Consider the following 115,343-nt stretch of genomic DNA (forward strand, 5'->3'; position numbering starts at 1 on the left):
TGCATACGCCCGAACTCCGCTCGCACCCCCAAGACCTCCGTGAGCCGGTCGGCGTATGCCGGTTCGGCGAAACGGAATTCGGCGCGCACGAGCGAGGCCGGCGTACCGAGCAGGTCGCTCATGACCTGGTGCATGGCGGTCACGTCGCGTTCCACCAGGAACTGCCGCACATCTGCGGGGATCGACTCGTCGTGCACCCAGGCGACGAATTCGCCCGCCCGCCATTGTGCGACGGGCAGGCAGAAGGTGAAACTCAGCTCGAGATAACGCAGCGCGAACAGGATCGCCTCGCCGAGGGTGGGGCTGCTGACGCAGGCAAAGCCGAAGATCCCGAAGGTGGTGATCCGGTAGCGGCGGCCGACCTCGATGCCGAGGGCGGGACAATCGGCCAGCTCTCGCACCAGATTGCGCACCACGGCGAGCTCGATCTGCGCGTCGATCTGCGCGTCCGGGTCCCGCAGCGTCGCCTCGGTCAGCCCGGTGCCCGCGAGCATCCGCGCCGCGGACACGCCCTGCTCACCCGCATAGCCGACCATGAGCACCACGCTGGCGATCCCGCGCGGGAAGTTCCAGTCGCGGATTCCCGGATCCTGCACCCGTTCCACAGGAGCCATTATGGCCGAAAATCTCGATCCCCGGTGCCGTGCGGTCCTAGAGTGGTAGGGAAAGCACTGCTGTGAGGGGTGTCACATGGACGCGGACAATCGGCCGTCGGTCATCATCATCGGATCCGGCTTCGGCGGCATCGGGATGGCCATAGAACTGCGCCGTAGCGGTTTCGACGACATCACCATCCTGGAGCGGGCCGCCGATATCGGCGGCGTCTGGCGGGAGAACACCTATCCCGGCGCCGCCTGTGACGTGCCGTCGCCGCTGTATTCGTTCTCCTACGAGCCCAAGCCGGACTGGCCGCAGCGCTACTCCGGCCGGGCCGCCATCCACGACTACCTGCGCGGTGTCGCCGACCGGCACCACCTGCTCGAGCGCATCCACTTCGGCGCCGAGGTGACCGACGCTGAGTTCGACGACAGCACGGGCCGCTGGACTGTGCGGACCGCCGACGGGACCGCGAGAACCGCCGATGTGCTGATCCCCGCCGTCGGTCAGCTCTCGCGCCCCGCCATGCCCAATATCCCCGGCATCGACACCTTCGCAGGCCAGGCCTTCCACTCCGCCGAATGGGACCACAGCGTCGAACTCACCGGGAAACAGGTGGCTTGCATCGGCACCGGTGCCAGCGCCATCCAATACATCCCGGAGATCCAGCCGTCGGTCGCCCACCTCACGCTGTTCCAGCGCACGCCGGCCTGGGTGCTGCCCAAGTTCGACACCGACTACAAGCCGATCCAGCACAAATTATTCGCGCGGGTGCCCGGCGCACTGCTGGCCGAACGATTCGGGTGGTGGGCCATCGCCGAATTCGTAGCGCTCGGACTCGTCGAGTTTCCGCGGATTGCCAAGCTGGTCGGCGGCATCGCGACACGGCATCTGGAAGAGCAGATCACCGATCCGGAACTGCGCGCCAAGCTCAGCCCGGACTATCCGATCGGCTGTAAGCGCGGACTGTTCTCCAACGACTATTTCCCCGCGCTGACACAGCCGAACGTGCAGGTGGAGACCGCGGCGATCACCGAGATCACCCCCGACGGCCTGCGCACCGCCGACGGCACGGCACACCGAGCGGATGTGATCATCTACGGGACCGGCTTCAAGGGCACCGAATTCCTGTGGCCCATCAGCATCTACGGCCGCGCGGGCCGCAAGCTCTCCGATGCCTGGCAGGGCGGCGCGCACGCCTACTACGGCATCACGGTGCCGGATTTCCCGAATCTGTTCCTCGTCTACGGGCCGAACACCAATCTCGGCGTCGGCTCGATCATCTACATGATCGAATCCCAGGCCCGCTACATCCGCAAAGCGATCGAACTGCTCGCCACCAGCCCCGGCCACTATCTGGAGGTACGCGCCGAGCCGGAACAGCAGTTCAACACCGCCCTGCAACAGCGCCTGGCCAAGACCCCGTGGAACTTCTGCTCCAGCTGGTACCGCAATGCATCGGGTCGCATCACCAACAACTGGCCGGGCACCCAGATCAGCTACCGCCGCAAACTCCGCAGGGTGCACGCCGCCGACTACACCCTGACTCCCGCTGCCTGACCTCGCGGTCGCAGGGCAGCCATGTGCCGGCGCCGCCACCCCGGCCCGCACCACAACGGGGCCCGATCGAGGCGACGGGCGACCCCCATCCTCGGCGGGCCCGAGCACGGCGAGGTTCGAACGGGCAGACTTGTTGCGTGAATGATCTGCCCTCGGCCGTAGGCCCCATCGAGCGCGGACCGCTGCGCCCGATCGAATTGGCCACCGGTGCGGTGCTGGGCGGTGTCACGGTAGGGCTGGTCACGATCGGATCGGTGATCCCGTTCGCCGCCGGACTACAACTGGTCGCCGCAGTGCCGCTCGGCCTGCTGGCTTATCGCTATCGCCTGCGTGCCCTGCTCACCGCCACCATCGCCGCGGCACTGGTCACCTTCGTCGCCGCGGGCATCGCGCCGGCCATCGGCCTGGTGAGCTCCGCCACTCTCGCGGGCATTATCGGCACGGTCAAGCGACGTGGCGGCGGGCTGTTCGCGGTGCTCGGACTCGCGGTGCTCGTCGGGCTGGCGTGGGCCGCCTTCGCCGTCGGAAACCTGCTGGTTTTCTCCCGCTCCCGCAACCTGCTGTTCGACAGCATCCGCAATCTCGCCCACGGCTTCGAGGACCTCGCGGCGCGGCAGCCACAACTGGAGCCGCTCGGGCGGCTCGCCGCCGACCTCACCGATGCCGTGATCGCATCGTGGTGGGTCTGGTTCACCGCGGCGGTGACCGCCGGGATCGTGCTGAGCGCGGTGTTCTCCTGGTTCGTTCTCGGCTCGGTATTGGACCGGCTTGCCGATCTGCCCGGCCGCGATCGGCTCGATGCGCCGCCCGACGACCGCCCCATCGCACCGCTGCCGGTGACGCTGCGTGATGTCACCTTCCGCTACCCGGGGGCGGCGGTGGACGCTTTGCACGGCATTGATCTCACCGTCGCCCTCGATGAGTTCGTGGCGATCGTGGGCCACAACGGCTCCGGCAAATCGACGCTGACCCGGTTGCTGGCCGGCCACCCGCCGACTTCCGGCACCGTGCTCCGTCCGGGATCCGCAGGTCTGGGCCACCTCGGCGGCACCGCGCTGGTGCTGCAGCGGCCCGAGAGCCAGACCCTCGGCGTACTTGTGGCCGACGACGTGGTGTGGGGCCTGTCCGAGGAGCTGGCCGCCGCGGTCGACATCGACGCGCTGCTGCGCGAGGTCGGCCTCGACGGCATGGGCGACAAGGAGACCGCCACCCTCTCCGGCGGCCAGCAGCAGCGGCTCGCGGTCGCCGCGGCGCTGGCACGACGTCCGGCACTGCTCATCGCCGACGAGGCCACCTCGATGATCGATCCCGACGGCCGTCGGGACCTGGTCACGCTGCTGGCCGGACTGCCGAAACGACACCACATGGCGGTGGTGCTGGTGACCCACCACGAAGCCGATGCCGCGGCCGCCGATCGGGTCGTGCACCTGTCGAGCGGGCGCACGGTCGAACACTTGCCCGCCTGGCCACTGCCGGTTCGTGACGCGCGCCGCAGGCCCATGGGCGAGCCGGTGCTCGAGCTACGCGATGTCCGGCACACCTATAACCGTGGAACACCTTGGGAGACACCGGCATTGCACTCGGTGGACCTCTCGGTCCGGCGCGGTGAAGCGCTGCTGATCGTCGGCGGCAATGGATCGGGCAAATCCACTCTCGCCTGGATCATGGCCGGACTGATCGAACCGAGCTCGGGCCGCTGCGAACTCGCGGGCAAGCCGATCGCCAAACGAATCGGCCGAGTCGCGCTGGCATTCCAGCATTCTCGGTTGCAGATGCAGAAACAGACGGTCGGCGCGGAGATCGCCGACTGGGGCGGGCGGGCCACCGGCTCCGGCGCGGTCGGGCGCGCCTTGGATGCCGTCGGCCTGGATCGGCGGCTGGCCGCGCGATCCATCGAGGAACTCAGCGGTGGGCAGGCGAAGCGGGTGGTGCTCGCGGCCATCGTGGCCAGCCACCCGCAGGTCGTCGTACTCGACGAACCGTTGGCAGGCCTGGACCCCGAGGGTCGCGCCGATGTCGTCGAGCTCCTTGCCCGCCTGCGCGATTCCGGTCTCACCCTGATCGTCATCTCGCACGACGTCGACGATTTGGCCGGCGTGTGCGACCGGACCGTGCACTTACAGTCCGGACGCATCCTCGGAGCCGCGCCGGTGCCCGACCTCGCGAATGTGTCCGAGATATCCGCACAACACCTCGATCCACGTGCCGCGTCAGCGTGGCGCCTCGAGCACGGAGGGCGATGATGAGCGCAGTCCTCTTCCGCGAAGTCCCGGTGTCCAGCCCGGTGCACAGTCTCTGGGCGGGCACCAAAATGATTGCGGCGTTTTTGATCAGCCTGCTGCTGATGTTCCAGCCGTCGTGGCCGGTGCTCGGCGTTGTCGTCGTGTTTCTGCTGCTGATCGGCGTGATCGCCCGGCTGCCGCTCGGCACGCTGCCGCGACTGCCCTGGTGGTTCTGGGCGTTGCTCGGCGTCGGCGCGCTGATGAATGTCTCGGTCGGCGGCGCGGCCGTGCTGCGGTATACGCAGATCGCGACGTTCGGTCTGGTCCTGCTCGCCGCCTCGCTCATGATCGCCTGGACCACACCGCTCGGCGATGTCGCCCCCGCCCTCGCCAAGATGGCGGCGCCACTGCGCAGACTTCGGTTGCCCGTGGATGAATGGGCCGTTGTCGTAGCCCTCACGCTGCGCGGTCTGCCGCTGCTCATGGACGAGATGCGGGTCCTGCGCGCGGCCCGCAAGCTGCGGCCGAAGGATGGCATGTTGCAACGTGCTGCCGATAATCCGCTGATCGACATTCTCACCGCCGCGATGGCCGTGTCCACCCGCCGCGCAGGCGAATTGGGTGAGGCGATCACGGCCCGCGGCGGCACCGGCCAACTCACCGCGCACCCCAGCGCTCCCGGTCGCCGCGATGCGATGGCGTTGGCCATCGTCGTCGCCGTCTGTGCCGGCGCGATCGGGCTCGATCTGCTGCTCTGACTCGCCGCCGTTGATGCCCGTCCGCAGCAGCAGACGGGCATCGTCGCCAGGCGGCACTACTGGTCGCGGCCAATGGCGTGGCAGATGTCGGATTCGCCCGCGGCAGGGCGATACTGGCCGGTGTGACCGACAGCGACAACGACGTTCCGGCCTGGCAGCGCAGGACGGCGGGTGAGTCACGGATTGCGGCCACCGCTGCGGTGCTGGCGATCGTGGTGTTGCAAGTGCTGCTGCCGAATCAGTTCAGGCCGGAACCCGCGTGGCTGTTGCCCGCGCTGGAGGTGGTGGTGCTCGGGTTCCTCGTGGTGGCGAATCCGGTGCGGATCGACCGCGAGGAGACCTGGCTGCGCTGGGGTGGGCTGGCTCTCATCGCGCTGTTGGCGCTGGCCACTGCGTGGTCGGCGGATCGGCTTGTGGTCGGGCTGATCGATAGGACGCTCAGCGATGACCCGGCGAAATTGCTCGGCTCCGGCGGCGCCATCTGGTTGACCAATGTGGTCGTGTTCGGGTTGGGCTACTGGGAGTTCGACCGCGGTGGCCCCGCCGCGCGAGCGCACGCGCGCAAGACGCTGCCGGACTTCCTGTTCGTGCAGATGCAGAACCCGGAACTGGCCGAGCCCGAATGGGAGCCGCAGTTCGTGGACTACCTGTACCTGGCGTTCACCAACGCGGCCGCCTTCAGCCCGACCGATGTGATGCCGATGTCACGATGGGCGAAGACGATGATGATGGCGCAGTCGGCGATATCACTTGTCCTGGCGGCGCTGGTGATCGCGCGCGCGATCAATGTGCTGAACTGACCGCAGTCGGCCACGCCTGGCCGTATAGCGCAGCGCTATAGCGGATTTCGTCACCTGAAACAGAAACGATTACCCCTCAAATCGTGGTCCGAACACCCGTCCGCGCGGTACGGTGACCTTCGCAGTACCCGTTCTTTAGATCACATCAAGTCTCTGCACACACGTTCGGGGGGAAGGAATTTCGGCGTGTGTGGCGTTGGGTAGAGCTTTAAACCTGATGAAGATTGGAACACCCAATGATTCTCCGCAAGATCACTGCGGCCGCAGTCCCGATCGTCGCCGCGGTGGCGGTCGGCGCGGGCACCTCCCATGCGCAACCGGCGCCCGCACCCGGAATCGGGTACGAGACAAAGCTGGTCGGCGGCAAGGTCGTCACCACGCTGACCGGCGGGGTGTTCGAGGTGGCCGGCAATTCAGTCGACATCAAGGACCCGACGGGCAACACGGTGCTCACGCTGCCGCTGTCGTTCCGCCAGGACGGACTCGAGTTCCCGCTGCCGCACGCGGTGCACAACGCGGGCCGGGTGCTCGAGCTGACCCCGGTCAAGGACTACGCGCAGGCTCACCCGGCGCCGCTGACCGCAATCGCCTCGACCGAGGAGAACCAGCAAGCACAGGACACGTTCCTGTCGCAGTTCGGAATCGCCACGGCGATAGGCGGTTTCATCGGCACGGTGATCGGCGCCCTGGTCGGACTGACCGGTATCGTCGGTGGTCCGGGCGTAGTTGCCAGCGTCGTCGCGGGCGCCGCGATCGGTGGTGTCATCGGCACCATCGTGGTGGGCGGACCGGCGCTGCTGATCGCGGGCATCGACCTGGTCAGCACCCTGACCGCCCCGCCGGGAACGACGAAGTTCGCGACCCCGACGGTACCGGTTCGCTAGGTCGACAAGTCTTGATACAGGCGTGCACCGAACTCATTCGAGTTCGGTGCGCGGCCTGATCGTTGCCGCCATCATCCTTTGGCTCCGATGACTTCAGGTCTGGGACGCGTCGACGTCGGAGAACCAGAGGAAGTCCGCGGCCCGGGACTGTCTGATCTTCGACGGATCTGATCTCATCCGCCGTGGCAGCCGGGGGCGACCGGCAGGCCTGCGAACCGGTCGGCGAGATAGCCCATCGCACCGGCGGCCTCACCGGCGGCGGTCGGGTTATGGCTCGGCAGCAGCGAATACACGAAGCTGATGTCGGCGCCCTGCGCACAGTATCGGTCGAGTAGTTCGGTGAAGCCCGCGACGGGGATCACGTCGTCGGTCGTGCTGTGGTAGAGGTATGTGGGCGCCCGCGGCGCGCCTGCACCGAGCTCCTGCGGATCGGTGGCCGCCCGGAAGCTCGGGTGCGACAGCAGATTCGGCTCGATCGTGTAATCGTCGACCCGAGCATTGAGGTATTTGACGATCAGGTCCAAACCGCAGGCGGTCGCGTCCTCGGCCAGCATCCTGCGACCCCGGTCATTGAGCATCTCTACGATGCCTGCATCCGGGTTGTTCTGCGCGACCGCGAGCAAGACCAACATCGTAAGACCGGCCTGGACAGTACCGTCCACACCTTGCGCGATGGCGGGCCAGTTCGCGGGCACACCACCGGAGGTAATGCCCGCGAAACGGACGTCGGGTGCGTAGTCCGGTTGCAGCTGCGCCGCCCACAGCGTGGCGAACGCGCCACCCGAGTAGCCCCAAGCCCCAAGCGGACTCCTCGGCCCGATCCCGCCCGGCGCGAGGGCGCGGGCAGCGCGAATGCCGTCGAGCACGCCGCGCCCGGAGTTCACCCCGTCCAGGAATCGGGACTGCGGGCCCTCGTAGTCGCTGGTCACCACCGCCCAGCCGCGGAGAAGCGCCGCGGCCAAGAACGGGGTGTCGATCCAGGTGCTGATGCCGCCGATCTCCCATCCCCCGCGCAGGGCGTAGGAAGGCGCGCACTGGCTGCCGAGGCCGTCCTCGGCGATCTGGTAGGACAGCAGCGGCCTTTCGCCCGGCCCGAACCAGGGCAGGTTCGGCACCATCACGGTGGTCATCCCCGGCACCGGCCGGTCGCTCGCGTCATTGGTCCGGTACTGCACCTGCCACGCCGAAACCGGGAGGGGCAGACCGTAGAGCGGGATCTGCCGCGAGCGCGTGATCGCACCGTCCGGATAGTCGGCCAGGTCGGCGGGTGCGGCGTAGAACGGATCGGCGTCCGGTCGCGGCACATACGCTCCTGCGGCGGGCGCCATCATCACCGAGGCCGAGATCACCATCGCAACGGCAGCGAGAACCCAGGCCGGTGCTGTGGCACGCCACCTTCCACGGAGGATTTTCATCGGGCCTCCAATGTTCCGACACGGCGCGACACTGTCGCGCCGGGTGCGTCGGCGCCGACTCTGTCCTGCCTCGGGACACCCACGGTACTGCCGAATATCAGACCCGGCAACGGTCACTCGAGGGCAGGCCCACCGCCGCACTCGTCCTGGTCACCCATGGTTACAGTGGATTCGAAAGTGCCCACCGCACAATCGAATAGCAAGCGCAACCGAATCGCCGCCGGAACGGGTCCGGACGGTGTTCGGGGTATCGAGGATGGAGTTGAGCTGACCTTGCGACACGGCAACGGACTGGACATACCCGAAGAACTCGCCGACGTGTGTGCCCCGCACCGCATGGCCGTCATCGTCTACGACATGCAGGTCGGTGTGCTCAGCCAACTACCGGACAGCGAGGAGATCATCGAGCGGGTCGCGCGCGTAGTCGAGGCGGCCCGCCGCGGCGGCTATCCCGTGATCTTCCTGCGGCATTTCTTCCTGCCGCGCAGGCTGAGCGGAACGTTCGCGCTGCGGATGGCGATGAGCTGGCAGCAGGCGGATTCGGTCGACGATGTGAAGTTCATCCTCCAGCGCGACACCCCGGCCTTCGAACTGGTCCCCGAGCTCCGGCCGACCGCCGACGAGGTGGTGTTCGACAAGACATCGATGTCGGCGTTCGAGGGCACGCCCCTGGCCGCGGTGCTGCGCGACCTCGGCATCGGCGCGTACGCCATCGTCGGGGTTGCGCTGGAGATCGGCATCGCGCCGACGGTCACCCACTCGACCGATCTGGGCTTCGTACCGATTGTCATCAGCGACGCCTGCGGCGGCCGCGACAAGGAAGCGATGACCCGGGCCTACGACGAATTCGAGTTCCAGGGCCACGCCATGGTGACCGACACCGCGACCATTCTTCCGCTGCTCGCAGGCGAGCCCGCCTGAGCTTCGCCTGCGAGGCATTCGTCGACCGGGGAACCGAATGTCCCCGGTCGACTACCGCAATCCGGCGCTCACCCCTGCTCGCGCACTGCCTTCTTGGCAGCTTCCTGAGCGCTGTCGACCTGAGCCGCGAACTTGCCGTCGGTCTTCTTGTCGACCAGATCGCCCGCTTTCTCGATGACCGTATCCACCTTGTCGGCGTTCTTCTGGGCCAGGTCCATCGCCTTGTTCGCCAGGTTCTTGAAATCCACAGGGCACTCCTTGTTCGCGAGCCGACACAGTGTCGAGCCGATACATCAGCGAATCAACCGTACCCAAGCGCCACTTGCATTTCGTCGACCAGCGCGAGGCCGCCGGCTTCCAGGCGAACTGGCGCAACGAAGTTGAGTATCTCGAGCCCAGGGTAACGGCCATCCGCGCGGTCGGCGGGATCAGTCCGACAGTCCCAGCCAGGCCGGGTGCCAGAGTCGGCCGGTTTCGGTCCAGTTCATGAAGCGCACGGTTCCGGTCAGTTCGGGAGTCACCCAGACTGCTTCCTTGCGTTCCTCGGTGGTCAGGTCGTTGTCGAACGGGCTGGTTTTGCGCACCAATTTCGATAGGCGGGCAGCCAGGTCCTTCATGTCGGGCTCGTTGAAGCCGGTGCCGACCCGGCCCACGTAATACAGCCTGCCCTCGTGCGGGATGCCGACCAGCAGTGATTTGAAATCCCGCGCCTCGCTGCGCCGCCAGCCGCCGATCACCACCTGCTGGGTGCGCCAGTTGCGCTCTTTCACCCAGGAGTGCCCGCGCTTGCCGGGCAGGTAGACCGAGTCCTTGCGCTTGGCGACCACACCTTCCAGCCGCTGCTGCCTGCTGTAGTGCAGCGCGTCGGCGCCCGAACCATCCAACCGCGGCGGCACCAGCATCGAGGGCGCCTGCGCGGCGAGCGCCTCCAGCACGCGCCGACGATCCGAATACCGTTTGCGCACAAGCGAAGTCCCGTCTAGATACAGCACGTCGAAGGCGACGAAGGCAGCCCGCGCGGCATCGGCCTGCAGCAGACCGAGATTGGCGACGCCGTGGTCGTCGAACACCACGGCCTCACCGTCGAGCACCACGTTGTGGCCTGCCAGTTCCGTGGCCAGCGTGCGCATCCCCGAGTATCGACTGGTCACCACATTGCCCGCACGGCTGCGCAAGGTGAGTGTGCCGGAATCGATTTCGGCGATCAGCCGGAAGCCGTCCCACTTGGTCTCGAAGCACCAGTCGGCGGCATCGAGGTCGGCGACCTCGCCGTGGGTTGCCAGCATCGGCTCGAGACCACGCGGAAACGGCGCGGGGCCGCTCGGCCGCGGCGCCGGGGTGAGCGCCTGGGCACCTCCGTTCGGCCTGTCACCTTCGATGCCATCGGCTGGTGGTGACTGCTCGCGCATCAGATGCATCAGCCACTGATTGCCGTTGGTCCGGATCAGGGCGTAGCGCCCTTGCAACCGGGTGCCGTGGAACGTGACGATCACCTCGTCGTCGCGCCATTTCTCGGTCTCATAGGTGCCCGAATCCCAGATCGTCATTTCGCCGGCGCCGTACTGGCCCTTCGGGATTGCACCGTGGAAGTCCAGGTATTCCAGCGGATGGTCCTCGGTGTGCACGGCGAGCCGATTCTGCTCCGACGAGGTCGGCGGGCCCTTCGGCACCGCCCACGAGGCCAGCACTCCGTCGCGTTCGAGCCGGACGTCCCAATGCAGCCGCCGCGCATGATGTTCCTGAACGACGAACCGATCACCGGTACCCGAAGTCGCCACCGCGGCAGGCACCGGCTCGGGTGTCCGCGCCGGATCGCGCATCGACCGGTATTTCGTCAGCGCGTCGGTGTTCGACAGCGCTGGATCGAGCCCGGCGAGCAGATCGCCGTCGTCCTGCCAGCGCGCAAGCACCTCGTCGAAACGCAAGTGCCGCAGCTTTTTCCGATTCTCGATCTCCGACCAACTGCGCGGCGCCGCCGCATTGGGATGGGCCCGGCCGCGTAGCGAGTACGGCGCGATCGTGGTCTTGGCGGGGTTGTTCTGGCTCCAGTCCAAGAAGACCTTGCCGGTGCGCACCGCTTTCGCCATGGTCGCGGTCACCAGATCCGGGTGCAGCTGTTGGAGATTCGTGGCTACCTGTTTGGCCACCGTGGACGCGCCGCCGGGACTCAACTCGCGGTCCAGCGGCACATAGATGTGAATTCCCTTGCTACCACTGGTAACCGGGAACGCGTGCAGCCCGATGCCCTCGACCATGTCACGCACCGCGAGCGCGACCTTTGCGCATTCGGCCAGGCCCGCACCCGGCCCCGGGTCGAGGTCGAACACCAGCCTGGTTGCGGGACCGATCTCGTCGCCGTCGAAACGCCATTGCGGCACATGGACTTCCAGCGCGGCCTGCTGCCCTAGCCAGGCCAGGCCCGCCTCGGAATCGATCACCGGATAAACCACGCGGCGATCGGAATGCTCGACAGCGTGCCGCTCCAGCCACGACGGAGCGTGTGCGGCAAGGTTCTTCTCGAAGAACGACGGCTCGTCGACGCCGTTGGGCCAACGCTTCCTGGTCACAGGGCGGTCGGCAATATGCGGGAGCATGGCCGGGGCGATGGCCGAATAATAGGCGATGACCTCGCCTTTTGTTGTTCCGGTCGCGGGATACAGCACCTTGTCGAGGTTGCTCAATTCAACCTCGATGCCCGGCAGGCCCGAGCTGCCACCGAAACTACGGCGGGTCACCATAGCCGAATTCTACTGACGGGGACCGACACGATTCGGCCCCCGCCGCACATCAAGCCTGCGGACCGGGCTGCTCCGGCGGGACCACCTTCTTGGCGGCCTCCTTGCCCTTCTCGATCTTGTCCGAGTACTTGCCCTTGGTCTTCTCGTCGATGAAGTCACCGGCCTTGTCGACCGCTTCGTTGATCTTGCCGGCGTTCTTGGCCGCCGCGTCCTTTCCCTTGCCGACCAGGCCCTTCAGACTGTCCACGAGACTCATGCCATCGTTCCTTCCTGTTGCCTAAACGGACACTGCTGGACGCAGTCCACCCACAGCCGGCGCACGGCCGGAGCGAAGGCGGAGGTACGCCTAACGGACACTGCTGGACGCAGTCCACCCACAGCCGGAGCGAAGGCGGAGGTACGCCTGACCGAGGTGTTCAACCCACATCTTCCCACCACGAATCCCGTGCTGGGAGGCCATCGGGATGCACACGCTCCCCCGGCATCGGCACCGCGATCGAGGTGCCCACCGCCCGCGCCGCCTCGACCATCCTGCGCACCGGCTCCGACCATCCGTGGAAGGCCAGATTGAAGGTCGCCCAGTGAATGGGCACCAGCATGCCGTGGCCCGGGTCGTCGACGCACAGATCGGCGTGGGCGCGCACCGCTTCCTCCGGGTTCATGTGCACATCGGGCCAGCGTTCGTCATAGGCGCCGATCGGCAGCAACGTCAGATCGAACGGACCGAGCGCCGCACCGGCCTCGGCAAAGGCCTTGGTATAGCCGGTGTCTCCGCCGAAATACACCCGACGGGTCGGACCGACGAGGGACCAGGAGGCCCATAGCGTGGTGTTGCGCACCAGGCCCCGGCCGGAGAAATGCCGAGCCTCCGTACAGGTGATCACCAGGTCGGTACCGTCCCGCTCGCGACCGAGTGCCGCCAGCGAGATCGAACCGCCCCAATCCAATTCGATGATCCGATGCTCCGGAACACCCCAGTGCCGCAGGTGCGCGCCGATGCCGATGGGCACCAGGAACGGCGCGGCCTGACCGAGCACGAGCTGCCGGACGGTGGCCTTGTCCAGATGGTCGTAGTGATCGTGGGAGATGATCACCGCGTCCACCGGCGGCAGCTCCGACAACGGCGTCGGGACCGGATGCATCCGCGTCGGGCCGACTACCGCCGACGGCGAAACCCGTTCGCTCCATACGGGATCGGTGAGAATCCGGTACCCGTCTACCTCGACGAGCGCAGAAGCGTGCCCGTACCAGGTGACCGCGAGATCGGCGGCCGCCGACGGCACCTCGGGGGTCTCCAGCGGAATCACCCCGCGCGGACGACCGGCATTGCGCCGGGTCAACGCCGAATACAGCAGCGAAAGCACCGAGCCCGCGACGATCTGGCTACTGGCCTCGGTGTTGTGGAACTGGCGATTGCGGTAGCTCGCGGCACCGGAGGCGTATGGCTGAATGGCCGACATCGAAGCGCCGATCGCGGAAGGGATATCCCACACCGCGCGCACCACCCATGCAACGCCCAGCACGCCCGCCGCGGCGCGGATGATCGTCTTCAGGTTCATGTCATCGCCCCACGAACTTCGCGGCGCGCTTCTCTTGTCTGGCCAAGCGGCCCTCTCGGGCATCCGCGCTGTTCCACGCGGCATGCAGCGCCGCACGCTGCAGCTGGTTCTCCGGATCGCGGGTGCCGTCGTCGTTGAATACCAGTTTCATGTGGCGCAGCGACAGGGGCGCGAGTCCGGCGATCGACTTCGCCCACGCCTGCGCGTCGGCGAGCGTGCCGAGCTTGTTGGCGAAGCCGAAGGCGTAGGCGTCGGCGGCCGAGATCGGTTCCGCACCCAGCAGGACGGTGCGGGCGGGACCGCCGCCGATCAGCGACGCCAGCCGCCGGACGGTCCAGCGGTCGACCGTGATGCCGAGCTTGGCCGCGGGAATCGCGATGTAGGCATCGGGCTCGAGCACTCGAAGGTCGGAGGCCAAGGCGATCTGCACGCCCGCGCCGAGCGCGGCACCGTTGATCGCGGAGATCACCGGCACCGGAACCGACTCGATGGTGTGCAGCATGTCGAGCAGGCCACTGAGGAACTCGTCGGAGTAGACGCCGGACAGATCCGCGCCCGCGCTGAAGATCGGGCCCCGCCCGGTCAGCACGATCACTCGCGCATCCTGGGCCGCCGTGCGCACTGCTTCGCTCAGCTGTGTCACTAATTCATTGTTGAGCGCGTTGCGACGCTCCTCGCGCTGCAATTCGATGGTGACTACGTCGCCATCGCGGCTGACACCGAGCATTGCGTCCTCCCCAACTGACCGGTTCGAGTGGTTACAGTCAACTCTGCCACAGTCGACGGCACAGACCGGTCAGGCACTAGGAGAAGAGATACGATCGGCGGCTGTGCCGACTGATTTCGACATCCTGGTGATCGGTGCCGGTCAGGCCGGGCTGTCGGCCGGCTACCACTTACAGCGCCTCGGATTGCGTGCCGAACGCGACTTCCTGATCGTGGACCACGCGCCGGGGCCCGGCGGTGCCTGGCAGTTTCGCTGGCCGTCGCTGACGCTGACCACGGTGAACCGGGTGCACGATCTGCCCGGTATGTCGTTCGCCGAGACATTGCCAGAGGGATCCGAGTCCGCGCCCGCGGCCACCGCAGTGCCGCGCTATTACGAGCTGTACGAAAAACGGTTCGACCTCAGGGTGCGACGACAGGTGTCGGTCAAGGTCGTCTGTGATCGCCGCGCTGACGACGATCCGGAGGGCGCTCGAATTCTCAACGTCGAGACCGACTCCGCCGGGACGATCCGGGTGCATGGGCTGATCAACGGCACCGGAACCTGGGAACATCCGTTCATCCCGCGGTACCCGGGTGCGGAGACCTTCGCGGGACGGCAACTACATACCCGCGACTACCGCACTGCCGACGAATTCACCGGCAAGCATGTTGTCGTGGTCGGCGGTGGTGTCTCGGCCGTACAGCTGCTCGACGAGATCTCCCAGGTCACGACGACCACCTGGGTCACCAGGTCCGAACCGGTGTTCCGGGATACCTTCGCCGAGGAAGACGGCCGCACCGCCGTCGCCATGGTCGAGGACCGCGTGCGGCGGGGACTGCCACCGGGCTCAGTGGTCTCGGTGACGGGACTGCGGCTCGACGACCGGCTGCGGGCCGCGCAGGCCAGGGGTGCACTGGACCGGCATCCGATATTCCGCAGCATCGAACCGGACGGCGTGCGCTGGGCCGACGGTTCGTTCCAGCACGCGGATGTCATCCTCTGGGCCACCGGATTCCGCAGCGCCCTCGACCACCTCGCGCCACTGCGCCTGCGCGGCCCCGGCGGGGGCATCACCATGACCGGCCGCCTCGCCACCCAGGTCGCGAACGACCCGCGCATTCACCTCATCGGCTACGGCCCGTCGGCGAGCACCATCGGCGCGAACCGAGCGGGTCGCGCCGCCGCGGTGGAGCTCAGCAAGTATCTGGCTATACCAAGCCGGCTGTGAACATCGCCGGGTCGGGGCCGATCCGTGCGCCCTTGTCCAAGGCGTTGATCGCATCCATCTGCTCGGGGGTGAGTTCGAAACCGAAAACGTCGAAATTGCCGGCGATGCGCGCGGGGGTGACGGACTTCGGGATGACGATGATGCCCAGCTGTAAGTGCCAGCGGATGATCACCTGTGCGGGAGTGCGGCCCACCTCGTTGGCAATGGAGACGATGGTGTGGTCGTCGAGCAGGGTGCCCTGGCCGAGCGGGCTCCACGCCTCGGTGGCGATGGCGTTGTTGTCGTGGAAGGCGCGCAGCTCGCGCTGAGCCAGCCTCGGATGCAACTCGATCTGGTTGACCACCGGGATCTCGCCGGTCTCGCCGATGAGCCGCTCGAGATCGGGGAGAGTGAAGTTCGAGACGCCGATCGACCGGATCCGGCCCTGCAACTTCAATGCTTTGAAGGCGCGGAAGGTGTCGATGTAGCGATCGGCCTGCGCGACCGGCCAGTGGATCAGAAAGAGGTCGAGATATTCCAGGCCGAGTCGCTGCATGCTCGCGTCGAAGCCGCGCAGCGTGGAGTCGTAACCCTGCTCGGAGTTCCACAGCTTCGTTGTCACGTACACCTCGTCGCGCGGCAGCCCGAACTCCCGGATGGCGCGGCCCGTGCCCTCCTCGTTGCCGTAGATGGCGGCGGTGTCGATGCTGCGGTAGCCGACCTCCAACGCAGCGGTGACCACCGGGAAAACCTCATCGGGTGGCACTTGGAATACACCGAAGCCGAGCTGCGGGATCACGTTCCCGTCATTCAGCACAATCGAGGGGATGGCGCATGTCTCGCTTCTGAAGGTCACCTATCGACGGTAGAAGTGCTACCGCAAGTCGTCAACGACACCACTTGGCGTGTTGGCTCACAATTCGCTGGTGGGGCCCAGATTTACATCCGACGATTCGGTTCGGATCGACCTGTCACTGCCCGGGGAGACCCAGTCTGCGGTAGCGGTTGTGGCGCGCTGCGCGAAGCTCCGCGAGCGGTCGGTCCTGCAGCTCGGTGAGCTCCGCCGCGATGGCGGCGACCATGCGACGGGCGAAATCGACCGGCTCGTCGGCCGCGTCCGGGAGCTCCGGCACGATGCGGTCCACGATGCCGTCCGCGCACAGGTCGGCGGCGCGGATGCGTTGCGCATCCGCCAGCTCCGACGCATGGTCGATGTCGCGGTAGACGATCGCGCTCGCGCCCTCCGGTGGCAGCGGCGCCAGCCAGCCGTGCGTGGCGGCGAGCACCCGGTCCGCAGGCAGCAGCGCCAGCGCTCCGCCGCCGGTGCCCTGACCGAGCAGCACCGAGACGGTGGGGGTGTCCAGGGTCACCAAATCGGCTATGCAGCGGGCGATTTCGGGAGCGAGTCCGCGCTCTTCCGCCTCCTTCGACAACGCCGCGCCGACAGTGTCGATCACCAGTACCAGCGGCAGTCGCAACTCTTGGGCAAGTGCCATGCTGCGCCTGGCCTCCCGGAGTGCAGCCGGGCCCATGGTGTGCTCGCCTTGCTGGCCCGAGCGGTCGTGCCCGAACACCACGCAGGGCCTGCCTCGAAACCTGGCCAGCGCATGCACAATGGTGCGATCGGATTCGCCCTGACCGGTGCCGCTGAGCGGAACCCGTTGCGTCACATGACGTAACAGGTCGCGCAGGCCGGGCCGACCCGGGCGGCGCGAGATGGTCACCGACTCCCAAGCCGAGCCTTCGGACGCTCGGCTCGAGGGATCCACACCCACGAGATCCCCACCATCGTGGCGCCTGGGCGCGGCCCAACCTGGTTCCGCCGCAACAGGATCCGGCACACCGCTGAGTACACTCAAGGCGCGATACGCGATACGGCGGAACACCGGCACCGGGACCACGCCGTCGATAACACCACTGTGATAGAGGTTCTCCGCGGTTTGGACACCCTCGGGAAAGTCCTTGCCGTACAACGCTTTGTAGACCCGAGGGCCGAGAAACCCGATCAACGCGCCGGGTTCGGCAAAGGTCATATGCCCCAGCGAGCCCCACGAGGCGAACACCCCGCCCATGGTCGGATCGCGCAGATACACCAGATAGGGATGGCCTGCGGCTTTATGGGTGGCGACGGCGCCTGCGATCTTCACCATCTGCACGAAGGCAACCGTGCCCTCCTGCATCCTGGTGCCACCGGACGTCGGCGAAGCAAGCAGCGGCAGCCCGGACCCGGTGGCACGCTCGACCGCCGAAACTATCCGCTCGGCGGCGGCAACCCCGACGGAGCCCGCCAGAAATCCGAACTCACAAGCGATTACGGCCACCCTGCGGCCACGCAAAAGCCCCTCGCCGGTGAGCACCGACTCATCGGTGCCCGCCGCGACCGCTGCCTTATGCAGATCCTCGTGATACCGCCGGGTGGCGGCCACCGCGACGGGTGGCCGATCCCAACTGACAAATGAGTCCGGGTCGAGCAGTTGCCCGAGCAGTTCGCGCGCCGAAATCCTCACCGAGGGAGAATAACTACCCGGTCCTGATTCGACGCGCGCCGCGCGAGCAACTCAGTAGCCCTGCATCACCTTGCGCAGGGCGTACTCGGTCAACGAGACCAGCGCATGCTTGGCGGGCTCACGCCGCCGCGCGTCGATCGACAGAATCGGCACATCCGCAGGCACCGCGAGCGCCTGACGGATGTCCTCGATCGGGTAGCGCGGTGCGTCGTCGAACTCGTTGAGCGCAACCAGGAACGGTAGGTTGCGCGCTTCGAAGTAGTCGACGGCCGCGAAGCTGTCCTCGAGCCTGCGGGTGTCGACCAGCACCACGGCGCCGATGGCGCCGCGGATCAGGTCGTCCCACATGAACCAGAACCGATACTGGCCCGGCGTACCGAACAGGTACAGGACCAGATCATCGGCAAGGCTGATCCGACCGAAGTCCATGGCCACCGTGGTGGTGGACTTCATCGGAACACCCGTCAGGTTGTCGATTCCGGTGCTGGCATTGGTCACCAACGCCTCGGTGCGCAGCGGAACAATCTCCGAAACAGCACCGACCAACGTGGTCTTGCCGACACCGAAGCCGCCGGCGACGACGATCTTCGCCGAGGTTGGCTTGCTGGTTCGGGTATCGACCTGTGCCGTCGAATCAAATACGCCGGAGTCCACTGAGAACCCTTTCGATCAGCTCGCGACGTTCATCGTCGCTGGAATCGTCTTTCAAAGTCGCCGAAACTCGGACGTGCCCGGCCTCGATGAGGTCGGCCACAAGCACCCTGGCCACCCCGATCGGGATACCCAAACGCGCCGCTACCTCGGCAACGGACGGCGATTCTCTGCACAACTCCACGATGGACGTCTCGATGTTGGTCAGTTCGAACTGCCGCTCCAGGGCGACCGGATGCGATGCGACGAGGGCTTCCAATGCCAACTCGACTGCGGGCCTGGTGCGGCCCGCAGTCAATGAGTATGGGCGTACGAGGCTCGGCTCGGCGCTCCCCATGCGGTGATCGTCTATGTCCATCCCACCATCAGGAACCCATCGTGACGCGTGGCGTGGCCTGCACTGTCTGGCCAACACGCTCGACCAACAAGGCCATTTCGTATCCGACCTGACCGATGTCGCAGGACGTGTTGGTCAGCACCGCGAGGTAAGAGCCGTCGCCGACTGCCATGAGTAGCAGGTAGCCGTGCTCCATCTCGACCACCGACTGCAAAACGGTGCCGCCCTCGAACAGGTTCGAGACGCCGACCGAGAGGCTGGCGAGTCCCGCCGTGACAGCCGAGAGCTGTTCGGCGCGATCGACGGGCAGCTGGGCGCTCGCGGCCATGAGTAGCCCGTCAGCCGAGACCAGGACGGCATGAGCTACGCCAGGAACCTCGTTGGCGAAGTTCGAAACCAGCCAATCCAGCTGACGATTCGTACCACCTAGATCGGGGTTCATCGGTCTCCTTTATCTCCGGTTAGGTTCGTTGCCTTCATTGCGCGGCCATCCCGGACGCCCTGCTGGTGACGACTCAAGCTGGACCTGATCGTTTCTGGATCGCGACGTGCCGCCCGATCCGCGGCGCCGCTTACGGCGCCGGGGACCAGCCTTCCGCCCGGATTGCGTTGGGGCAACCCGGCGGCTGTCTTTGTTTCGGCCTGGGCTTCGCTCGCTGCGCGAGCCGCCTGCCATCCTTCGTCGCCCGGCGATTCGAAGGACGCGGCCACCTGGGACCGGTCCGGGTTCGGATCCGTCAGCCACGCCGACATCATTTCGGCGAAGATCGGGCTGTCCATGGGCGAGTTGGTTTCCGCCGCAGGCTGCAGCCTGGTCTGGAAGAACGACGCGGCCTTGCCCGTATCGGCCTTGAAGCTGTGGCGGCCGGGGTCGCGGCCTGCCAACGGCGCTCCGGAATCGGAGAGCGCGGGCTGTTCGCCGCTCGGTGGCTGCGGGTTGCCGCGCTCGCGCTGCGGCAGACCGAGGCCGGATGTCGATTCACGTTGCGGCAGACCACCGGTGTTCGGGTCACGCTGCGGCAGACCAGGCGGCACCTGCGAGCCGGGCTGACGCTGCGGTAGATCGCCCAGCGCGTCCCGCTGCGGCAAGTTCGTCGCCGCAGGCTGACGCTGGGGCGAACCGCCGGTGTTCGGGTCACGCTGCGGCAAACCACCCAGACCCGAATCACGCTGCGGCAAACCACCCGTGCTCGGGTCACGCTGCGGCAAACCACCCAGACCCGAATCACGCTGCGGCAAACCACCCGTGCTCGGGTCACGCTGCGGCAAACCACCCGTGCTCGGGTCACGCTGCGGCAACCCACCCAGACCCGAATCACGCTGCGGCAAACCGCCGGAACTCGGCTCACGCTGCGGCAAACCACCCGTGTTCGACTCACGCTGCGGGAGGCCACTCGCCCCGGACTCCCGTTGCGGCAGACCGTTGGCACCGGACTCCCGTTGCGGCAGACCGTTGGCACCGGACTCCCGTTGCGGCAGACCGTTGGCACCGGACTCCCGCTGCGGCAGACCGTTCAGGCCCGACGAACGTTGCGGTAGACCACCCGAAGCGGGATCGCGCGTCGGCAGACCGTTCGGACCGGAATCACGCTGTGGCAAACCATCCGAAGCAGGGTCGCGGGGTGGCAGACCGTTCAGACCCGACTGACGCTGCGGCAGACCACCCAGACCCGAGTCACGCTGCGGCAAACCACCCGTGCCCGAGTCACGCTGCGGCAAACCACCCGTGCCCGAATCACGCTGCGGCAAACCACCCGTGCCCGAATCACGCTGCGGCAAACCACCGGAACTCGGCTCACGCTGCGGCAAACCACCCGTGTTCGAATCACGCTGGGGCAGACCACTCGAACCTGGTTCGCGCGGCGGCACACCGTTCAGACCCGACTGACGCTGCGGCAGGCCAGTCGTGGTGCCCGGCTGACGCTGCGGCAAACCTCCGCTTGCGGAAGGCCGTGGCACACCATTGGCGCCCGGCTGCCGCAGTGGCAGCTCACCGGAGTTCGCATCACGCGGCGGCAGACCCGTCACGATCGGTTCGCCGCCATCCGGCTGGCGCGGCGGCGGACCACCCGGCGACACGCTGCGCTTGGGCAAGCTCGCCGCGGCGAGCTTGCCGCGCTGCGGACCGCTCGGCGCCTGTCCGGTTGTGGGGCGCAGAGACGGACCGCCCTGAGTCGAATTGGGGCTCAGGCCAGCGGACATCGTCGATCCAGGCGACCGCTGCGGCAAGCCACCGCCTGCCGCGGCCGGACCACCGTCTGTGGGGGCCGGGCTGCTGACCGGAATCGGGCCGCTCACCCCGGGATCGACGGTGACCATCACATTGCCCCCAGGAGTCCTGGTAATTCCCCGCATCTGCATCGATGACGAACTCACCTGCCGTTGTGGAGCACCGGCCGACACCTGGGGCGCGGCCTGCGTCGGCAGTGCGGATTGCTGTCCCTGTCCGATGACGATCAGGCCGCCCGGCACATGCACGGTCACGGTGACACCCGGATCCCGCGCGGTATCGAAGGTCGGCCGCAATCGGACCGTGAGTCCGTGCCGCTCGGCCAACCTGCCGACCACGAAAAGACCCATGTGCCGTGCGGTGTCGGGGCCCGGCTCGGCGGTTTGCTCCAGCCTGCGGTTGATATCGGCCATCTCCGAGGGCGGCATACCGATACCCCGGTCGGCCACTTCGATGAGCATGCCCTGGTCGTGGGCCTGCGCGAAGGTGAATTTCACGTCGGTTTCGGGCGGTGAAGCACGCAGCGCATTATCGAGCAACTCGGCGAACAGGTGCGCCATATCCGAGGCAGCGGGTTCTTTCAGGGAACCGCGCGGTGTCGCACCGAGCTTGACGCGTTCGTAGTCCTCGACCTCGGAGATCGCGGCGCGCAGCACGTCGGCGATCTCGACCGGAGCGGACTTGGCGCGGCGCTGCTTGGTACCGGCCAGAATCAGCAGGTTGTCACCGTTACGACGCATACGAGCGGCGAGGTGGTCCAGCCGGAAGAGGTTCTCCAGCAGTCGCGGATCCTTCTCGTCGTACTCCATCGCCTCGATCAGCGTGAGCTGATGGTCGACGAGCGACTTGGACCGGCGCGCCAGGGTCTCGAACATGTCGTTGACCTGAGAACGCATCTGCGCCTGATCGCTGGCCAGACGCAGCGCCTGTCCATGGATGTCGTCGACGGCGCGGGCCAGCTGACCGATCTCCTCGGTGCTGCGCACCGGCATCGGCTCCAGCGGCACGTCCTCCGGGGAAGCACCGTTTCGCAGCTGGGCGACCTCGTGTGGCAGATCGCTCTCGGCCACCCGCAGCGCCGCGAGGCGCAGCCGGTGCAGCGGCACGATCATCGAGCGCGCCACGAAGACGGCGAGCAGCAGCGCGGCGAGGATAGTGGCGATGACGACCGCGGTGTAGGTCCACGCGTCGGTGTTGGCCGTCGACACCAGCTCATTCATCGACGAGTCGATGTCCTTGGTCGCCTTTCCGACGACGCGCTCGTAGACATCGAGGCTGGCGGTGAGCGAGTTCTTCAGGTCGCCGACCGGGAGCTGACCGGATTGCGCCTGTGGGCTGCTCAGCAGCCCGATTCGGGTATCGATGCCGGCCCGCACGTCGGCGATCGAGGTATCACCGTCGGCGAACCGGTGCGCGAGGACATTGAGCAGCGAGCGCTCGGTGTTCGCCGCGGTGAGGAAGGCCTGCACGCCGACCTGCGCATTGCGCAGGATTTCGGGGAACGCGGCGATCTCACCGACCAGCGAGGCGCGGGTGTTGAGCGAGTCGACAAGACGTAGCTTCGCCGTATCGATGGCGGGGTCGCTGACCTGGCCGACCGTGGACTCGACGATACGCACACTGTCGTTGCGGACCCGGTCGATCATCGCGATGATCTCGGGGCCCGACTGGGTCGAGGTGGCCTTACCCTGCGCACGAACGGCTTTTGCCTGGGTGAGCATGTTGTCCAGCGACGCGCGAGCGCCCGACACAGCGTTCAGCTGGGGGCCAACTGCTTCCGCATTGCCGATGGCGGCATCGAGGTCGGCGAGGTTCTTGTCCGACACGATCGACGGTGCACCAGGGAACAGCGCAATCATCTGCGAGGCGGCGGTCGTCGCCGTCTGCGCACTGAGCGCGGTTACGGCCGGGATGGCGCCGATGTTCTCGGCGGCACCGGCGAGCCGGTTCGCCTCGGCGAACTCGGAAGCAATCCTGGACACGCCGAGGCCGACCGCGACTGCGAGCGGCACGGCCAAAACCGCCGTAACCTTCCAACGCAGGTCCCAGTTGCCGAGCGCCCAGCGTTTGCTGCCGGACCTAGCGGCGTCACGCATCTCCCACTCACTTTCCAAACTGGCCCCAACCACGCGCCATCAGCGAACCTCCACACTCGCATGCTGGCTCGACAGGCAGAGCTGGCCGAGGAACTGCGGCTGGCCGAGAAATTGCGTCTACGACTGCCCAAATAAGTGACATCAGATTCTAACGGATCAATAACTTCTTGGTTGACTCCGAGTAGGGCTACGGGCCTTGACCAGCCCGTTCCAGGCATAACCAGAGGTCGCGGCACCCACCCGGGCGTCGCGTGAAGTCTGCCACAATCGTCCTGATCTATCGAGGCGGGCATCGAGGCGAGGCTAGGGAGTCACCGGGTTGAACGCGAAGCACGACTACCGACCGGTCTATCAGACCAGCTTGGTCGATCCGGCCGAGTTCTGGAGCAGTGCGGCGGAGGCGATCGATTGGGAGGTCGCGCCAACCCAGATCGTCGACACCGTGGCCCGCCCTGTGACCAGATGGTTCCCTGATGCTCGCCTGAATACCTCCTTCAACGCCCTCGATCGACATGTGCACGGAGACACCGCGATCGAGGAAGGCCGGGCCAACCAGGCCGCCCTAATATACGACTCCGCTATGACGGGCACCAGAGGCGTTTTCACCTATGCCGAACTCCTCGAAGAGGTTTCCCGATTCGCCGGCGCGATGGTCCGGCTCGGTGTCACCAAAGGCGACCGCGTCATCATCTACCTGCCGATGATCCCCGAGGCGGTCATCGCGATGCTCGCCTGCGCCCGCATCGGCGCGGTGCATTCCGTAGTCTTCGGCGGCTTCGCGGCGCCCGAGCTCGCGGCACGCATCGATGACGCGGCGCCTGTGTTGATCATCACTGCTTCCGGTGGTCTGGAGCCGGGCCGCCGGATCGACTACCCACCGATCGTGTTGCACGCGTTGGATCTTGCCGAGACCAGCGCGCCGCGCAATGTCATCGTGAAGCAGCGCGCGCAGTTCCCGACGATCCATTTCCCCGCGCCCCAGCCCGCAACCGAATCACTGCCGAGCTCCGCACAGACCGTCGCGGCGCAGTGGCTGGATTGGGACGACGCCGTGCGCGATGCACCGCTCGCCGATCCGGTGCCGGTGGACGCCACCGATCCGCTCTACATCCTGTACACCTCGGGCACCACCGGTAAGCCGAAGGGCGTGGTCCGGGACAACGGCGGACATGCGGTTGCCCTGGCCTGGTCCATGCGCAATATCTACGACGTCGGGCCGGGACAGGTGATGTGGGCCGCCTCCGACGTCGGCTGGGTCGTCGGGCACTCCTACATCGTGTACGCGCCATTGCTGGTCGGCGCGACAACCCTCCTATACGAGGGCAAACCGGTCGGCACCCCGGACGCGGGCGCCTACTGGCGCGTGGTGGCCGAGCATCAGGTCCGCGTGCTGTTCACTGCGCCGACCGCGCTGCGCGCCATTCGCAAGGCCGATGCCGACGCCACGCTGGCACGCGGCTACGACCTGTCCTCGCTGCGCGCGCTGTTCTGCGCGGGCGAGCGGCTGGATCCGGCGACCTACGAATGGGCCACCGAGACCCTGCTCGCCGACCGGCCCGACTGCCCTGTCGTCGACCACTGGTGGCAGACCGAGACGGGCTGGCCGATCTGCGCGAATCTACTCGGCCTGCAACAGCTTCCGATCAAGGCGGGCTCGGCGTCGGTGCCGGTGCCCGGATTCCGGCTGCGTGTCCTCGACGCCGAAGGTAATCCGGTCGCACCAGGTACCGAGGGCAATATCGTCATCGGACTACCCATGCCGCCAGGCACCCTCACCGGCCTATGGCGCGATGAAGACCGCTTCGTCCGGTCCTATATGTCGGCTTTCCCCGGGCACTATCTCACCGGCGACTCCGGATATTTCGACGACGACGGCTACCTCTTCGTCCTCGGCCGCAGCGACGATGTCATCAATATGGCCGGGCACCGACTATCGGCGGGCAGCATCGAGGCCGCCATCGCGGGTCATTCGGCGATCGCCGAATGCGCGGTGATCGGACTGCCCGACGAACTCAAGGGCCAGCGGCCGATCGCGTATGTGGTGCTCAAGTCCGGCGTCGAGATCGACCCGACGCAGTTGCGCGACGAACTGATCGAGCGGGTGCGCGAGCAGATCGGCGCCATCGCCACCCTGCACGATGCCGTGGTGGTTTCCGCGCTGCCCAAGACCAGGTCGGGCAAGATCCTGCGCAAGACGATCCGGCAGATCACCGCGGGCGACGCCTATGAGATCCCCTCGACCATCGAGGACTCCTCGGTGCTCGCCGCCCTGGAGCAGCAGATCGCCACTGCCCAACCGCCGTCGGCAGATACCGGCACGCCACTCGCGCCGAACGCGGATCCGGTTGTGCCGTCATAGATTTGCCTTTACCCGGCGTTAGCATCCCTCAGAGGTTTCTCAGGGATCGCTCACCGATGTGCCAGCCCATGGCAATAGCCTCGAGACAGCGTCGAGACCACCACTGACGTACCCCTCGAAGATCTGGAGCCACACTATGAAGGCCTTGCGCAGTCGACCCGCCTACACCGCATTCGCCGCGGGCGGACTCGCCACCGTCGCGATGTTCCTCGCGCCGACCATCGCCTCCGCCGACGTCATGACCGATATGGCCGCGCCGCTGCTGACCTCCGATTGCTCCTTCGCCCAGGTCGACGCTGCCCTGCATGCCAAGGCCCCGCAGCTGGCCTCGATTCTCGACTCGAACCCGAGCCAGAAGGCCGAGCTGCAGCGCAAGTTCGATCAGCCGGTCGAACAGCGCCGCGCGGAATTCCAGCGCATGATCGACGAGAACCCGAGTGCGGCGCAGGACGCGCAGAACGATCCGCGTGCCTCCGGTCTGAGCGCAACGATCCGCGCGGTCGCCGACTCCTGCCACAGCTACTAGCCGGCACTCGCGGCTCGCCTTTTCCGATCCCGACAGGCTGCTCTCGTAAGTACATGGGTAACTGACCGGGCACGCCCCGAAACTCCGGCGGCACCCAACGCGGGACCTGACCGCAAAACGTCGCGGCACCTGCTGGAATGGCCTGAATACGCGGAGAGGCGGAAGCGCACAATGAACGACGTGACGAGCGAGCGTACGACCCCGACTGTCCTTGTTGTCGACGACGACGAGGACGTGCTCGCCTCGGTCGAGCGCGGGCTGCGGTTGTCCGGCTTCCAGGTGCTTGTCGCCAGGGACGGCGCCGCAGCGCTGCGCAGCGTCGCCGAGCACGCACCGGACGCGATCGTGCTGGACATGAACATGCCGGTGCTGGACGGCGCCGGGGTGGTGACCGCACTGCGGGCCCTCGGCAACGAGGTGCCCATCTGCGTGCTGAGTGCGCGCGCCTCGGTCGACGACCGGATCTCGGGGCTGGAATCCGGCGCCGATGACTACCTGGTCAAACCGTTCGTGCTCGCGGAGTTGGTGGCACGGATCCGGGCGCTGCTGCGCCGTCGCGCGGACGTGACCGCAACGGCCACGCCCGGTGCGGTCACGGTCGGGCCGCTGGAGGTGGACATCGCCGGGTATCGCGCCCTGCTGCACGGGAACGAAATCGAGCTCACCAAAAGGGAATTCGAGCTGCTGTCCACGCTCGCGCGGAATGCGGGCGTGGTGCTCAGCCGCGAGCGATTGCTGGAGTTGGTGTGGGGCTACGACTTCGCCGCCGACACCAATGTGGTCGATGTCTTCGTCGGCTATCTGCGACGCAAGCTCGAGGTAGGCGATACACCCCGGCTGCTGCACACGATCCGCGGCGTCGGGTTCGTGCTGCGAGCCTCCAAATGAACTCGAGCACAAGGTGACCGACTCTTCGCCCGCAGCGCCGGAGACCTCGTGGTCGCCGACCACACCTCCTGCGCCGACGAAAAGGCGTCGCCGCCGGTCATTTTCGCTGCGCACCAGGGTCGCCGCAGCCGCGGCGGCGGGCGCAGTGATCATTGTGTCCATACTGAGCCTCATCAGCGTGCGCGCGATCGAACGCAACAATGTGGCGCAGATAGATCAGCAGATCACCATCGTCTCGCGGATCGTCCTGCTCAAGCCGGAGCTGGCCGCCGGGTTCGTCACTATTTCCGGGCTGGACACCAACCTGGCGGTCACCGTCCGCGACAACGGCATCGTCACCGCCAGTGGCCCGACCCAATTACCTGATCTGACACCAGGTTTCCACACTGCCACCGTGAACGGCGTCCGCTATCGGATGCTCACCACCACCGAGAACCAACCGCCGGGCCGCACGGTGGCACTCGGCATCCCCGCCGCCGAAGCGGCCCGCGCAACCGCCGAGCAAAAGCGCTGGGTCCTTGCGGGCGCGTCGCTTGCCATCGCCGCCGCCGCCGCGCTCGGCTGGTTGCTCGCCGGACGCGCGGTGCGACCGATCACCGACCTCACCCACCAGGTCGGCGCCCGCAGCGGCAGGCCCGATCCCGATAATCCGCAATCACCGGTCGATGGCTCGGGTGTGCGCGAAGCAGAGGAGCTCGCCGAGGCGGTGAACACCATGCTGCACCGCGTGGACCAGGCGCAGGACGAAACTGCCGCCGCGCTGGAGACCGCGCGTGATTTCGCCGCCGTGTCCGCCCACGAACTGCGCACCCCCCTCACCGCGATGCGTACCGATCTCGAGGTGCTGCGCACCCTCGACCTCGACGAAGCCCAGCGCACCGAGATCCTCACCGACCTTGCGCGCAGCCAAGGCCGGGTGGAAACCACCCTTGCCGCGCTCGAGCGCCTGGCCACCGGCGATCTCACCAACGAACGCGACCACATCGCCACCGATGTCGGCGACCTGTGCGACCAGGCCGCACACGACGCCATGCGGCATTTCCCCGGACTGACCGTTCGCATCGACACCGACGCCGAACTGGTGACCCTCGGCCTGCCTGCCGGGCTGCGCCTCGCGGTCGACAACGCGCTGAAGAACTCGGTGACACACGGCGGCGCCACCGAGGCGCTGGTGTCCGCGCATCGCGCACCCGACGGGCACATCGTGATCTCCGTTGACGACAATGGCAGCGGCATCCCGCTGGACGAACGCGCCGCGGTGTTCGACCGTTTCTTCCGAGGCAGCCAAGCCAGCAAAGGCGGATCCGGCCTCGGCCTCGCCCTGGTCGCTCAGCAGGCCCAATTACACGGCGGACAAGCCTATTTCGACAACGGCACGCTCGGCGGCATCCGACTGGTCCTGCATCTGCCCAACCGCACCGCGCACTGAGCCGCTCCGATATCCGCCGCACCGGCCACCATGGCCAGCAGGAGAATCGGATTTCCGACGGCGGGCGTGGACGCGGCGCAGAATCCGACTGTGTGATATGCCGCACACCGAATGTCGGGGGTGCGACAAGCGTTGTTCGAGTGAGTCATCGGCGCTGGACGGGTTGTCCTTACCGAATCCTCAGAGAAGTGCTATTCGTTGCGCCAATCGGGGGTCATAGGGTCTGCGGATGTGATCGGAAAACGCGCCCGCTGGGCACTCCTCGCCGTCGGGATTGTCGTTGCGGGCGCGGTCGGGGGCGGCATCACGGCCTGCTCGCGCTCCGCCGCCGCACCGACCGGAATCGCCTTGGTCAACGCCGACACCGGGCCGACCGGTGGGCGCGTCGTACAGGCGCTGGAGCAGGCGGGCGGTTACGAATGGACCGCAGCCAAGCCCGGGGAGGCGGATCTCGACGACTACGCCGCAGTGATCACACTGCCCGCCGATCTCACCGCGGCAATGGGCACGCTGGCCGGCGACCAACCTCAGCGGGCCAAAGTCACCGTGGCGACGCATGAAGGTGCGGACGCGCAGTTGGTGAACGGGGCGGTGAACGAGGTGACGCATCGGATCGGCGCGGCGGGCGTCGATGCCGCGCTGTCGGCCGTCGCCCAAGCGCGCACCCAGCTCTCGTCGGTGCAATTGACCACCCAACTGCTCAATGCCGGGGTGAACGCGGCAGCCGCGGGCGCGGACCAGTTCAGCTCGGGGGCCGATCAGTTGCTCGGCTTCCTGAGCTTCGCCAAAGAAGGCTCCGCACAATTGACTTCGGCGATCGCCATGCTGAATTCAACGGTCGACGGTGCGGCGGCGCAGGCAGATCAGCTTGCCTCGGCATTGGATTCGACCGGGCTCACCATCGCCCAAGTCGAGCAGACCGCGAATACCGTGAGCGGCGGCCTCGATCAGATCCTCCCACTGCTGCGCGCGCTGCCCTTCGCGGGTGATCCCCGACTGGCCGACGTCATCGGAAAACTCGAAGCCCTGCGCAGCGTTTCGAGCCAGGCCGGATCTCAGTTGACCGGTCTCGGCAGCCTGGTAGGCGGCGCGGTGGACCCGAACACCGATCTGGGCACCCTGTTACGCACCGTCGTCGCCCGATTGCAAAGCGCGAGCGCCCAATTGAACGAAGGCGCGAAACTGGCCGAGGGCCTCCCACAGCTCGCCGACCAGGGCGGCGCCCAATTGACCAGCGCCATCAGCCAAATGGCCGCAGGCGTCACCGGCCTCCAGCAGATCGTCACCAACCTCGGCACCCAAACCGACAAGGCCATGTCCGCCCTCCCCCAGCGCAGCACCAGCCAGCAGGCCGCGCTCGCACTCGCACTCACCGATCCGGTCGAAATCGTCCACGAGTGACGTTCGGTGAACTGTGGCGCAGCGCTCAGCCGCAACCTGGGTGGACAGGCACACGGCTTCCAGCGCGGGGACTGGCTGTGGTTGCGTCACAGGCATTTCAGGTATCGAACGTAGTGAAATGGTTGTTCTGACCTTTGGTTCGGGCCGCCATTCCACTACCGTCGATTCGACGAAACGCCGTAGTGTCTGGTTGAATTCGCCGGCTTGCGCGCCAGCCGTGACGGGTTCGCACTCAGCAGCGAGGTGGTGTTGTTACCAGCGAGTGCTCCATGGGTTGCTGCGCCTATCGCTTGTATAGAGGTGGAGTGCCCCTTGCCCGCCCTCGTCGTCGCGGATCTGCACATGGTGGTGTGCTGTGTGCCGTGCCCTGTCACTTGTGCGCGATGCTGGGCTGCCATGTGAGGAAGGGAGTTGAACCCTCGCACTGCCCATCGTGCACCAGGAGGTGAGCCGAATACCCGTCGGCTCAGCGGGTTGCGCACGCCTCCGCGACAACTACCTGCTCCACCTCGTTGTATCAGTCCAGCAGATCGACCTCCCAGTTGGCGCGCTGGATCCGCACATCGAGTTCGCGAAGCTCCTTGGCAAGCTCATCGGCCTGCCCACGCAGCTCCGCAACAGGCAAGGCAGACAACATCTTCAGCTCGGACCGCAGCTGACGCGCATAACCCGGCTGCCCCTTGCCCGAAGCCGCATCCGCCGCAGCGGTGACCACGGAATGACGCAGCCGCAACGCATCCCGACGCGCCAGCGCATCCGTCAATGTGCCGTCCGAGTCGATCTGCGCGGCGGCATTGGTGCGATTGATGCGCCGGATCAATGTTTCGTACTCCCCGAGCACCTCGCCGACCTCGGCAAGCAGCCCCGCCGCATCCTCGGCAGGCTCCTCCCCCTCCTGATAGCGGGCGCTGCTCACGATGCGAGCGCGCAGCTGCTCGATCCGCCGCGCCGAATCCGCCCGCAACGACAATGCCTCTGCCAGCTTCAAGACCCCTACTTTCGATGTTGACCGTAAGGGCTGAAATATAGGTCATGCTCCGCGACGAGTCGCGCGAATTTCTCCGGGACAATCGCCGGAGCAGGTTGTCCCTGCCCGCCTTGCGCCCCTCCCACGACGCAAGCGCCTGCAACAGTTCCACCGCACTGGACGGCCCGAGTGACTCGGCTTGCCTCACAAAACCGGCGCACCTGCTCCAGAGGGTCCTTCGAATGCGGTTGCCGCACAATCCGGCCTGCTCATGAAATAGGCGCGGCCCGCGGGAGATTCGGAGCCGGGCCTAGTTGTTGCAGGTCGTGTAGACTCCTTCGCCATGAAGGGACGCCGCATTTCCACGACGACGCCGGACACTTCCGGCGCCTTCGTGATGGACTGATAGCCCTTCGACATCACAAGCCCCGGAGCAGATTCCGGGGCTTCTTCTTTTCCCGTCTGTTCCGGTACGACACAACAGGAGCAGACACCTATGGTCGCCGACCACCGAGATCTCAACCATGACATGGACATCTTCGCTACCGATCCGCTTGCCGGATCCGGTCTTCCGATGTGGCTCCCCGCCGGGGCCGTTATTCGGGAAGAGTTGCAGAAGCTGGCCAAGGAGCTGGCGTCTGCCGATGGCTGCCTCGGCGTGTTCTCGCCGGTTCTCGGAAAACGGGCACTATACGAGCGATCCGGACATCTGAGTAAGTTCAGCCAGGACATGTTCCCCGCCATGCGCATTGGCGATGACGAGGTGATGCTGCGACCAGCGAACTGTCCTCATCACGCTTTGATCTATGCCTCGACTCAACGCTCATATCGTGAACTGCCACTTCGATTGAACGAACTCGCTTCCATGTTCCGAGCCGAGCGTTCCGGTGTTGTCTCTGGTTTGAGTCGTGTCCGGCAAATCAACCTCGATGACACTCACGTTTTCTGCCGACCGGACCAGGTCCTGCACGAAGCTGCGCTGGGACTGCGGGCCGCACTGCGCGCTCAAGAGATCTTGGGACTTCCCGTCGATTACGTCCGACTGTCGATGCGAGACAGTTCCGCCTCATGGCTCGGAACCGAAGCGCAGTGGGAGCACGCCCAGGAGTATCTTCGCACCGCCGGGCAGTCCGTCCTCGATGAGCACGGACTGGAATTGGTCGAAGCCGCAGGTGAGGCCGCCTTCTACGGCCCCAAGTTCGATCTGCAAGTGCGGGACGGACGTGGCAACGAAGAAACCATTGCCACCGTCCAGCTCGATTTCAATCAGCCTGAGCGATTCGATCTCACCTATGTCGGCGCCGATGGCGGCGAACATCGACCGGTCATGATCCATCGGGGGACTGTTGGGTCGATGGAGCGCGTCACAGCAGCGCTACTCGAACGCTATGCGGGCCGCCTGCCGTTCTGGCTCTCTCCTATCCACATCACAGTCCTGCCTATCAGCGCCGACCAGGACGTTGCAGCGCGCGCGTTCGCCGACGAAGCGCGCCACCGCGGACTTCGCAGCCGGGTCGACCATGACGGGTCACTCGGAGCGCGGATTCGAAACGCCCGTAAGACAAGAGATCACCTCATCGCGGCCATCGGGCCGACTGAAATCGCACAGCAGAGCGTTCAGATCACCGATATCGCCAGCGGTGTCCGCACCCAGGTCGCTCAGGCGCACCTTCTCGAGCTGATGGACGCCGCCTACCGCAACCGCCGGACAACCCTCGATTGGCCCCTCTGAAGAATCTCGCGAACCGGCCTGCTCATGAAATAGGCCCGGCCCGAAAGAGATTCGGGGTCGGGCCTATTCGTCAGTTACACCGAGCGCACCTACGAGCGATCGAACTGACCGTCCTGCACACCAGCGGCGAAGGCACTCCACTCGCCGGGAGTGAAAAGCAGTGCAGGGCCGGTTGGGTTCTTGCTGTCACGCACCCCGACCAAGCCGCCATCGAGGAAAGCAACCTCGACACAATCTTTGGTCGCAGAGCTGCGGGTGCTCTTGTGCCACGCCGCGCCGGAGAGATCTACGTCGTACTTGTCGGTCACGTGGCTAGCCCCCTTGCTACCTGTCGACAGGTTCCTACTTGCGGTTTCATCCAGTGATGCTCGCCGGATAGCGTCACCCCGGCACCTAGGGGTGCTCGAACTCGCCGTCTTGGACACCAGCAGTGAAGGCGGACCACTCGCCGGGCGTGAAGACTAACGCCGTACCCGTCGGATTCTTGGAATCCCGCACACCAACCAGGCCCGCATCGAGGAACGCGACCTCCACACACTGACCATTGGACGCGCTGCGGCTGCTCTTGAACCAGCGTGCCCGGGACAGGTCAACGGTCACCGTACTTCTCCTTCGCCACCTGTCGCAGCAGGTCTCGCGTGCTCTTCTCATCCAACGCTATCCGCCGGATATCGTCGGCCATTTCAGTGTATCGCTCAACAAGCTCAGGCTTCTCGAGGTAAAGATCGCTACTCATCCCACCGTCGAGATAGACCACCGGTGGCTCGATTGGCTTGCCCTTGCTGTCGACGCCGAAATCGAGGATCACGAACGAACTGTGCAAAATGCCGCGCGTGAATCCCGCTGAGTGGGGGTGTATTCGAAGGCTGACGTTGTCCAGCTTGCTGACCTCCGCAAGCTGGCGGAGCTGCGCCGCCATCACTCGCGAATCTCCGACGACCCGATGTAAAGCAGATTCATCGAGCAGGATCTCCAACGCCAGAGGGGTAGCTTTCCGGGTGACAACTACCTGCCGGCGCAGCCGGACCTGTACACGCCGCTCGACCTCGTCGAGGGTTCCGCCGTGGAAGAACGCACCGATCAGCGCACGAGCGTAGTCAGCAGTTTGCAGCAAGCCAGGTACTTGCACTTCGTACGACAAGAGCCGTCGTGCCGACCGCTCCATCCCGATGTACATGTTGAACGCATCCGAGAACAACCCGCCGAGTGAAGTGACGCCGTCCTCATCCTTGGCCGCAGCCGCACGAGAGGCGAGGTCGACCGCTTGCTTCGCTTCACTCTCGGCAACCTCATACAACATGCACAGCTCTCGAACGTCCTGCCGTTTCGGGTTGACTGTGCGACCGGCCTCCAACCGTTGAAGTGCGTTGTAGCTGAGCTGAACTTCCTTCGCCGCATCCTGAATCGTCAAGCCTTGCTTCTCTCGCATTTCGCGGAGGAACCGACCCAGCTGGCGGCGCAGCAGTGTCGGAGACTCGTCCTGGGGCATCGCAATACTCCTCGAGGTGAACACGCTTTCGCTGAATTCTGAACTCGTTTTACCGCGTATCTGCATCTCACTCTGGGGTTTTGGACAAGTCCATCTGAACATTCAGATTTCACTAGTGCAGGAATGAACCCGGTGCTGTGCTGATCATGCGCCCGGAGCAGGGATTGCCCTTCCCTCACGGTCTCTCCTGGCGCACCTATCCGTAGCCATCCCACGGAGGTCGGCAGATGCCGAAAAGCGATCTTCCCCAACGACACCCGTTCACCGGGCCGCCAACCGCCTATGTGGGCGCATCAACCGATGTGGTCGACAGGTTCGCACACGCGATGCGCGAGCGGGCAGGCCAACCCGCAGCCTCCGAATCGTCTCGGTGCCGGGGTGTGCGCTCCCCCGGCATCGGGCGCACCAACCACGAGGAGCGATGATGCGCCGAGATCGCTTGCGTACCACCGAATCAGCCGACGGACGGAAGGTCGTCACCTGGCGGCTGATCGGACACGATTGTCGGATTCTGCGTATCCAGAACCGGGCCGACGCCTCGGTGGCTTACCGATGGCCGGGTGGCGAATCGCTGCCCCTCGCAGGGCCGGGCTTGGTGTTGTTCGATGAGTCGGCTGCCCCGGATCTCGCGACAGTCCGTGACGCATTCCCCGGTCACCACGACCTGTGGGACGCGCTGCGCGATGCCTATTGGGTGGCGCTGCTGAACCTCGCCGATCTTCCTGCGTCGGCAACGGAAACCTAGGTCGATGTCCGAGACGGATTCGACACGGCGCGACATCGCCCCCTCGGTACAAGCGCTGCTCGCGATCTTCCACGAAGACACGGTCATGAAACTCGAACTGGCCCCGACGGATAGCACGCCGACCCTCTATCGGTCGGATGGTTCGTCTTGCGCTGTAGACGAATACGGATGGCCCGCGAACTCCGGCGATCCGGCCGAAGACGAACTGGTAGACCTCGAGCCGACCGCACCGGCCCTCGACCAACCGCCGCCGCAACGGCCCTCCGACAGCCCTCCCGAGTCAGCAACTCGGTGAGTGGCACATGGCTGCGGCGAACGTCGAGTAGCGCTCGCGCTGGTGTGCCACTCGTTGCATAGCAGTCGAGATTCGGTGCGAAACAACTGCGGCCCGTGTCCACCGAAGTGGAACACGGGCCGCAGTAAGGGTTTTCGCTCAGTTGGCGTTCAGCAGGTCGATCACGAAGACCAGCGTCTTGCCCGAGAGCTTGTGGCCCGCACCAGCCGGGCCATAGGCCAGCTCCGGCGGGATGGTGAGCTGGCGACGGCCGCCGACCTTCATGCCGGGGATGCCGTCCTGCCAGCCCTGGATCAGGCCGCGCAGCGGGAAGGTGATGGACTCGCCGCGGTTCCAGGAGGAGTCGAACTCTTCGCCGGATTCGAATTCGACGCCGACGTAGTGCACCTCGACATTGCCGCCGGGCACCGCTTCGGTGCCCTTGCCCTCGATGATGTCCTTGACAACCAGCTCGGTGGGCGCGGGGCCCGCCTGGAACTCGATCTCCGGCTTGGTCATTCGGCTATCCCCTTCGATAGGTGATGGGTGGGAAAATGTGATCAGCGGTTCGTGATCTCGTGGTAATCGCGGGCACCGTAACCGGTGTAGATCTGACGCGGGCGCCCGATCTTCAGTGGCTCGCTGTGCATTTCGCGCCAGTGCGCGATCCAGCCCGGCAACCGGCCCATGGCGAACAACACCGTGAACATCCGGGTCGGGAAGCCCATGGCCTTGTAGATGACGCCGGTGTAGAAGTCGACGTTCGGGTACAGCTGACGGGAGATGAAGTACTCGTCGGTCAACGCGGCCTCTTCGAGCGCCTTCGCGATGTCGAACAGTTCGTCGTCACCGTTGAGCTTGCTCAGGATCGAGTCGGCATGCTTCTTGGCGATCGAGGCGCGCGGATCGTAGTTGCGGTAGACGCGGTGCCCGAAGCCCATGAGCTTCACGCCGTCTTCCTTGTTCTTGACCTTGCGGATGAACTCCTTGACGTCGCCGCCCTGCTCCTTGATGCCGTCGAGCATCTCGAGCACAGCCTGGTTGGCGCCGCCGTGCAGCGGGCCCCACAGCGCGTTGATGCCACCGGAAACCGAGGTGAACAGGTTCGCGTCCGACGAGCCGACCAGGCGCACGGTCGAGGTGGAGCAGTTCTGCTCGTGGTCGGCGTGCAGGATCAGCAGCATGTCGAGCGCGGCGGCGATCTCGGGGTCGACCTCGTAGGGCTCGGCCGGGAAGCCGAAGGTCATGCGCAGGAAGTTCTCGACCAGGCTCAGCGAGTTGTCCGGGTAGAGGAACGGCTGGCCAACCGACTTCTTGTACGAGTAGGCCGCGATGGTCGGCAACTTCGCCAGTAGTCGAATGGTGGATAGCTCGACCTGCTCGGGATCGCGCGGGTCCAGCGAATCCTGGTAGTAGGCCGACAACGCGTTCACCGCGGAGGACAGCACCGGCATCGGGTGCGCGTTGCGCGGGAAGCCGTCGAAGAACCGCTTGAGGTCCTCGTGCAGCAGGGTGTGGCGGCGGATGCGATCGGTGAAATCGTCCAGCTGCGCCTGCGTCGGCAGCTCGCCGTAGATCAGCAGGTAGCTGACCTCGATGAAGGTCGAGGTGCCCGCGAGCTGTTCGATCGGGTAGCCGCGGTAGCGCAGGATGCCCGCTTCGCCGTCGATGTAGGTGATCGCCGACTTGGTCGGCGCGGTGTTCATGAAACCGGGGTCGTAGGTGACGTATCCCGTGCTCGCCAGCATTTTGCCGAGGTCGATGCCGTCATTGCCTTCTTTGGCTTCGGCAACGGTCATGGCATATTCGCCACCGGGGTAGCTCAACACCGGCTTGGCGTCGTTGATGTGGTCTTTTTCGGGCACAGAAGGATCCCTCTCAGGCTAGGACCGTCGGCATCGGGGTGCGTCGGCACGGCGGTGCTCTCACCTAGACGCTAGTCGTTGCTCGCACTGCCCGAGAACGAGGGTGCCCACCGAGCGAGCTCACAAACGTGATCTCCACGCGTGAGGTTTCGACACCCGTACCGATGAGTAGGTCGGAGCGCACCCGCGCTGCGCGCAGCGTTCACTCGTTGCGCTCACTCACCGCAGGTACCGGCTCGGAGTGCGACCTGCGCACGGAAAAGCGGACGAAAGCAGGGAAGGCGAGCGCGGCGAGCACTACGCCGACGACGACCAGCACGCCACCACCCGCCGCCGCCACGGCGGTACCCAGGCCCGCCGCAGCAAAACCGTGGGCAACATCACCGATACGCGGACCGCCCGCAACGATGACGATGAACACGCCCTGCAGCCTGCCGCGCATCTCGTCGGTGGCCACGGTTTGCAGCATCGTCACCCGCAGCGCGGCGGAGATCATGTCGACCGCACCACCGAAGGCCGAGCAGCCCAGCGCGATCCACAGGCCGAGCCCGAGACCGAGGCCATGCCCGGTAAAGCCGACGGCCGAACCGAACCCGATCATCGCGAGTCCCCACAGTGCGATGCAGATCACTACCGCGAGGCCCTGCCGCCGGATGCGCGGGATCCAGCCGGAGAAGACGCCACCCAGCACCGCGCCGACCGACATCGACGCGAACAGCAAGCCGAGCGCGACGCCGCCGGTCGCCGGGTCGCCGAAAGTCTCCTGCGCGATCTGCGGGAACAGTGCCCGCGGCATGCCGAACACCATCGCGATCACATCCACCGCGAACGAGGCGAGCAGGATGCGCTGCGTCGCCAGATAGGCGAAACCATCCAGGACCGTGCGGAATCCGGCCTTGGTTGCAGTACCGGTCGGCGGGAACGCGGGCAGCTTCCACACCGCCCACACCGTGGCGAGCAGGGCGACCGCATCGATCAGATACAGCGTGGGCAGCCCGACCACCGGGATCAGCGCGCCCGCGAGGACCGGCCCTGCGATGGCGCCGACCTGCTGGACGGTCATGCTCAGCGAGTTGGCCGCGGCGAGTTGTTCCGGCGGCAGCAGCCGGGGAATGGTCGCGCTGCGAGTCGGCTGGTTCACCGCGAAAAAGGCCTGCTGCATGGCGAAAAGGCCGAGCACCACCCACACGTTGTCCAGTCCGGCGGCGGCCTGACCCCAGAAGGCCAGCGCGGTCACTCCGGTGCCCGCATTGGTGATGAGCAGCAATTTGCGCCGATCCATCACGTCGGCCAGCGCGCCGCCCCACAGGCCGAACACGATCAACGGCACCAGGCCGAACAGCCCGGCCAGACCGACATAGCCCGAGCTACCGGTGATCTGATAGATCTGCTGCGGTACAGCGACCACCGCCAACTGCGCCCCGATGACGGTGACGACGTTGGTCGACCACAGTCGCCGATAGTCCGGATAGCGCAGCGGGGTCGTGTCGGCAAGCAGCTTCACCGGCGAGAGCGTATCGAGTCGAACCCGGCCGGCTCGACGCGATATTCATCACTTGTTCACGGTTGCAGGCGCTGCACCTTCATCCCGTCGCTCTCGATGCGGACCCGGATCCGGTTGTGCAGCCTGCTGCGCCTGCCCTGCCAGAACTCCACCTCGTCGGGCCGCAGCAGATAGCCGCCCCAGTGTGGCGGCACCGGAATGTCGTCGACCTCGGCGAAGCGGGCGGTGGTCTCGGCGAGAATCCGATCGAGCTCGGACCGCGATCCGATCGGCCGCGACTGCTGCGAGGCCCACGCACCGAGCTGGGAGTCACGCGGGCGGGAGCGCCAGTAGACGGCGGTTGTCTCGGCGGGCACCAATTCGACCGTGCCGCGCACGTGCACTTGCCTGCCGAGCGCAGGCCAGACGAAGGTGGCGGCCGCGAACGGGTCGGCGGCGAGCTGGGCGCCCTTGGCCGAGTCGTAGTTCGTATAGAAGGTCACGCCGTCGGGTGACAGACCCTTGCACAGCACTGTTCGCGCGACCGGCCGCGGACCGGCATCGGTCAATGCCACGGTGGCGAGCACCATCGCGTTGGGTTCGGCGATGCCAACGGCGGTGGCCTGTTCGATCCAGTGGCGCAGCAGCGGTTCCCAACCGCCCGCCAACCACGTTTCGTCCAGATCGGTGTCTTCACCACTGCCGAACGGGATGCCGCCGTACTCGGCACGCATCGCCGCCAGGTCGCTGGCTGCCCGCAGCACGGCCGGATCCGTCGATATTCGCGCCACCGCGGCAGCCGTGGTTGCGAAGTTTTCGGCCGTTTCCTGGCCGGCAGATGAATTGTCCAGGTCACGCATGGGCCAGACGTTACTCCGCGGTAGCAAGGAGATAAGGTTTTCGTGATCGGCATGTGCTGGGTGAAACACATCCCTTTCTCCCCGCGAGCATGCGACCCGATGTGCAAGGAGAGTCACAACATGACTACCAGCCCTGCGGTTCCCGGTGGGCAGGCCACCGTACCGAGCGATTTCGTCAGCGGCCTCGAGGGTGTCGTGGCATTCACCACCGATATCGCCGAGCCGGACAAGGACGGCGGCGCGCTGCGCTACCGCGGCGTCGACATCGAGGACCTGGTACTCGGACGGGTGACCTTCGGGGACGTGTGGGCACTACTTGTCGACGGCGAGTTCGGTCGCAGCCTGCCGCCCGCGGAGCCGTTCCCGCTGCCGGTGCACACCGGCGATGTGCGCGTCGACGTGCAGGCCGGCCTCGCGATGCTGGCCCCGATCTGGGGCTACGAGCCGCTGCTCGACATCGACGACGAGACCGCGCGCGAGAACCTGGCCCGCGCCTCGGTGATGGCGCTGTCCTACGTGGCGCAGTCCGCACGCGGCATCTACCAGCCCGCGGTACCGCAGCGGAAGATCGACGAGTGCAACACCGTCACCGAGCGGTTCATGACTCGCTGGAAGGGTGACCCGGACCCGAAGCACACCGAGGCCATCGACGCCTACTGGGTTTCCGCCGCCGAGCACGGCATGAACGCCTCCACCTTCACCGCACGGGTGATCGCCTCCACCGGAGCCGATGTCGCCGCGTCGCTGTCCGGCGCGATCGGCGCGATGTCGGGCCCGCTGCACGGCGGTGCGCCCGCGCGCGTGCTTCCGATGATCGAGGCGGTCGAAAAGACCGGTGACGCACGCGCTTTGGTCAAGGGCATCTTGGACCGCAAGGAAAAACTGATGGGCTTCGGCCACCGGGTCTACCGGGCCGAGGACCCGCGCGCCCGCGTGCTGCGCGCCACCGCCAAGCGTCTTGCCGCCCCGCGCTACGAAGTGGCCGCCGCGTTGGAGCAGGCCGCGCTCGCCGAGCTGCGTGAGCGTCGCCCGGACCGCGCCATCGAGACCAACGTCGAGTTCTGGGCCGCGGTCATCCTCGACTTCGCCGAGGTGCCCGCGCACATGATGCCCGCCATGTTCACCTGTGGTCGTACGGCGGGCTGGTGTGCGCACATTCTCGAGCAGAAGCAGCTCGGCAAGCTGGTCCGCCCGGCCGCCATCTACACCGGCCCCGCGCCGCGCCGCCCCGAGGACGTCGCGGGTTGGGCCACGGTCTCGCACTCCTGATTCGCCTTACGCCTGCTTCCGATTCGAGCGTGGTTGCACCACGCATAGTTCGACTGCTCGGTTCCACCAGGGGTAAACCCGCGAGCCGGACGTTGCGGCGGGATCTGTTGCCTGCCACGAGGTTCGGCTCGCGTCGCATCCCCGGCGAGACGCGCGTCGAAAGAGGCTTACGGGGATGTCGAGTCGTGGAGTGTCACGGCGGCGGATGTTCGGCATCGGTGTTGCAGCGGTGACGAGTGTGGCCGCCGGATGTAGCGCGGACAACGCTAATCTGCCCACCGCGCAATCGAATACCACCACAACAACCACCGGTGGGAATGCCGCCGGTGCACCGGTCGAACCGGTGACCGCGGCACCCCAGGCTCCGCCCGCTGTCACGCCCGCCGCCAGGCATGCAGGCACCCCGCCCCAACTGTGGGCGTGGAAATGCGTGGTATCACCAGCAGTTTCGCGGCAACCGGCAAGCAGATCGTTGACCTTCGATGCGTGCGGCGGGGGCCACCGCGCCCGGCGCGATTTCACTGGCCCATATGCGCCGACCGAAGTCCGGCAGCGCCCCGGGCATGAGCGCCGCGCTGCCTGCCCTGCGGTCGGCCGGCTTCACCTCAGTGCGCCTCTGACTCCTCGCACGGTTCACACAACGATCCGTCCAAACGTGGGAACTGCAGGCATCCAGCCAGTAAGGTACCGATGCTGACGGACTATGTCCGGCGGTACTGATTGGCGGATCGCGGCTGCTCACCGGACATTTCGCCGAATGGCGATGCGACCGGATCGGTACGATCCGAGCGGAAGGCGGTATGAGGGTGGCGCAGACGGTGATCGCGCACACTCGGTTGCGGAACCTCGAGCAGTGGCGCGTTCGCTGGAAAGTCACCGCGGCCGTTGCCGTTCCGCTCGCCGCGGCCATGCTGCTCGGCGGCCTCCGGTTGACGGTGTTCTTCAACGACTACTCCAGCTACACCGATGCGGCCGACCGCATCTCCGACATTCCCGCCATCACCGCACTCGAGTCGGCGGCCTCGACCGTCGCCGGTGGGCAGGTCTACGGCACCACCACCGACCAGGACCTGGTCGAACTGTCCACCGCGATCACCGAGGCCACTGTGCGTGCTGGGCGCGAGGGGATCGATCCGACGGTCGCCACGGCGTTGCGGGAGATGACCGCCACCAGCGAGGTCATCCGCGCAGGCGGCAGGGGCGGCGGCGGCGATCCGCTCAAAGCGGTGGGCTTGAACAATATGATCGCCCGTGAGGCGGTCGGCACCGTCGACCGGCTGCTCACGCCGATTCAGATCCCCTCGGTCGTCATGGGGAAGGTCCAGCTGTTCGATCTGCTGCTCGGCAAGCTGGAGGGCTTCAACTTCCTGATGGTCGCGATGTCGGCGATGCAGGATCCTTCGAAGGTCAACGACTTCAATGCCGTGCAAGGCTCTTTCCGCACGTTGACCGACACCGTCGAACGCGACTTGCCCTCCGCCAAACCCGAACTCGACCGGGTGGTGCGCCCCAACAACGTCATCCTGAAGGCCGCGATCGACGAGGCCATCGAGACAGGCAAGGTGGAGCTGCCCGACCTACGCGATCTGGCGCTCGGATCCCGCGACGTGTACACCAAGCTCGCGAGCGATACCGTCGAGCGCATCTTCGCTGACGTCGACCATGTTGTCGACGCCTCCCGAACCGCGGCGATCAAGGCCTCCGTCGTGGTGCTCGGCACGCTGATCGCGGCGCTGCTGTTCGGTCTACTCGTCGCCCGATCACTGCTGCTGCCGCTGCGCCGACTACGCGCCGGCGCGGCCAAGCTCGCCGATCGCGACCTGCCCGACGAGGTCGAGCGCATCAGCCTCGGCGCCCAACTCGAGCACATCAGGGTCAATCCGGTGCCGGTGCACACCGGCGAGGAAATCGGCGAGATCGCCCGCACAGTCGACCGACTACACGCGCAGGCGCTCAAACTCGCTGCCCAGCAACAACAGTTGCGCGACCAGGTCAACGACATGTTCGAAACCATGGCCCGGCGCAACCAGACCCTGGTCGATCGCCAGCTGAGCATGATCGACGCGCTGGAGTTCGAGGAGAAGGATCCCGAGCGGCTCGACCAGCTGTTCCGGCTCGATCACCTGGCCGCCCGCATGCGACGCAACAGCGCAAACCTGCTGGTGCTCGCAGGCACCAAATCGCGACACGACCGGTCCGGGCCGGTGGAGGTACGCGACATTTTGCGCGCCGCAGGCTCCGAGGTCGAGGACTATCAGCGGGTGAAAACCGGTGCGGCACCCGATGGTTGGGTGACGGGCACCGCGGCCACCGATCTGGTGCACCTGATCGCCGAGTTGCTGGAGAACGCGCTGCGCGCATCGCCGCCGGACAGCGAAGTGACCTTCGCCTACAGCAGAACCTCCGAGGGCGGCCTGCTGGTCGAGGTCATCGACGCGGGCATCGGCATCGTGCCTGGCGAACTCGACGAGATCAACCGCAGGCTGGCGACCTTGGCAACGGCCACGCTCGCGACGACCAGGCAAATGGGTCTGTTCGTGGTCGGCAGACTTGCCGAACGTCACGGCATCACGGTGCGGCTGCGCCGTACCCAGGACCGCGCACTCAATCCCGGCATCACCGCGAGCCTGCACATCCCCGCGCCCCTGATCGCGGTGCCGCCGCAGGAGCGTGACACTCCGGCGGGTGGAGCGCAGGTCATCCAGGTCCACCGGGACACGCTGCACACCGGCCGCACCCCGGTGCCGCCGGTCGTCGACAAGTCGCTGCCGAACAAGCCGAAGAGCCTGCTCACCGGTCCTGCCGGACTCCCGAGACCGCAGGCAAGCGGCATCGGCCAGCAACCGCTCACCCCCCGCCCCGCTCCGGAACCACCGGCCGCGGCACCGCAGGCGGCACCGATGATCACCAGTTACGGTCTGCCCAAACGAGTCCCGGGCGCCAACCGCAGGGGCGCACGCAACCAGGCAGCAAGCCTGCGCGCAGCCGCACTGTCACCGGCGGAACCCCGCACGGCGACACCGACCACCACGTCACCGACCAGACCACCGGCCCCGACGCCGACCACGGCGCCCGCGACACCGACCACGGCGACACCGACCTCAACGACGTCGGCCACAGCGGCACCGACCTCAGTGGCATCGGGCACAGCGACTCCGAACACGCCACTGTCCAACACGACCGCCCCGAACAACGCGGACATGGACACCCAGCAATACCGGGTCTCCCAGACCGCGTCGTTCTTCCGAGCCGCACCGGTGAAACCAGGATCGAACGCCGAGAAGGCAGCAGGCCCGACCCCGCCACCCGTGGAAAAAGCCGGATCGCTGCCCGACAAGACGGCAAGCCCGAGGCCGCCACTGGCGAACACAGCCGCACCGCAACACGACAAGACCACAGGCCCGACCCCGCCACCGGTGAACACAGCCGCACCACAACACGACAAGACCACAAGCCCGACCCCGCCACCTCGCGGGATAGCCGTACCGCAGTTGGACATGGCGGCAGGTCGGAACCCGGCACCGCAGGGGAAGTTCACCCCTGCCACGGACGCTGCCGCAACACCGATCTCGTCGGCACTCGCGAAGGCCGCCGACCAAGCAGCAGCATCGGCAACCGCGTCACCTGCGAGCACACCGTCGACAACCACACTGCCCACGAGCACAGCGTCGGACACTGCACTACCCACGAGCACAGCGTCGAACGCCACACCACCCACGAACGCAACGTCGAACGCCACACCACCCACGAACGCAACGTCAAACGCCACACCACCCACGAACGCAACGTCGAACGCCACACCACCCACGAACGAAACCGCCGACATGGCGGTCGAGGCCGCTACGCCGTGGGCGAGAACCGCGCCGCCTGCCCCTTGGCGATCGCCGGAGCCCACACCTGTCACCCGCGACGCGGCAGCCTTTACCACCGCTTCCACTTCGGGAACCACTCCCAACGCTGCGCAGACACCGAACGCCGCACGCCCCGTCGGCACCACCGGCACTCCCGGCAATGCGGCAACCTATGCTGCCTCGCCAACGACGAAGAACGAACCGACCCCGAACTCTTCGCGACCTACGAACGCCACACCCCCGGCGACCCCGATCGCATCGCCGAACACATCCCCCTCGGCGAATACAACCCACACAGCGCACACGAATACCGCACCCAACGCCCACAAGGCACCGTTCACCACACCGGCCGCACTCACCCCGCTCAGGCCCCATCGGACACCGACGCCTCCTGCTTCACCCATTGGCACCGCATCCGGCGTCGATCAGGCGGCACCACCGACATTCGACGCAATCGCCGATCGCACCGCGACCGCCGTACCACCCAGGCATCCCGATGCGCGAGCTCAGCCGGTGGCACCCATGGCGCCGCAGGCCGGACCCGTGAACCGGGGTGCCGATCGAGCACGCTCGCCTATTGCTTCGACTCCAGCGAGCACCAGCGACGCCGAACACGCACCGAACGCGACCGCTTCCGATCGCCCGGCCACCGCACCGAACACCAGTTCTGCGATATCCATGGCCTCTGCCGCCCCAGCTAAACCCGCACCGGCCGCGCAAGAATCGGCGACACCGATTTTCGCGGGCATGATCTCGGCCTGGCTCGCCGATCCGGAGGCCGGCCGGGAGGAGGCGCCGGTGAGTTGGAACTCAGCGGCGGATGAGGGGTGGTCGGCCGCGCAGCGGGCCGCCGATCAGCCGGTCACGCTGCGCACCAGAGCCGGGCTGCCACTGCGGGAGCCGGGAAACCACCTGGTGCCGGGCGGTGCGGAGCCGCCGCCGGCGGCTCAGGAACTCGATACCGACAGCCGTCCCGATCCCGCAGCGATACGGGACGGCCTCAAGAACTATGACCGTGGAGTACGCGACGGCCGGGCTACTCGTTCGTCGAAACCATTCGCAGCCGAGGACTTTCGATGACCGCACCCGAATCCGTAGCCCCCTCCTCCGGAACCCGCGCCGTCTCGGCGAAGATCGTGATCGCAGGTGAGTTCGGTGTCGGCAAGACCACGCTGGTAGGCGCGGTATCCGATATCGTGCCGTTGCGGACCGAGGCGGTGATCACCGATCTGAGCGCCGAAGTGGACGACACCTCGCCGGTTCCCGATAAACACACCACCACGGTGGCAATGGACTTCGGGCGCATCAGCCTGGCCGATGACCTGGTGCTTTACCTGTTCGGCACGCCCGGCCAGCACCGCTTCTGGTTCATGTGGGACGACCTCAGCCTCGGTGCGATCGGCGCGATTGTGCTGGTCGATGCCCGCCGCGTGGATGAAAGCTTTGCGGCGGTCGACTACTTCGAGGAGCTCGGCCTGCCCTTCCTTGTCGCCGTCAACGAGTTCGACGACGGGCCGAAATTCCCCGAAGCGGCCATCCGCGATGCCCTGTCGGTGCCCGACCACGTCCCGGTCATGATGATCGACGCCCGCAACCGCGAGTCGGCGAAGAACGCACTCATCGCCGTCACCGGCTACGCCCTTAGCCGAGTCTCGCCCTCGGCCACCGCCTGACAAACGCAGCATCGCCCGGGAACGGGACATGATCGAGCGGCTCCTCGAGGTTTGCCGCAGCCATGTCCCGTTCCCGGGCGAGCCTGGATACCGGGGTTGACACCCAGATAGCCAACGTCATGAACAGGTCCGCGAACACCACCACGATGACTGCCGCGGTTCGCGGACCGCCTGGCCTCGGAGCGCGGTTAGTCCTCGCCGAGTGAGGCGAGCCAGTCGACAGCCACCGAGTCACCGCGGTCGACGGTGAAGAAGGCCACCTCGAGATGCTGGCCGAGATCGACGAGACCGATGGCCGCCAGCGGAACCGGCTGGACCAGGCGCACCCGCCACGGCTTCGGCTCGTCCCAGGCATGCAGCTCGAGGTCGAGGCGAAGCACCGGGTCGTCGCGGCCGCCGTAGTCGGCCGCGACCGGTGCGGCAGCAAGCACGGTGGCGTCGGCGCGGCGGCCGTCGGACAGGATCTTCGAAATGCTCGCCCGCTCGGCCTCCGCGAGATCGGGCACGTACAACACCAGTCGGTCGCGGTCACCCGGATCGACCCGGCAGCACACGACATCACCGGGCTGCATCCAGTCCAGGTCGTCTTCGCGCATACGCTGGCGCACCCGGGTCTCGTAGGGCATCTCCCCGTCGATGTGCACCCGAACCCAGAACACATGACCCGGCTCGCTGCGCCGCGGCCGCACCCCCAAGATCGTTGCCGAGCCTTGCGCTCCCCGGATCAGCAACTCCCGCCGCTGCGCATCCGACATCGATCCGGCGCGTAGTCCGAAGTTGCGTGATCGTCGACTGCGCAGTAGCCACCCCGAGTTAGCCGACGCCATGTTCATGGGCGTCAACGTTAGCTGGAGTGTGGTCAGCGACACAGCAATACCACCGTCTACCCTATGTGCCATGACCACTGCGTTCCCGACGATTCCCGACGATCTCAAGCCTGCCGACGGACGGTTCGGCTGTGGCCCCTCCAAGGTACGACCGGAGCAGTTGCAGTCCCTGGTCGAGGTGGGCGCCTCGGTGTTCGGAACCAGTCACCGGCAGAAACCGGTCAAAGATGTGGTTGCGCGGGTGCGCAGCGGACTGCGTGAGCTGTTCGCGCTGCCCGACGGCTACGAGGTCGTGCTCGGCAACGGTGGCACCACCGCGTTCTGGGATGCGGCCGCATTCGGCCTGATCCGCGAGCGTTCGCTGCACCTGACCAACGGTGAGTTCAGCTCGAAGTTCGCCGCGGTGGCCAAGGGCAACCCCTTCATCGGCGATCCGATCGTGGTCTCGTCCGAGCCGGGCAGCGCGCCGGAGCCGGTGTCGGACCCGTCGGTCGACCTGATCGGCTGGGCCCACAACGAAACCTCCACCGGCGTCTCGATCCCCGTGCAGCGCCCGGCCGGTTCGGAGCACGCCCTCATCGCCATCGACGCCACCTCCGGCGCCGGCGGTCTGCCGGTGAACATCTCCGACTCCGACGTCTACTACTTCGCACCGCAGAAGTGCTTCGCCTCTGACGGCGGCCTGTGGGTCGCGCTGATGAGCCCCGCCGCACTGGCTCGCGTCGAGGAGATCAAGGCCTCGGGTCGCTGGACCCCCGAGTTCCTTTCGCTGCCGATCGCGATCGACAACAGCACCAAGGACCAGACCTACAACACCCCCGCCCTGGGCACCCTGCTGCTGTTCGCCAACCAGATCGAGTGGCTCAACGGCAACGGTGGCCTGGACTGGGCGGTCAAGCGAACCCTGGATTCATCCTCGCGCCTGTACTCCTGGGCCGAGTCGAGCGAGTACGCCACGCCGTACGTCACCGACCCGGCACACCGTTCGCAGGTCGTCGGCACCATCGACTTCGCCGACTCGGTCGACGCGGCTGCCGTCGCGAAGGTGCTGCGCGCCAACGGAATCGTCGACACCGAGCCCTACCGCAAGCTCGGCCGCAACCAGCTGCGCGTCGGCATGTTCCCGGCAATCGACCCGGAAGACGTCAGCCAGTTGATCCGCAGCATCGACTACGTCGTAGAGAAGCTGGCCTAGCACCAACCAATGGGCGAGTCCGAACAACGGCGTTCGTGACCGCTCACACCCGTTCGTAACCACGCACACCCAGTGGCCGAGCGTTCAGTACCCGGGGCGCATCCAACAAAGACGCGGCAATACCCCCAGACGCACCCCTCGGCACGATGACACCTTCCGGGTGAAGCGAGATCCAGCAAAAGAGTTCGCCCCGTCTCGCGTCCGAGCAGCCGAAGCGCCGACAACAAAATCGCAAGACCCCACAGACGCACCCATCCGGCACGATGACGCCTTCCGAACACAGCAAGATCCAGCACCAAAGTTCGCGACCCCATCTCGCCTCCGAACACCCGAAGCGCCGACAACAAAACGCAAGACCCCACAAAGGCGCCCACTCGGCACGATGACGCCTTCCGAACACAGCAAGACCCAGCACCAAGTTCGCGACCCCCATCTCGCCTCCGAACACCCGAAGCGCCGACAACAAAATCGCAAGACCCCACAGACGCACCCACTCGGCACGATGACGCCTTCCGAGCGCAGCGAGACCGAGCACTAGAGTTCGCGGCCCGTCTCGCTTCCGAGCCGTCGAAGCGCATGCGACGAAGTCGCGAGTCTCGACGGCTCGGAAGCGAGACCAAGGGGGCCGCGAACACGCAGCGCCGAAGGCGCTGCCAAAAAAACACAGACACGCCACGCTCGACACGCCGTGCGAGCACGCGCGGCGAATCGAACAGAGCAGATTAGCGGGGCACGGCCGGTTATTGCCCGATTTCCGTGCCGCGTGTCTTGCCTCGAGATCATCAGTAGTGCACTACTGTTTCGGAAAGTGGGCGGTGTCGCGAGTCGACGCGATAAGGAGGTAACGGTGCGTGAACTTCGAGTGATCGGGGTGACGCCCGACTCCACGCACATCGTGTGTATCGACACCGAGACCGGCACCAAGTACCGGCTGCCCGCCGACGACAAGCTTCGAGCCGCAGCCCGCGGAGACCTTGCCCGATTCGGCCAGATTGAGATCGAAATGGAAGCAACTATGCGTCCTCGCGATATTCAAGCTCGTATCCGGTCCGGAGCCTCCGTTGAACAGGTCACCGAAGAGTCCGGGATGCCGGCCAGTCGGGTCGAGCGGTTCGCCTACCCCGTGCTGCTGGAGCGCGCCCGGGCCGCCGAACTCGCGCAGAAGGCGCATCCGGTCCGCGCCGACGGCCCCGCGGTGGAAACCCTCATCGATATCGTCACCGCCGCCTTCACCGAGCGCGGGCACAATATCGAGGGCGTCGAATGGGATGCCTGGAAAGACGAGAAAGGCTTCTGGGTCGCCCAACTGCAGTGGCAGAATGGCCGTTCCGACATTACGGCGCACTGGCGCTACCAGCCGGATGCCCACGGCGGTTCGGTGTCGCCCCTCGACGATCCCGCCTCCGATCTGATCGATCCCGATTTCGGTCGCGCGCTACGCGGGCTGGCCACGATTCTTCCGCCGCAGGCCGAGATCGAGGCGCCCGCCGCGCCCGAGGTCCCAGTCGAGACCAGGCCGGCCGAAACTCGCCCTGCCGAAGCCCGACCGGCTAGGGAAGCGGCCCCGGCTGCGCGGACCGCGGCCCGGCAGAACCAGCCGATGCTGGACGAGTACTACGAACAGCGTTCCGTCGTCGCGGGTGGCAGCGGCACCGCCATCCCGGCCGCCGCGAGCACCAACGCCATTCCGGCTGCGAGCGGTACTGCGCCTGCCGTAGCGGCCGGAACCAACACGGCACCCGCCGTGGGTACTTCGACCACCGCAACCCCGGCACCGAGCGCAGGCACTGTCCCGTCCGAGCCCGCCGCGCCGAAGGCTCCGGCTCCTTCGAAGGTTCCTGCGGCCTCCACCGAGGAGACCGCCAAGCCCAACAACGGCAAGGCCGCGCCCGCGAAGTCCAATCGGACCAAGCGCGGTAAGGCTCCGATGCCGTCCTGGGAGGACGTGCTACTCGGCGTCCGTAGCTCCGGCCACTGAGTCGTCCGGGTCGCATAACCCTCTTCACGACCGCTCGGCACAGGCATTCGACGCGCCGCCATGCACCAACCGAAGCTGGTCTTGCCAGGCTGTTTTCGCGTGTTACCAGCAAAGTGCCCGGTGAACCGAGCACGGTAGACCTGCCACGGGTACGGCATCTTCATCTTGGGGCGCCGCACTTCGCCGCGCCGACAATCGTGCTCGAGTCCGGCACCGTGCGGCCGCCGGAAATACGTAAGATCCGCCCCTGCAAATGTTTGCCAGCGGCGACACGGAGGTTGCTGAGACGCCTCGATCGCGGATTTCTTGGGCCGCTGGCGTGTTCGCAGGCGGAAGCTACATCGTTCGCGGTCAAGTACGGGTAGATTTTTCGGAGTGCGTCGAGTGGTTTGTCGGCGTTGGGCGGTTCGAGGTGACAGCACGTTGTCGGAATCACCGAGAGTTGCTCGAAGTTCGCGGAGCTGTTTCGTGCAACCATCGGGAGGTGCCGGAAATGCTGTCCAAAGCTTCGTCCCTCTGGTACGTCGACGCACTCGATCCGTTGGCGGTACTCCGCGCGAACCACGATCCGGACCCGGATGCGGCACTCGCCCTGGCGAAGCAGCTGCACGCCGACCGAGATGTGTTGCCGATCATGGTCGGCACACTCGGTGGTTGCGCCGGTCCGGACGCCGACGAGGTGTACATCGGCTGTTATCCCGGTGTCACCGTGGTGTGTTCGACGCAGTCGGCGTTGGTGCATCCGACGGCGCTGCCCGAATTACTCGTCCGGCCGCTGGCTTCGGAGCACACCTATCTCATCGCATTCGACGCCGCGCACGGCTGGGGCTCCTTCGCGCATTGGGAGCGTGGCGAATTCCGCCGCTCCTTCAGTTCGACGCGGGTGAACATCCTCGAAGACGAGGGCCTGCCGCTGGTGTGGGAGCGCCCGTACTGGGCGGGTGATCATCCAGTGCAGTGGTATCCCGGCGATCTGCCCGACCCGCAGACCCTGCCGTTCGATCCACCCGACTTCGCCGACGCCGCCAATCACCAGTGGCTCGGATTCCACTACCGCGCGCCCGCGACCGACGGTGCGCTGATGCCCGGCGATATCTCGGTGTGCGGTTTCACCCTGTACCCGAAGGGCCAAGCACCGGACCCAGCCACTCTGATGCTCAGGGACGACGAGTCGGACATCGACGCGAAACGCAGACGCAGCCTTTTCAGTTGGCTGCGCGGGCGGGACCGCGTCTCCTGACCGGCAACGCCGCCATCCGATCGCAGTTCCGGTCGAGCCCGCGTACGGACGAGCGTGGGCCGTGCCGCCGCGCCTTATGCGGCCAACCCGCCGAACAGCAGCGCCAGCCAGCCGAGCAGCACGCCGGCCGCACCACCGGCGAGCACCCAGCGGGTCACCGGAACGAAGCGCCAGCGCCAGGCCGTCGGTGCGGCGCCACCGGCCGCGACAAGGTTGACCAGCACCGCAAGTATCGGATGCACGTGCGCCAACGCATCACCGAACGCGTACACCGCGACCGCCGTCAGTAACCCCACCATGACGGCGACGGTGACCCCGGCGGCCCACGGCGTCGGGTCCTGGTAAGGCGGATAGGGCCGATACGCCCCGTTCGGCAGATAGTTCACGACCGTCCCTCGTTCACGATGTCCGCACCCGTTCATAGAACGCCATTGCCGCCGCGGTCGCGACGTTCAACGAATCGGTGCCCGGCGACATCGGAATTCTGGCGCGGACGTCGGTGGCCTGCATGGCCGCCACGGTCAACCCGGGTCCCTCCGCACCCAAAAGCAAAGCCACCCGCTCCCCCGTCATCGCCGTCGCCAGATTCACCGCAGCCGGATTCGGGGTCAGCGCGATGATCTGGAATCCCTTGTCTCGCAGCATATCCAGTCCACCGGGCCAATGCGGAAGTTGCGCGAACGGCACCCGGAGGACATGGCCCATAGATACCCGCACGGCCCGCCGATACAGCGGATCGGCGCATCGGTCCCCGAACAGAATCGCCTCGGCCCCCAACCCCGCCGCGTTCCGGAACATCGATCCGAGGTTCTCGTGATCGTTGACGCCCTCCAGCACCGCCACCGTCCGCGCTCCGTCGAGCGCCTCGTCCACGGTCAGCTCGGCGGGACGTTGGGCCACGGCGAGCACCCCGCGATTGAGGTGGAACCCCACTACCTGCGCCATCACCTCGGCACTCGCCCGGTAATACGGTACGTCGACACCGTCGAGATCGGCCGCGAGCTCGTCGCGCCGCTTGTCCACCCCGAGCAACGCGCTCGGCCGGAACCGCGAGCCGAGCATCCGTTGCACCACCACGACCCCCTCCGCGATGACCAGCCCCTTGCGCCCAGGCAGGTCGGGCCGCCGATCAGCGGACTTGAGGTCGCGAAAGTCATCGACCCGCGGATCGGCGGGGTCGTCGATATCGATCACTTCGGCCACAAGAACACATCCTGCCGGGCCGCACCACCGACATCGACACCGGTGCCCGCCCGCTTCGACCGGCACATCGAACGCGGACGACGGCCGGAGTCGCACCGGCGGAAAATCGGGTGCAAGCGGGCGCGGGTGCGTGGGATCGTCCAGGTATGACGCTGACACCCGGTATCACCATTCGATCGGCTACCGAGGGCGATGCGGCCGGGATCGAGCTAGTGGTCCAGACGGCCTTCGGGATGCGGCCCGACGCGGCGTTGCGGGAGCCGTATCGGCGGCTGTTTCCGCCGGAGAACGCGATTGTCGCGGTGGACGGTGACCGGGTGGTCGGGCATGTCGAGTCGACGAAGATGACGTTGACGGTGCCGGGCGAGCGAACCGTTTCGGCCTGCGGTATCGCGGGGGTTGCCGTGGCGCCCACGCATCGACGGCGCGGGATTCTGCGCGCGATGTACACCGAACAACATCGACGGATCGAGGCGGCCGGGCTGCCGTTGACGATCTTCACCGCGAGCCAGGGCGGCATCTACGGACGGTTCGGATACGGGCCGGCGATCCGGGAAAACGCCGTGCACATCGATCGGCGCTTCGCCGAGTTCCTGCCCTCGGCACCGGATCCCGGCGGCGTGGAACTGGCGATACTCGCCGAGTCGACCGAACAGGTGCGGGCGATCTATGACCGGTGGCGCAGGCTGACCCCCGGCGCGCAGGTGCGTCCCGATGCACGCTGGGAGACCACTTTCCTCGACCCCGAGTGTTTTCGGAAAGGCGGCACCGACCTTTACGCGCTCCTGCACCAGGACGGATACGTGTTGTACCGATACCACTCCCGGGACCGCGTCAAAACCGCCAGTGTGGTCGAGATCCGGACGGTGACCACCGAAGCTCATGCCGCGCTGTGGCGGACGCTCTGCGGACTGGATCTGGTCACCAGGATCGAGGCCGAACTCACCGACAACGACCCGCTCCCCTACCTGCTGACCGATCCGAGACGGGTACGGACCGACAACCGGTACGACGGACTCTGGTTGCGGCTCATGGATGTACCGGCCGCGCTCGGCGCGCGCTCGTATCAGCGCGACCTGGATGTCGTACTCGCAGTGACCGACCCGTTCCGGAACGCGGGCGGTGTCTTCGCGCTTCGGGTACGCGACGGTGTCGCCGACTGCGCGCCGACCACCCGCACCGCCGATATCGAACTCGGTATCGACGTGCTCGGCAGCATGTATCTCGGTGCGTATCCGGCGCGGGTGTTCGCCGCCGCGAACCGGTTGCACGCCAAGGATTCCGGGCAGGTGCGCGCGCTCGACGAAGCGTTCGGGGCCGAGCGCGACGCGGTTCTCGGTTGGTTCTTCTGACACCTCGTCCCGGCACCGCGGCACCGGTGTCGCCGACCATGGTCGCTGCGGCGCATCGACGCTGGCAGATGAGTCCACCGATCCCGCATCAGGGTCTTTCCCCGAGGCGATGTAGTCCCCAGGACTGATGCCCGAATTGCCGGTCTGCTGGCATGCTGGAGCACATGAAGCCGATTCAGCTCGTCCTCAACGTGCTCTGGCTGGTGTTCGTCGGGTTCTGGATGGCACTGGGCTACATCCTCGCCGGCGTCATCTGCTGCATCCTGATCATCACGATCCCGTGGGGCATCGCGTCGTTCCGGATCGCGGCCTACGCGCTGTGGCCGTTCGGGCGGACCACCGTAGAGAAGCCGGGCGCGGGCACGGGTTCGCTACTCGGCAACATCATCTGGTTCATTGTGGCGGGCTGGTGGCTCGCGCTCGGCCACCTGCTCACCAGCATCCCGCTGTTCATCTCGATTATCGGAATCCCGTTCGGGTGGGCGAATCTCAAGCTGATCCCGCTGTCGCTGTTCCCACTCGGCCGCGAGATCGTCGACAGCGACCAGCCCTTCGGCGCGCGGTAGCTCCGGGAGCGCCAGATACCAGGGCCCCGCTGCTCGGGGCTATTCGGACTCGGTGACGAGTTGCTTCATGATGCCGACTGCCCTGGTCAGCACCACCAACTGCTCGTCGGTCAGGGTGGAAAGCTGCTCGGTCATCCAGGCCTCACGGGCGCTGGTCTCATCGGCGATCAACGCACGGCCCGCATCCGACAGCGAGACGATGATCTGCCTGCCATCGGTCGGGTGCGGCTTGCGCTCGACCAACCCCAGGTCCGACAGTGAGGCGATCACCCGCGTCATCGACGGCGGCTGCACGCGCTCCTTGGCCGCGAGAGCGCCTGGCGTCATCGCGCCGTCCCGGTGCAGCGTGGCCAGCGCGGACAGCTGGGTCAGCGAAATTTGCGCGTCGGCGCGCCGCCCCCGCAGATGTCGCGTCAAACGCACCACGGCAAGCGACAGCTCACCAGCGAGAGCTCGAACATCCGATGGCGTTGTCACAGTGGCAAACGATACGGGACCCGTTGGCTGCGGGACGACGGTTCCCGCAGCTACCCTGGGGCGGTGACGCAGAAAGTGCCCGAGATCCCGCAGCGGCTCACCGATCCACGGCCGGTGCTCGCCGTTGGCAGTGCGCTGTGGCTGATCGCCACGGTGGTGGCGTGGGCCGCTGGCGAGCGTTGGGAGTCGGCCCGCCCGGTGTGCCTCATGGGGCTGGCCGTCGGTCTGCTCGGGTACACGATCTTCGCGATCCAGCGCCGCGGCGCGCGGCGCGGCGACAAGGGCGCGCAAACCGGCCTCTAGCCTCAGACCACGTCGAATTCGTCGGTGGTGCCAGTGAACGGATGCAGCGTGCCGCTCGGGCTCAGGCTGTCCGCGTAATGCTGGAGGCGGTATCGACCCGGCGTCGCATCGGACGGGACATCCCAGGTGAAGCGGGCCACGGATACCGCAGAGCCGCGCTTGCTCCAGTGGAATCGCACTGCCCACTCGCCCTCATTGGCGACGCGCACCCACTCGCCGGAGCTGTTGCGCCGCTGCACTTCCAGGAAAGTGTCGTTGCGGCGTGGATTGTGCTTCGGGTGGGCGGAAACGAATTCGGCTGCGACGCGGGTGCCGCGGGCCGCGGTCGCGGCGGGCTGGACCAGCACGTCACCGAAGGCGCGGCCGGGCAGCGTGGCGTCGGGTCCGGGTGCGGGCTGGAAATTCGGCTGCATGGCGGACACGTCGCGCGGGGCCGGACCGCGGGGAACCTGCTGACGGGCCGCGAAAGCCGTTGCCAGTCGGGTGAATTCCTGTAGGTAGGCACTCGAGGTATAGCGCCCGAACAGGGTTGACCCGCCCTCGTACTGCTGAGAGTCGTATTCCTCTGGGGTGGTGATGTATTCGTGGTAGGCATTCGCATAGCCCTGCATGAGCACCTGCTCCAGCGAGACACCGAGGGCCGCCGCCACCGCGCGGCGAATCCGCAGACCGGCGACGATGGTGAATTCTCCGCCGCCACCGGCCAGGTAGAGCTCACCGATGCGGACGATCTGGATCGGTACCACGCTCGGCACCCACGGCACCGGCGGCAGCAGACCGAGCGGAGCGACAATCGCCTTGGGCGCCTGGGCATCCGCGAGCCACGCCGGTGCCGGGACGTCGGGGTTGCCGAGCGCATCGATGAACGGGTTGCGCACGCCCTCCGGAATGGGAATCCCCGGCAAGCCGGGGCCGTCCTCGGTACTGCCCGCGATGAGCGAAACGCCCGCAGCTGCGGGGGCCGTGTGGCGCGGCAGACCATCCGGGGTGAAGCGACCGTCGACGGCGATGTCGGCGAGGTCGATATAACAGAGCATCGAGTCGACCGGTCCGGCCAACGACTTCGCTTCGGCGAGTGCGGCTTTCGCCGCATGGTACTGCCGTTCGCCGAGAATGCGAGTGTTCTCGAACTCGTCCTCGGTGGGGCCGGAGCCAGGGCGCAGGTTCAGGTTCGGCGACATGTCGCCCGCGTTGGTCTGAGCGAAGGCGGCGATGAAATCGGCAGCGCCGTCGAGGTATCGGACGCCGTGTTCGATGTGCTCGAACGAGAAGGATGCGTAGCCCTTGTTATCTGCGCTGATCAACCGGTTCTGGTTGGTCATCGAGGTGTTGTGAGTCGCGAACCAGGTGATGGCGCCGACCTGTCTGCCGCCCTTGACGATCGACAGCGCGGTGACCGCCGGATCGATGGCCTGCGGGAAATACTGTTTGTCCGCATCGGGGTTGCGGTCGAAGGCGACACGGGAGCGGTTGACGCTGGCATCGTGCAGTTCGCTGCGGCCGAGCGCGAGCGAGCCTGGACCGAGATCGGCGTGCGCGGCGGCGATCGCTTCCACGAGGCCGTTCACCTCGGCGTCGTAGACCTGCTGCTGAAAACCGAGGATCGACAGGTTGTATGCGTAATCGTTGCTGGAGCCGCCGCAGGTCGCGTGCGAGTGCGTCGAGGTGAGCAACACGTTCTGCTCGGTGTAGAGCTCGCCGAAGCGTCGAGCGAGCTCGAGCATGACGCCGCGGTGCACGGACTGGAAGATCATGCCGTTCTCCGCGACCGCGAATACGATTCGCCGCTCGGCAGTGGCGATGACGAATGCGCGGGCGCGCGGGCGCAGGTGGATGCCCGCGGTCTGCTGCTCGAATTGCGAGTAGCCCATCATTCCGCATTCGGCGGCCGGACCCGTGATGTCGGAAATACCGATGCCGATGAGGTATCCGCCGGACTCCGGTGCGGCTGCGGCGGACGCACTCAATGCCGTAGTAACGCCGGGCACCGTGGCCACCGCTGCCGCGGTAACCAGCGTGGCCGAACCCGCCACAGTTCGGGCCAAAACCGTCCTTCGTGACACGGGCATACGCGTCTCCCTTCGATCCCACTGTGCAGCGAACCACACAACTGGACGATCGTCCAGTCGAGATTTTTTCGCTGCGCGAATTGACTGCACGCTTCGTGAACGCTTAACTCCCTGAGGTGTCCTCCCGATTGAGCGTCGAAGAACGAAGGGCCCACCTTATCGAGGCAGCCATCGGCCTTGCCGAGAAAAAAGGCGTGGCGGGCGTGACCACGCGCGATGTGGCTCAGGCGGCAGGTGTTTCGCTCGGTGTGGTGCACTACTGTTTCGAAAACAAGGACGCGCTCATGACCGAGCTGGTCAAAGCGTTGTCGATGGAATTACGCGATTCTGTCGACGCCAATGAAACAGTTTGGCAAGACGCCGGAAGTGGAAAAGAAGCGCTTCAGAAATTGGTGCGCGCCGGACTCGAACTGATGTGGCTGAACATTGAAGCCACACCGGAACGACAGCTACTCACTTACGAAACGACGACTTACGCACTTCGCGAAGGCGAACAAACACCGGCGAAACTCGCGATTGCGCGCGAACAGTACGCATTCAACGACTCCACTGTCGCCGACCTCCTCGATCACGCACGCGATGCGACCGGAAGCCGGTTCACAATGCCGGTGCACGACCTGAGCCGGTTCACCCTCAATGTGATCGACGGGATCGTGCTGCGCTGGCTGGTGGACAACGACAGCGAGAGCGTCCGCGGGCAGCTGGACCTGCTCAGTGAGATGGTTTCGAACTACGCGGAATAGGCGGGCTACCCGAAGCGCGCCGGACGGCAGCGGCTACCTCGGCCGTGGCGAGCCAGGGTCCGACCGACGAACAATCAGTCCTGCGCCTGCGCCTGCGGCATGCGCACATGCGTGGTTGTGCCCTCCTGCCACCACGCAACGGCGACCGTGGCGGTTGCGGCGCCGTGCAGACGTATCCGAAGATCGTCGTGAACCACCAGGTCACCTTGCTGCGGGGCGAGCGTGAAGAGTTGGCGCAGAACCACACCGAGCGGTTCGGCCGACCATGTTGTCCGCCGGCCGGTGCCGAGCACTTCGGCGGTGACGGCCTCGGAGACGAGCGGAAGATCGAGCAAGGTCGCCAAGGCGGGGGCCGTATCGGTATCGCCGAGGACAAGGCGTTCCGGCGGCAGGGCAAGGCCGAACCACGGCTGGTCGAGCACCAAGGCTTCGCGGGGGTCGACCACCGCGCCGGACAATGCGCGCACGCGATCGGGCAGATCGAGGTCGGCCAGGTCGAGACGGTCCGCCGCCACCGCGGCGGCCAATCGTGCGTGAGTTCGCGAAATAACCTCGGGTGCAGGTGTTTTCGCCGGATCGGCGAGAGCGGCCAGCAGGGCAGCGGCCAGATCCGGGGTGATGGCGTCGGGGTCGGCCAGGACTGCACGCAAGGCGTCGATGTCCTGACGGCCGAGGCCGGGAACGGCGAATTCGGTGAGCAGGCCCGCGAATTCGGTGTCAGCAGGATGACTCAGCAGTCCGAGCACCGTGCCGTCTACGCGGGCGTGCCTGCGCAGCCACCACGCGGTGTAGCCGTCGGGATCGACGAGCAGCCGTCGGGTGCGATCACCGGAAGCCAACTGCCGCAGCGCTTCCGGCCAGGCGGTCTCGGCCACCAGGTCCAGGTCGCGGACAGCGGCCAGTTCGGGCGGATCCTCCGGCAGGCCCGACCACCAGTGGTCCTCGTCGTCCAGATGATGATCCGGGCCGGTCGGATCCGCCTCGACGACAATGCTGAAATCCCAGCCGACGCCGACAGCCCGCAGCGCCTGCGCGCCGTAGCCCTCGACCAGATCCTCGGCCGCGGTGCCGAACGGCGAATCCTCGACCAACAGGTCGCGCAGCGGTGCGCCCGGCAGCAGCAGCTCATCGGCGGGCAGCAATTCCCCTGAGCTGTCCGGCAATTCGAGCAACCCCAGCCAGGACGGCAACGCGAGCGGATCAGCGGTGACCGCGAGCCGGAGCACCGCGTCCGCGGTATCCGGATCGCCGGGCTGATCCTCCAACTCGGCACGCAGCCCCGGATCGCTCAGCAAATCCTCGGCGGTGGCAGTACGCGCCCCCAACCGAGCCAGCAACGGATGCGCCGCCTCCGGATGCACGAGCCGCGCCCAGTGCACCGGAATAGGGTCCGCGAGCCGATCGTCCAAAACCACTGTGCGCGGCCCGGTCACGAGCCGCCCATCGGCCAGCGGCACGGCAAGCGCCCCCAACTCCTCGGCGGCCAGCGGATCGACGACAAACGGCTCCAGCGCCGCATACAGCGAACACCACCACTGCGGCGACCGCTCCAAACCACCCGACAACTCCGCAAGCCGAGCCAGCCCCAGCCGATGCACATCCAGCACACCGAGCGCCTCGCTGTGCACGCGCCCGGACAACTCCGGAATCACCAACGGCCCGACCACATCATCGATCAGCCCGGCCAGCTCCGCGGTGAGCCCAGCGAACACGCTCGCCCGAGTCGGCACAGCCGTCCCCACCGCGGGCCCCGACAGTGCCCGGCCCCCCGCAAACCCTAGGCCCTCGGCAACGTCATGACCGCGCGCAGCAGCCGGGGCGACGGCAACGCCGTCATCGAGCAGTCCCGCGCCCACTGGTGCTGCCACGTCATCTCGGCCGCCGGTAGCCGAACCAGACGGGCGACTGGGGCTCGCCACACTCGCCGACACCTGGTCGGACGCCGCGTCATCCGACACTTCCCGACCCGACGGCGAATCCACGCCGGGACGGCCACCTGCCGCGGCACCAGCGCTCAGCGACGCAGGAGTCGGGGACGTGTCGTCGCCCGACTCCGGTGCAACACCGGGTTCTTCGTCGGCCGAGGCAGCACCAGAGCGGGGATGAGCACTGTCAGCGGCGGACTCGAGTCGAGCGGCGGCGCCTTCCGGGAAAGGCTCGGCCCATAGCGAATCCACGTCACCGATCGCGGTCGAGGGCGCATCGGAGGGGCTGGTTACCACCGGGAGCCAGGAGTGGGTCTGGAGTTCGCGGATCAGTGCTTCGCGGAGCAGAGCGTCCGGCTCGCTGCGTGCGAAGCCGGGTGTCGGAACCAGGATGAGGCGGTCGCGGAGCGGGAGGGCGCTGGCGAAATCGCTATATCCCGTTGCCAGTTCGGTGAGATGCGCACCGGGGAGCAGGCGGCGGCGATCCGGCTGCATGGGGATGTCGGCGATCAGAAGGGCCGGTAGCGACAGCTCCTCGTCGGATCGGGTGGGGGCTCGCAGGACATCCGGGATGGTGGCCACCGGTCGTCCGTTGCGGACCGGAAGCAGCCAGCGGGCGCGCGGAGTCCGGTACTCCCACCAGACTTGTTCGCGGTCCTGGCCGGTGATGCGCAGCTCGCGCAGGCCGGTCCGCTCCTGGTCGGTGGCGCCGAGATCCGTGGTTGTGGCGGTCAGCTCATCGTCGCCGATTCGGATGCTGTGCAGGGCAGGCAGTTCCAGCAGTAGATCGACGGCTTCGGCACGCATCCCGGTGAGCAGCGCATCGTGATCGATGTCCTCGCGCAGGCGCAGCACCACTTCGGTGTCGCCGTCGGTGGGGGCGGCGGTGCTCGGCCAGGCCAGACGCAGCACCGGTGGGGCGAAATCGCCGCCCGTGTCCGGCACGTCGATTGCATTGTCGTGCAGTGCGTTCCAGGTGTTCCCGCGCGAGAAATGCAGCGAACCGGTGGTCGAGCGCACCTCGATGTCGTCGCTCACCGACAGCACCGCGGTGAAGCCGACGCCGAACCTGCCGACACTTGCGGCCGGATTCGCCTTCGCGGAGGCGCGCAGCGCGGTGAGGGCATGCACACCGGAAATATCCAGTGGTGCACCGGTATTCGAGATGCACAGGGTGTGCCCGTCGAGCCGGACGACCAGTCGCCCCGGCACGCCCGCCTTCGCGGCGGCATCGGCGGCATTCTGCGCCAACTCGGTCAGCAGTCGATCCCGATACCCTGCCCGCACCAGATCCGCCTCGGTGGCGGCATCCTCCCGCAGCCGGGTCGGCGAATCACGCCACGCGGCGAGGACCGCAACACGCAGCGCCGAGGTGCCGAACGGATCGGACGCCTCGGCCGTCTCGCTCAGCTCCGTGCCGATGATTCGGGCTCCGGCCGATCGTCACCCGGCTCATCCGCCACGCTCGGCGCCTGCTCCGCAGCCGAATCCGAAGCGGCGCTCGAAGCCGGTGTGGCGCTGGAATCCGACTCGGCAGCAGCATGCTCAGCCATCCCGCCCGCCGCATCCACCGCAGCTGTGTCCGCCTCAGCCACACCATCGCTCGGCAGGCCAACGCTCGCCTCAGCCTCAGCAGTCGAGTCGGCCGGAACGCTCACCGCAGTCCCAGCGTCGGACTCGGTCACCGTGGTCGGCTCGGCCGTACCAGCACCGGCCAGGTCGGCGCCCGACGCCGCCTCGGCAGTCGGCTCGACCTCGGCAGTCGCCGGAACGGCAGCATCCGACCCACCCACCGTGCTCGGCCCAGCCCCAACAGCGCCCACAGTCGAATCGGCTTCGGCACCCGTCGGAGCCACAGTCGAATCGACCGTCGTGTCGGATTCAGCTGGGCGATCCGTCAGATCCACGCCCGACGGCGCCTCAACAGGCGACTCGGTTTCCGCACTCTCCGGAGCCTCGACATCCGACCCGACCACGGCGTTCGACTCAACCGCAGCACCAGCGGCCGCACCCACAGTCGGCTCGACCTCGGCACCGGCCGAACCGATCACGGTGTCGGATTCAGCCGCGGGGGCGGTGGTGATGATGGCACTCGAGTCGACCTCGGTGGTCGCTGGCTCGATGTCCGGCGCGGCGGCGGGCTGCGCCGCTTCCGATCCGGGCTTGCGTGTGGTTTCCGAGGTGATCACGTCGAATGCCGCGTCGTCGTAGGCCTCGTAGAGCGGGGAGCCGCCGCCGGTGGGGACAACGGTGTCGGAGTGTGCGCCGCAGCCGTATTCGACGTGCACCACTCGGCCGTCGGCGCCCATCGCGTTACCGCACACGCCGAAGGCGGCGCGCATGGCGCCCGCCAGTGGCAGGTAGAAGCCGCAGAGGCCGCAGGTGGACGGGGCCGCCTTGGCCATCTCGGTGTCGGGGCCGAATTCGGCGTACCAGCGCTCGGCTGCTTCCTCCCGGCCTTCGAGGCTCAACACCTGGGTGCGGCCGAGGCCGATGTCGCGGGCGACCTCGTCGACCGCTGGGTCGCCGTTGGCGACGTACCCGGGCACCAGCCGAGGATCGTTGGGCAGTGGAGCGAGGAGGTCGCCGGGCGCCAGATCGCCGGGTCGAACCCGCTGCTCCCACGGCACGAAGTCGGGCGCGAGCAATGCCTCCGGGCCGGGCAGCAAGGCCGACTCGCTGACCGTGGCGTAGGTCGCACCGGGTGCGGCCGCGACGACGACGGCCCACTGCCAGCCGCGGTAGCCGGGCAGGGTGGCTTCGAAGCGGTGCGTCGCCGCACTCGCGTCCTCCGCGGTCACCCCCAAATGCGCGCCGACCCCGGCGGGCTCCAACTCCACGAGCGCTCGACGGGCCACGTCGACGGCATCGGCCAGGATCGGCCACACGCCGGACTCCGAAACAGAAACTGCGCTCACGGCCTACATTTTGCCGTATGGAGCGCAATCGGCGTTCGTTGGCCGTCGCAGTACTGGTCAGCTTGCTCGCATCGACCGGCTGCGGCAGCGCAGACGACCAACCACAACGGATGAAAATCGAGGTCATCGGCACCCGTCCGCACGATCCGTCGGCGTTCACCCAGGGTCTCGACATCGACGGCAATGTGCTCTACGAAGGCACAGGCAAGCCGGGCGCGTCGAATATCCGCGCGACCGATCTGACCACCGGGGCCGAACTGGCGCGCGTCGATCTGCCCGCGCCGTACTTCGGCGAGGGCGTGTCGCCGGCCGCGGGCACCCTCTGGCAGATCACCTGGAAGGACGGGATCGCCTTCGCCAGAGATCCGCAGACACTGGCCGAACGCAGCCGTGTGTCCTACTACGGCGAGGGCTGGGGCATCTGCACCCGAGCGAGCAGGCTGGTGATGAGCAACGGCACCGACACACTCACCTTTCGCGACCCGGTGACGTTCGCACCGACCGGCACTGTCACCCTCACCGGCCGTCGCAACGCACACCTGAACGAACTCGATTGCGCCGCCGACGGTTCGGTGTACGCCAACGACTACCCCACCGACACGATCCTGCGCATCGACCCCGAGACCGGCCGGGTACTCGCTGACATCGATGCCCGCGGCCTGCTCGCACCCACCGCCCGCGCCTACACCGACGTGCTCAACGGGATCGCTCATATCCCCGGCACCGACCGCTTCCTGCTCACCGGCAAGTACTGGCCGACCATGTTCGAGGTCCGATTTGTACCCGCTTGAACACGGCAAGCTCCCAATCGTGTTGCCACGCAACGAGTGGTTTCGTGAGTGCACGAGTAACCCGTCGGGTGCGCCGGGAGCTCGGCCGAGCAGTGGGCCTCCGGCCCGGCAACACACTTCCCAGACACCGGACGTCCGGCCTGAGACGCGACGAGACGGATGAGTCAGAATTGATGCGTGAATACTCCCCGCGATCCCTCCGGCCCTGACCATGGTCCGTGGGACCGCGAGGAGGCTCCACCGATCGAACGGCACCCCGGTTTCGACCGATATCCGCCGCCCAACGAACCTTCGCCTCGACGGCCGCTACCGCCACTGGATCCCGAGCACGGCCGCCGCCAACCGCCAACCGCGGGACGGCCGCCGGAATTCGACACCCGACGACTACCCGAAACCCGGCCCGAACCGGCCGACCCGGCGGAGTTCGACACCTGCCGCGTGCCGGGTTCGCACGATCGATCCGCCCCCGACATGCGCAAACAACCGCCGCATCGACCCGAACCCGGCGCCGAGCCGGCGGATAGCGCCACAGTGACCGAGCCCGGCGAGCAACGCGCCCCCCGCAAGCTCACCGTCACCAGAGTTGCCGCGATGCGCGGCCAACAGCTGACCATGCGCGGTATCGCCTCCTTCCAGCGCGCGGCGAAAGCCGACGGCGCGGACAAGTCGGGCCTCACCGCGCTGACCTACGCCACGATGGCGAACTTCGCCCTGGACGCCGCTATCGCGGTTGCCCTTGCCAACACACTGTTCTTTGCAAGCGCGAGCGCGGAGAGCAAGTCGAAGGTCGCGCTGTATCTGCTGATCACCATCGCGCCGTTCGCGGTGATCGCACCGCTCATCGGACCGCTGCTCGACCGCCTGCAGCGCGGCCGCAGGCTCGCGCTCGCCTCCTCGTTCGCGCTGCGCGCAGTGGTCACCGTGGTGCTGATCGTGGCCTTCGACACCTGGGCGCTTTATCCGCTCGCCCTGTGCATGATGGTCGGAAGCAAATCGTTCTCGGTGCTCAAGAGCGCGGTGACGCCACGCGTGCTGCCACCGGATATCGATTTGGTGCGCACCAACTCTCGGCTCACGGTATTCGGCCTGGTCGGTGGCACCATCGGCGCAGGCGCTTTCGCCGCACTCGCCGCCGCGATTGCGAGCTCAACGGGCGCACTGATTTTCGCCACCGCGATCGCCGTCGCAGGCACCTATCTGAGCCTGCGCATCCCGCGCTGGGTCGAGGTCACCGAGGGCGAGGTCCCCGCGACCCTCAGTTACCACGCCAACACCGAAGTGCTCGATCCGACGAAGGAAGCCATCATCCCGCCGCGCAAGCGCAGGCAGCCGCTCGGCCGATCGGTCGTCACCGGGCTCTGGGGCAACAGCGCGATCCGGGTGCTGACCGGGTTCCTCACCTTCTATGTGGCCTTCGTCGCCAAGGCGACCGAGCACGGTGGTGTCCAGCAGGCGGCCGTGCTCGGTGTGGTCGGTGTCGCCGCGGCCATCGGCAATTTCACCGGCAACGCCACCGGCGCCCGCCTCAAACTCGGCAAGCCCTCCCTGATCGTGCTCGGCTGCACCGCGGCGTGCACCCTCATCGCGCTGTTCGCAGTGTTAGCGAACAATCTGCTCGGCGCGGCGCTTGCGACGCTCGTCGCGGCCGGTGCAAGCGCGCTGGCGAAGGTCTCGCTCGACGCCTCGATCCAGGACGACCTGCCGCCGGAGTCGATCGCCTCCGGCTTCGGCCGGTCGGAGACCGTGCTGCAGCTCAGCTGGGTAGTCGGCGGCGCGGCCGGTGTGCTGCTGCCGACCGACTACTGGAAGGGTTTCGCGGTGGTGTCGGCGATACTCGTGGTCGGACTGGTCCAGACCTTCGTCAGCTTCCGAGGTCATTCCCTGCTACCAGGTCTCGGCGGCAACCGACCACAGCATGCCGAGCAGGAGATTCCACACACTCGGCCGCATGCTCCCGAAACAGGCAGACAACGCGGTGGCGACACCCAGCGCATCCAACGAGGGATAGGAGATCCCATCTAGTGAGCGAGCGTAGCGAGCGAGCCACAAACACAGCAGCCCTGCTCATGACGGAGCCGAGCGTCAGCGAGGCGCAGTCGTGAGCGAGCGAGCCACCAACACAGCAGCGCCGCTCACGACGGAGCCCTGCGTCGGCGAGGCGCAGTCGTGAGCAAGCCACCGACCCGCACCATCATCGCGCTCGGCGCAGCCGCCGGACTGGTGTTCGTCGTCGCCTTCGTCGGCGTCCTCGCGGTGCTGATACGCAATGCCCCCGAGCGCGAGCCGGAGATCACCGCCTACGCGCACGGCACCGCCATCACAGTGCGGCCCTACGGCTACTGCACACCGTTGATGCAGGACTGCCGAATCCTGCCGGAGCGCGGCGGCAACGCCGACGTGGGCTCGATCTTCTCCAGGCTGCCCTGCGGTGAGTCGACGCCGGATTGCCAGATCGGCAAGACGGTCCGTTTGGAGGTGCCTGCGGGGTATCCGCTGCAGATGTCGCTGCCCAAGCAGATCGCGGACGCGCCGTGGATCGCCCGACTGGTCTATACGCTGCCCAACGGCGACACGGTGGACCGTATCGTCAGCCGAAACGACTACCCCAAGGGTGCACTCAACCTGACCATCGACTCGAAGCCGGAGCCAGAGCTGCGCCTGATCGGCGTCGAGATGCAGCTGCCCATCCTCGCCAAAGACGAGACGGGCCAAGAGTTCTACCTCCCGCACGCCGCCTGGTCGATCAGCACGCTGTAGGAACCCCTCTGCGGGACCCTCTGTGCCACCACCGGTTTCGCGAGGTGGCCGACTCGCCGGGCGCATTCGCGGCCCGGCGAGTCGGCACGCTCAGTGATCCAGCTCGCGCGCGACGGCGCGGACGACCTCGGAAATGCGTTGCGCGGTCTTGCGATCCGGGTACTTGCCCTTGCGCAGGTCCGGCTGCACCTTTGCCTCGAGCAGGGTGATCATGTCCTCGACCATCCCGTGCAGTTCGTCCGGCGTGTGCTTGCGGACGGCAGGCTCCCGGTGTGCGCCACGCTCGCGCTCCTGGCCCTGACGGACCGACGGCGGCGCCTCGAGCACCTTGAGGCTCAGCGCCTGCGGCCCACGACGGCCTGCGGCCATGCCGAATTCGACACGCTGGCCGGGCTTCAGCGATTCGATGCCCTCGGGCAGCGCTGAGGAACGGACGTAGACGTCCTCACCCTCGTCTTGGGAAAGGAAGCCGAAGCCCTTTTCGACGTCGTACCACTTAACCCTGCCGGTCGGCACTGCCATCACCCGTTCGTCATCGAAACTCGGCCCCCATCGGACCAAGCACACCCGTCTGCCCGGGACCCACCGCGCGAAACATCGCGAGAGAGGTCCTGTCAGTTTGCGAAAAGAACGCGCCCCACAGCATGCAGGACGCGATAGGCATCGAGTCTACCCCGGTGCCAATAACGCAAGCACATCAGTTTTACGGTCTTCGAGTGACGAACCCTTCCGCGCCACCGCCTCCGAGTGGATCCGGGCGCCGCTCGAGCGATCGGTTGTTGTACCTCGCACTCGGCCTCTTCGCGATCGGATTGCTGGCGATTGTCGCGATATTTCTGACGCCGATTCTCAGCGACGCCGAGCCGGGGCTCTGGCTATACCTGATCGCCATGCTCGCGCCGCTCGGATTCCTGGTCGGCGTGGGGTACGCACTGTGGTCCGGTCGCCGCTCCCGCTGACGCGAACCTGGTTACCCGAGCCGATCGTTACCAAATCATCAGTGTGATCCTCGTCACATAACGAGGAGGTCACGGAGTGGTGACGGCCCTCTATCGGCCGGTTCGCACCACTTCCCAGCTGCGTGAAAGCTTCGGGGGCACACCGAGACCGCGTCGAGACCCCGCCGCACACGCCGGTTACCAAATAGTGATTTTTCGCGGCGATCGTCGTACCGTCTTACCCAGCCGGGACACCCGGCAACCACCGGCCCGCCGCACCAAGCCTCACCCCGCGGGTACCGGACCCCGACGGAAATAGGGGTGAGGGCGGACGGACGACCTCTCAGTCCGGACCACTTGCAGGTGCGTAGGAGAGGCAGAAGAACCCGATATGAGTGGACGCCATCGCAAGCCAACCTCCACCGGGCGCACTGTTGCCAAGGTCGCCGTCACCGGCGCCATCATCGGCACCGCGGGTGTAGCCCTTGCCGGCAACGCCGCTGCGGCGCCGGACTCCGACTGGGATCGCCTCGCGCAGTGCGAGGCCGGCGGCAACTGGGGTATCAACACGGGCAACGGTTTCCAGGGCGGGCTGCAGTTCTCGCCGAGCACCTGGAACGCGCACGGAGGCAGCGAGTACGCCGCGAGCGCCAACCAGGCCAGCCGCGAACAGCAGATCGTGGTCGCCGAGAAGGTCCTCGCCACCCAAGGCTGGGGCGCTTGGCCCTCCTGCTCGTCCAACCTCGGTCTGAGCAGCGCACCCAGCGTGCGCACCGCACCGAAGTCGCCGGACGCCGCGCCGCGCTGGCAGCCCGCCGAGCAGACCCCACTCGAGGTGCAGCCGGCAGACAGCTCGCAGCAAGTCTTCTCCGCGGTCGACCGCGCCGTCGCCGTTGTTCAGGCGCAGGGCGTGCAGATCCCGCAAGAAGCCCTCGATTTCCTGAGTGGCGCCAAGGCGAGCAACATGAAGCTCGATCCGAACGTCATCAACTTCTTCGAAGCCAACAAAGGACTCCTCCCCTCCTGAGCTTCGACCACAATCTCATTCACGAAAAAGGTCCCCGCATCAACGTTGATGCGGGGACCTTTTTCGTGTCCGCGGGCTTCCGCCCATGATCAGCGGTTGATCACCGTGTTCGGGTGCATGTACGGCAGCTGATCAGCCGGAACCGGAAACTCGGTGTCCTCACCGTACGGTGAGAGACCACCGGAACGAGCCGACGAGAGCTCGGTAACCGCATGGTCACCATCGGCCACCTTGGGCCAGCCATTGTCGACGTAGGGTTTCTTCGATTTGTTCACCACCGGCCCATGCTAACCCGGCGCTATACGTCCGAGGCCATACAGGTGGGGTGCCGAAATGCGCACTCCTGCCCCGGCGAGCAACTGCGCTGCACCGTAGGCTGGACTCGATGACCGCGACCGACTCCTTGGCCGGATGGCTCGGTGCCCGCAGCGACGCCCAGCTCGTGGCCTTGCTCGAACTCCGGCCCGATCTGGCCGTGCCACTGCCCTCGTCGATGGCGGTGCTTGCCGCGCGCGCCGAACAACGTGCGTCGGTGCTGCGCGCCACCGACGATCTGACCACCCTCGAGTTCGCGATCGTGGAAACTCTTGCCGTACACGGCGTCACCCGCTCCGATCGGGCCGCCACCCCGCTATCGCGCGGCGCGCTGCACGTGCAGCTGAGCGAACGCGTGAGCGCGGCCGTACTCGATGCCGCGCTGGAGCGATTGACCGACCGCGCGCTCGTCTGGACCGACGGCGAGGACCTGCATCTGGTGCCCGCGGGCGCCGAGGCGCTGCCGTGGCCCATCGGCAGCACCACCGAGATCCCGGATGCACTCACCGAGCCCGAGGTGGTTACCGCCCTCACGCAGATCGCACCCGCCGAACGGGCACTGCTGGACAAACTCGCCACCACCGGCCCGCGCGGGCGCAGTAGGGACGCCGCGCCCGGCACACCGCCGGACCGCCCGATCCAGCAGTTGCTGACGCGCAGACTGCTGCACTGGATCGACGAGGAGACGGTCGAACTGCCGGTCACCGTCGGCCAGGTGCTACGGCGCGAACCGGTGACCCACCCGCATGCCCTCACCCCGCCGCAGCCGCGGCTGAGCAAACAGGCTCCTGCGGACATCAACGCGGTCGCTGCGGGCGAAGTGGGAGAGTTGTTGCGGCACTGCGCCGACGTGCTGGAGGCGCTGGGCCAGGCACCGGCACCGGCATTGCGGGCGGGCGGGCTCGGGGTGCGGGAGTTGCGTCGCATCGCCAAACAGACCGGAGTCGACGAAGCCCGAGCCGGGTTGCTCGTCGAACTGCTCGCGGCGGCGAAGCTGGTCGAGAAGGGCCTACCGGATCCGCCACCGGAATTCGACTCCACCGATGACTTCTGGGCGCCGACCTCTGCCGCCGATGGCTGGCGCGAGGCCCCACTCGCCCGACGCTGGGTCACCCTCGCGCTGGCCTGGCTCGACCTGGACCGGATGCCGTGGATGATCGGGATGCGCGACGCCAACGACAAGCCGCTCGCGGCGCTGGCGATCGAGCTGCGCACCCCGCACGCACCCCGCGATCGGCGCGCGATGCTGAATCTGCTCGGCGAATATCCCTCCGGCACTGCGCTGGACCCCGCCGATGTCGGCAGGATCATGGCGTGGCGGCAACCGCGCTGGCGCAGGCACTTTCGCTCGGAGGCGGTCGAGAACACACTGCGGGAAGCGGCGGCGCTCGGCTTCGTCGGCCGTGGCGCGCTCGGCTCACCGGCCAGGGCACTCTTGCACGGCGCACCGACCGGCGCGGCCGACGCCGAGGCCGCCATGGAGCGGGCATTGCCTGCCCCTGTCGATCACGTGCTGGTGCAGGCCGATCTGACGGTCATCGCACCCGGCCCGCTGACAGCGGACCTCCAGCAGCAGATCGCCTTGGTCGCCGATGTCGAATCGGCGGGTGCGGCAACCGTGTACCGGATCGGCGAGACCTCGGTGCGGCGCGCGCTGGACGCCGGTATGACGGCGGCCGAACTGCATGCGCTGTTCACGATGCGCTCACGCACGCCGATCCCGCAGGCGCTGACCTATCTGATCGACGATGTGGCCAGGCGGCACGGGCAGCTGCGGGCCGGGATGGCGCAGTCGTTCGTGCGCAGCGACGACCCAGCACTACTTGCGCAGGTCCTTGCCGCACCCGTGGCGACCGTACTCGCGCTGCGGGCGATCGCCCCTACCGTTGCTATTGCCCAGGCCCCGTTGGGCGAGTTGCTCGAGCAGCTACGCGCGGCCGGTTTTGCGCCCGCAGGTGAGGATTCGGCAGGCACCATCGTCGATCTGCGGCCACGCGGCGCACGCATCATGATCCGGCCGAATGCGCGCCAGCCCTATCGACCGACACCACCGAGCACCGAACAGCTGGCGCTGCTTGTTGCCGAACTGCGCGCGGGCGAGCGAGCCGCAAGCGCCCGCAACGGGCAGGCAGTGCGCCCCGACGGCACCCGAACCAGTACCGCCGCGACCCTTGCGCTGCTGCAATTGGCGGCACGGGTGCGGCGGTCGGTCAATATCGGCTATGTCGACGCTTCGGGCATCGCGACCCAGCGCGTTGTCGAGCCGTTGAAAGTGGGCAACGGCCAGCTCGATGCGCTGGACCCGGTCACCGGCGCGGTCCGGCACTTCACCCTGCACCGGATCGCATCGGTCGCCCTACTGGAATGAGCGGTTCGGCGTTAGCTCAGGCCTTCGGCTTGCCGAGGCAGAAAGTCGTCTTGGGATCGGAGACCGTCAGGAATTTCTCCGACCCCGCGGCACAGAGCAGTTCGTCGACCTGCCCGTCGATCCGCTGGATCACCCGGAAAGCGGCCTCGGTGGACGCGCAATCCGCGAACTGGTATCCGGTGAGGTTGTTGTCGATGTAGCAGCTGCCCTGCTTGAAATTCGGCGCGAGGCACAGGAATGCGGTGGTGCCCCCGTTCAAGGTCTCCTCGTAGGAGGTGTAATCCTCCGAGCAATCGGTCTTCGTGTCGTAGGTCTGCACAATCTTGTACACGGCCTTCTCCGACGAGCAATCGACCGGCTCGGTCTTGGAGTCGACGGCCGAGCCTTTGATGACATTGATGCAGTCACCGACTTTGGCTTTTGCCGTATCGGACTTGCTCGCGTCCTTGATTGCCGAACAACCGGTCACCGCGACCGCAACCGCGGCCACCGCCAGAAGGGCAAGCACAATTCGTGCCAGCAGCCTCGTTCCTGGGATCTTCACCTGAAACCTCTTTCACCGAACGCGTTCACGGCAGTCGTGAACGCGGAGAGGATACCCTCACGGTCGCCGGAACCGCATCTGCACTTCGGACGATCTTCGGTGTGCCCGGTCCGCGGGCAGAGGTGGTCAGTGCATGCCGAGGCCGTACATTCCCAACATCGAGTAGCCGAGGATGGAGGGCAGCAGGCGGCCGAGGAGTTGAATCCCAAAGAAGTTCACTATCAATGCCTTTCGCAGTTCGCCCACACGGTGGGCGGTCAAGCAATCCGAGCTCTGTGTCGCTCGAAGAGGCTGGATCGTTACGCTTGGAAAGTATGACCCTCGCGGAGGTTGCCGTCGACTTGTACGGACTCGCCCCAGGTGAGTTCGTGGCGGCCAGGGCCGATCGGGTGAAAGCCGCCAAGGACGCGGGCGATAAAGAGCTCGCCGCGGCCATCGGCAAGTTGCGCAGACCCACGGTCACAGCGTGGACGGTGAACCTGTTGGCCCGCGTAGTTCCGGCAGAGGTCGACGCGCTGCTGCAGTTGGGCGCCGCGCTGCGCACCGCGCAGCGGGAGTTGTCCGCCGACCAGCTGCGCAGCCTCACCGCACAGCGCCAGCAGGTCGTGCACGCCCTCGCCAAACGGGCGGGGGCACTGGCCGCCGAGCACGGTCATCCGGTCGGTGTGGGGGTGCTGCGCGAGGTGGGGCAGACGCTGACCGCGGCACTCGCTGATACCGATGTCGCCGACCAGGTCCGCACCGGAACCCTGGCCACCTCCGCGACCTACGAGGGTTTCGGCCCGGCAGGCCCGACACTCGCCGCGGTCGCCGACACCACGGTGACACCCGAGCCCGCGGACACCGGATCCACGGACACCGCACGCCAGGAACTCGACGAAGCGCTCGCGGCACTCGAATCAGCGTGCACGGCAAGGGATTCAGCGCAGTCCGCTGGTGATGAAGCAGCAAATCGACTGGCCGAGAGTAAGTCTCGCCTTGTCGCGCTGCGCGAGGAACTAGCCCACGCCGAACAGCAGAAGCAGTTCGCCCGCACCGCGGACCGAGCCGCGCAAGATCAATTGCGTTCGGCGCAAAAGCAACTCGACCGCGTGGAGCGCTGGGTGGATAAGGTCCGCGAGCGTATCGACACCGAATGACGCGCGGTCAGCCGCGTAGGGATCCCGGGAAGAGGTACTCGTCGGCAGGCATCGCCGCCTGGTCGAGCCAGGAGCCGAAGAACCCGGTCAGATCGGTCCTGGATTTCGACTGCACGAAAGTGCGGAAGTCCGACATGGACGCATTGCCGTAGGCATGGGCGACATTGAATTCCCGGACAGCGGCGAAGAATATGTCGTCGCCGAGCTGTTTACGCAGTGCGTGCAGGAACAGCGGGCCGCGGTAGTAGACGGAGGTGAATTCGTTTCCGACGCCAGGATTCGCCAACGGAATGTCCCAGAACTCCTGCACGTCACGGTATTTCTGGATGGTGTCGCGGTAATCGGCGTCGACATCGGCGCCTTCCATTCGCTCCGGCCACAGATAATCGGCGGTGTAACTGGCGAAGCATTCGTTCAGGCAGATGTCGGACCATTGCCGCACCGATACCGAATCGCCCCACCACTGATGGGCGATTTCGTGCACGACAGTCTGCAGATCGGTCCACGGCGCGTAAATGGGCCTGGTCTGGGTTTCCAACGAAAACCCCAGCTCGGTGTCGACGTAGATGCCACCCGCCGCCTCGAACGGGTAGGGGCCGTACACAGATTCGATGAAGTCCAGGATCTCGGGCAACCGCTCTTCGGTCGCCCTGCTGTCCTGCGCGTCCGGGGCGAAGGCACTGAGCAGCGGCGTGCCGTTGGCGCGACGCTGCTCGAGATAGGTGAAGCGATCGATGGCGACGGTGGTCAGATAGCCGAGCACCGGCTGGTGCGACTCCCAGGTGACCGTCCGGTTGGCGCCGGTGACCGCGTTCTGTGTCCGGACGCCGTTGGAGACGACTTCCCATTCCGCGGGGACGGTCGCGTGCAGCGCAAAGGTGGCCTTGTCCAGCGGTGTGTCGTTGAGCGGGTACCAGGTGGCCGCGGAATGCGGTTCACCCGCGACGAAGGCGCCGCCGCTCGGCGCGACGGTCCAGCCCTCCGCTTCGACGTCCGCGGCGGGGCCCGCGTAGTCGACCGTCACGGTGAACGGCAGGCCGGGCAGCAGCGGCAGCAGCGGTGTCACGGTCAGCTCGTGCTCGCCGTTGCGGTCGAAGGCGGCGGGCAGGTTGTTCACCGACACCATCCGCACATCGGGACCATCGAAGTCGAGGTTGAACACCCGCAGCGGTTGGGTGGCGATCGCGTCGATCCGGGTTGTCGCGGTAAGTTGCCTGCTCGGCGGGTCGTAGTCGAGGGTGACGTCGTAGTGGCGAGCGTCGTAGCCGCCATTGCCGTCCATCGGGTAGTACGGATCGCCGAGACCGGGTGCACCGGCCAGCGGATCCGCGTTCGCGGGCGCCGAGGCGACGGTGACGAGCACACCCGCCACCGCGGCACACAACATGCCGGACAACCTCATTCGACCACCACCCCTTTCCGCCACCCCTGTGTTCCGGCACCGGCATACCGACCTCGGTGGATGGTAGTCGCCTCAGTCGGCAGTGCCGGTCAGCGCAACCGACGCGCCGAGACCGAAGATCATCACGCCGCCCGCGCCGCCGACTGCCTCCAGCCGCCGCGGCGACCGTGCGAACCACGAGCGCGCCGAGGCCGCAAGCATGCCCCAGGCGCTATCGGAGACCAGGGCGATGCCAAGGAAAATGGCGCCGAGGATCAGGAACTGCAACGGCATCGCGCCCGCCTCCGGGTCGGCGAACTGCGGGAGCACCGCCGAGAAGAAGACGATCGACTTCGGATTGGTCAACCCGACGAGCACACCCTGCCGGAAGACCTTGGTGTCGGACGACACATCGACCCGCGCACCCAATACCTCCCGCAACGCCTTGCGCTGCCGGAACGCCTGGACCCCGAGGTACATCAGATACAGCGCGCCGACGACCTTGACCACGGTGAGTGCAAGCGCGGAGGTCGCGACGAGGGCGCCGAGGCCGACGGCAACGAACAGCAACGCGACGAAAACCCCAGCCGCGTGCCCGAGCACCGAGACGAGGGCGGCCCTGCGGCCGAGCGCAAGTGCCCGACCGATCGTGAACAGGACGCCGGGCCCGGGAATGATGATGATCAGCAGAGATGCGGCACAGAACGCCAGCAGATTAGTTGTGGGCACCATCTTCCGAGTCTAGGCGTCCGCGCAACACGAATTCCGGAACATCACAGGTCAACTCATGCGCCGAGATCGCCGGGCAATTGGTGCGGGTCGAGCAGCAGGCGCTTGGCCGGGGCGCGGCGCACCTTGTCGGCGAGCGCGAGATTGTCGGTGAGCAATCGCCATTCGACCTCACTGATCGCGGCGCGAGCCCGTTCGATGACTCCGCCGTCGCGAGTGCCCCACGCGATCGGCATCGCGCTGACCGACTGCCACCGCTCGCCGACTCGCCGTGGCGCGCGATCGGTGCGCACCGCGACCGACGGCACCCGTTCGCCCGCACGCTTCTCATGACCGGGCAGGTCACGAACCTTCCTGATCACCAGGGCATAGACCGGATCGGTCGCCTCCGATTTCGACACGTCGACCAGCGCGAGCAGTACCACCCCGCCGGGATGGGTCTCGGAGACCACCGCCGGGATGAGTTCCCCATCGGCGTACAGCTTGTCGATGCCTTCCTTGCGCGGCGTCCACAGCGCCACCCAGAGTGCGGTCACGACTCCGAGTGCGAATGCGACAGCCAGCAGATAGGCCCACGGATGATTCAGCCAGATCAGGTAGGTGGTGGCCGTCGCGGCGATGATCGCGGCCGCGATGGCCATAATGCGCAGTCGACGCAGGTCGGCGAAGACCTCGTTGACCGCGTGGGCATGCCCGCGGTCGACCGCGAATTCGAAGCGTCGCACGTCCTCATTCCTAACACACGTTGCGGAGATTTCGCCTCCACTTAACCGATGGCCGGCCCCAGCAAGTCATCGGCATCCGTAATGCGATAGGCGTACCCCTGTTCGGCGAGAAAACGCTGGCGATGCGCGGCGTATTCGGCGTCCAGCGTGTCACGCGCGACGACCGAATAGAAGTGGGCTTGGCCACCATCCTGTTTCGGTCGCAGCAGTCGGCCGAGCCGCTGGGCTTCTTCCTGACGCGAGCCGAACGTTCCCGAAACCTGCACCGCTACTGATGCTTCCGGCAGATCTATGGAGAAATTTGCGACCTTGCTCACCACGAGAACAGGGATATCGCCGCGCCGGAATGCCTCGAAAAGCTCTTCGCGCTCTTTGGTTTTCGTCGACCCCTGGATCACCGGCGCATTCAATGCGACGCCCAATTCGTCGAGCTGATCCAAGTACGCGCCGATCACCAACGTCGGCGCGTCCTTGTGATTGGCCAGGATCGACTCGACCACAGCAATTTTCGTGCGAGCGGTCGAGCACAGCTTGTAGCGCTCCTCCGGCTCCGCGGTGGCATAGGACATCCGTTCGGCGTCGGTCAGCGTCACCCTGACCTCCACGCAGTCGGCCGGGGCGATCCAGCCCTGCGCTTCGATGTCCTTCCAGGGGGCGTCGTAGCGCTTCGGACCGATCAGCGAGAACACGTCGCCCTCACGACCGTCCTCGCGCACGAGGGTCGCGGTCAGGCCGAGCCGGCGGCGCGACTGCAGGTCGGCGGTCATCCGGAAGACCGGAGCGGGCAGCAGGTGCACCTCGTCGTAGATGACCAGGCCCCAATCGCGGCTGTCGAACAGCTCGAGATGCTTGTACTCGCCCTTGGTGCGGCGGGTGATCACCTGATAGGTCGCGATGGTGACCGGCCTGACCTCCTTGCGTTCACCGGAGTACTCGCCGATCTCGTCCTCGGTCAGCGAGGTCCGCGCGAGCAGTTCCCTGCGCCATTGCCTGCCTGCCACAGTGTTGGTGACGAGGATCAGCGTTGTCGCCTTCGCTTTGGCCATCGCCGCAGCACCGACCATCGTCTTGCCCGCGCCACAGGGCAGCACCACGACACCGGAGCCGCCGGCCCAGAAGGAATCGGCTGCCATCTCCTGGTAGTCGCGCAGGTGCCAGGCGCCACCGGTGTAGTCCAGGTCGATCTGATGGGCCTCGCCGTCGACATAGCCGGCCAGATCCTCCGCCGGCCAGCCGATCTTCAGCAGCATCTGCTTGATCCGCCCGCGCTCCGACGGATGCACCACCACCGTGTCGTCGTCGAGGCGAGTGCCGAGCATCGGCGCGATCTTCTTGTGCCGCAGCACTTCCTCGAGCACCGCCCGATCCAGGCTGATCAGGACCAGCCCGTGTGCCGGGTGCTTCACCAATTGCAACCGCCCGTACCTGGCCATGGTGTCGACGATGTCCACCAGTAGCGGCTGCGGCACCGCATACCGCGAGAAACTCACGAGCGCGTCCACCACCTGCTCGGCGTCGTGCCCGGCGGCCCGCGCATTCCACAGCGCCAACGGCGTCACCCGATAGGTGTGCACGTGCTCGGGCGCCCGCTCCAACTCCGCGAACGGCGCGATGGACTGCCGCGCCGCATCGGCCAACTCGTGGTCGACCTCCAGCAGCAGCGTCTTGTCACTCTGAACGATCAGCGGACCGTCGGTCACGGTGCCTCCTAGTTTGGCTCCGGACCATTCTCCCTGAACCCACCGACAGCCCAGCGGGCGGAACGGTCCGGGTCACATGTCCAGCGACATCGAACTGGACCGAGACGAGGGCCGGGTCCATCGGCGACGATCGGAACCATGATCGAGACGGCAGCGATGATCGGCGTGGCGGCGGCGGCGCTCGGCATGGTACTCACTCCGGGCCCGAACATGATGTACCTGGTCTCGCGCACCGTCTCGCAGGGACGCCGGGCCGGATTGGTGTCGCTGAGCGGGGTGGCAGCCGGCTTCGCGGTGTATCTGGCCGCCGCGACCGCAGGCATCACCGCGGTGTTCGCGGTGGTCCCCGGGTTGTACCTGGCGGTGAAGGTGGCAGGCGCGGGCTATCTCTTGTGGCTGGCCTGGCAGGCGCTGCGCCCCGGCGGGACCTCGGTGTTCGCACCGACGGCACTGCCCGCCGATCCGACGCGGCGGCTGTTCGCCATGGGCATGGTCACCAATCTGCTCAACCCCAAGATCGCGATCATGTACATGGCGTTGATTCCGCAGTTCGTGGTGCCCGACCACGGGCAGGTGTGGCTGCAGAGTCTGTGCCTGGGCATGGTGCAGATCACGGTCGCGCTGGCGGTGAACTGCCTGATCGTGCTCGGTGCGGGCGGCATCTCGACCTTCCTGACCGGCAGGCCGCTGTGGCTGCGCGTACAGCGATACGTGATGGGCTCGATGCTCGGCGCCATCGCGGTGCTGCTCGCGACCGACCGCGCACGGCCGACCCCGGCCTGATCGCGCCGGTGACCCCATCCGGCACCGGTAACCAGGGTGTCGCCGATCTCACAGCTCCCCCGTCGTGCAACTCTGCTCGAGCAGAGTGCACTCGGAAGGGAATGGATTCATGGGCGCCGAACTCGACATCATGGCGACACAGTTCGACTCGGCGGTCAATGCCGCACAACGGATCGGCGAGCTGCTCGGCGTGATCGCCTTCGCGACCTCCGGTGCGCTGCTCGCGGTGCGCAAGAACCTCGATATCTTCGGCATGGCGGTGCTGGCCTGTAGCACCGCGCTCGGTGGCGGTGTCATCCGCGACCTGCTCATCGGACGCACACCGCCCTCGGCATTCACCGACCTGACCTACCTCAGCGCATCCCTGCTGACCGCGCTCGTCCTGTTCTTCCGGCACCCGACCAGCCGGCTGACCCGCGGCCCGCTCGAGATCGCCGACGCGGTCGGGCTCGGCCTGTTCTGCGTCACCGGCACCGTCGTCGCCTACTCCCAAGGCACCGGCGCCCCGACCGCGGCGCTGCTCGGTATGGTCACCGCCATCGGGGGTGGCGTGATCAGGGACGTGCTCTGCGGGCAGGTGCCGAGCGTGCTGCGCCCGGATCAGGAGCTGTACGCGGTACCTGCTCTTTTCGGCGCGGCGACCACAGCGGTGCTTCTGCATTTCGACGCCTACCGGGCCTGGACGGGTTTCCTCGCGGCACTGATCGCCATTGCGGTCCGCTTGCTCGCGCGCCGCTACCGGTGGCGCGCGCCGCTGGCCAGGCACACCATGCGCCCGGACGGAACATTGCGCTGACAGCCGCCTCAGCTCACGCGCACGCCTGCACGCAGCCGCCGGACACCCTCGTCCAGTATCTCGTCCCGTTTGCAGAAGGTGAAGCGCACCAGCCGATTCCATGCCTCGGTGTCATCGGCGAACACGCTGACAGGCACCGCGGCGACGCCGATCCGCTCCGGCAGCTCCCGGCAGAAGGCAAGCCCATCGGAGGCCCCCATCGGGGTGATGTCGGCGCAGACGAAGTAGCCGCCCGCACTGGCCTTCACCTCGAACCCGGTGTCCGCGAGCGCGGCCGAGAGCCGGAGGCGCTTGTCCGACAAAGTGTCTCGCAGACCGGCCACCCAGCCGAGTTCATTGTTCAAAGCGTGCGCGACAGCGGGCTGGAACGGACCACCGGCCACAAAGGTCATGAACTGCTTGGCGGCGAGCACACCATCGATGAGATTCGCCGGACCGCACGCCCAGCCGGTCTTCCATCCGGTGACGCTGAAAGTCTTTGCCGCGCTGGACACCACGATGGTGCGCTCGGCCATCCCGGGCAGCGTGGCGATGCTGATGTGCTCGGCGCCGTCGTAGACGAGGTGTTCGTACACCTCGTCGGTGAGCACCAGCAGGTCGTGCGCACAGGCAAGGTCGGCGATCGCCGTGAGATCGGCGCGGCCGAGAATGGTTCCGGTCGGGTTGTGTGGTGAATTCACCACCAGCATCCGGGTGGCGGGCGTGATAGCGGCGCGCAGGCTGTCCAGGTCGAGGGCGAAGCGGTCACCGTCGGGCACCAGCCGAGCCGTCCGCCGCGTCGCACCGGCCAAGGCCACCGCGGCTGCGTAGGAGTCGTAATAGGGCTCGATCAGCACGACTTCCTGACCCGGCTCGACCAGGCCCAGCATCGAGGCGCTGATCGCCTCGGTCGCGCCGACGGTAACCAGCACCTGGGTGTCCGGGTCGTACTGGGTGCCGTAGCGGCGGGCGCGATCGTCGGCAACGGCGCGACGCAGCACCGGCATGCCACGCCCCGGCGGGTACTGATTGAGGCCGTCGGCGATGGCCCGCCGCGCGACCTCGAGCATCCCGGCCGGGCCGTCGGTATCGGGAAAGCCCTGGCCGAGATTGACCGCATCGTGGCGGATAGCGAGCTCGGTCATCTCGGCGAAGATCGTCGAGGCGAAGGGGCGCAAGCGGGCGACAGTGGCGGGACGCGTGGGCATATCCGGAGAGTAGCCCAGCGGTCGCTATTGTTGCCATTAGATAGCGAATGGCTATGTTTCACTTCTCATTTGGGCGCTCTACCTGCATGGTTGTGCGTTGCCCCGACGGCGGCTAGCCTCGCCGTGTTCTACCTCACATCTCGCCGCACGGCGAATCTCGAAAGGGGCGATTATGGCCTCGTACCTCGACCTATTACTGCATCCGGCCGCGTCGGAGGTCGCCGGATCAGTGCTGGGTCTGCTTCGCAACATCGCGCATCTGCTGATCGGAGACTCATTCCTGGGCTTCTCGACACCCGACCTCGGGCTCGGATCATCGACCGGCAGCGGCGGCCTCGGGTCATCCACCGGCAACTGGTTCAGCGGTTCATCGACGGGCAACTGGTTCAACGGTTCGTCGACACCGTAACCAGCGGGCGATAAAACAGGTGGCGCCAGGCCAGGCGATGAGGGCCAGACCTGGCGTCACTTCACCCGAGATGAACTCCCGACAGCTTGTCGGGATTGGCGATATCGTAAGCGCCCCAGACCAATCCGTCGCGAACCGTGAAGCCCATGATCCTGGTCCGATGGGTGCTGGGCCAATCTCCCGCCACCGACCACCGAACCACAAGACCCAGTTGCCCATTGACCACGGCGAATTCGAGCTCGACCGACGGGGTGTCGGTCGAGCCGTCCAGCCCGTACTTGCGGGCAAGACCGAGTAGGAAGCGAGCGATCCGGTCGGCGCCGCCGACCACGTTGATCGCGGTGGCGGTGGTGCCGTTGGCATCGCCGATCATTGTCGAATCCGGATGCAGCGCAGCGGTTACCGCACTGATATCGCCGGAACTCAAGGCGGTCAGCAGCCGCTGCACCGCGGCGTCGTGTTCGTCGTCCGGCACCGCAGGCGGGGTGTGTGCCACGGCCTTGCGGGCACGCACGGCCAGCTGCCGCGCTGCGTCCGCGGATACCCCGAGGATGTCGGCGATCTCGTCGAACGGCACCGAAAGACCGTCGTGCAGAACGAATGCCACTCGCTGCGGCGGCGTCAGTGTGTCCAGCACGACCATGGCCGCGAAGCGGTACTCCTGCTTGCGGACCACCGCGTCCAAAGGGTCGGGTGTGCTGGATGGCGTGATAGCGGTCACCACCGGTTCCGGCAGCCATTGCCCCACATAGCTTTCCCTGCGCACCGCGGCACTGCGCAAGCGGTCCACACAGATTCGGCTCACCACCGTGGTCAGCCAGGCGCGTAGATCCTCGATCTCGGATTGGTGCGCACCCGCCAGCCGCAGGAAGCTCTCCTGCACGGCGTCCTCGGCATCGCCGACGCTGCCCGTCAGGCGGTACCCGACGGAAAGCAAATGTGCCCGATGCGATTCGAACAAGTCGGCGAGAAGAGCGGCAACCATCGACCCGATTCTACGGTCTACCCTCGGCCCGATTACCACGGCATGCGTCCGGTCATGCGAAATCCGGATGATTCCGGGCCTGCCCGCATGACATCATGCTCGGATGGAGGAACGCCTACTGTCCGACGAGACGGTGTGGTTGTCGCCGCCGACTGCGGCCGATATCGACACCATCGTCGAATGCTGCCAGGATCCGTCCCTCGCCGCATGGGTGACGATTCCGGTGCCGTACCACCGGGAGCACGCCGAGCAGTTCCTCGACGAGTTCGTGACGCGGGGCTGGGCGGCGGACAACCCGACCTGGGCGCTTCGGCTGCAGGCCGAGGGCCCGGTCATCGGAATGATCGCGCTGCGAGCGGTCGACGAGTCGGCGCACGAGATCGGCTTCTGGCTCGTGCCCGAACACCGCGAACGCGGATTTATGTCGCGCGCGATCACGCTGGTGTGTAACTTCGGTTTCGACGCCGACGGCATGGCCCTTGCTCGTATCACCTGGCACGCCTTCGTCGGCAACCATCCCTCGGCGGCGGTCGTCCGCCGCAATGGTTTTCGCTATGAGGGCCTGGCCAGGCTCGGCCGCCTGCAGCGCGGTGTCCGCCGCGACAGCTGGCTTGCCGCCCGCCTCGCCACCGATCCACCGGGTTATGCGGACGGCTGGCCGCAGGGCGTCTGATCCGTCGATCGGCCGCGGGGGTCGATACGGCTTACCCGCAAATCGGGCCCACCCGCGGCCGCGACCTCCTAGATTGCAGTGATGGCGGCTGTTGCTCGGCTTTCACCGGGCCCGGGTGGTATGAGCCGAGGCGTCGCAGCGTGCACCGAATGCAGTGCGGCCTCAGCTATCCCGTCGCTGCGCGACCGCGGCGGCCAGGTGGTCGAGCTGACGGGCGGTGGTCTCCCAGTCCAGGCAGGCGTCGGTGATGGACTGGCCGTAGGTCAGCTCGTCGGCGTGGCCGAGGGTCAGGTCCTGGCGGCCTGCGACGAGGAAGCTCTCCAGCATCACACCGACAACGCCCGGCTCACCTGCGGCCAGTCGCGTCGCGATATCGGTGACCACATCGACCTGCTTGTTGTGGTCCTTGTTGCTGTTGCCGTGGCTGGCGTCCACCACGATCCGCTGCGGCAGCGCGGCCTTCTCCAGCCGGATGCACGATTCGGCGACCGAGGCGGCATCGTAGTTCGGGCCGGAACTGCCGCCACGCAGGATCACATGGCAGTCGGGGTTGCCGGAGGTGCGGATGAGTGCGGCGCGGCCGTCGAGGTCGGTGCCGGGGAACACGTGGCTGGCGGCCGCGGCGCGGACGCCGTCGACGGCCACCTGCACATCGCCGTCGGTGCCGTTCTTGATGCCGACCGGCATGGACAGCGCGCTGCTGAGCTGGCGGTGCACCTGGCTGGCCGCGGTGCGCGCGCCGATGGCGCCGTAGGACACCAGGTCCGAGATGTACTGCGGGGTGATCGGGTCGAGGAACTCGCACGCCACCGGCAGGCCGAGCGCGGTGATGTCGACGAGCAGCTTGCGGCCGAAACCGAGACCGGTGTTGACATCGAAGGAGCCGTCCAGGTGCGGATCGTTGATCAGCCCCTTCCAGCCGAGGGTGGTGCGCGGCTTCTCGAAGTACACCCGCATCACCACGTGCAGCCGATCGTCGAGTTCGGCGGCCTTGGCGGCGAGGCGGCGCGCGTAATCCAGCGCCGCGGCGGGATCGTGCACCGAACACGGACCGACGATCACCATCAGGCGATCGTCGTCGCCATTGAGCACGTCGACGGTGGCCTTGCGGCCGGCACGCACGGTGTCGGCGAGCTGATCGGTGATCGGATGCACCCGACGCACCTCGGCCGGTGAGCGCAAAGGGCTCACGCTGAGGGTGCGTTGATCATCGAGATCGGAATGCCGCGCATCGACATCGGCAGCAGTAGTCATCGTTGTGGGTTCCTTTACGTCAGGCCGACTCACTGACGGAAACCCGTCGAGCCGGTCGTCATCCGGCTCGGGGTGGAAGTTGGTCAGCGCAGGAGGTTGCCGCAGACCGACCCACCCGGGGCCGGCTCGCTAAACCAGAAATACACGCGCTGCACGTCGGCGACTGTACCAGGCAGGTACCAACCAGTGAACGCACGGTGCCGCGCGGGCGCGCCGAATGAGCCGAACGTCACGATCGGCAGCTTGCTGCTACTGATCGCGACGTTCGACTCGGCGCTAGGGCCGAGATGCCGCTCACCCCCACTGGCCGGGCTCATAGCTGCCCGCGGGTGTGCGGGCGATGACATTCATCCGGTTCCAGGCGTTGATCATCGCGATGGCGGCGATGAGCGCGGCGGTCTGGTCCTCGTCGTAGTGCTTGCGCACCTGGTTCCAAACCTCGTCGCTGACGCTGCGGCCGTCGCCGATGCGAGTGGCCTCCTCGGTGAGCGCCAGCGCGGCCCGCTCCGCCTCGGTGAACACCGTCGACTCGTGCCACGCGGCAACAAGGTTGAGCCGCACGGAGGTTTCACCTGCGTGCGCTGCGTCCTTGGTGTGCATGTCGGTGCAGTAACCACAGCCATTGATCTGACTGGCCCGAATCTTGACGAGCTCGTAGGTGGCGGCAGGCAGCGCGGAATCACCGATGACCTTGCCCGCCATGGTGAGTCGCTTGGTGAAGCTGGCGGCGACCGGGTTGGCGTAGAGATTCATCCGAGCGTCCATGAGATGACTTCCTTTTCTATTCGATGGCTTCACAGTGAGGACGACACAGCGAAACGATGTGTGACACCGGCTCGAATGTGAACTGGACCACTCGACTCTGCCGTCATCGACTACGCCCCGGAGCCGGGGCGAGCCGCACTGCCCGGCTGCCGACGGTGAGCGCTCCGACTTGCTTCGAAGGCCCTGGTACCGGAGAACGTTCGACGCCGTGCACGACGGACCCAGACCGATACAGTCGCTGCCCAGCCCGCGGGCGCAGCGCACTGTCCGGCGCGTCGAACGACCCGACCCCGCGGCGTGTCAACACACTATCTTGGCTGGTGAGAGCCGGAAACTAGTACCGTTCTGCCATGGACACGCTCATCTTCGGCGGTTTGCTGGCGGCCATGGTCGCCCTGTTCCAGCAACGCTCCCGACGGGTCGTGGTCGGCGCGTGGTGGGTGCTGCTGCTCGCGACGGTACTGCTGCTCGTGCATCACATCACCAGCAGTCTCGGACTCGGATTGAGCTACTGATGACGACGATCCGGCCATCGACCACGCGAAGGACCCTCGGCCAGATCCAATACTGGCTCGCGGTAATTTTCGTGATCGGCTGGACCGGCGTCATCTGCGGCGGGCTCGCATTCCAGTTCGGTGCATGGGAGTACCCGTGCCCGCTGTGCATCGTGCAGCGCATGTTCATGGCGCTTGCGGCCTTGGGCGCCGCGTCCATTGTGCGCGAGGGCATGAACGGGACGATCGAGGCCCACGATTACACCAAGGGCTGGGGCCTGGCCATAGTCGGTTGTGTCGCAGGCGGATTCGCAACCTGGTGGCAGACGATGCTGCACATCCTGCCCGGCGATCCCGGCTACGGCGACCCGATGCTCGGTCTGCACCGGTACGTCTGGGCGTGGATCCTGTTCGTTGCCGCGATCGCGACTATCGGTGTCGTGCTGTCGTTTTCGCACGAAACCGCCGCACCGGCCATCCCGGCCACACCGCACCGCATGGTCGGGCGCATCGCGCTGTGGTTCCTCGGTATCGTGCTGGCGATCAATCTGGTCGCGGTGTTCCTGCTCGAGGGATTCCACTGGTTCCTGCCGGACGAACCGAACCGCTACCAGCTCTTCTACGACCTGCACATCCTGAGCTGAGCCTCGCCCCCGAACGGATTCGGCCGGACGTCCCGTATGCAGGGACATCCGGCCGCCGTTTACTTCCCGAAGCCGTAGGCTACTTGCCGAAGTTGTAGGTGACGCCGGTCAGTTTCTCCGACAGCTCCCACAGCCCACGCGCGACTTCGACATCCTTCGACGCCGCGCTGGAGCTGGAGCGGGCGGGGTAGCCGCGCAGGCCGAGCCAGCCGTCCGGTCCGTAGAACGCGCCCGGCTCGATCTTCTCGGTGGCCGCGAAAAGCTCTGGCAGCGCACCCATCTCGGCGCTCTGCGCCAGCAGCCGGTTGCCGTAGGCCATGATCGTGTCCTGAACCGATTCGGTGTGCGATTGCAGCTCGGTCGCGGCGTAGCCGGGGTGCGCGGCAACCGAGATCTTCGGCGAGCCCGCTGCGGTCAGCCTGCGGTGCAGCTCATTGGCGAACATCAGGTTGGCCAGCTTCGCCTGGCCGTATGCGGGCCAGCGCTGGTACTTGCGGCGCTCCCAGTTCAGATCATCCAGATCGATCTTGCCGGTGCGGTGCGCACCACTGGATACCGTGACCACTCGATCGGAAATCTTGTCCAGGAGTAGACCGGTCAGCGCGAAGTGGCCGAGATGGTTTGTGCCGACCTGCATTTCGAAACCGTCGGCGGTCCGGCCCAGCGGCACCGCCATCACACCGGCGTTATTGATCAGCACATCGGCCTTGTCCACCGAATCGGCGAACTCCCGCACCGAGGCCAGATCGGCGAGGTCGAGCTTGCGTACCTGCGCACGCGCTCCGATTTCGCTCGCAACCTGCTCCCCCTTGGCCACATTGCGACAGGCCAGCACTACCTCGGCCCCCGCACCGGCCAACGCTCGCGCCGTCACGGCGCCGAGCCCGCTGTTCGCGCCGGTGACGATGAACGTCCGGCCCCCCTGATCGCGAATGTTCGATGTGTCCCAGCCACCCATGTGGGCGAGTCTAGTCCGATATGAGGTGAATTCGGCGTGCGCACGGCCCCACGCGCCCACGTAGCTGTCGCTGCCGTTACTCGACCACCGTCGTTCGACGGATCGACACGGGCGGGCGATTGCCGAGGCGCTGATATAGGGTTGCCTAACCTATGTTCAGAGACCCCGATCCGGCAGTGCGTATCTGCTGCGCTCCCACCTGTGAGGCCGACCGTGACTTCGACACCCCCCGCTAGCGACCGCTTGCACGTCGCTCGAAACGGCACCGGCGGCGACGGCTACGTGCCCTTCCCCGCGGCCGACGCCGACGCATTCCGTGCGGCGGGCTACTGGACCGGTCGCCCACTCGATGATCTGCTGCGTGCCACGGCGCGACAGCATCCGGATCGCACCGCACTGCTCGATGGCGACGTCGGGCGCAGCTACGCGCAACTCGATGCCGATGCCGACCGCATGGCGCACGGGCTGCTCGCGCTGGGGATTACGCCGGGCGATCGAGTCGTCGTGCAGTTGCCGAACGTGCCCGAGTTCGCGACCGTGCTGTTCGGGCTGCTCCGTGCGGGGATCATCCCGGTGCTCACGTTGCCGGCGCACCGCCGCGCCGAGATCGAACACCTGGCCCGCCTTTCCGGTGCGGTCGCCTATCTCATCGCCGACCGCCTCGGCGACTTCGACTACCGGGACCTCGCGGTGACCGTCCAGCAGTCCGTCCCGACTGTGCGGCAGGTGCTGGTGCTGGGCGATCCAGGAACCTTTACCGACCTGAATTCTGTTCCACGCGAGGGTGATTCGCTGCCGACCATCGATCCGAGCGATATCGCGCTGATGCTGGTCTCCGGGGGTACGACGGGCCTGCCGAAGCTGATCGCCCGCACCCACTACGACTATGTCTACAACGCCACCGCGAGCGCCGAGGTGTGCGAACTGACCGAGGCGGACGTCTACCTCGCGACGCTGCCCGCGGCACACAATTTCCCGTTGGCCTGCCCCGGCATCCTCGGCACCATCGGGGTGGGCGGCGCGATCGCCTTCCTCACCGATCCGAGTCCGGAAAATGCGTTCGCCGTGATCGAAAGGCACCGGGTCACGGTCACGGCCGTGGTTCCGCCGCTGGCCCAGTTGTGGTGCGCGGCAACCGAATGGGAGGAGGCCGATCTCGGATCGCTGCGGCTGCTACAGGTCGGCGGCGCCCGGCTGGCCGAGGTGAATGCCCGCGATGTCGAGCCCGCGCTCGGGGTGCGGTTGCAACAGGTGTTCGGCATGGCCGAGGGCCTGCTCAACTACACCCGTCTCGACGATTCCGCCGACACCGTATGCACCACCCAGGGTCGCCCGCTCTCTGCTGCCGACGAGGTCCGCGTGGTGGATGCCGACGGCAACGATGTCGCTCCCGGCGCCGAAGGCGAGCTGCTCACCAAGGGCCCCTACACCATTCGCGGTTACTACCGCGCCCCCGAGCACAATGCCCGCGCTTTCACCCCCGACGGCTACTACCGCAGCGGAGATCTGGTCCGGCGCCTCCCCACCGGCCACCTGATCGTCTCCGGCCGCATCAAGGACGTCATCAACCGCGGCGGGGAGAACATCTCCTGCGACGAGTTGGAAGAACACCTGCTCGCACACCCCGCCGTTCGGCACGCCGCTGCGGTCGGCCTGCCCGACGCCGCCCTCGGCGAAAAGGTCTGCGCCGTACTGGTGGTCGACGCCGCCATGCCGACCCTGGCCGAGGTCAAGACCTTCCTCACCGACCGCGGTCTGGCCACCTACAAACTGCCCGACCTCCTGCGGCAGGCCGACTCCCTGCCCCTCACCGCTGTCGGCAAGATCGACAAGAAAGCCCTGCGCGCCGAAGCCTGACGGCGAACACAAAGAGGCCCGGCCGAGTTTCCGACGGCCGGGCCTGTTCGCAGCGGATCCGACTGCTAGGCCTTCACCACATACGGGGCGATACTGCCCAGCTTTTCGCAGGTCTCCTCGAACTCGCGCTCGGGCAGCGACTGGCCGACGACGCCGGCGCCCGCACGCAGCCACGCGCCCTCGGTGTTCTGGTAAACCGCCCGCAGGACCAACGTGGCCTCCATGGCACCGGTCGGGGAAATCGTCACCACCGCACCGGAATACAGTCCGCGGGGTGCGCCGTCGAGGCGGAATACGGAGTCGACGCCCTCGCGCTTCGGAATGCCGGACGCGGTAACCGAGGGGAACAGCACCTCGAGCGCATCCCAGCTGGAGCGGTCGGCGGCGAGCCTGCCGCGCACCGTGGAGGCGAGGTGCTGGACGCTGCCGCGCTCGCGGACCGCCATGAAGTCCGAGACCACGGACGTGCCGGGATCGGCGACGGAGGTGATCTCCTTGAACGAGGTCTGCACCGAAATAGCGTGCTCGACAATTTCTTTCGGGTCGGTGATCAGATCGGTCCTGGCCGCCATGTCGGCATCGCGGCCGCGCCCGAAGGCGCGGGTGCCGGCCAGCGGTTCGGTAGTGACCACCCGATCCTGATCCACCGAAGCGACCAGTTCCGGGCTGAAGCCCGCCGCCTCGAGTCCGCCGAGCCGCAACAGGAACGAGCGGGCCGGGGTGTTGTTGGCGCGACCGAGTCGGTAGGTGGCGGGCACGTCGACCACGAAAGGCAGCTCGACCTTCCTGGACAGAATGACCTTCTGGTAACGGCCAGAACGGATTTCGGCGACCGCCTCGGCGACCCGATCGCGATATCCGGTGGGATCCAGGCGGACGTCCGCCGGATGCGCCTGCGGTAGTTCGCTCTCCTGCGAGGCCGCGATGAGATCGTGGATATCGCAGGTCTCGGCCGGGGTGGCACCCGAGATGCGCACGCCGAATTCGCCGATCGCCACCTCGATGCGCGGAATCATCAGGTGCGCAAGGGCCGTCCTCGGATGCAGATGCGCGGTGGCCTCCAGCGCCCACGCACAGAATTCGAATCCGATCCAGCCGTATGCCTGGCGGCCGCCGAGCGGCAGCGCGCCCAGCGCGCGGTCGATGACGCTCGCGGGGCTGCCGTCCCACACACTGGTGGTGGTCCGTCCCTCCCACACCACGCGCAGCTCGTGCGCGTCCAGTTCCACACTGCCGAGCGGATCGGCCGTGAAGACCCATTCCCCCGGGCGCTCGTACATGACGTACTCGCCGAACCGATCGGCGGCGGCCAGCCGGGACATCGCTGCCGCCGGATCGGTCACGTACTCCAGGCGCAAGCGCTCCGTGGTCGACAACGATCCTCCAAAGGTAATGCTGACCTAATTTTAGGAAGTAAGGTTAGCATTACCTGATTAGATCGGAAGTGTGCCGACAGCCACAGCAACTGCCGCCCGTTCGACACTCAACAGACTCTCCGCACTGTGCTCGGCGTGATACGCCGCACCGCCCCCACGCAGCCCGAACAACCGCTTGCTGTAGACCAACCACACCACCGCCGCGATATTGACCACCAGCGCACCGATCCGCAACGCGGTGATCTTCTCGGTCAGCTCGTAGATCTCCAAGGGCAGGAACAGACTCGTCGCGACGACCGCCAAGTACTCACCCCAGCGTTTGACCAGCCACAACCCGACCGCCTCCAGCACCTGCAAACCCGCATACGCGAGGATGCCGAACCCGATCCACAGCAAGGTGTTGTTCGACAGGTCGAACGCCTCGCCGGCCAGCCGCACGAGCTTGGATCGGTCGATGTCCCAGCCGATCTGATCGGCGAACGGCCGCAACAGCGGCAGATCCTGATCGAATGCCGCCCGCATGGTCTCGTGGGAGGAGCGGAATTTGAAGACGACCACCGCGGCCGCTACCAGGAGCAGACCACGCAGCAACCGCTCGATCGCCAGCGCACGCATCAGCCAGCGGTCCCGCAGCAATCTGCCGCGCGGCACCTCCGGCGCGTGATCGGCAGGCCCGGAGCCGACCGGGTCACCCGGCACGAAGGTGCCGCACCGCAGGCACCGCCACGCCTCCCCGGCGACCGTACCGACGCGCAGCCGATCCCGTAGTTCGGGTTCGTCCGGCGCGTAGGTGTAGTGGCCATGCCAGCCGCATGCGCGCAACGCCCAGTCCATGCGCGCAGCCTAATAGGCCCACCGGACGCGGTCGGACCGAAGCCGTGCTCGGACCGGCAAAGGTCAGGGCGGCGCCCAATGGGCCCGATAGCCGACACACGGCGAACTCGCGAGCCGGAGTTCCTGCGCGGAATGCCGTGGCGGGCTTGAATAGGGGGATCGTCAGTTGCGGAGGGATCTGGTCATGATTGATCACCGCGGGGACTCGCCCGCGCAGGCTCAGCGAGCAACGACACCCGGATCGGTGGTGGCCCTCGTCGACGCGAGCTCCAGAGTCGAACGCGAGCTCGTCGGCGCCTGGCTCACCGACGGCGGCATCGCCAAGGAATTCGGCGTGCACGCACCCGTCACCCAATTGGACTTGGACGCCGATGCCATCGCCACCCGGCTGGCCGGCCGCAGCGACGATCCACTCGTTGTCCCCGTGCGGGTGCTGTGGCTGCCCCCCGAACGCGACGGGGTCCGCCGTGTCACCTTCGCCGACCTGGCGCTGCTGAGCAATCCGCGCAAGCCGCACTGGCTTGCCCAGCGCAGATTGATCGGCAAGTCGCCGGACCGACACGTCGTGCTCACCGGGCAGCCCGCGCTGCTCAGCGAGTTGCGCGCCAATAACCCCGAGGCCACCGCGATGTTCATCGCGGGCTCCGCAGAGCCGTTCGCCCGCGCCATTGTGCGCGCCGCGCTCGTGGTGCTGGAACGCGCCGAACGCAATGTGATCGGTGATCGGTACAAGGTGCCGCGGCTGGTGGCCGAGGAGATCCTCGACTCTCCCGACTTCCTGCACCGGCTCGACGTCATCGCCGACCAGATCGGCGCAAGCCCGCACGAGGTGTACCGCAGGGCCGAGAAGGGGCTGCAGGAACTCGTTGCCGCACAGAGCAGGCTGGTTTCGGACCTGTTCACCCAGGCGATGCGTCCGGTGCACGCCTCTACCTGGAAGGTGCACACCGAGGAATCCGGGCTCGCCGGACTGCGGACCCTCAACCGGCGTTATCCGCTGGTCTTCCTACCTTCGCACCGCTCCTACGTCGACGCATTCGTGCTGGGTGATGTGCTGGCCCGCAATGATTTTCCGCCGAACCATGTGATCGGCGGCGCGAACCTCAGCTTCTGGCCGATGGGCCCCATCGCCCGGCGCACCGGCACCGTCTTCATCCGGCGCAGCTTCGGCGACGACGAGGTCTACAAGGCGGTGGTCGAGGAATACTTCGCCTACCTGCTCGCCAAGCGATTCAACCTGGAGTGGTACTTCGAGGGCGGCCGCACCCGCACCGGCAAGCTACGACCGCCGCGCTACGGGCTACTGAATTATGTTGCCGCCGCGGTCCGTTCGAATCGCATCGACGACGTCATGCTGGTACCGGTGTCGATCACCTATGAGCGACTCAACGAACTCGGCGCCATCGCCACCGAACAGGTGGGCGGGCAGAAGAAGCCCGAGGGCCTGGCTTGGCTGGCGCGCTACGTTCGTAGCCAACAGCATTCGGCCGGACACGTCTATGTGAGCTTCGGCGAGCCGCTGTCCGCGCGCGACCGGCTTGCGGCGTATGGCGATCCGCTCGTCACGCCACCGCTGTCCATTCCGCTACACAGCACCGATTCGGCGCTGGATGGGCCGGGCTCCACTGCCGCCGAGGAAGCGATCGCCGAACGGGAGCGAAAGGCCGTGCAGCGGCTGGCGTTCGAGGTCGCCGTCGGCATCAACGCCGTCACCCCGATCACGGTGAACGCGCTGGCCACCCTGGCACTGCTCGGTGTGCACGGACGCGCGCTGACCCGCGGCGAGGTGCGCGCAGTGCTCGATCCGGTGCTGAACTATATCGAGAAGCGCGCGCTGCCCAGCGGTGAGCTCGATGCGCTGCGCGACGAACAGAGCCTCGCCGTGGTGCTGGAACAGCTGTCGCTGGCCAAGGTTGTCACCGTCTATCGCGGCGGGCTGGAACCGATCTACTCGATCGAGGCGGGCGCCCACCTGGAAGCCGCGTTCTACCGCAACAGCGCCGTGCACTGGTTCATCAACCGCGCGATCCTCGAACTGTCCATCCTGACCGCGCTGGACACACCAGCACCGAACCAGCTGAAGGCAGGCTGGGACGAGGCGTTCCGACTGCGCGACCTGCTGAAGTTCGATTTCTTCTTCCCCGAACGGTCCGAGTTCGCCGAACAGATGACCACGGAAATGCTGGTGCTCGACCCGGACTGGAACACCCACACCACCGAGGACACCTTCGGCACCGATGTGCTCGCCACCCTCACCGCCTCCGGATTCATGATGGCGCACCGCACCTTGCGTTCCTTCTTCGACGCGCAACTGGTGGTGGCCGAACGGCTTGCCGCCCGTGACCCCGCCGAGGAGATCGACCGCAAGCTGTTCATCGACGAGTGCGTCCGGGTCGGCAAACAGATGATGCTGCAGCAGCGGCTACACAGCCCGGAATCGGTATCGACCGAACTATTCACCAGCGCACTGAAACTCGCGGACAACCACGGGCTGCTGACACCGGTCGGGCGGGATTCGGCCAAACGCAGGGCCGAATTGACCGAGCGCAGACTCGAGTTCGCCGAACAACTGCGCGCCATCGGCAACCGTATTTCCCAGGCCGCCACCTTGGATCCGTCGAACCGACTAGTGCAGGAGCCGTGATGGGTGCGCGCAACACTACGGCGCAGCAGGAAGGCGCGACTATCGCGCATAGCGAGACTGCGCCAACGGATCTCGAGGCGGCGATCGCCGCGATCCGGTCGGGCCCGCAGGGACCCGAAATCGCCGCTGTCTTCGACTTCGGCGGCACCGTCGTGGACGGGTTCGCCCGGCCCTCGCTGTTGCGGCGCGTCTTCCGGCCGAACGCCCCGACAGCGGCCACAACGCTGCTCGGCGGCATTCGCAACGGCCTCACCGACGGCGAGTACGGGCGGTTCGTGCACCTGTCCATGCACGCGCTGGCGGGGCGGCCGGAGGCGGAACTCGACGCGCTCGGCCAGCGTCTCTTCGAACGATCCATCTACGGGCGCCTGTATCCCGAAGCGTGGCAGCTCATCCGAGCCCATGAGGCCGCCGGGCACACCCTGGTGCTCGCCACTTCGCTGACCAGGTTCCAGGTAGCGCCCGCGGCCGCCGCACTCGGCATCGAGCACGTGTTGTACACCCCGATGGCGACCAGCGAGGGCATCCTCACCGGCTACGTCGAGGGAAAGACGTTGTGGCGCAACGGCAAGTCCGATGCGGTCGGCAGTTTCGCGGCCGCAAGAGGCGTCGACCTCGGCCGCAGCTACGCCTATTCCGACACACTCGCCGATCTGCCGTTGCTGTCGCTGGTCGGCCATCCGGTGGCGGTGAACCCCGATAAACGGCTCAGCGTGGTAGCCGCCGAACAGGATTGGCCGAAGCTGACGTTCCGGCCACGACAGACCCCGAGCCCGGCCGACTACGGCCGGACGATCGCGGGGTTCGCCGCACTCCTCGGCGGCGCCTTCCTCGGCGTGATCGCCAAGTCCTACACACGGCAGCGCAGAAAGATGGCCGATGGACTGATGGCCTATGCGACGCGCGGCACCCTCGGGGCTATCGGTGTGCGAATCCGCGTCTCCGGCGCGGAGCATGCGCGCACACCGCGGCCTGCGGTATTTCTCTTCAACCACCAGAGCCAATTCGACGTCATCATCGTGCCCAAGGTCCTGGCGGGCGGCGTCACCGGCATTGGAAAGAAGGAACTGACCCGTAATCCGATATTCGGGCCGTTGATGCGTTTCGTCGGAGTGACATTCATCGATCGCTCGAATACCGCGCAGGCGAAGGCCGCGCTGGCGCCGGTGGTGGAGACGCTGCGCGCGGGTCTATCCATCGCCGTCGCCCCCGAAGGCCATCGCTCGTACACACCGAGCCCGCTGCCGTTCAAGAAGGGCGCGTTCCATATCGCGCTACAGGCCGGTGTGCCGGTGATCCCGGTGGTGATCCGCAACGCGGGCGAAATCTCGTGGCGCAATTCGATGGTCGCGCGCAAGGGCACGGTCGACGTCGCGATCCTCGCGCCCATCGATGTGAGCGGCTGGGATCCCGACGATATGCAAGACGAGGTCGAGTCGGTGCGACAGCTCTACCTCGACACGCTGCTGAACTGGCCGAAACCGGACGCGGACTAGTGCTTTCGGGCACGACGAGACGAGCGTTGTCGAACAAAGCCCAGCGCCCCGCATTCGAGTACGACGCGGGACCCTGGGCGTTCGGCTACACCTTGCGACCGAAGAGCAGCTTCCACGGCATCAGGGCCGACTCCAGCTGCACCTTGAGGCTCATCTTCGATGCGCCGAGGGTGCGCTCCTCGAAACGGATCGGCACCTCGGCAATCGTGATGCCCTGTTTGATCGTCCGATAGTTCATCTCGACCTGGAACGAATAGCCGTTGCTGCGGATCGAGGCGACATCGATCGCGCGCAGCGTATCCGCCTTCCACGCCTTGAAACCGGCGGTGGCGTCCTTCACACCGAGCCGCAGAATCAGGTTCACGTAGAAATTGGCCCACGACGAGAGCGCCTTGCGATACCACTTCCACTCCGCGGCGGTCGACCCGCCAGGCACGTAGCGCGATCCGAGAACCACGCCGGCATCGGTGGTGGTCAGTTTCTCCAGCATGGCCGGAATCACCTCGGCCGGATGGGATAGGTCGGCGTCCATCTGGATCACCACGTCGGCACCTTCGTCCAGCGCCCGGGTGATCCCGGCGATGTAGGCCCGGCCCAATCCGTCCTTCTCGGTGCGATGCAGCACGCCGACGACGTTCGGCAGCTCGACCGCCAACTTGTCGGCGACCTCACCTGTCCCGTCCGGCGAATTGTCATCCACCACGAGCACATGCAGGTCGGGCACTGGCAGCGCCGTCAGCCGCTCCACCGCAACCGGCAGATTTTCCCGCTCGTTGTAGGTCGGCACAACAACGGTAACCCTCAAGGGTCGCCCTCCCTGCTCACCTGTCAGCCCCGAGCCCACGACAGGACCCCGAGCATTCGTCTGATTTCAGGAAACCGTACTTGATCGACCTAAACAGCATCTGAGCGCACTCCCCGACGTTCCGTCAACTTTCGTCCCACCTCCGGGGCTGAACCAGATACCTGTGCAACAGTCGCTCGGAAATGCCTCGGGCGCAAGGACATTCTGTTGCCTGCGCCACGGCCGGTCCGCTCGCCAAGCTTTTTCTGGTTCACACCCGAACGAAACTGCTCGACCTTCCAGCGAGTTGCTCGGCGTGCCGGACGACGACAAGAACGCATTTCGCTGCTGGACCGCCGTCGGCGGCGACGACAAGACGCACTTCGCGATGGTCTGACCCGGTTGTGCGCGGCGCCCGTCGTGTCACAACGACGTGCGCCGCGCCGCGGTTTTCCTCATTCGCCTTCGCGCCACGACCGATCCCGCGCATCCTCGCGCTCATTGCGCGCACGCACAATCTCCAACGCCCGCTCAGCGGTGGCCTGATCCGGATACGGCCCCATCCGATCCCGGAACCAACACTGCCGCCCCTGCTCGGCCCGGTTGTGCTTCAGGCAGTAATACCAGCGCTCAGCCATACCCCCAGCATCCCACCGATCCCCCAGCCGATCCGAGATTTCGGGCAAAGCCCGACACAACCGTTGGCCTGGTACGAAGGTGACCACATCGGTAGGCCCGAGGGCCAAGCATGACCCTGAGCCGGGAGCCGGGAGCCGGGAGCCGGGAGCCGGGAGCCGGGAGCCGGGAGCCGGGAGCCGAACGTAAACCCCATCCGGGGTCCGAGGGCCAAACGTGATCCCGATCCGGGGGTCCGGGGGGCGCCCGGACCATCGGCGATGCCGCTCATCCGGCGCGTCCCCGACGGCACTCGGCCTCTATCTCCGCGGGAGAGACTCGAGCTCGAGCAGTGCGGCCAGGGGTATCGGCGCGACGAGTAGCAGTTCGCCGCGGCACGGGCCGGTACTGCGAGCTGACGAGCGCATCCGATCAACCGGTCCGAGCAACAACCAGCACCGAGGTAAACCGTAGGCTGTGATCAGCGTTATAGAAGCCGTGCGACGTACGTGCAACATCGGGCGGAAAACAGCGGTCACCGACGGGCACTCGCCCCAGCAGGGTATAGACGCGAAAAATCCCCCTGACCATGTGCAATGTCAAGAGGATTTGGTGGCCAGGGCCGGGATCGAACCGGCGACCTTCCGCTTTTCAGGCGGACGCTCGTACCAACTGAGCTACCTGGCCGCAGGCACCCGTATTGAATGCCATACGCGAAGTGCCGGATTGCTCCGGCACTTATCTTGCGACCCTGACGGGACTCGAACCCGCGACCTCCGCCGTGACAGGGCGGCGCGCTAACCAACTGCGCCACAGGGCCTTGCGTGCTACCAACGATCCGAAGACCGTACCCCCTACGGGATTCGAACCCGCGCTACCGCCTTGAAAGGGCGGCGTCCTAGGCCGCTAGACGAAGGGGGCTCGTCCTGGATTCCTCCAGACCGGCTTTCAACGGGTGTCCGTTGGGAGCTCGGTTAGCTTATGACAGACCGGTAGCGCTTTCCAAACCGGCTGGTCACAGCCCTAAACCGAGGTCTTCCAGGCGAGCTCGAGCCTGCCACCCATCCTTGCGGAACTTCTCGGCCCACTCTGGAGTGGCCATGGCCTCGACGATCACCTCGAGCGCCTCCTGGAACCTGGCGCGCAGATCCGACCCGCCGCCGAAGAGGTCCACCATGTAGCGCTGACCCGCGAGTGCGGCGGCCAGCGTGCGGGTGAAGCGATCCGGGTCCGCGTCGGTGCGCAGCTGCCCCTGCTCGACAGCACGGATGGTCAGCATCCTGGTGGCGCGGCCGAGAATCCGTCCACCACCGGTTTGCACGTCCCGATAGAAGTCGGGCTCGATGATCAACCGGTACTCGGCCTGGACGATGATGTCGTGCTCCAATCGCAGCGCCATCTCGTCGATCATGCCGTGCAGGATGTCCAGCGCACCGAGATCCGTTCTGATGAGCCAACGTTCGGCCGAGGCGCGATAGCGCTCGACCGCCGTCTCCAGTACGGCGCGAGCCAGATCTTCCTTGGAATCGAAATGAAAGTACATGGCGCCCTTGGTGGCGCGCGATCCCTCTAATATGCGGTTGAGCGATGCAGCGGCATAGCCGCTCTTCCCGAACTCAACGGCGGCGGACCTGATAATCGCCGCGCGTGTCCGGCGGGCCCGCTCTTGCTGCCGTGCCATGCTCGAAACGCCTCCGAAGCCTACTCGCCGCCAATCGATGCCCCCAAAGGAACAGACCCTTGGCGCGAAGTTATGAGTTTTATCAATACTTCAAACCGGGTTTTCGCCCAGTTTCAAACTTTCGGTACGAAAACTTGCGAAAAACCTCAAAAACACCAGCTGGTATAGTTTTCCTGCCCGGGTGCGCCGCAGGGGGTGCGCACCCGGGTATTTCTTCGTCTCGGATCTGCCTCCCCCGGCGTCGATTCGTAGTTCGCCACGATCGGCCATACCGGTCGCGACACGTTCGAACACAACAACGATAGGCCGAATTCCGGAACGCCGGGCAAGACGGCGATTCTTCCGGCATTCACCAAGTCGTCACCGTACCCGGAATCGTCATCCGACACGCGGCAAACTGGAGAGTAGGGTTGCAGACAGACTCGACTATCTGTTACGGCAAACATCTCGCAATCAATTCGAGTTGCCTGCTCGATTTCCGAATTCGACAGCGTCGCAGCCACGTTCACCCGAGTCGACCGGCCGACCGATGACGTGTCCATTCGACGCGCGGCACCAGCCCGCGCCGACGACGCGCTCCCCCGAGCTTCGGCCCCGCGCCCCCCGCAAATCCAAAGACTTTGGTAGGCAACATGTTTCGATGATATCCATGTCTCGGCGAAATGAACAAAGCTGGGTACCAAATGTTTACCGGCAGCATCGTCGCGCTCGCGCCCTTTGTTACCCGCTGCCACACCGCCTCTCGGCGCGTGCCACACCGCCTCTCGGCGCGGCCGGCACGGCGCAGACACCGGCCGCACCCAGCGGCATCGGACGCGCCGCCGCCCCGGTTACCGGATACGCGCCAGGCCCACTACACTGTCCCTCCGCGCCCCTATAGCTCAGTTGGTAGAGCTACGGACTTTTAATCCGCAGGTCGTAGGTTCGAGCCCTACTGGGGGCACCTTGTCGGGCGTCCGGTTCCGTACCGGACGCCCGACCTTTCTCATCGATGGGCGACGCGCCCGCTCCGGCCATCAACACCACACCGCCCCCGGGGTTTCCCCTACTGTGGGCGCGTACCTGTACATCCGGGACATCCTCGACGACAGGCGGATCTGATGACTTCTTTCGATGATTTGCTCTCCCAGGTACCCATCGCCCAGATCGCCGAGAAGCTCGGCGTCGACCAGAGCACCGCGACCAACGCGGTCAAGGCGGCGCTGCCGACGCTGCTCGGCGGATTGCAGGCCAATGCCACCCAGCCGGAAGGCGCCGCCTCGCTGGTCGGCGCGCTCGACAACCACGGCAACCTCGTCGAAGGCGAGGGCCAGGTCGATATCGATGAGGTCGACGTCGCGGACGGCTCGAAGATCGTCGACAACGTCTTCGGTGCAGAGAAGAACACGGTGATCAGCGCGCTCGGCGCTACCGAGGGCACGGGCGGCAACGACCTGGTGTCCAAACTGTTGCCGATGCTCGCCCCGATCGTGCTCGCCTATCTGGCCAAGCAGCTGACCGGTGGCGGCGGTGGCACAGGCACACCGCAGACACAGACAGGCGGCGGCGCCATCGGCGACCTGCTCGGCGGGCTGCTCGGCGGCAGCAGCAACAGCGGCGGCATCGGCGGCGCGATCGGCGAGGCACTGGCCAAGAACGCAGGTGGCCCTTTGCGGGACGTGCTCGGCAGTCTCTTCGGCGGCAAGCGCTGAAGCAGCGCTGCAACACTCGATGTCGGCCGTGCGAGCCGGTCCTGCCGCCAGCGGCAGTCCCGCATCAAGGCACACTGTGTGATCGAGCACGCTGGGCTAACAACTCTCGGCCCGTAGCGATATTCCCCTCGTTGCGGGCCGAAGCCATAGACTCGACGCGGTCGCCGAGCGCCAACGAAGGCGTATGACGTGTATCACCAGGGCATCGATTGCCAGGCAGATGCGTTTCGCATCACACTTACGGTGCCGTAAGGTATGGCCGCATCGGCACGGTCCTATCTTGGGGGGACGACCCGCAAGAGCGCACGCACACATGAAGGGCATATGCATGGCAAGGGATCTGACTCAACTCGAGCTGCTCACGGAGTTGGAGCCGGTTGCCGAAGAAAACGTCAACCGGCACCTCTCCCTGGCAAAGGAATGGCATCCGCACGACTATGTCCCGTGGGACGAAGGCCGCAATTTCGCGGCACTCGGCGGGGCGGATTGGGACCCGGAGCAGTCCCGGCTGAACGAGGTCGCCAAGGCGGCCATGATCACCAACCTGCTGACCGAAGACAACCTGCCCTCCTACCACCGTGAGATCGCCGAGAACTTCTCTCAGGACGGCGCATGGGGCACGTGGGTGGGTCGCTGGACCGCCGAGGAGAACCGCCACGGCATCGTCATGCGCGACTACCTGGTTGTCACGCGCGGCGTCGATCCGGTCGCCCTCGAAGAGGCGCGCATGATCCACATGACCAACGGCTTCGCCTCGCCCACCGAGGCCGACGCGGGCTTCCTGCATTCGGTCGCCTACGTGACCTTCCAGGAACTCGCCACCCGGGTCAGCCACCGCAACACCGGCAAGGTCTGCGACGACCCGATCGCCGACCGCATGCTGCAGCGCGTCGCCGCCGACGAGAACCTGCACATGATCTTCTACCGCAACATGTGCGGTGCGGCGCTGGATCTGTCGCCGGATCAGTCCATCGAGGCGATCACGTTGATCCTGGAGAACTTTCAGATGCCGGGCGCAGGCATGCCCAACTTCCGTCGCAACGGCGTGCTGATGGCCAAGCACGGCATCTACGACCTGCGCCAGCACCTCGAAGAGGTGGTGCAGCCGGTCCTCAAGAAGTGGGACATCTTCGAACGCACCGACTTCACCCCCCGTGGTGAGGCGGTCCGCGATCGACTCGCGATCTTCCTGGAGAAGCTGGCGGGCGACGTGGTCAAGTTCGAAGAGCAGCGCGACCGCATGCTGGCCCGCGAGGCGAAGAAGCGCGAGCTGGCCGGGGTTGCCGCGGGCTGATCCCCACCGACATAAACGCGCCGCCGCCCGGATATCCGGGCGGCGGCGCGTTTATGTCCCGCTATCTCGTTATTGCCATAGCCAGCTATTTCATCGGGGCAGTGCACCGCCGACGCCGCCGACATCGGTGATCTTCCAGCCCGAGTTCTTATCCAGCGTGACGTTGTAGGTCACCGAGGTCTGCGCACCCTCAGGGCTTTGCGCATTCGTCGAACTCACGTTGACGAATACATTCACCTTGACGATCCCGTCCTGTTCCGACATCACCTTTGCGGTGATCGGCGTGGCCGTCGAGGTCCACTTCAGCGGCACCAGAATCTGTTCGAGTTCGGGCCCTGTCGCCTCGAACTTGTTGGCCGGCTGCGGCGCGGTATTCGCCTTCAGCTTCGCGACCCAGGCATTGATGTCCTGATAATTGACCGTTGCCGCGCCGACCGAGTATTCGGTGGCGACCTGCTCGGCTTTCCGGTCGTCCGCGGCGTGATCATTTCGCTGGGTTATTCGTGTCGAGCCGACCACAGCAGTCCACTCAGCACACAGACCGCGACGACGAGCGCAGCAATGACGGCGCCCCGGATTACCGTCGAAATCCGGATCGACACCGTTCCCGGGCGGGCGGGCTTCGCGTCCGATGCTGCCGCGGTTGTCGATGCGGTTGTCTGTCCCGCCGTCGGCGCGCTGTCGCGGCGTCGTCCCCGCCCGTACCGGTGTCTTCGATCCGTGCTGTCATGCGGCCTCTCCGATGAGTCTGGTGTGTCGAGACGCTCCCACCACCAACGGCAGGTGTTACTCGGAGTACCGGGTTACTGAGGTCGGATAACCGCGCCGTAGGCCCCTCGGCCCTGCGGCTACACCGCCGCGCGCGCCGGCACCGCGCTTCGGCCGAACTATGCATGGCGAATCCGCCGACGATTCCGGCTGCGAACCTCGACACTTGGGATATCCGCGCCGAACGAGCGGCGCAACCGGCCGCGAACGGCGTGCTGCGCTGCACGGCCACATCCCACGGGACGAGCACGCAGGAAGGCCGAGAATATGACCAGCACAGCGAAGGACGCGACCCCACTCGCAGGCAAGGTCGTCGCGATCACCGGCGGCGCGCGCGGTATCGGACGCGCCACCGCGGCAGCCTTCCTCGCCGCGGGCGCCGCGGTCGCGATCGGCGACATCGATGTCGAGTTGGTCGCCAAGACCGCGGCGGAGCTGGGCGCGGACCCCGCTGCCAAGATCGTCGGACTGCCGCTGAACGTCACCGACCGTGCCTCCTTCGCCGCCTTCCTCGACTCGGTGGACAGCGAGCTCGGTCCGTTGGATGTGCTGGTCAACAATGCCGGCATCATGCCGACCGGCCTGTTCGCCGACGAAGACGAGGCAATGACCGACCGCATCATCGACATCAACCTCAACGGCGTAATCCACGGCTCCCGACTGGCCGTCAAACGATTCACCGACCGCGGCAGCGGCCACCTCATCAACATCGCCTCACTGGCCGGAACCCAAGGCTTCCCCGGCCTCGCCACCTACTGCGCAACCAAGCACGCGGTGGTCGGCTTCACCTCGGCGCTGCACCTCGAGATGAAAGAGCACGGCGTGCACGTCGGCGCGGTGCTGCCCGGCATCGTGCGCACCGAGCTGTCCGCCGGTGCGAATATGCCGAGGTGGATCACCCCGCTGACCACCGTCGACCCCGAAGACGTCGCCGCGGCCATCGTCACATCGGTGCAGCGGGAGAAGCCGATGGTTACCGTGCCACGCAGGCTCGCCGCCATCATCAAGTCGGCACAGCTGCTGCCCTACCGTGCACAGCTCGCAGTGGCCCGATTCACCGGTGCGACAACCGCTTACGCGCAGCCGGATGCCGCGGTGCGGGAGATCTACCACCGTCGGCTCCGGGGGGAGTAGTTCCTTTCGGTCGGGCTCGGGGACTGCTCGGTCGACCGCGACTCGGCTACTGGGTGGGCAGGTCCGTCATCAGGTCAGGGAGTGAATCAGCGCACGTCGCGCACCAGCAGCTTCGGGGTCTGCCGGCCCCTGATGAGACACTGGACGGCGTGACGATGACTACCGAGGCGAAGACCACGCTGCGGATCGGACCGTATCCGGTCGATCCGCCGGTGGTGCTGGCGCCGATGGCGGGCATCACGAACTTGGCATTCCGCAAGCTGTGCCGGGAGTTCGGCAGCTCCACCTCGATCTATGTCTGCGAGATGATCACCGCGCGCGCAGTGGTCGAACGCAACGAGAAGACGCTGCACATGATGTCCTTCGACGAGGACGAGCACCCGCGCTCCATGCAGCTCTACGGTGTAGACCCGGCCACTCTGGGCGAGGCCGTGCGCATCATCGTCGGCGAGGGGTGGGCCGACCATATCGATCTGAACCTCGGCTGCCCGGTGCCCAAGGTCACCCGGCTCGGTGGTGGCGCGGCACTGCCCTACAAGCGCGCCCTGTTCAGCAGAATCGTGCAGGCCATGGTCAGCGGCGCCGAACCGGCGGGCGTCCCGGTGACGGTGAAATTCCGTATCGGTATCGATGACGATCATCTGACCTATCTCGACGCGGGCCGCATCGCCGAGGCCGAGGGCGCCAAGGCCGTCGCGCTGCACGCCCGCACGGCCGCACAGCGGTATTCCGGCCAGGCCGACTGGACCGCCATCGCCAGGCTCAAGGAAGCCGTACAGACGATCCCGGTGCTCGGCAACGGCGATATCTTCTCCGCCGCCGACGCTGTCCGGATGATGGACGAAACCGGTTGCGACGGTGTCGTAGTCGGCCGCGGCTGCCTCGGCAGGCCGTGGCTGTTCGGCGAACTGCAGGCGGCGCTGCGCGGTGAGCCGCTCCCGGAGGCCCCGAACCTCGGACGCGTCGGCGAGGTGCTCTACCGGCACGCGGCGCTGCTGTCCGAGCACCTCGGCGAGGACAAGGCCATGCGAGATCTGCGCAAGCACATGGCCTGGTATCTGATGGGTTTCCCGGTTGGTGCGGATCTGCGCCGGTCGTTCGCCACGGTGTCGCGGCTGACCGAATTGCAGGATCTGATCGGCCAACTCGATCCGGACGCCCCGTTCCCGCGGGACGCCGAGGGGCCGCGCGGACGCCAGGGCTCGCCGGGCAAGGTCGCGTTGCCGCACGGCTGGCTCGACGATCCGGAGGATCCCGCGGTACCGGAGGGCGCGGATCTGATGCACAGCGGCGGCTGATTTCAGCAGGCCGCGCACCACGCGAAACACCCGTGTGGCCTATTCGATTTCCCGCTGGGCTGGCTCGTCGTGGCGGAATCGTTATCATTGGCGGAATCGGTCATGCCGGGCGAACCCGGCTCGGACTCGATAAGCCATGCGGCGTAGACGAAAAGTGAGGTTCGTTGGTGGGTGACGATCGGCACGGGCGTTCGCCTCGGCCCGGAGATCGCGCCCCGTGGGAGCGGTATCCCACGGCGGATTACAACGAGCGTGACGACACGCGGTCATCCCGGCGGTCCAGGCATACCGACGCCGAATCCGGCTCGGCACCGCTGACAGTTCAGGACCTCGTCCAGAAGGTCGACAACGAACGCGGCGGCCGCAGGCGCAGGGCGGCCACCGAGGGCGAAGCCGCGCCGACCGGCCGGCCCGCCCGGCGTCCCGAGACCGCGCGGCCCGCCGACAGCGCGCCCCCGCGCGAATCCGGCACCCCGCAAGCACGGCCCGCAGGCAGCGCGCCCCCACGTGAATCCGGCACCCCGCAGGCCCGGCCCGCAGGCAGCGCGCCGCAACGACCGACCGAACCGGCGCGGCCGGCAGGCGTCACCGGCGCCCGCCGTGCAGTGGCCTCTCCCGTCGTCGACGACATCGCGGGCACACCGTCCGCCGCCCGCCCCGCCGCCCGGCGCACCGCCGAGGACCCCAGGCGATCGGCACCGTCCGCACCCGGCGCACAGGAACCACCCGAGGTCGTCACCGACATCATCCCGCCGGTCAACGAACCCGCCAAGACCAAACGCCGCGGTGCTGGATGGCCGACGACCGAATCCGATAAGCGTGATCGGGCCGCACAACCGAAGGCCGTCGGCAATCCACCGCTGTCGCGGCTCGCGGCGTCCAAGCAGCGCCGCAATAAGCGGCTTCAGGTCGCCGGACGCGTCAGCGGTTCGATCTGCGCGGCGGTCGCGCTCCTGATCACCGGCGGCGGCTGGAGCTATATGAACGCGACCGCCAACAGCTTCAACCAGGTCAATGCGATCGACGACAACTCCGAAGACGTCGTCGACTCCGGCGCACAGCTCGGCGACGAGAACTTCCTGCTCGTCGGCACCGACACCCGCGCGGGCGTCAACGGAAAGCTCGGAGCGGGCACCGTCGACGACGCCGAGGGTGCGCGCGCCGATACCGCCATGCTGGTCCATATCCCCAAGAACCGCTCGCGCGTCGTCGTCGTGTCGTTCCCGCGCGACCTCGACGTCACCCGACCGCAGTGCAACGGCTGGGACAACGACAAAGGCGAAAACACCCAGGAAACGTTCCCGTCGGCGATCGGCGACAAGCTCAACGCCGTCTATGCTCTTGGCGGCCCCAAGTGCCTCGTCACAACGATTCAGCGACTCACCGGCAGCACCATCAATCACTTCATCGGCATTGACTTCGCCGGCTTCGAAGCAATGGTCGATCAGGTCGGCGGTGTCGAGGTCTGTGCACCGAAGCCGGTCAAGGACGAAATTCTCGGCACTGTCCTCGAGACAGCGGGCAAACAGCGGATCAACGGTGAGACCGCGTTGAATTATGTGCGCGCCAGGCATGTCTACGGCGAGGAGCGCAGCGACTACGACCGCATCGCCAGGCAGCAGCGGTTCCTCGCCTCACTGCTACGCGGTGCCCTGTCCAGCAGGGTGCTGTTCGATCCGGGCAAATTGAACGGTTTCATCAAGGCATTCACCGACGCGACCTTTGTCCACAAGGTCGATACGAACGATCTGCTGACTCTCGGGCGGTCCCTGCAGAAGATGGATGCCGGGGCAGTGACCTTCTTGACCATCCCGACCGCGGGCACCACCTCCTACGGCAACGAGATCCCGCGCGAGTCCGACATCAAGGCCATCTTCAAGGCGATCCGAGACGACCAACCGCTGCCCGGGGAGAAGAAGGTAGCGCCCGCGCCCGGTTCGATCCCTTCGGCTCCCCCCACGCCGCCGAAGCTGATCGCCGTGGATCCGAGCACGGTGTCACTGCTGGTCTCCAATGGCTCGACCACGGTAGGCGCGGCGAACAAGGCAGCCACCAAATTCGGCAACCAGGGCTTCCCGATCTACAACACCGCCAACTACTCCCTCGGCAACTCGGAGGTGGCCTCCAAGATCCGCTACGGGGCCGGACACGAGGCCGAAGCGGCCACGGTGGCCAGCTCGCTACCCGGAGCGACGATGGAGCAGTCGAGCGATCTCGGCGGCATCATCGAAGTAGTGATCGGCGCCGACTACACGGGCAACGTCCGCCCGCCGACACCGGTGGGCGATCCGATCTCGAACGTCAACATCAGCACCTCCTCGTCCCCAACACCGGTGACACTTCCCTCGGACCTGGAACACGTCAACGCTGCCGACGAAACCTGCAAGTAGCAGCGGCCCGAGCCGAGGTGAACACACGTGCCTCGGGCAGGTGGTCTGCGATGGTATGCACAGACGCCTGTCCCGGTGCGCAGACGCATCTTCGGGCATTGTCGGCCCTCGCTATCGGACGACTATCTCGGTGGCTTCGATGGCAACAGTCCGAGCGGCCAGTGGCTCGCGGACCAGGCCACGCAGCACCGAACCATCGGCGATGCTGAATTTGCTTCCGTCACAGGGATACTCGATGGCCCGCCGTGCCGCCGCAGCACCGCGCCGGACCGCGGTCGTCGACGACATGGTGATCTCGTCACTGTTGTGGACGACGATTTGGCGCCACGCAACGAGCACGCGGCAGACTCACCTCCAGACAGCGGTGTTCATCTGACGACGATCTCGGTCGCTTCAATAGCGACAGTCCGGGCGGCCAATGGTTCGCGAGCCGGGCCACGCAGCACCGAACCGTCAGCGATGCTGAATTTGCTTCCGTGACAGGGACACTCGATGGTGTCGCCGATTTCGGCGACGGCGCAGCCCTGGTGGGGGCAGACGGCCGAGAAGGCGCGGACCTCACCGGGGGTCGGCTGGGTCACCACCAGACCTTGCTGTGGAAATATCCGTCCGCCGCCGATCGGAATCTCGGCCAGCGAAACCCGCAAGGGCCCGGAATACGCACTGCCGCTTGCACATCCGGCGGCAACTAGAGCGGCGGCAGCGCCGGCTCCGAGCAACACGCCGCGCCGCGTGCACCCGGCGCACGGCGGTGGATCGGAATGCGGTGTGGCACCGTTGTTCATGCGGCCACCAGCAACCCGGTCGAGTACATCACCAGCAGTCCGACCGCGACGCCACCGAGTGCCATCGCGTCGAAACTCCGGCCGGCCGATTCACGCAGGCTGGGGGCGATCTGCACGATGACCTGGATGATCGCGCCGACGCCGACGCCGAGCAGCAGGGCGGACAGCTCGGCATTGTTCACTGTCGCACCGAGAACGGCGCCCACGATGGCGGGGCCTCCGGCGATCAGTCCGAGACCGAGCAGGGTCAGCAGTGGTGGACGTCGCTCGGTCAGTGGTGACACGACCGCGAGGCCCTCGGTGGTGTTCTGGATGGTGAAACCGATGACCAGGAAGGTGCCGAGCGCCAATTCGCCTACGGCATAGGCGGATCCGATGGCCAACCCCTCGCCGAGGTTGTGCAGGCCGATACCGATGGCGATCATCAGCGCCAGCCGCACGCCGGCACCGCCCGCGGCCTCGGCGGCTCGGCGGCGGTTGCGCAGCCACTGATCCACCGCGGTCAGTCCGAGGAAGGCAAGACCCGCGCCGAGCACGACCAGGGCCGTGCCGCCGAACGCACCACCGGAGCGGCCCGCGAGCTCGAAGCCTTCGCTGGCGCCTTCCCACGCCAGAAACGCCAGCAGACCCACCGTCACGGCGAGCAGCACCCGCACGACTCGGCTGCCCGCGACCCGCATGACGGGCAGAAACAACATGCCGAGCACGACGGGGACGATGCCGACGTAGGTCCCGAGCAGCGCCATCAGGCCGAAGAACGACGCGTTGGGTTCCGGTGTGGTGACGGCCAGGGGGACGTCGTGTTCGATCACCAGACCGGTCGAGGTCAGCATGGAGATCTTGTAGGGCTGGCCGTCCTGCCACGGATAGTCCAGTCGCAACCGGGCCGAGGCCAATCGGCCGATCGGCTCGGTCGGGCCGGTGAAGTCGATGTATGCGTCGTTGACGAAAATCTGGGCGATCGACACCGCGTCGGGCCCGGTATTGCGCACCGTCAGCTCGATTACACCGGGTGTGAGTGTGGTGTGCTCGACCGCGATCTCTTCCACGGGCGGGCCGGTCCGTTCGGGCAGGGTGCGCCCGCCGAGCAGGGCCAACCCGGCCAGTGCGATCGCCAGGAGGGCGACCGAGATCAGTCCCAGAATCCAAGGCCTGCGGGTGTGCGCGGTGGCGGTCATCGCGATTACTCCGTCACCTCGAACATGCCCATCCAGCCGAGTTCGGCGAACTCGGTCTTGTGAGCGTGGAACATGTACTGCCCCAGGTGCGGGAAGCGCAGCTCACAGATACCGCGCTGGCCTTGCCCCTGCACGATGGTGTCGGTGTATTCCGTTGGCTGCAACCGGGTTCCGGTGGGGTAGTAATCGAAGAAGTTCCCGTGGATGTGGAAGCTGTTGATGGGGTCGTACTCCAGCACGTTGACCAGGTAAATGCGCACCAGTTGGTTGCGCTTCACCCGGACCGGCTCGTGCATGAAGTGGAACGGAATCCCGTTGACCGCGTAGAGCTGGTTGCCCTCGCCATCGAAAGTCGTGTTGTAGCCGTGCATCACCATCACCATTTCGTCGGCCTGCGGCCGGGGCTGCGGCGGATCGACGATGAAGGTCCCGTACATGCCGCGGGCGATGTGTTCGGCCAGTGGGCCGACATGACAGTGGAACAAGTGCAGTCCGAACGGTGTCGCGTCGAACTCGTAGGTGAAGCTCTCGCCCGGGTTGATGACGCCGCGACCGATACCTGGAATGCCATCCATCTCGGCGGGGTGGATGCCGTGGAAATGCAGCGTGTGCGGGTGGTGCGAGCCGTTGGTGAAATGGACCCGCAGCAGATCGCCCTCGCGGCAACGCAGGGTCGGGCCCGGGATCCGCGAGTTCAGCGTCCACGCCGGGAAACGCACTCCCGGCGCTATCTCTATGTCCTCGTCACTGGCGAAGACCTCCCATTCGCGCACGGTCCGACCGTCCGGCCGCGTCGAGGTCTTGCCGTAGTCGAAATCACGGAGGACCTCGGTCGGGTCGAACCCGTTAGCGGCGTGATCGACGACTGCGCCCTTACGGAACGTCGGCCCGTCGACCCCGCCGCCGTGCGCACTCGTATTCGGATGGTGTGCGGGGTGTCCGAGTGGGGCCGGCGGCGAGTCCGCGGTGGCTGGGCCGTAGTCGCGCAGCGGCAACGCTCCGAGTGCGAGGCCCGTCGAAGCCGCGACGGTGCCGCCGAGCATGAACCGGCGCCGTGTTGAAGATGTCATCCCAGCCTGTCGTAATTAGAGCGAGCGATTTCCATAGTTTGGCAGGCCAAAAATAATCTTTCAATAGTCCGAATACGAACTGGTCGCCTGGTCATGACGGGTCCGATGTGCGGCAAAACAGCGATGGTCACATCGAATTCGATCCCGGACACGCCGCGGTTCGATATCGCACCCGCGGATGCCGCGCACAATGCCAGAACCAGGGCACTGCTCTCAGCTGCGGCAACACCAGCGCAAACGACTGGCACCACTCATTAACCCTGTGTTCGTGACTAGGTCAGTGCAGGGCACTAGTGTCTGATCATGCGTGTCATCTACAACGAGCAAATGGCCGATCTTGCCCACCTGCTGGGCGAGATGGCCGGCCTGGCGGGTTCGGCCATGGACCGGGCCACTCAGTCACTGCTCCAGGCCGACCTCTCCCTTGCCGAGTCGGTGATCAGCGAATACGACCGGATCGCGGAAATGATCCAGGACGCCGAAGAGAAGGCGTTTGCCCTGCTTGCGCTGCAGGCGCCCGTCGCGGGCGATCTACGACAGGTGGTCAGCGCCATCCAGATCGTCGCCGATGTGAACCGGATGGGCGCACTCGCGCTGCACGTCGCCAAGGTCACGCGACGCCGCCACCCCAACCATGCCCTGCCGGAATCGGTCAACGGCTACTTCGCCGAAATGGGCCGCATCGCGGTGAACATGGGTGCGGGCGCCAAAGAGGTACTCGAGACCCGTGACCCGGAGCGTGCGGCGCAGCTCAACGAGGACGACGAGGCGATGGACGACCTGCACCGTCACCTCTTCACGTTGCTGATGGATCGCGACTGGAAGTACGGCGTCGCCGCGGCCGTCGACGTGACGCTGCTGGGCCGCTACTACGAGCGCTTCGCCGACCATGCCGTGGAGATCGGCCGCCGCGTGATCTTCCTCGTCACCGGTGTCCTCCCCGCGGACCCCGACGCCGAAGCGTAACCGCCTCGCCGGTTTTCCCGCCGCCGCCCGGCTCGCATTGCGAGCCGGCGGTCGAGGCGCGCATGAGTTCCGGGCGTACCCGGGTACCTACGAAATCAGTTGTTGCGCAACACGCTCGAGCACGACAAAAGGTCCGCACATCGAGTGCGGGCCTTTGTCTGTCCGTGCTTAACCGAAGCGGCCGGAGATGTAGTCTTCCGTCGCCTTCTGGCCTGGGTTGGAGAAGATCTTCTCGGTGTCGTCGATCTCGATCAGCCTGCCGGGCTTACCCTGCGCCTCCAGGTTGAAGAAACCGGTCTGGTCACTCACGCGCGCGGCCTGCTGCATGTTGTGGGTGACGATGACAATGGTGAATTCCTTCTTCAGCTCGGTGATGAGGTCCTCGATCGCCAGGGTGGAGATCGGGTCCAGCGCCGAGCACGGCTCGTCCATCAACAGCACGTCCGGCGAGACCGCGATCGCACGCGCGATGCACAGCCGCTGCTGCTGACCACCGGAGAGGCCGCCGCCCGGCTTGTCGAGCCGGTCCTTGACCTCGTTCCACAGGTTGGCGCCACGCAACGAGCGCTCGGCGACCTCGTCGAGCTCCTTCTTGTTGCGCACGCCCTGCAGCTTCAGCCCGGCCACCACATTGTCGCGAATCGACATGGTGGGGAACGGGTTCGGCCGCTGGAACACCATGCCTATGGTGCGGCGCACACCCACCGGGTCGACCTGCGAGCCGTAGATGTCTTCGCCGTCGAGCAGCACAGCGCCCTCGACGCGAGCGTTCGGGGTGACCTCGTGCATCCGATTGAGCGAGCGCAACACGGTGGACTTACCGCAACCCGACGGCCCGATGAAGGCAGTCACGCTGCGCGGCAGCACCGACAGCTTGACATCGGCAACCGCATGGAATTTGCCGTAATAGATATTCAGGTCTTTGACGTCGATCCGCTTGGCCATCTGAGTATCCGTTCGCTTCTATCGGTTCCGCGTGAGCAGCTTGTTGACGACCGCCGCGGCCACGTACAGCAGCGCGATGATCAGGATCAGCGTCAGCGCCGCACCCCACACCCGCAGTCGGCCTGCGGGTTCCGGGTTCGACAGCTCTTGGTAGATCAGCAGCGGCAGCGAGGCCATATTGCCGTCGAAGAGGTCGGTGTTGATCGACTTGCTGTAGCCGACGAGCACCAGCACCGGCGCCGTCTCGCCCATCACGCGGGCAAGGGCGAGCAGAATGCCGCTCAGCATGCCGGGCAATGCGGTCGGCACGACGATCCGCAGGATCGTCTTCCACTTCGGAATACCTAGAGCATACGACGCCTCGCGTAACTCGTCGGGCACCAGCTTCAGCATTTCCTCGGTGCTGCGCACGACCACCGGCAGCATCAGCAGCACCAACGCGAGAGACACCGCGAAGGCGCTCTGCGGGAAGCCGAACGTGGCGATCCACAGCGCGAAAATGAACAGCGCCGCGACAATCGAAGGCACGCCCGCGAGGATGTCCACCATGAAGGTGGTGGTCTTGGCCAGCCAGCCGCGCCCGTATTCCACCAGGTAGACCGCGGCCATGATGCCCAACGGCACCGCGATGACCGCGGCCACCGCGGTCTGCACGACGGTGCCGTAGATCGCGTGGTAGACACCGCCCGCGAACTGATCGGGCAGCACGCCCTTCTGCGACTTCTCCCACCAGCTCAGCGAGGTGATCGCCTCGAAGCCCTTGGTCACCACCATGAGCAGGACCCAGACCAGCGGCACGAGCGCGATGGCGAAGCAAGCCCAGACCACACCGGTGGCAATGTTGTTGCGTATCCGGCGGCTCGCGCTGACATGACGGAAGGTCGGCGCCTTGACCGGCTTGTCGAGTGTCGTCGTGGTCATTATCCGTTCACCCTTCCACCGGCCACCAGACGTGCCAGCGCGTTGACGACGAAGGTCAGCGCGAACAGCACGAAGCCGGCCGCAATGTAGGCGCCGGTCGGCAGCGGCGAACTGAATTCCGAAGCCGCAGAGGCGATCTTGGAGGCAAAGGTGAAGCCACCGTCGAACAACGACCAGTGCCCGGCCTGTGCGGAGGTCCGCAGCACGAGCAGCACCGCGATCGTCTCGCCGAGGGCGCGACCGAGGCCGAGCATGGAGCCCGCGATGACACCGCTGCGCCCGTAGGGCAGCACCGTCATCCGGACCATCTCCCACTTCGTCGCACCGAGCGCGTGGGCGGCCTCGATGTGCGCGGCGGGAGTCAGATTGAAGACCTCACGCGAGACCGAGGTGATGATCGGCAGGATCATCACCGCGAGCACCACGCCCGCGGTGAAGATCGTGCCGCCTCCGGAGATCGTGACGTTGCCGTCGGAGAACAGGAACAACCAGCCGAGGTTCCGGTTCAGGAACGTCTCCACCGGCTCCAGCTGGGGCGCGAGCACGAGCACGCCCCACAGGCCGAAGACGATCGACGGCACCGCGGCGAGCAGGTCGACCAGCATCGCGAACGGACGCGCCATCGTCTTGGGCGAGTAATGGGTCAAGAACAGCGCGATGCCCACACCGACGGGCACCGCGATTACCAAGGCCAGCATCGAGCTCAGCACCGTGACCATGAGCAGGTCGCGGATGCCGAAGCGCAGATGGTCGGCGTTGTTGGTGACGAACTCGGTACTGGCGAAGAAGTTCGCCTCGTTCGCCATGACCGAGGGCCACGCGCGGATCAGCAGGAACAGCGCGATCAGCGCGATGGCGGCGACAATGGTGGCACCGGCTGCCGTGGCCAGCGACCGGAAGATGATCTCGGCCCGCTGGCTGTGTGCAGGACGAACCTTCTTGGCCGGTTCGGTGCTCGGTTCACTCGGCATAAGGGAAGTATCTCCAGCCGCCCGCGGGCCCGTCGAGTCCGACGAGCCCGCAGCGGTCACCTCAGGGTGCACGGTCATGACGATGCGATCAGGAGATGGCGTTGATCGCGGTGGTCAGCTTGGTCTTGAACTTGTCCGGGATCGGGATGTAGCCGCTCTCGTCAAGGCCCTTCTGGCCGTTGGTGGTCGCCGAGGTCAGGAAGGCCTTGACCGCCTTGGCAGTATCGGCATCGGCGTACTTCGAGCACACGATCTCGTAGGTGGGCAGGATGATCGGGTAGGCGCCCACCTCGGTCGGCTTGTAGAACGAGCTGGTGTCGAGCACCAGGTCGTTGCCCTCGCCCTTGAGCTTCACGCTGTCGATGGCCTTGCCCGCGGACGCGACGGTCAGCTTGACCGGGTCCTTGCTCGCGGAGGTGACGATCTGCGCGATGGACAGGTTCTGCGACTTCGCGAACGACCACTCGTTGTAGGTGATCGAGTTCTTGGTGCTCTTGATCGCGGCCGAGGTGCCTTCGTTGCCCTTCGCGCCCTCACCGACGCCGCCGGCGAAGACCTTGCCCGAACCCTTGCCCCACGCGCCGTCGGATGCCGCATCGAGGTAGAGCTGGAAGTTGTCGGTGGTGCCCGACTCGTCGCTGCGGAAGATCACGGCGATCTTGTCCGAGGGGAGCTTGGCGTTCGGGTTCAGCGCCTTGATCTCCGGGGCATCCCACGTGGTGACCGCGCCGTTGAAGACCTTGGCCGTGGTCGGGCCGTCGAGCACGAGGTCGGTGACGCCGTCGATGTTGTAGGTCACGGCGATCGGGCCGAAGACGGTCGGCAGGTTCCATGCCGGGGCGCCGCAGCGCTCCTGAGCCTTGGCAGGCTCTTCCTTCTTGGCGCTCAGCGGCGAATCGGAGCCACCGAAATCGGTCTGGCTGCCGAGGAACTCGTTGACACCGGCGCCGGAGCCACTCGAGGTGTAGTTCAGGGTGTTGCTATCGCAGTTGGCCTCGTAGGCAGCGATGAAACGCTCCATGGCGTTCTTCTGCGCCGACGAACCGCTGGCCTTGAGGGCCTTCTTGCCGCCGCAGGCGACGCTGGTGTTGGCGGCGTTGCTGGTGTCGCTGGTCGAGGAGTTGTCGTCGCTGCCACAGGCGGCGAGAGTCATCGCTCCGACGGCCAGCACGCCGACGAAGGCGCTGCTGCGCTTGAAGTTCACTATTCCTCCGGGGAATCACGTCCGACACGCCCGGTCCCTCACCGGCCCGGGCGGGTGTTGTGGTGCCGTTCGCGAGGAACTTGCGCACCAGGCAGCTGCGCCGCCCATAAGTAACGTAGATTCGCCCGGTTGACAGTTGGACCAAGCTGAGTGAACGCCGAGTGAACAGCCCGGCGCGATTAAGCCCGGCAGGTGTGAGATTTGCCCCAGTGTTACTCGAGCAACCCCACCGGGTTGCTTTCTATTCAGTCACGGGCCGCATAGGCGACATCGACATGCGCGGGAGCGAATCCGAGCCGGGTGTAGGTGTGCACGGCCGCGGTGTTGTCGGCCTCGGTGTAGAGCAGCACCTCGGCGAGATCGCGTTCGCGCAGGTAACGCAGTCCGGCGAGAGTGAGCAGGCGGCCGAGCCCGCGACCCTGCGCCGCCGGATCGATGCCGACCACGTACACCTCGCCGATCGCCGGGTCCTCGTCGTAATGCACCTTGGTCCAATGGAATCCGAGCACACGACCGGGATCGGCGGCAGCGGCCGCGATGAACAGGCCCTTCGGGTCGAACCACGGCTCGTTGCTACGGACCTCGATATCGCGCTCGGTCCAGCCGCCCTGTTCCGGATGCCAGGCGAACGCGGCCTTGTTCACCCGCAGCAGTTCGGCGTCGTCGGCAGGACCCGCGTAGGTGCGCAGCACGATCTCCGCCGGGACCTCCAGCTCGGGTAGCTCAGGTGTAGCCAAAGCGCGTCGCATCTGCCACAGCTCGCGCGCGGTCACCAAATCCAGGCGGGCCGCGACGGCCTGCGCCTGGGGCCGATTGCCATGCGCCCAGACCCGAGTGCCGGTGCCGCCTGCGGCGAGCGCTGCGTTGACGAGCTGGGTCCCGATGCCGTGGCCACGAGCGGCCGGGTCGACCGCGACCTCGGCCATCGCCGGGTGCTCACCATGCGCGGGAACCAGATTCGCGTATCCCGCGATCGTGCCGTCGTGATGCACGATCAGGTGTCGTGCGTCATCGGCGGCGGTCAACGACAACACCGCCTGCTCGGAGATCGGGGCGACGCCGTCGGCGACGGTCGCTCGGTCGAGCAGTTCACGCACCGAGCACGCAGCATCGGCATCGACTTGTTCGATCCAGCGCATCGTCACTGCGGCACGGAGCCGTTCACGGGCGCGAACGGAGCTTCGTCGGTACCCTCGGTCTCATCCTCATGGAACGGGACCGGCTCACCCTTGGCGGCCGACCTGGACGGCCGCACCGCCTTGTAGCCGACATTGCGCACGG

At 66.5% G+C, this 115,343-nt stretch carries 103 protein-coding genes and 4 tRNA genes (2 of these 107 cut by a window edge); 48 read left to right on the forward strand and 59 right to left on the reverse strand.

Annotation, left to right across the window (positions count from 1 at the left end):
• Positions 1 to 605 carry the 5' portion of an AraC family transcriptional regulator gene (locus ACLMAL_RS01240; protein ID WP_411997388.1) on the reverse strand. The gene continues 454 nt to the left of window position 1, outside the view, so only the first 605 of its 1,059 coding nucleotides appear in the window; the start codon lies at positions 603 to 605; its stop codon lies beyond the left edge, outside the window.
• Between the two features lie 85 nt (positions 606 to 690).
• On the opposite strand from ACLMAL_RS01240, the gene ACLMAL_RS01245 reads away from it, so the two are divergent.
• From ACLMAL_RS01245 to ACLMAL_RS01265, 5 genes are all read left to right on the forward strand, one after another.
• Positions 691 to 2,157: a flavin-containing monooxygenase gene (locus ACLMAL_RS01245; RefSeq protein WP_411997389.1), complete on the forward strand. Its 1,467-nt coding sequence runs from the start codon at positions 691 to 693 to the stop codon at positions 2,155 to 2,157.
• Between the two features lie 137 nt (positions 2,158 to 2,294).
• Entirely contained in the window at positions 2,295 to 4,400 is a 2,106-nt protein-coding gene (locus ACLMAL_RS01250) for a DUF2232 domain-containing protein (protein ID WP_411997390.1), read from the forward strand.
• Positions 4,400 to 5,137 (forward strand): energy-coupling factor transporter transmembrane component T family protein, encoded by a 738-nt coding sequence (locus ACLMAL_RS01255; protein WP_411997391.1) that lies wholly within the window; start codon positions 4,400 to 4,402, stop codon positions 5,135 to 5,137. The genes ACLMAL_RS01250 and ACLMAL_RS01255 overlap by 1 nt, the downstream gene beginning before the upstream one ends.
• 122 nt (positions 5,138 to 5,259) lie before the next feature.
• Entirely contained in the window at positions 5,260 to 5,937 is a 678-nt protein-coding gene (locus ACLMAL_RS01260; protein WP_411997392.1) for a hypothetical protein, read from the forward strand.
• 236 nt (positions 5,938 to 6,173) lie between these two features.
• Positions 6,174 to 6,821 carry an ammonium transporter gene (locus ACLMAL_RS01265; RefSeq protein ID WP_411997393.1) on the forward strand — a complete coding sequence of 216 codons (648 nt, stop codon included), beginning with the start codon at positions 6,174 to 6,176 and terminating at the stop codon, positions 6,819 to 6,821.
• A 173-nt stretch (positions 6,822 to 6,994) separates the two neighbouring features.
• On the opposite strand, the gene ACLMAL_RS01270 is transcribed toward ACLMAL_RS01265, so the two are convergent.
• Complete coding sequence (locus ACLMAL_RS01270; protein WP_411997394.1) at positions 6,995 to 8,236, reverse strand: lipase family protein; 1,242 nt, start codon at positions 8,234 to 8,236, stop codon at positions 6,995 to 6,997.
• Between the two features lie 177 nt (positions 8,237 to 8,413).
• On the opposite strand from ACLMAL_RS01270, the gene ACLMAL_RS01275 reads away from it, so the two are divergent.
• Positions 8,414 to 9,157 (forward strand): isochorismatase family cysteine hydrolase, encoded by a 744-nt coding sequence (locus ACLMAL_RS01275; protein ID WP_328409014.1) that lies wholly within the window; start codon positions 8,414 to 8,416, stop codon positions 9,155 to 9,157.
• Positions 9,158 to 9,225: 68 nt separating this feature from the next.
• On the opposite strand, the gene ACLMAL_RS01280 is transcribed toward ACLMAL_RS01275, so the two are convergent.
• From ACLMAL_RS01280 to ACLMAL_RS01300, 5 genes are all read right to left on the reverse strand, one after another.
• A complete protein-coding gene (locus tag ACLMAL_RS01280) occupies positions 9,226 to 9,405 on the reverse strand; it encodes an antitoxin (protein WP_328409012.1) in 180 nt (59 codons plus the stop codon).
• A 180-nt stretch (positions 9,406 to 9,585) separates the two neighbouring features.
• A complete protein-coding gene (locus tag ACLMAL_RS01285; protein ID WP_411997395.1) occupies positions 9,586 to 11,895 on the reverse strand; it encodes an ATP-dependent DNA ligase in 2,310 nt (769 codons plus the stop codon).
• Between the two features lie 49 nt (positions 11,896 to 11,944).
• Positions 11,945 to 12,151 (reverse strand): antitoxin, encoded by a 207-nt coding sequence (locus tag ACLMAL_RS01290; protein ID WP_328409008.1) that lies wholly within the window; start codon positions 12,149 to 12,151, stop codon positions 11,945 to 11,947.
• A gap of 160 nt (positions 12,152 to 12,311) precedes the next feature.
• A complete protein-coding gene (locus ACLMAL_RS01295; protein WP_411997396.1) occupies positions 12,312 to 13,454 on the reverse strand; it encodes an MBL fold metallo-hydrolase in 1,143 nt (380 codons plus the stop codon).
• Between the two features lies 1 nt (position 13,455).
• Positions 13,456 to 14,181, reverse strand: coding sequence for an enoyl-CoA hydratase (locus tag ACLMAL_RS01300; protein ID WP_411997397.1), 726 nt, complete (start codon positions 14,179 to 14,181; stop codon positions 13,456 to 13,458).
• Positions 14,182 to 14,284: 103 nt separating this feature from the next.
• Here ACLMAL_RS01300 and ACLMAL_RS01305 point away from each other — a divergent pair, with 103 nt between their 5' ends.
• The gene (locus ACLMAL_RS01305; RefSeq protein ID WP_411997398.1) at positions 14,285 to 15,391 is read left to right on the forward strand and encodes an NAD(P)-binding domain-containing protein; all 1,107 of its coding nucleotides are present in this window, start codon (positions 14,285 to 14,287) and stop codon (positions 15,389 to 15,391) included.
• Here the strand turns inward: ACLMAL_RS01305 and ACLMAL_RS01310 are convergent.
• From ACLMAL_RS01310 to ACLMAL_RS01335, 6 genes are all read right to left on the reverse strand, one after another.
• Positions 15,372 to 16,226, reverse strand: a complete 855-nt coding sequence (locus ACLMAL_RS01310) for an aldo/keto reductase (RefSeq protein ID WP_411997399.1) — start codon at positions 16,224 to 16,226, stop codon at positions 15,372 to 15,374. The two genes, ACLMAL_RS01305 and ACLMAL_RS01310, sit on opposite strands and share 20 nt — an antisense overlap.
• A 115-nt stretch (positions 16,227 to 16,341) precedes the next feature.
• Complete coding sequence (locus tag ACLMAL_RS01315; protein WP_411997400.1) at positions 16,342 to 17,877, reverse strand: carboxyl transferase domain-containing protein; 1,536 nt, start codon at positions 17,875 to 17,877, stop codon at positions 16,342 to 16,344.
• A gap of 51 nt (positions 17,878 to 17,928) precedes the next feature.
• On the reverse strand, positions 17,929 to 18,531 hold the full coding sequence (locus ACLMAL_RS01320; RefSeq protein WP_328408996.1) for a GTP-binding protein: 603 nt from the start codon (positions 18,529 to 18,531) through the stop codon (positions 17,929 to 17,931).
• Entirely contained in the window at positions 18,512 to 18,886 is a 375-nt protein-coding gene (locus ACLMAL_RS01325; RefSeq protein ID WP_040686485.1) for a DUF742 domain-containing protein, read from the reverse strand. The genes ACLMAL_RS01320 and ACLMAL_RS01325 overlap by 20 nt, the downstream gene beginning before the upstream one ends.
• A 7-nt stretch (positions 18,887 to 18,893) precedes the next feature.
• Entirely contained in the window at positions 18,894 to 19,307 is a 414-nt protein-coding gene (locus ACLMAL_RS01330) for a roadblock/LC7 domain-containing protein (RefSeq protein ID WP_011207200.1), read from the reverse strand.
• Positions 19,304 to 23,191, reverse strand: coding sequence for an ATP-binding protein (locus ACLMAL_RS01335; protein WP_411997401.1), 3,888 nt, complete (start codon positions 23,189 to 23,191; stop codon positions 19,304 to 19,306). Before ACLMAL_RS01335 ends, ACLMAL_RS01330 begins: the two co-directional genes overlap by 4 nt.
• Before the next feature lie 319 nt (positions 23,192 to 23,510).
• Between ACLMAL_RS01335 and ACLMAL_RS01340 the strand changes: the two genes are divergently transcribed.
• From ACLMAL_RS01340 to ACLMAL_RS01360, 5 genes are all read left to right on the forward strand, one after another.
• Positions 23,511 to 25,550: an AMP-binding protein gene (locus ACLMAL_RS01340; protein WP_411997402.1), complete on the forward strand. Its 2,040-nt coding sequence runs from the start codon at positions 23,511 to 23,513 to the stop codon at positions 25,548 to 25,550.
• 136 nt (positions 25,551 to 25,686) lie between these two features.
• Complete coding sequence (locus ACLMAL_RS01345) at positions 25,687 to 26,076, forward strand: hemophore-related protein (RefSeq protein WP_411997403.1); 390 nt, start codon at positions 25,687 to 25,689, stop codon at positions 26,074 to 26,076.
• A 171-nt stretch (positions 26,077 to 26,247) separates the two neighbouring features.
• Positions 26,248 to 26,964 (forward strand): response regulator transcription factor, encoded by a 717-nt coding sequence (locus tag ACLMAL_RS01350; protein WP_328408962.1) that lies wholly within the window; start codon positions 26,248 to 26,250, stop codon positions 26,962 to 26,964.
• 106 nt (positions 26,965 to 27,070) lie between these two features.
• Positions 27,071 to 28,393 (forward strand): sensor histidine kinase, encoded by a 1,323-nt coding sequence (locus tag ACLMAL_RS01355; protein ID WP_411997528.1) that lies wholly within the window; start codon positions 27,071 to 27,073, stop codon positions 28,391 to 28,393.
• A 231-nt stretch (positions 28,394 to 28,624) separates the two neighbouring features.
• Positions 28,625 to 29,794 carry a hypothetical protein gene (locus tag ACLMAL_RS01360; protein ID WP_411997404.1) on the forward strand — a complete coding sequence of 390 codons (1,170 nt, stop codon included), beginning with the start codon at positions 28,625 to 28,627 and terminating at the stop codon, positions 29,792 to 29,794.
• A gap of 517 nt (positions 29,795 to 30,311) precedes the next feature.
• On the opposite strand, the gene ACLMAL_RS01365 is transcribed toward ACLMAL_RS01360, so the two are convergent.
• Positions 30,312 to 30,782, reverse strand: a complete 471-nt coding sequence (locus tag ACLMAL_RS01365) for a DIP1984 family protein (RefSeq protein WP_411997405.1) — start codon at positions 30,780 to 30,782, stop codon at positions 30,312 to 30,314.
• A 475-nt stretch (positions 30,783 to 31,257) separates the two neighbouring features.
• On the opposite strand from ACLMAL_RS01365, the gene thrS reads away from it, so the two are divergent.
• Entirely contained in the window at positions 31,258 to 32,493 is a 1,236-nt protein-coding gene (thrS, locus tag ACLMAL_RS01370; protein ID WP_411997406.1) for a threonine--tRNA ligase, read from the forward strand.
• Between the two features lie 89 nt (positions 32,494 to 32,582).
• On the opposite strand, the gene ACLMAL_RS01375 is transcribed toward thrS, so the two are convergent.
• The 3 genes from ACLMAL_RS01375 to ACLMAL_RS01385 form a co-directional block, all read right to left on the reverse strand.
• Positions 32,583 to 32,801 (reverse strand): DUF397 domain-containing protein, encoded by a 219-nt coding sequence (locus ACLMAL_RS01375; protein ID WP_411997407.1) that lies wholly within the window; start codon positions 32,799 to 32,801, stop codon positions 32,583 to 32,585.
• An 85-nt stretch (positions 32,802 to 32,886) separates the two neighbouring features.
• Complete coding sequence (locus ACLMAL_RS01380; RefSeq protein WP_411997408.1) at positions 32,887 to 33,093, reverse strand: DUF397 domain-containing protein; 207 nt, start codon at positions 33,091 to 33,093, stop codon at positions 32,887 to 32,889.
• Positions 33,083 to 33,982 carry a helix-turn-helix domain-containing protein gene (locus ACLMAL_RS01385; protein WP_411997409.1) on the reverse strand — a complete coding sequence of 300 codons (900 nt, stop codon included), beginning with the start codon at positions 33,980 to 33,982 and terminating at the stop codon, positions 33,083 to 33,085. Before ACLMAL_RS01385 ends, ACLMAL_RS01380 begins: the two co-directional genes overlap by 11 nt.
• A 424-nt stretch (positions 33,983 to 34,406) precedes the next feature.
• On the opposite strand from ACLMAL_RS01385, the gene ACLMAL_RS01390 reads away from it, so the two are divergent.
• A complete protein-coding gene (locus tag ACLMAL_RS01390; RefSeq protein ID WP_411997410.1) occupies positions 34,407 to 34,727 on the forward strand; it encodes a hypothetical protein in 321 nt (106 codons plus the stop codon).
• Positions 34,728 to 34,731: 4 nt separating this feature from the next.
• Positions 34,732 to 35,022 (forward strand): hypothetical protein, encoded by a 291-nt coding sequence (locus ACLMAL_RS01395; protein ID WP_411997411.1) that lies wholly within the window; start codon positions 34,732 to 34,734, stop codon positions 35,020 to 35,022.
• Positions 35,023 to 35,160: 138 nt separating this feature from the next.
• Here ACLMAL_RS01395 and ACLMAL_RS01400 read toward each other — a convergent pair whose 3' ends face one another.
• The 4 genes from ACLMAL_RS01400 to pdxH all read right to left on the reverse strand — a co-directional run bounded on the left by ACLMAL_RS01400 (position 35,161) and on the right by pdxH (position 39,278).
• On the reverse strand, positions 35,161 to 35,520 hold the full coding sequence (locus tag ACLMAL_RS01400) for an FKBP-type peptidyl-prolyl cis-trans isomerase (RefSeq protein WP_328408939.1): 360 nt from the start codon (positions 35,518 to 35,520) through the stop codon (positions 35,161 to 35,163).
• 41 nt (positions 35,521 to 35,561) lie between these two features.
• The gene (locus ACLMAL_RS01405) at positions 35,562 to 36,866 is read right to left on the reverse strand and encodes a citrate synthase (RefSeq protein WP_328408937.1); all 1,305 of its coding nucleotides are present in this window, start codon (positions 36,864 to 36,866) and stop codon (positions 35,562 to 35,564) included.
• 202 nt (positions 36,867 to 37,068) lie between these two features.
• A complete protein-coding gene (locus tag ACLMAL_RS01410; protein WP_411997412.1) occupies positions 37,069 to 38,370 on the reverse strand; it encodes an MFS transporter in 1,302 nt (433 codons plus the stop codon).
• 56 nt (positions 38,371 to 38,426) lie between these two features.
• Complete coding sequence (gene pdxH, locus ACLMAL_RS01415) at positions 38,427 to 39,278, reverse strand: pyridoxamine 5'-phosphate oxidase (protein ID WP_411997413.1); 852 nt, start codon at positions 39,276 to 39,278, stop codon at positions 38,427 to 38,429.
• A gap of 51 nt (positions 39,279 to 39,329) precedes the next feature.
• Between pdxH and ACLMAL_RS01420 the strand changes: the two genes are divergently transcribed.
• From ACLMAL_RS01420 to ACLMAL_RS01430, 3 genes are all read left to right on the forward strand, one after another.
• Complete coding sequence (locus ACLMAL_RS01420; protein WP_328408933.1) at positions 39,330 to 40,478, forward strand: citrate synthase 2; 1,149 nt, start codon at positions 39,330 to 39,332, stop codon at positions 40,476 to 40,478.
• Positions 40,479 to 41,278: 800 nt separating this feature from the next.
• Positions 41,279 to 45,409 carry an ATP-binding protein gene (locus ACLMAL_RS01425; RefSeq protein ID WP_411997414.1) on the forward strand — a complete coding sequence of 1,377 codons (4,131 nt, stop codon included), beginning with the start codon at positions 41,279 to 41,281 and terminating at the stop codon, positions 45,407 to 45,409.
• Complete coding sequence (locus ACLMAL_RS01430) at positions 45,406 to 46,002, forward strand: GTP-binding protein (RefSeq protein WP_379059144.1); 597 nt, start codon at positions 45,406 to 45,408, stop codon at positions 46,000 to 46,002. The genes ACLMAL_RS01425 and ACLMAL_RS01430 overlap by 4 nt, the downstream gene beginning before the upstream one ends.
• Before the next feature lie 188 nt (positions 46,003 to 46,190).
• Here the strand turns inward: ACLMAL_RS01430 and ACLMAL_RS01435 are convergent, their stop codons facing one another.
• The gene (locus ACLMAL_RS01435; protein ID WP_411997415.1) at positions 46,191 to 46,835 is read right to left on the reverse strand and encodes a hypothetical protein; all 645 of its coding nucleotides are present in this window, start codon (positions 46,833 to 46,835) and stop codon (positions 46,191 to 46,193) included.
• A gap of 64 nt (positions 46,836 to 46,899) precedes the next feature.
• Here ACLMAL_RS01435 and serC point away from each other — a divergent pair, with 64 nt between their 5' ends.
• The 3 genes from serC (at position 46,900) to ACLMAL_RS01450 (ending at position 51,242) form a co-directional block, all read left to right on the forward strand.
• A complete protein-coding gene (gene serC, locus ACLMAL_RS01440) occupies positions 46,900 to 48,024 on the forward strand; it encodes a phosphoserine transaminase (RefSeq protein ID WP_406236056.1) in 1,125 nt (374 codons plus the stop codon).
• An 847-nt stretch (positions 48,025 to 48,871) separates the two neighbouring features.
• Positions 48,872 to 50,002 (forward strand): septation protein SepH, encoded by a 1,131-nt coding sequence (sepH, locus tag ACLMAL_RS01445; protein WP_411997416.1) that lies wholly within the window; start codon positions 48,872 to 48,874, stop codon positions 50,000 to 50,002.
• Between the two features lie 493 nt (positions 50,003 to 50,495).
• Complete coding sequence (locus tag ACLMAL_RS01450) at positions 50,496 to 51,242, forward strand: DUF6928 family protein (protein ID WP_411997417.1); 747 nt, start codon at positions 50,496 to 50,498, stop codon at positions 51,240 to 51,242.
• Between the two features lie 74 nt (positions 51,243 to 51,316).
• Here the strand turns inward: ACLMAL_RS01450 and ACLMAL_RS01455 are convergent, their stop codons facing one another.
• Both ACLMAL_RS01455 and ACLMAL_RS01460 read right to left on the reverse strand, forming a co-directional pair.
• On the reverse strand, positions 51,317 to 51,628 hold the full coding sequence (locus tag ACLMAL_RS01455; protein ID WP_411997418.1) for a DUF2537 domain-containing protein: 312 nt from the start codon (positions 51,626 to 51,628) through the stop codon (positions 51,317 to 51,319).
• Between the two features lie 13 nt (positions 51,629 to 51,641).
• Entirely contained in the window at positions 51,642 to 52,445 is an 804-nt protein-coding gene (locus ACLMAL_RS01460; RefSeq protein ID WP_411997419.1) for a TrmH family RNA methyltransferase, read from the reverse strand.
• A gap of 146 nt (positions 52,446 to 52,591) precedes the next feature.
• Here ACLMAL_RS01460 and ACLMAL_RS01465 point away from each other — a divergent pair, with 146 nt between their 5' ends.
• Both ACLMAL_RS01465 and ACLMAL_RS01470 read left to right on the forward strand, forming a co-directional pair.
• Positions 52,592 to 53,797 carry a GNAT family N-acetyltransferase gene (locus ACLMAL_RS01465; RefSeq protein WP_411997420.1) on the forward strand — a complete coding sequence of 402 codons (1,206 nt, stop codon included), beginning with the start codon at positions 52,592 to 52,594 and terminating at the stop codon, positions 53,795 to 53,797.
• Between the two features lie 164 nt (positions 53,798 to 53,961).
• On the forward strand, positions 53,962 to 54,363 hold the full coding sequence (locus tag ACLMAL_RS01470) for a YccF domain-containing protein (protein ID WP_328408914.1): 402 nt from the start codon (positions 53,962 to 53,964) through the stop codon (positions 54,361 to 54,363).
• A gap of 39 nt (positions 54,364 to 54,402) precedes the next feature.
• Here ACLMAL_RS01470 and ACLMAL_RS01475 read toward each other — a convergent pair whose 3' ends face one another.
• Positions 54,403 to 54,840, reverse strand: coding sequence for a MarR family winged helix-turn-helix transcriptional regulator (locus tag ACLMAL_RS01475; protein WP_328408912.1), 438 nt, complete (start codon positions 54,838 to 54,840; stop codon positions 54,403 to 54,405).
• Positions 54,841 to 54,903: 63 nt separating this feature from the next.
• Here ACLMAL_RS01475 and ACLMAL_RS01480 point away from each other — a divergent pair, with 63 nt between their 5' ends.
• Positions 54,904 to 55,143 (forward strand): DUF2530 domain-containing protein, encoded by a 240-nt coding sequence (locus ACLMAL_RS01480; RefSeq protein ID WP_328408911.1) that lies wholly within the window; start codon positions 54,904 to 54,906, stop codon positions 55,141 to 55,143.
• A gap of 2 nt (positions 55,144 to 55,145) precedes the next feature.
• Here ACLMAL_RS01480 and ACLMAL_RS01485 read toward each other — a convergent pair whose 3' ends face one another.
• Positions 55,146 to 57,212, reverse strand: coding sequence for a neutral/alkaline ceramidase (locus tag ACLMAL_RS01485; RefSeq protein ID WP_411997421.1), 2,067 nt, complete (start codon positions 57,210 to 57,212; stop codon positions 55,146 to 55,148).
• 128 nt (positions 57,213 to 57,340) lie between these two features.
• Here ACLMAL_RS01485 and ACLMAL_RS01490 point away from each other — a divergent pair, with 128 nt between their 5' ends.
• Entirely contained in the window at positions 57,341 to 57,955 is a 615-nt protein-coding gene (locus ACLMAL_RS01490; protein ID WP_328408909.1) for a TetR/AcrR family transcriptional regulator, read from the forward strand.
• 74 nt (positions 57,956 to 58,029) lie between these two features.
• On the opposite strand, the gene ACLMAL_RS01495 is transcribed toward ACLMAL_RS01490, so the two are convergent.
• Together ACLMAL_RS01495 and ACLMAL_RS01500 are read right to left on the reverse strand one after the other, a co-directional pair.
• On the reverse strand, positions 58,030 to 61,245 hold the full coding sequence (locus ACLMAL_RS01495; RefSeq protein WP_411997529.1) for a sacsin N-terminal ATP-binding-like domain-containing protein: 3,216 nt from the start codon (positions 61,243 to 61,245) through the stop codon (positions 58,030 to 58,032).
• 41 nt (positions 61,246 to 61,286) lie between these two features.
• Positions 61,287 to 62,798, reverse strand: a complete 1,512-nt coding sequence (locus tag ACLMAL_RS01500) for a DUF3027 domain-containing protein (RefSeq protein ID WP_411997422.1) — start codon at positions 62,796 to 62,798, stop codon at positions 61,287 to 61,289.
• Between the two features lie 17 nt (positions 62,799 to 62,815).
• Here ACLMAL_RS01500 and ACLMAL_RS01505 point away from each other — a divergent pair, with 17 nt between their 5' ends.
• The 3 genes from ACLMAL_RS01505 (at position 62,816) to ACLMAL_RS01515 (ending at position 66,346) form a co-directional block, all read left to right on the forward strand.
• Positions 62,816 to 63,589, forward strand: coding sequence for a glutaminyl-peptide cyclotransferase (locus ACLMAL_RS01505; protein ID WP_411997423.1), 774 nt, complete (start codon positions 62,816 to 62,818; stop codon positions 63,587 to 63,589).
• Between the two features lie 177 nt (positions 63,590 to 63,766).
• Positions 63,767 to 65,611 carry an MFS transporter gene (locus tag ACLMAL_RS01510; RefSeq protein ID WP_411997424.1) on the forward strand — a complete coding sequence of 615 codons (1,845 nt, stop codon included), beginning with the start codon at positions 63,767 to 63,769 and terminating at the stop codon, positions 65,609 to 65,611.
• 144 nt (positions 65,612 to 65,755) lie between these two features.
• Entirely contained in the window at positions 65,756 to 66,346 is a 591-nt protein-coding gene (locus ACLMAL_RS01515; protein ID WP_411997425.1) for a DUF2771 domain-containing protein, read from the forward strand.
• 90 nt (positions 66,347 to 66,436) lie between these two features.
• Here the strand turns inward: ACLMAL_RS01515 and ACLMAL_RS01520 are convergent, their stop codons facing one another.
• Positions 66,437 to 66,862 (reverse strand): cold-shock protein, encoded by a 426-nt coding sequence (locus ACLMAL_RS01520; RefSeq protein WP_328412716.1) that lies wholly within the window; start codon positions 66,860 to 66,862, stop codon positions 66,437 to 66,439.
• 200 nt (positions 66,863 to 67,062) lie between these two features.
• On the opposite strand from ACLMAL_RS01520, the gene ACLMAL_RS01525 reads away from it, so the two are divergent.
• Together ACLMAL_RS01525 and ACLMAL_RS01530 are read left to right on the forward strand one after the other, a co-directional pair.
• A complete protein-coding gene (locus ACLMAL_RS01525) occupies positions 67,063 to 67,305 on the forward strand; it encodes a hypothetical protein (RefSeq protein WP_328408899.1) in 243 nt (80 codons plus the stop codon).
• Between the two features lie 370 nt (positions 67,306 to 67,675).
• The gene (locus ACLMAL_RS01530; RefSeq protein ID WP_411997426.1) at positions 67,676 to 68,311 is read left to right on the forward strand and encodes a transglycosylase family protein; all 636 of its coding nucleotides are present in this window, start codon (positions 67,676 to 67,678) and stop codon (positions 68,309 to 68,311) included.
• 89 nt (positions 68,312 to 68,400) lie between these two features.
• On the opposite strand, the gene ACLMAL_RS01535 is transcribed toward ACLMAL_RS01530, so the two are convergent.
• Positions 68,401 to 68,589 (reverse strand): hypothetical protein, encoded by a 189-nt coding sequence (locus ACLMAL_RS01535; RefSeq protein ID WP_328408896.1) that lies wholly within the window; start codon positions 68,587 to 68,589, stop codon positions 68,401 to 68,403.
• A gap of 107 nt (positions 68,590 to 68,696) precedes the next feature.
• On the opposite strand from ACLMAL_RS01535, the gene ACLMAL_RS01540 reads away from it, so the two are divergent.
• Positions 68,697 to 70,994, forward strand: coding sequence for a helicase-associated domain-containing protein (locus ACLMAL_RS01540; protein WP_411997427.1), 2,298 nt, complete (start codon positions 68,697 to 68,699; stop codon positions 70,992 to 70,994).
• Between the two features lie 16 nt (positions 70,995 to 71,010).
• Here the strand turns inward: ACLMAL_RS01540 and ACLMAL_RS01545 are convergent, their stop codons facing one another.
• On the reverse strand, positions 71,011 to 71,538 hold the full coding sequence (locus tag ACLMAL_RS01545; RefSeq protein WP_411997428.1) for a hypothetical protein: 528 nt from the start codon (positions 71,536 to 71,538) through the stop codon (positions 71,011 to 71,013).
• Between the two features lie 314 nt (positions 71,539 to 71,852).
• Here ACLMAL_RS01545 and ACLMAL_RS01550 point away from each other — a divergent pair, with 314 nt between their 5' ends.
• On the forward strand, positions 71,853 to 72,677 hold the full coding sequence (locus ACLMAL_RS01550; RefSeq protein ID WP_411997429.1) for a hypothetical protein: 825 nt from the start codon (positions 71,853 to 71,855) through the stop codon (positions 72,675 to 72,677).
• 7 nt (positions 72,678 to 72,684) lie between these two features.
• On the opposite strand, the gene ACLMAL_RS01555 is transcribed toward ACLMAL_RS01550, so the two are convergent.
• The 4 genes from ACLMAL_RS01555 to ACLMAL_RS01570 all read right to left on the reverse strand — a co-directional run bounded on the left by ACLMAL_RS01555 (position 72,685) and on the right by ACLMAL_RS01570 (position 77,212).
• Positions 72,685 to 74,079 carry a M1 family metallopeptidase gene (locus ACLMAL_RS01555; protein ID WP_411997430.1) on the reverse strand — a complete coding sequence of 465 codons (1,395 nt, stop codon included), beginning with the start codon at positions 74,077 to 74,079 and terminating at the stop codon, positions 72,685 to 72,687.
• A gap of 72 nt (positions 74,080 to 74,151) precedes the next feature.
• Complete coding sequence (locus ACLMAL_RS01560) at positions 74,152 to 74,790, reverse strand: LysE family translocator (protein ID WP_411997431.1); 639 nt, start codon at positions 74,788 to 74,790, stop codon at positions 74,152 to 74,154.
• 53 nt (positions 74,791 to 74,843) lie between these two features.
• Positions 74,844 to 75,512 (reverse strand): DUF3239 domain-containing protein, encoded by a 669-nt coding sequence (locus ACLMAL_RS01565; RefSeq protein ID WP_411997432.1) that lies wholly within the window; start codon positions 75,510 to 75,512, stop codon positions 74,844 to 74,846.
• A 41-nt stretch (positions 75,513 to 75,553) separates the two neighbouring features.
• Positions 75,554 to 77,212: a DNA repair helicase XPB gene (locus tag ACLMAL_RS01570; protein ID WP_411997433.1), complete on the reverse strand. Its 1,659-nt coding sequence runs from the start codon at positions 77,210 to 77,212 to the stop codon at positions 75,554 to 75,556.
• A gap of 138 nt (positions 77,213 to 77,350) precedes the next feature.
• Between ACLMAL_RS01570 and ACLMAL_RS01575 the strand changes: the two genes are divergently transcribed.
• Positions 77,351 to 77,995 (forward strand): LysE family translocator, encoded by a 645-nt coding sequence (locus ACLMAL_RS01575; protein ID WP_411997434.1) that lies wholly within the window; start codon positions 77,351 to 77,353, stop codon positions 77,993 to 77,995.
• A 109-nt stretch (positions 77,996 to 78,104) separates the two neighbouring features.
• Entirely contained in the window at positions 78,105 to 78,791 is a 687-nt protein-coding gene (locus ACLMAL_RS01580; protein ID WP_328408879.1) for a trimeric intracellular cation channel family protein, read from the forward strand.
• An 8-nt stretch (positions 78,792 to 78,799) separates the two neighbouring features.
• Here ACLMAL_RS01580 and ACLMAL_RS01585 read toward each other — a convergent pair whose 3' ends face one another.
• Positions 78,800 to 79,978, reverse strand: a complete 1,179-nt coding sequence (locus tag ACLMAL_RS01585; RefSeq protein WP_328408877.1) for a pyridoxal phosphate-dependent aminotransferase — start codon at positions 79,976 to 79,978, stop codon at positions 78,800 to 78,802.
• A gap of 172 nt (positions 79,979 to 80,150) precedes the next feature.
• On the opposite strand from ACLMAL_RS01585, the gene ACLMAL_RS01590 reads away from it, so the two are divergent.
• Positions 80,151 to 80,387, forward strand: coding sequence for a hypothetical protein (locus tag ACLMAL_RS01590; protein ID WP_328408875.1), 237 nt, complete (start codon positions 80,151 to 80,153; stop codon positions 80,385 to 80,387).
• Positions 80,388 to 80,448: 61 nt separating this feature from the next.
• On the opposite strand, the gene ACLMAL_RS01595 is transcribed toward ACLMAL_RS01590, so the two are convergent.
• A complete protein-coding gene (locus ACLMAL_RS01595; protein ID WP_411997435.1) occupies positions 80,449 to 81,372 on the reverse strand; it encodes a sigma-70 family RNA polymerase sigma factor in 924 nt (307 codons plus the stop codon).
• A gap of 103 nt (positions 81,373 to 81,475) precedes the next feature.
• Between ACLMAL_RS01595 and ACLMAL_RS01600 the strand changes: the two genes are divergently transcribed.
• Positions 81,476 to 82,045, forward strand: coding sequence for a GNAT family N-acetyltransferase (locus ACLMAL_RS01600; RefSeq protein ID WP_411997436.1), 570 nt, complete (start codon positions 81,476 to 81,478; stop codon positions 82,043 to 82,045).
• A 162-nt stretch (positions 82,046 to 82,207) separates the two neighbouring features.
• Here ACLMAL_RS01600 and ACLMAL_RS01605 read toward each other — a convergent pair whose 3' ends face one another.
• Complete coding sequence (locus ACLMAL_RS01605; protein ID WP_411997437.1) at positions 82,208 to 83,299, reverse strand: 3-deoxy-7-phosphoheptulonate synthase; 1,092 nt, start codon at positions 83,297 to 83,299, stop codon at positions 82,208 to 82,210.
• A gap of 294 nt (positions 83,300 to 83,593) precedes the next feature.
• On the reverse strand, positions 83,594 to 84,064 hold the full coding sequence (locus ACLMAL_RS01610) for a carboxymuconolactone decarboxylase family protein (RefSeq protein WP_328408866.1): 471 nt from the start codon (positions 84,062 to 84,064) through the stop codon (positions 83,594 to 83,596).
• A 350-nt stretch (positions 84,065 to 84,414) separates the two neighbouring features.
• Between ACLMAL_RS01610 and ACLMAL_RS01615 the strand changes: the two genes are divergently transcribed.
• Positions 84,415 to 84,579 carry a DUF5993 family protein gene (locus tag ACLMAL_RS01615; protein WP_411997438.1) on the forward strand — a complete coding sequence of 55 codons (165 nt, stop codon included), beginning with the start codon at positions 84,415 to 84,417 and terminating at the stop codon, positions 84,577 to 84,579.
• Complete coding sequence (locus tag ACLMAL_RS01620) at positions 84,579 to 85,202, forward strand: disulfide bond formation protein B (protein WP_411997439.1); 624 nt, start codon at positions 84,579 to 84,581, stop codon at positions 85,200 to 85,202. The genes ACLMAL_RS01615 and ACLMAL_RS01620 overlap by 1 nt, the downstream gene beginning before the upstream one ends.
• A 79-nt stretch (positions 85,203 to 85,281) precedes the next feature.
• Here ACLMAL_RS01620 and ACLMAL_RS01625 read toward each other — a convergent pair whose 3' ends face one another.
• Entirely contained in the window at positions 85,282 to 86,160 is an 879-nt protein-coding gene (locus tag ACLMAL_RS01625) for an oxidoreductase (protein WP_411997440.1), read from the reverse strand.
• A 243-nt stretch (positions 86,161 to 86,403) separates the two neighbouring features.
• Here ACLMAL_RS01625 and ACLMAL_RS01630 point away from each other — a divergent pair, with 243 nt between their 5' ends.
• Entirely contained in the window at positions 86,404 to 88,017 is a 1,614-nt protein-coding gene (locus ACLMAL_RS01630) for a (2,3-dihydroxybenzoyl)adenylate synthase (RefSeq protein WP_411997530.1), read from the forward strand.
• Positions 88,018 to 88,082: 65 nt separating this feature from the next.
• Here the strand turns inward: ACLMAL_RS01630 and nbtS are convergent, their stop codons facing one another.
• The gene (gene nbtS, locus ACLMAL_RS01635; protein ID WP_411997441.1) at positions 88,083 to 89,393 is read right to left on the reverse strand and encodes a nocobactin biosynthesis salicylate synthase NbtS; all 1,311 of its coding nucleotides are present in this window, start codon (positions 89,391 to 89,393) and stop codon (positions 88,083 to 88,085) included.
• 57 nt (positions 89,394 to 89,450) lie between these two features.
• Positions 89,451 to 90,227: a DUF2127 domain-containing protein gene (locus ACLMAL_RS01640; protein WP_411997442.1), complete on the reverse strand. Its 777-nt coding sequence runs from the start codon at positions 90,225 to 90,227 to the stop codon at positions 89,451 to 89,453.
• A 184-nt stretch (positions 90,228 to 90,411) separates the two neighbouring features.
• Here ACLMAL_RS01640 and ACLMAL_RS01645 point away from each other — a divergent pair, with 184 nt between their 5' ends.
• A complete protein-coding gene (locus tag ACLMAL_RS01645; protein WP_411997443.1) occupies positions 90,412 to 92,871 on the forward strand; it encodes a glycerol-3-phosphate 1-O-acyltransferase in 2,460 nt (819 codons plus the stop codon).
• Positions 92,871 to 94,367: an HAD-IB family hydrolase gene (locus ACLMAL_RS01650; protein ID WP_411997444.1), complete on the forward strand. Its 1,497-nt coding sequence runs from the start codon at positions 92,871 to 92,873 to the stop codon at positions 94,365 to 94,367. The genes ACLMAL_RS01645 and ACLMAL_RS01650 overlap by 1 nt, the downstream gene beginning before the upstream one ends.
• 85 nt (positions 94,368 to 94,452) lie before the next feature.
• On the opposite strand, the gene ACLMAL_RS01655 is transcribed toward ACLMAL_RS01650, so the two are convergent.
• The 6 genes from ACLMAL_RS01655 to ACLMAL_RS01680 all read right to left on the reverse strand — a co-directional run bounded on the left by ACLMAL_RS01655 (position 94,453) and on the right by ACLMAL_RS01680 (position 97,447).
• Entirely contained in the window at positions 94,453 to 95,172 is a 720-nt protein-coding gene (locus ACLMAL_RS01655) for a polyprenol monophosphomannose synthase (RefSeq protein WP_411997445.1), read from the reverse strand.
• Between the two features lie 434 nt (positions 95,173 to 95,606).
• Positions 95,607 to 95,789 carry a hypothetical protein gene (locus tag ACLMAL_RS01660; protein WP_328408850.1) on the reverse strand — a complete coding sequence of 61 codons (183 nt, stop codon included), beginning with the start codon at positions 95,787 to 95,789 and terminating at the stop codon, positions 95,607 to 95,609.
• A gap of 587 nt (positions 95,790 to 96,376) precedes the next feature.
• Positions 96,377 to 96,453: transfer RNA gene (locus ACLMAL_RS01665), tRNA-Phe, on the reverse strand.
• Positions 96,454 to 96,512: 59 nt separating this feature from the next.
• A tRNA-Asp gene (locus ACLMAL_RS01670) sits at positions 96,513 to 96,586 on the reverse strand.
• Positions 96,587 to 96,614: 28 nt separating this feature from the next.
• Positions 96,615 to 96,687, reverse strand: a tRNA-Glu gene (locus ACLMAL_RS01675).
• Between the two features lie 94 nt (positions 96,688 to 96,781).
• Complete coding sequence (locus ACLMAL_RS01680; protein WP_328408848.1) at positions 96,782 to 97,447, reverse strand: TetR family transcriptional regulator; 666 nt, start codon at positions 97,445 to 97,447, stop codon at positions 96,782 to 96,784.
• Positions 97,448 to 98,317: 870 nt separating this feature from the next.
• Here ACLMAL_RS01680 and ACLMAL_RS01685 point away from each other — a divergent pair.
• From ACLMAL_RS01685 to ACLMAL_RS01695, 3 genes are all read left to right on the forward strand, one after another.
• Positions 98,318 to 98,390 (forward strand) — tRNA-Lys (locus tag ACLMAL_RS01685).
• A gap of 157 nt (positions 98,391 to 98,547) precedes the next feature.
• On the forward strand, positions 98,548 to 99,138 hold the full coding sequence (locus ACLMAL_RS01690) for a DUF937 domain-containing protein (protein WP_411997446.1): 591 nt from the start codon (positions 98,548 to 98,550) through the stop codon (positions 99,136 to 99,138).
• Positions 99,139 to 99,466: 328 nt separating this feature from the next.
• Positions 99,467 to 100,432, forward strand: coding sequence for an acyl-ACP desaturase (locus tag ACLMAL_RS01695; RefSeq protein ID WP_411997447.1), 966 nt, complete (start codon positions 99,467 to 99,469; stop codon positions 100,430 to 100,432).
• Between the two features lie 90 nt (positions 100,433 to 100,522).
• Here ACLMAL_RS01695 and ACLMAL_RS01700 read toward each other — a convergent pair whose 3' ends face one another.
• Complete coding sequence (locus ACLMAL_RS01700; protein ID WP_411997448.1) at positions 100,523 to 100,951, reverse strand: hypothetical protein; 429 nt, start codon at positions 100,949 to 100,951, stop codon at positions 100,523 to 100,525.
• Positions 100,952 to 101,467: 516 nt separating this feature from the next.
• On the opposite strand from ACLMAL_RS01700, the gene ACLMAL_RS01705 reads away from it, so the two are divergent.
• From ACLMAL_RS01705 to ACLMAL_RS01715, 3 genes are all read left to right on the forward strand, one after another.
• Entirely contained in the window at positions 101,468 to 102,334 is an 867-nt protein-coding gene (locus tag ACLMAL_RS01705) for an SDR family oxidoreductase (RefSeq protein ID WP_328408840.1), read from the forward strand.
• A gap of 155 nt (positions 102,335 to 102,489) precedes the next feature.
• Positions 102,490 to 103,632 (forward strand): tRNA dihydrouridine synthase DusB, encoded by a 1,143-nt coding sequence (gene dusB, locus ACLMAL_RS01710; RefSeq protein ID WP_406239226.1) that lies wholly within the window; start codon positions 102,490 to 102,492, stop codon positions 103,630 to 103,632.
• Between the two features lie 167 nt (positions 103,633 to 103,799).
• The gene (locus ACLMAL_RS01715) at positions 103,800 to 106,022 is read left to right on the forward strand and encodes an LCP family protein (protein ID WP_411997449.1); all 2,223 of its coding nucleotides are present in this window, start codon (positions 103,800 to 103,802) and stop codon (positions 106,020 to 106,022) included.
• A gap of 111 nt (positions 106,023 to 106,133) precedes the next feature.
• On the opposite strand, the gene ACLMAL_RS01720 is transcribed toward ACLMAL_RS01715, so the two are convergent.
• Genes ACLMAL_RS01720 through ACLMAL_RS01735 form a run of 4 tightly spaced genes read right to left on the reverse strand, consistent with a single transcriptional unit; the run spans position 106,134 to position 109,055 of the window.
• Positions 106,134 to 106,361: a hypothetical protein gene (locus tag ACLMAL_RS01720; RefSeq protein WP_411997450.1), complete on the reverse strand. Its 228-nt coding sequence runs from the start codon at positions 106,359 to 106,361 to the stop codon at positions 106,134 to 106,136.
• A gap of 29 nt (positions 106,362 to 106,390) precedes the next feature.
• Positions 106,391 to 106,807, reverse strand: a complete 417-nt coding sequence (locus ACLMAL_RS01725) for a Rieske (2Fe-2S) protein (RefSeq protein WP_411997451.1) — start codon at positions 106,805 to 106,807, stop codon at positions 106,391 to 106,393.
• Positions 106,804 to 107,985: a ZIP family metal transporter gene (locus ACLMAL_RS01730; RefSeq protein ID WP_411997452.1), complete on the reverse strand. Its 1,182-nt coding sequence runs from the start codon at positions 107,983 to 107,985 to the stop codon at positions 106,804 to 106,806. The genes ACLMAL_RS01725 and ACLMAL_RS01730 overlap by 4 nt, the downstream gene beginning before the upstream one ends.
• A 5-nt stretch (positions 107,986 to 107,990) precedes the next feature.
• On the reverse strand, positions 107,991 to 109,055 hold the full coding sequence (locus tag ACLMAL_RS01735) for a multicopper oxidase domain-containing protein (protein ID WP_411997453.1): 1,065 nt from the start codon (positions 109,053 to 109,055) through the stop codon (positions 107,991 to 107,993).
• Between the two features lie 303 nt (positions 109,056 to 109,358).
• On the opposite strand from ACLMAL_RS01735, the gene phoU reads away from it, so the two are divergent.
• Positions 109,359 to 110,021, forward strand: coding sequence for a phosphate signaling complex protein PhoU (phoU, locus tag ACLMAL_RS01740; RefSeq protein WP_411997454.1), 663 nt, complete (start codon positions 109,359 to 109,361; stop codon positions 110,019 to 110,021).
• A 168-nt stretch (positions 110,022 to 110,189) separates the two neighbouring features.
• Here phoU and pstB read toward each other — a convergent pair whose 3' ends face one another.
• The 6 genes from pstB to ACLMAL_RS01770 form a co-directional block, all read right to left on the reverse strand.
• Positions 110,190 to 110,966 (reverse strand): phosphate ABC transporter ATP-binding protein PstB, encoded by a 777-nt coding sequence (pstB, locus tag ACLMAL_RS01745; protein ID WP_328408829.1) that lies wholly within the window; start codon positions 110,964 to 110,966, stop codon positions 110,190 to 110,192.
• 18 nt (positions 110,967 to 110,984) lie between these two features.
• Positions 110,985 to 111,887: a phosphate ABC transporter permease PstA gene (gene pstA / locus ACLMAL_RS01750; RefSeq protein WP_411997455.1), complete on the reverse strand. Its 903-nt coding sequence runs from the start codon at positions 111,885 to 111,887 to the stop codon at positions 110,985 to 110,987.
• On the reverse strand, positions 111,887 to 112,858 hold the full coding sequence (gene pstC / locus ACLMAL_RS01755) for a phosphate ABC transporter permease subunit PstC (RefSeq protein ID WP_328408826.1): 972 nt from the start codon (positions 112,856 to 112,858) through the stop codon (positions 111,887 to 111,889). Before pstC ends, pstA begins: the two co-directional genes overlap by 1 nt.
• Positions 112,859 to 112,946: 88 nt before the next feature.
• Positions 112,947 to 114,062, reverse strand: coding sequence for a phosphate ABC transporter substrate-binding protein PstS (pstS, locus tag ACLMAL_RS01760; protein WP_411997456.1), 1,116 nt, complete (start codon positions 114,060 to 114,062; stop codon positions 112,947 to 112,949).
• Positions 114,063 to 114,307: 245 nt separating this feature from the next.
• Positions 114,308 to 115,201, reverse strand: a complete 894-nt coding sequence (gene mshD, locus ACLMAL_RS01765; protein WP_411997531.1) for a mycothiol synthase — start codon at positions 115,199 to 115,201, stop codon at positions 114,308 to 114,310.
• Between the two features lie 2 nt (positions 115,202 to 115,203).
• A protein-coding gene (locus ACLMAL_RS01770; RefSeq protein ID WP_328408822.1) for a response regulator transcription factor crosses the window boundary here: on the reverse strand, positions 115,204 to 115,343 show its 3' end. The gene runs 628 nt beyond the window's last position; 140 of the gene's 768 nt are visible here — the last part of the coding sequence; its start codon lies beyond the right edge, outside the window — the gene reads right to left on this strand; its stop codon occupies positions 115,204 to 115,206.

Source organism: Nocardia sp. CWNU-33, assembly GCF_046764895.1.
GTDB lineage: Bacteria > Actinomycetota > Actinomycetes > Mycobacteriales > Mycobacteriaceae > Nocardia.

Excerpts from the sequence above, each read along its gene's own strand:
- ACLMAL_RS01330 (WP_011207200.1), bottom strand. The coding sequence starts at position 19,307 with ATGAACCCCGATCTAGGTGGTACGAATCGTCAGCTGGATTGGCTGGTT.
- ACLMAL_RS01530 (WP_411997426.1), top strand. The coding sequence starts at position 67,676 with ATGAGTGGACGCCATCGCAAGCCAACCTCCACCGGGCGCACTGTTGCC.
- ACLMAL_RS01605 (WP_411997437.1), bottom strand. The coding sequence starts at position 83,299 with ATGACTACTGCTGCCGATGTCGATGCGCGGCATTCCGATCTCGATGAT.
- ACLMAL_RS01640 (WP_411997442.1), bottom strand. The coding sequence starts at position 90,227 with ATGGACTGGGCGTTGCGCGCATGCGGCTGGCATGGCCACTACACCTAC.
- ACLMAL_RS01325 (WP_040686485.1), bottom strand. The coding sequence starts at position 18,886 with ATGGACATAGACGATCACCGCATGGGGAGCGCCGAGCCGAGCCTCGTA.
- ACLMAL_RS01270 (WP_411997394.1), bottom strand. The coding sequence starts at position 8,236 with ATGAAAATCCTCCGTGGAAGGTGGCGTGCCACAGCACCGGCCTGGGTT.
- ACLMAL_RS01585 (WP_328408877.1), bottom strand. The coding sequence starts at position 79,978 with ATGCCCACGCGTCCCGCCACTGTCGCCCGCTTGCGCCCCTTCGCCTCG.
- ACLMAL_RS01735 (WP_411997453.1), bottom strand. The coding sequence starts at position 109,055 with ATGACATCTTCAACACGGCGCCGGTTCATGCTCGGCGGCACCGTCGCG.
- ACLMAL_RS01580 (WP_328408879.1), top strand. The coding sequence starts at position 78,105 with ATGGGCGCCGAACTCGACATCATGGCGACACAGTTCGACTCGGCGGTC.
- ACLMAL_RS01540 (WP_411997427.1), top strand. The coding sequence starts at position 68,697 with ATGACCGCGACCGACTCCTTGGCCGGATGGCTCGGTGCCCGCAGCGAC.
- ACLMAL_RS01390 (WP_411997410.1), top strand. The coding sequence starts at position 34,407 with ATGCGCCGAGATCGCTTGCGTACCACCGAATCAGCCGACGGACGGAAG.
- ACLMAL_RS01650 (WP_411997444.1), top strand. The coding sequence starts at position 92,871 with ATGGGTGCGCGCAACACTACGGCGCAGCAGGAAGGCGCGACTATCGCG.
- ACLMAL_RS01695 (WP_411997447.1), top strand. The coding sequence starts at position 99,467 with ATGGCAAGGGATCTGACTCAACTCGAGCTGCTCACGGAGTTGGAGCCG.
- dusB (WP_406239226.1), top strand. The coding sequence starts at position 102,490 with ATGACTACCGAGGCGAAGACCACGCTGCGGATCGGACCGTATCCGGTC.
- ACLMAL_RS01290 (WP_328409008.1), bottom strand. The coding sequence starts at position 12,151 with ATGAGTCTCGTGGACAGTCTGAAGGGCCTGGTCGGCAAGGGAAAGGAC.
- ACLMAL_RS01645 (WP_411997443.1), top strand. The coding sequence starts at position 90,412 with ATGATTGATCACCGCGGGGACTCGCCCGCGCAGGCTCAGCGAGCAACG.
- ACLMAL_RS01425 (WP_411997414.1), top strand. The coding sequence starts at position 41,279 with ATGAGGGTGGCGCAGACGGTGATCGCGCACACTCGGTTGCGGAACCTC.
- ACLMAL_RS01680 (WP_328408848.1), bottom strand. The coding sequence starts at position 97,447 with ATGGCACGGCAGCAAGAGCGGGCCCGCCGGACACGCGCGGCGATTATC.
- mshD (WP_411997531.1), bottom strand. The coding sequence starts at position 115,201 with ATGCGCTGGATCGAACAAGTCGATGCCGATGCTGCGTGCTCGGTGCGT.
- serC (WP_406236056.1), top strand. The coding sequence starts at position 46,900 with ATGACCACTGCGTTCCCGACGATTCCCGACGATCTCAAGCCTGCCGAC.
- ACLMAL_RS01620 (WP_411997439.1), top strand. The coding sequence starts at position 84,579 with ATGACGACGATCCGGCCATCGACCACGCGAAGGACCCTCGGCCAGATC.
- ACLMAL_RS01420 (WP_328408933.1), top strand. The coding sequence starts at position 39,330 with ATGACTACCAGCCCTGCGGTTCCCGGTGGGCAGGCCACCGTACCGAGC.
- ACLMAL_RS01485 (WP_411997421.1), bottom strand. The coding sequence starts at position 57,212 with ATGCCCGTGTCACGAAGGACGGTTTTGGCCCGAACTGTGGCGGGTTCG.
- ACLMAL_RS01465 (WP_411997420.1), top strand. The coding sequence starts at position 52,592 with ATGACGCTGACACCCGGTATCACCATTCGATCGGCTACCGAGGGCGAT.
- ACLMAL_RS01400 (WP_328408939.1), bottom strand. The coding sequence starts at position 35,520 with ATGACCAAGCCGGAGATCGAGTTCCAGGCGGGCCCCGCGCCCACCGAG.
- ACLMAL_RS01435 (WP_411997415.1), bottom strand. The coding sequence starts at position 46,835 with ATGAACATGGCGTCGGCTAACTCGGGGTGGCTACTGCGCAGTCGACGA.
- ACLMAL_RS01660 (WP_328408850.1), bottom strand. The coding sequence starts at position 95,789 with ATGGCTGAGCGCTGGTATTACTGCCTGAAGCACAACCGGGCCGAGCAG.
- ACLMAL_RS01550 (WP_411997429.1), top strand. The coding sequence starts at position 71,853 with ATGACCCTCGCGGAGGTTGCCGTCGACTTGTACGGACTCGCCCCAGGT.
- ACLMAL_RS01430 (WP_379059144.1), top strand. The coding sequence starts at position 45,406 with ATGACCGCACCCGAATCCGTAGCCCCCTCCTCCGGAACCCGCGCCGTC.
- ACLMAL_RS01555 (WP_411997430.1), bottom strand. The coding sequence starts at position 74,079 with ATGAGGTTGTCCGGCATGTTGTGTGCCGCGGTGGCGGGTGTGCTCGTC.
- ACLMAL_RS01725 (WP_411997451.1), bottom strand. The coding sequence starts at position 106,807 with ATGAACAACGGTGCCACACCGCATTCCGATCCACCGCCGTGCGCCGGG.
- ACLMAL_RS01625 (WP_411997440.1), bottom strand. The coding sequence starts at position 86,160 with ATGGGTGGCTGGGACACATCGAACATTCGCGATCAGGGGGGCCGGACG.
- ACLMAL_RS01335 (WP_411997401.1), bottom strand. The coding sequence starts at position 23,191 with ATGCGTGACGCCGCTAGGTCCGGCAGCAAACGCTGGGCGCTCGGCAAC.
- ACLMAL_RS01245 (WP_411997389.1), top strand. The coding sequence starts at position 691 with ATGGACGCGGACAATCGGCCGTCGGTCATCATCATCGGATCCGGCTTC.
- ACLMAL_RS01705 (WP_328408840.1), top strand. The coding sequence starts at position 101,468 with ATGACCAGCACAGCGAAGGACGCGACCCCACTCGCAGGCAAGGTCGTC.
- thrS (WP_411997406.1), top strand. The coding sequence starts at position 31,258 with ATGGTCGCCGACCACCGAGATCTCAACCATGACATGGACATCTTCGCT.
- ACLMAL_RS01395 (WP_411997411.1), top strand. The coding sequence starts at position 34,732 with ATGTCCGAGACGGATTCGACACGGCGCGACATCGCCCCCTCGGTACAA.
- ACLMAL_RS01600 (WP_411997436.1), top strand. The coding sequence starts at position 81,476 with ATGGAGGAACGCCTACTGTCCGACGAGACGGTGTGGTTGTCGCCGCCG.
- ACLMAL_RS01615 (WP_411997438.1), top strand. The coding sequence starts at position 84,415 with ATGGACACGCTCATCTTCGGCGGTTTGCTGGCGGCCATGGTCGCCCTG.
- ACLMAL_RS01575 (WP_411997434.1), top strand. The coding sequence starts at position 77,351 with ATGATCGAGACGGCAGCGATGATCGGCGTGGCGGCGGCGGCGCTCGGC.
- phoU (WP_411997454.1), top strand. The coding sequence starts at position 109,359 with ATGCGTGTCATCTACAACGAGCAAATGGCCGATCTTGCCCACCTGCTG.
- ACLMAL_RS01590 (WP_328408875.1), top strand. The coding sequence starts at position 80,151 with ATGGCCTCGTACCTCGACCTATTACTGCATCCGGCCGCGTCGGAGGTC.
- ACLMAL_RS01505 (WP_411997423.1), top strand. The coding sequence starts at position 62,816 with ATGGAGCGCAATCGGCGTTCGTTGGCCGTCGCAGTACTGGTCAGCTTG.
- ACLMAL_RS01350 (WP_328408962.1), top strand. The coding sequence starts at position 26,248 with ATGAACGACGTGACGAGCGAGCGTACGACCCCGACTGTCCTTGTTGTC.
- ACLMAL_RS01450 (WP_411997417.1), top strand. The coding sequence starts at position 50,496 with ATGCTGTCCAAAGCTTCGTCCCTCTGGTACGTCGACGCACTCGATCCG.
- ACLMAL_RS01295 (WP_411997396.1), bottom strand. The coding sequence starts at position 13,454 with ATGAACCTGAAGACGATCATCCGCGCCGCGGCGGGCGTGCTGGGCGTT.
- pstB (WP_328408829.1), bottom strand. The coding sequence starts at position 110,966 with ATGGCCAAGCGGATCGACGTCAAAGACCTGAATATCTATTACGGCAAA.
- ACLMAL_RS01385 (WP_411997409.1), bottom strand. The coding sequence starts at position 33,982 with ATGCCCCAGGACGAGTCTCCGACACTGCTGCGCCGCCAGCTGGGTCGG.
- ACLMAL_RS01300 (WP_411997397.1), bottom strand. The coding sequence starts at position 14,181 with ATGCTCGGTGTCAGCCGCGATGGCGACGTAGTCACCATCGAATTGCAG.
- ACLMAL_RS01345 (WP_411997403.1), top strand. The coding sequence starts at position 25,687 with ATGAAGGCCTTGCGCAGTCGACCCGCCTACACCGCATTCGCCGCGGGC.
- ACLMAL_RS01265 (WP_411997393.1), top strand. The coding sequence starts at position 6,174 with ATGATTCTCCGCAAGATCACTGCGGCCGCAGTCCCGATCGTCGCCGCG.
- ACLMAL_RS01285 (WP_411997395.1), bottom strand. The coding sequence starts at position 11,895 with ATGGTGACCCGCCGTAGTTTCGGTGGCAGCTCGGGCCTGCCGGGCATC.
- ACLMAL_RS01470 (WP_328408914.1), top strand. The coding sequence starts at position 53,962 with ATGAAGCCGATTCAGCTCGTCCTCAACGTGCTCTGGCTGGTGTTCGTC.
- ACLMAL_RS01730 (WP_411997452.1), bottom strand. The coding sequence starts at position 107,985 with ATGACCGCCACCGCGCACACCCGCAGGCCTTGGATTCTGGGACTGATC.
- pstC (WP_328408826.1), bottom strand. The coding sequence starts at position 112,858 with ATGCCGAGTGAACCGAGCACCGAACCGGCCAAGAAGGTTCGTCCTGCA.
- ACLMAL_RS01560 (WP_411997431.1), bottom strand. The coding sequence starts at position 74,790 with ATGGTGCCCACAACTAATCTGCTGGCGTTCTGTGCCGCATCTCTGCTG.
- ACLMAL_RS01255 (WP_411997391.1), top strand. The coding sequence starts at position 4,400 with ATGAGCGCAGTCCTCTTCCGCGAAGTCCCGGTGTCCAGCCCGGTGCAC.
- ACLMAL_RS01610 (WP_328408866.1), bottom strand. The coding sequence starts at position 84,064 with ATGGACGCTCGGATGAATCTCTACGCCAACCCGGTCGCCGCCAGCTTC.
- pstA (WP_411997455.1), bottom strand. The coding sequence starts at position 111,887 with ATGACCACGACGACACTCGACAAGCCGGTCAAGGCGCCGACCTTCCGT.
- ACLMAL_RS01595 (WP_411997435.1), bottom strand. The coding sequence starts at position 81,372 with ATGGTTGCCGCTCTTCTCGCCGACTTGTTCGAATCGCATCGGGCACAT.
- ACLMAL_RS01690 (WP_411997446.1), top strand. The coding sequence starts at position 98,548 with ATGACTTCTTTCGATGATTTGCTCTCCCAGGTACCCATCGCCCAGATC.